General features: G+C 41.7%; 93 protein-coding genes (2 of these 93 cut by a window edge). 56 read left to right on the top strand and 37 right to left on the bottom strand.

What is annotated here, in order from left to right:
• The 3 genes from WKF66_RS20095 to WKF66_RS20085 all read left to right on the top strand — a co-directional run.
• Positions 1-1,821, top strand: partial view of a glycoside hydrolase family 2 protein gene (locus WKF66_RS20095; RefSeq protein ID WP_489676295.1) — the 3' portion only. 51 nt of this gene lie to the left of the window's left edge; only the last 1,821 of its 1,872 coding nucleotides appear in the window; the start codon falls outside the window, past its left edge; the stop codon is at positions 1,819-1,821.
• Positions 1,822-1,941: 120 nt separating this feature from the next.
• Positions 1,942-2,100 carry a hypothetical protein gene (locus WKF66_RS20090; protein ID WP_489676294.1) on the top strand — a complete coding sequence of 53 codons (159 nt, stop codon included), beginning with the start codon at positions 1,942-1,944 and terminating at the stop codon, positions 2,098-2,100.
• A 27-nt stretch (positions 2,101-2,127) separates the two neighbouring features.
• On the top strand, positions 2,128-2,337 hold the full coding sequence (locus tag WKF66_RS20085) for a DUF3606 domain-containing protein (RefSeq protein ID WP_489676293.1): 210 nt from the start codon (positions 2,128-2,130) through the stop codon (positions 2,335-2,337).
• A gap of 4 nt (positions 2,338-2,341) precedes the next feature.
• Here the strand turns inward: WKF66_RS20085 and WKF66_RS20080 are convergent, their stop codons facing one another.
• Both WKF66_RS20080 and WKF66_RS20075 read right to left on the bottom strand, forming a co-directional pair.
• Entirely contained in the window at positions 2,342-2,572 is a 231-nt protein-coding gene (locus WKF66_RS20080; protein ID WP_489676292.1) for a DUF4419 domain-containing protein, read from the bottom strand.
• Positions 2,573-2,646: 74 nt separating this feature from the next.
• The gene (locus WKF66_RS20075) at positions 2,647-3,258 is read right to left on the bottom strand and encodes a DUF4419 domain-containing protein (protein WP_489676291.1); all 612 of its coding nucleotides are present in this window, start codon (positions 3,256-3,258) and stop codon (positions 2,647-2,649) included.
• Positions 3,259-3,381: 123 nt separating this feature from the next.
• Between WKF66_RS20075 and WKF66_RS20070 the strand changes: the two genes are divergently transcribed.
• The 4 genes from WKF66_RS20070 (at position 3,382) to WKF66_RS20055 (ending at position 8,621) form a co-directional block, all read left to right on the top strand.
• A complete protein-coding gene (locus WKF66_RS20070; RefSeq protein ID WP_489676290.1) occupies positions 3,382-4,038 on the top strand; it encodes an energy transducer TonB in 657 nt (218 codons plus the stop codon).
• The gene (locus WKF66_RS20065; protein ID WP_489676289.1) at positions 4,039-5,859 is read left to right on the top strand and encodes a glycoside hydrolase family 2 protein; all 1,821 of its coding nucleotides are present in this window, start codon (positions 4,039-4,041) and stop codon (positions 5,857-5,859) included.
• 98 nt (positions 5,860-5,957) lie between these two features.
• On the top strand, positions 5,958-7,142 hold the full coding sequence (locus tag WKF66_RS20060) for a hypothetical protein (protein WP_489676288.1): 1,185 nt from the start codon (positions 5,958-5,960) through the stop codon (positions 7,140-7,142).
• Positions 7,143-8,621, top strand: a complete 1,479-nt coding sequence (locus WKF66_RS20055; protein WP_489676287.1) for a hypothetical protein — start codon at positions 7,143-7,145, stop codon at positions 8,619-8,621.
• 2 nt (positions 8,622-8,623) lie between these two features.
• Here the strand turns inward: WKF66_RS20055 and WKF66_RS20050 are convergent, their stop codons facing one another.
• On the bottom strand, positions 8,624-11,317 hold the full coding sequence (locus WKF66_RS20050) for a family 78 glycoside hydrolase catalytic domain (protein ID WP_489676286.1): 2,694 nt from the start codon (positions 11,315-11,317) through the stop codon (positions 8,624-8,626).
• Positions 11,318-11,386: 69 nt separating this feature from the next.
• Positions 11,387-11,986, bottom strand: a complete 600-nt coding sequence (locus tag WKF66_RS20045; RefSeq protein ID WP_489676285.1) for a murein L,D-transpeptidase catalytic domain-containing protein — start codon at positions 11,984-11,986, stop codon at positions 11,387-11,389.
• Between the two features lie 105 nt (positions 11,987-12,091).
• On the opposite strand from WKF66_RS20045, the gene WKF66_RS20040 reads away from it, so the two are divergent.
• Positions 12,092-13,510, top strand: a complete 1,419-nt coding sequence (locus tag WKF66_RS20040) for an APC family permease (protein ID WP_489676284.1) — start codon at positions 12,092-12,094, stop codon at positions 13,508-13,510.
• A gap of 475 nt (positions 13,511-13,985) precedes the next feature.
• Here WKF66_RS20040 and WKF66_RS20035 read toward each other — a convergent pair whose 3' ends face one another.
• The 6 genes from WKF66_RS20035 to WKF66_RS20010 all read right to left on the bottom strand — a co-directional run bounded on the left by WKF66_RS20035 (position 13,986) and on the right by WKF66_RS20010 (position 24,686).
• Entirely contained in the window at positions 13,986-15,692 is a 1,707-nt protein-coding gene (locus WKF66_RS20035) for a DUF885 family protein (RefSeq protein ID WP_489676283.1), read from the bottom strand.
• Positions 15,693-15,808: 116 nt separating this feature from the next.
• Positions 15,809-16,798: a hypothetical protein gene (locus WKF66_RS20030; protein ID WP_489676282.1), complete on the bottom strand. Its 990-nt coding sequence runs from the start codon at positions 16,796-16,798 to the stop codon at positions 15,809-15,811.
• 20 nt (positions 16,799-16,818) lie between these two features.
• Positions 16,819-17,505, bottom strand: coding sequence for a hypothetical protein (locus WKF66_RS20025; protein WP_489676281.1), 687 nt, complete (start codon positions 17,503-17,505; stop codon positions 16,819-16,821).
• Positions 17,506-17,538: 33 nt separating this feature from the next.
• On the bottom strand, positions 17,539-19,071 hold the full coding sequence (locus WKF66_RS20020) for a RagB/SusD family nutrient uptake outer membrane protein (RefSeq protein ID WP_489676280.1): 1,533 nt from the start codon (positions 19,069-19,071) through the stop codon (positions 17,539-17,541).
• Positions 19,072-19,082: 11 nt separating this feature from the next.
• Positions 19,083-22,268, bottom strand: coding sequence for a SusC/RagA family TonB-linked outer membrane protein (locus WKF66_RS20015; RefSeq protein ID WP_489676279.1), 3,186 nt, complete (start codon positions 22,266-22,268; stop codon positions 19,083-19,085).
• 261 nt (positions 22,269-22,529) lie between these two features.
• On the bottom strand, positions 22,530-24,686 hold the full coding sequence (locus WKF66_RS20010) for a S9 family peptidase (RefSeq protein ID WP_489676278.1): 2,157 nt from the start codon (positions 24,684-24,686) through the stop codon (positions 22,530-22,532).
• Between the two features lie 318 nt (positions 24,687-25,004).
• On the opposite strand from WKF66_RS20010, the gene WKF66_RS20005 reads away from it, so the two are divergent.
• From WKF66_RS20005 to WKF66_RS19970, 8 genes are all read left to right on the top strand, one after another.
• A complete protein-coding gene (locus WKF66_RS20005) occupies positions 25,005-27,710 on the top strand; it encodes a DUF5695 domain-containing protein (RefSeq protein ID WP_489676277.1) in 2,706 nt (901 codons plus the stop codon).
• A 55-nt stretch (positions 27,711-27,765) separates the two neighbouring features.
• Positions 27,766-29,163, top strand: coding sequence for an aminopeptidase P family protein (locus WKF66_RS20000; RefSeq protein WP_489676276.1), 1,398 nt, complete (start codon positions 27,766-27,768; stop codon positions 29,161-29,163).
• 10 nt (positions 29,164-29,173) lie between these two features.
• Positions 29,174-30,874 carry a M1 family metallopeptidase gene (locus tag WKF66_RS19995; protein WP_489676275.1) on the top strand — a complete coding sequence of 567 codons (1,701 nt, stop codon included), beginning with the start codon at positions 29,174-29,176 and terminating at the stop codon, positions 30,872-30,874.
• 42 nt (positions 30,875-30,916) lie between these two features.
• A complete protein-coding gene (locus WKF66_RS19990; protein WP_489676274.1) occupies positions 30,917-31,852 on the top strand; it encodes a dihydrodipicolinate synthase family protein in 936 nt (311 codons plus the stop codon).
• Positions 31,849-33,387: an aldehyde dehydrogenase (NADP(+)) gene (locus WKF66_RS19985; RefSeq protein ID WP_489676273.1), complete on the top strand. Its 1,539-nt coding sequence runs from the start codon at positions 31,849-31,851 to the stop codon at positions 33,385-33,387. The genes WKF66_RS19990 and WKF66_RS19985 overlap by 4 nt, the downstream gene beginning before the upstream one ends.
• On the top strand, positions 33,387-34,388 hold the full coding sequence (locus tag WKF66_RS19980) for a 4-hydroxyproline epimerase (protein ID WP_489676272.1): 1,002 nt from the start codon (positions 33,387-33,389) through the stop codon (positions 34,386-34,388). The genes WKF66_RS19985 and WKF66_RS19980 overlap by 1 nt, the downstream gene beginning before the upstream one ends.
• A 10-nt stretch (positions 34,389-34,398) precedes the next feature.
• A complete protein-coding gene (locus WKF66_RS19975) occupies positions 34,399-35,646 on the top strand; it encodes an NAD(P)/FAD-dependent oxidoreductase (protein ID WP_489676271.1) in 1,248 nt (415 codons plus the stop codon).
• 139 nt (positions 35,647-35,785) lie between these two features.
• Positions 35,786-36,685, top strand: a complete 900-nt coding sequence (locus WKF66_RS19970; RefSeq protein WP_489676270.1) for an AraC family transcriptional regulator — start codon at positions 35,786-35,788, stop codon at positions 36,683-36,685.
• A 48-nt stretch (positions 36,686-36,733) separates the two neighbouring features.
• On the opposite strand, the gene WKF66_RS19965 is transcribed toward WKF66_RS19970, so the two are convergent.
• On the bottom strand, positions 36,734-37,159 hold the full coding sequence (locus WKF66_RS19965) for an acyl-CoA thioesterase (protein WP_489676269.1): 426 nt from the start codon (positions 37,157-37,159) through the stop codon (positions 36,734-36,736).
• 39 nt (positions 37,160-37,198) lie between these two features.
• Here WKF66_RS19965 and WKF66_RS19960 point away from each other — a divergent pair, with 39 nt between their 5' ends.
• From WKF66_RS19960 to obgE, 4 genes are all read left to right on the top strand, one after another.
• Positions 37,199-38,335 carry an SGNH/GDSL hydrolase family protein gene (locus WKF66_RS19960; protein ID WP_489676268.1) on the top strand — a complete coding sequence of 379 codons (1,137 nt, stop codon included), beginning with the start codon at positions 37,199-37,201 and terminating at the stop codon, positions 38,333-38,335.
• 156 nt (positions 38,336-38,491) lie between these two features.
• Positions 38,492-40,948: a TonB-dependent receptor domain-containing protein gene (locus WKF66_RS19955; protein ID WP_489676267.1), complete on the top strand. Its 2,457-nt coding sequence runs from the start codon at positions 38,492-38,494 to the stop codon at positions 40,946-40,948.
• Positions 40,949-41,055: 107 nt separating this feature from the next.
• Positions 41,056-41,625: an adenylate kinase gene (locus WKF66_RS19950; protein ID WP_489676266.1), complete on the top strand. Its 570-nt coding sequence runs from the start codon at positions 41,056-41,058 to the stop codon at positions 41,623-41,625.
• 9 nt (positions 41,626-41,634) lie between these two features.
• Entirely contained in the window at positions 41,635-42,639 is a 1,005-nt protein-coding gene (obgE, locus tag WKF66_RS19945) for a GTPase ObgE (protein ID WP_489676265.1), read from the top strand.
• On the opposite strand, the gene WKF66_RS19940 is transcribed toward obgE, so the two are convergent.
• Positions 42,636-43,868, bottom strand: a complete 1,233-nt coding sequence (locus WKF66_RS19940; protein WP_489676264.1) for a TCR/Tet family MFS transporter — start codon at positions 43,866-43,868, stop codon at positions 42,636-42,638. The two genes, obgE and WKF66_RS19940, sit on opposite strands and share 4 nt — an antisense overlap.
• A gap of 156 nt (positions 43,869-44,024) precedes the next feature.
• On the opposite strand from WKF66_RS19940, the gene WKF66_RS19935 reads away from it, so the two are divergent.
• Positions 44,025-45,527 carry a sialate O-acetylesterase gene (locus WKF66_RS19935; protein WP_489676263.1) on the top strand — a complete coding sequence of 501 codons (1,503 nt, stop codon included), beginning with the start codon at positions 44,025-44,027 and terminating at the stop codon, positions 45,525-45,527.
• Here WKF66_RS19935 and WKF66_RS19930 read toward each other — a convergent pair.
• Positions 45,524-45,940 (bottom strand): Fur family transcriptional regulator, encoded by a 417-nt coding sequence (locus WKF66_RS19930; RefSeq protein ID WP_489676262.1) that lies wholly within the window; start codon positions 45,938-45,940, stop codon positions 45,524-45,526. The two genes, WKF66_RS19935 and WKF66_RS19930, sit on opposite strands and share 4 nt — an antisense overlap.
• A 63-nt stretch (positions 45,941-46,003) precedes the next feature.
• On the opposite strand from WKF66_RS19930, the gene WKF66_RS19925 reads away from it, so the two are divergent.
• Positions 46,004-46,558 (top strand): hypothetical protein, encoded by a 555-nt coding sequence (locus WKF66_RS19925; protein WP_489676261.1) that lies wholly within the window; start codon positions 46,004-46,006, stop codon positions 46,556-46,558.
• Here WKF66_RS19925 and WKF66_RS19920 read toward each other — a convergent pair whose 3' ends face one another.
• From WKF66_RS19920 to WKF66_RS19905, 4 genes are all read right to left on the bottom strand, one after another.
• The gene (locus WKF66_RS19920; RefSeq protein ID WP_489676260.1) at positions 46,559-49,066 is read right to left on the bottom strand and encodes a beta-L-arabinofuranosidase domain-containing protein; all 2,508 of its coding nucleotides are present in this window, start codon (positions 49,064-49,066) and stop codon (positions 46,559-46,561) included. It abuts the gene before it with no gap.
• A 2-nt stretch (positions 49,067-49,068) separates the two neighbouring features.
• On the bottom strand, positions 49,069-50,145 hold the full coding sequence (locus WKF66_RS19915) for an aminotransferase class V-fold PLP-dependent enzyme (protein ID WP_489676259.1): 1,077 nt from the start codon (positions 50,143-50,145) through the stop codon (positions 49,069-49,071).
• Between the two features lie 181 nt (positions 50,146-50,326).
• Positions 50,327-51,715 carry a hypothetical protein gene (locus tag WKF66_RS19910; RefSeq protein WP_489676258.1) on the bottom strand — a complete coding sequence of 463 codons (1,389 nt, stop codon included), beginning with the start codon at positions 51,713-51,715 and terminating at the stop codon, positions 50,327-50,329.
• Positions 51,716-51,768: 53 nt separating this feature from the next.
• Positions 51,769-54,156: an ABC transporter permease gene (locus tag WKF66_RS19905; RefSeq protein ID WP_489676257.1), complete on the bottom strand. Its 2,388-nt coding sequence runs from the start codon at positions 54,154-54,156 to the stop codon at positions 51,769-51,771.
• 364 nt (positions 54,157-54,520) lie between these two features.
• Here WKF66_RS19905 and WKF66_RS19900 point away from each other — a divergent pair, with 364 nt between their 5' ends.
• The 6 genes from WKF66_RS19900 (at position 54,521) to WKF66_RS19875 (ending at position 62,649) form a co-directional block, all read left to right on the top strand.
• Entirely contained in the window at positions 54,521-55,294 is a 774-nt protein-coding gene (locus WKF66_RS19900; protein ID WP_489676256.1) for an ABC transporter ATP-binding protein, read from the top strand.
• Between the two features lie 8 nt (positions 55,295-55,302).
• On the top strand, positions 55,303-56,997 hold the full coding sequence (locus tag WKF66_RS19895) for a hypothetical protein (protein ID WP_489676255.1): 1,695 nt from the start codon (positions 55,303-55,305) through the stop codon (positions 56,995-56,997).
• 51 nt (positions 56,998-57,048) lie between these two features.
• Positions 57,049-57,993 (top strand): sugar phosphate isomerase/epimerase family protein, encoded by a 945-nt coding sequence (locus WKF66_RS19890; protein WP_489676254.1) that lies wholly within the window; start codon positions 57,049-57,051, stop codon positions 57,991-57,993.
• A 122-nt stretch (positions 57,994-58,115) separates the two neighbouring features.
• Complete coding sequence (locus WKF66_RS19885) at positions 58,116-60,923, top strand: carboxypeptidase-like regulatory domain-containing protein (protein ID WP_489676253.1); 2,808 nt, start codon at positions 58,116-58,118, stop codon at positions 60,921-60,923.
• 56 nt (positions 60,924-60,979) lie between these two features.
• On the top strand, positions 60,980-62,023 hold the full coding sequence (locus tag WKF66_RS19880; RefSeq protein ID WP_489676252.1) for a carboxypeptidase-like regulatory domain-containing protein: 1,044 nt from the start codon (positions 60,980-60,982) through the stop codon (positions 62,021-62,023).
• A 152-nt stretch (positions 62,024-62,175) separates the two neighbouring features.
• Complete coding sequence (locus tag WKF66_RS19875; RefSeq protein WP_489676251.1) at positions 62,176-62,649, top strand: GNAT family N-acetyltransferase; 474 nt, start codon at positions 62,176-62,178, stop codon at positions 62,647-62,649.
• Between the two features lie 69 nt (positions 62,650-62,718).
• On the opposite strand, the gene WKF66_RS19870 is transcribed toward WKF66_RS19875, so the two are convergent.
• Positions 62,719-62,979 carry a hypothetical protein gene (locus WKF66_RS19870; protein WP_489676250.1) on the bottom strand — a complete coding sequence of 87 codons (261 nt, stop codon included), beginning with the start codon at positions 62,977-62,979 and terminating at the stop codon, positions 62,719-62,721.
• A gap of 11 nt (positions 62,980-62,990) precedes the next feature.
• Positions 62,991-63,440 carry a hypothetical protein gene (locus WKF66_RS19865; RefSeq protein ID WP_489676249.1) on the bottom strand — a complete coding sequence of 150 codons (450 nt, stop codon included), beginning with the start codon at positions 63,438-63,440 and terminating at the stop codon, positions 62,991-62,993.
• Positions 63,441-63,516: 76 nt separating this feature from the next.
• Between WKF66_RS19865 and WKF66_RS19860 the strand changes: the two genes are divergently transcribed.
• The 6 genes from WKF66_RS19860 (at position 63,517) to WKF66_RS19835 (ending at position 71,429) form a co-directional block, all read left to right on the top strand.
• On the top strand, positions 63,517-64,737 hold the full coding sequence (locus WKF66_RS19860) for an MFS transporter (protein WP_489676248.1): 1,221 nt from the start codon (positions 63,517-63,519) through the stop codon (positions 64,735-64,737).
• Positions 64,738-64,899: 162 nt separating this feature from the next.
• On the top strand, positions 64,900-67,302 hold the full coding sequence (locus WKF66_RS19855) for a TonB-dependent siderophore receptor (protein ID WP_489676247.1): 2,403 nt from the start codon (positions 64,900-64,902) through the stop codon (positions 67,300-67,302).
• A 9-nt stretch (positions 67,303-67,311) separates the two neighbouring features.
• Positions 67,312-68,460 carry a PepSY-associated TM helix domain-containing protein gene (locus WKF66_RS19850; RefSeq protein WP_489676246.1) on the top strand — a complete coding sequence of 383 codons (1,149 nt, stop codon included), beginning with the start codon at positions 67,312-67,314 and terminating at the stop codon, positions 68,458-68,460.
• Between the two features lie 4 nt (positions 68,461-68,464).
• Entirely contained in the window at positions 68,465-69,121 is a 657-nt protein-coding gene (locus WKF66_RS19845) for an HAD family hydrolase (RefSeq protein ID WP_489676245.1), read from the top strand.
• A 234-nt stretch (positions 69,122-69,355) separates the two neighbouring features.
• Positions 69,356-70,057 carry a 3-keto-disaccharide hydrolase gene (locus WKF66_RS19840; RefSeq protein WP_489676244.1) on the top strand — a complete coding sequence of 234 codons (702 nt, stop codon included), beginning with the start codon at positions 69,356-69,358 and terminating at the stop codon, positions 70,055-70,057.
• Between the two features lie 10 nt (positions 70,058-70,067).
• A complete protein-coding gene (locus WKF66_RS19835; protein WP_489676243.1) occupies positions 70,068-71,429 on the top strand; it encodes a Gfo/Idh/MocA family protein in 1,362 nt (453 codons plus the stop codon).
• Here the strand turns inward: WKF66_RS19835 and WKF66_RS19830 are convergent.
• The gene (locus WKF66_RS19830; RefSeq protein WP_489676242.1) at positions 71,426-71,848 is read right to left on the bottom strand and encodes an aspartyl protease family protein; all 423 of its coding nucleotides are present in this window, start codon (positions 71,846-71,848) and stop codon (positions 71,426-71,428) included. The genes WKF66_RS19835 and WKF66_RS19830 overlap by 4 nt on opposite strands.
• Before the next feature lie 3 nt (positions 71,849-71,851).
• On the bottom strand, positions 71,852-72,790 hold the full coding sequence (mdh, locus tag WKF66_RS19825; RefSeq protein ID WP_489676241.1) for a malate dehydrogenase: 939 nt from the start codon (positions 72,788-72,790) through the stop codon (positions 71,852-71,854).
• A 169-nt stretch (positions 72,791-72,959) separates the two neighbouring features.
• Here mdh and WKF66_RS19820 point away from each other — a divergent pair, with 169 nt between their 5' ends.
• The 4 genes from WKF66_RS19820 to WKF66_RS19805 all read left to right on the top strand — a co-directional run bounded on the left by WKF66_RS19820 (position 72,960) and on the right by WKF66_RS19805 (position 79,355).
• Positions 72,960-73,442, top strand: a complete 483-nt coding sequence (locus tag WKF66_RS19820) for a lipocalin family protein (RefSeq protein ID WP_489676240.1) — start codon at positions 72,960-72,962, stop codon at positions 73,440-73,442.
• A gap of 102 nt (positions 73,443-73,544) precedes the next feature.
• The gene (gene dnaE / locus WKF66_RS19815; protein WP_489676239.1) at positions 73,545-77,972 is read left to right on the top strand and encodes a DNA polymerase III subunit alpha; all 4,428 of its coding nucleotides are present in this window, start codon (positions 73,545-73,547) and stop codon (positions 77,970-77,972) included.
• Between the two features lie 74 nt (positions 77,973-78,046).
• A complete protein-coding gene (gene trxA, locus WKF66_RS19810) occupies positions 78,047-78,367 on the top strand; it encodes a thioredoxin (protein WP_489676238.1) in 321 nt (106 codons plus the stop codon).
• A gap of 64 nt (positions 78,368-78,431) precedes the next feature.
• Positions 78,432-79,355: a DUF58 domain-containing protein gene (locus tag WKF66_RS19805; RefSeq protein WP_489676237.1), complete on the top strand. Its 924-nt coding sequence runs from the start codon at positions 78,432-78,434 to the stop codon at positions 79,353-79,355.
• A 374-nt stretch (positions 79,356-79,729) separates the two neighbouring features.
• Here WKF66_RS19805 and WKF66_RS19800 read toward each other — a convergent pair whose 3' ends face one another.
• From WKF66_RS19800 to WKF66_RS19765, 8 genes are all read right to left on the bottom strand, one after another.
• Entirely contained in the window at positions 79,730-79,924 is a 195-nt protein-coding gene (locus tag WKF66_RS19800; RefSeq protein ID WP_489676236.1) for a hypothetical protein, read from the bottom strand.
• Positions 79,925-80,644: 720 nt separating this feature from the next.
• On the bottom strand, positions 80,645-82,744 hold the full coding sequence (locus WKF66_RS19795) for a T9SS type B sorting domain-containing protein (RefSeq protein ID WP_489676235.1): 2,100 nt from the start codon (positions 82,742-82,744) through the stop codon (positions 80,645-80,647).
• Between the two features lie 985 nt (positions 82,745-83,729).
• Positions 83,730-84,917 carry an aspartate aminotransferase family protein gene (locus WKF66_RS19790; protein ID WP_489676234.1) on the bottom strand — a complete coding sequence of 396 codons (1,188 nt, stop codon included), beginning with the start codon at positions 84,915-84,917 and terminating at the stop codon, positions 83,730-83,732.
• Positions 84,918-84,942: 25 nt separating this feature from the next.
• Positions 84,943-85,389: a hypothetical protein gene (locus WKF66_RS19785; protein ID WP_489676233.1), complete on the bottom strand. Its 447-nt coding sequence runs from the start codon at positions 85,387-85,389 to the stop codon at positions 84,943-84,945.
• Between the two features lie 9 nt (positions 85,390-85,398).
• A complete protein-coding gene (locus tag WKF66_RS19780; RefSeq protein WP_489676232.1) occupies positions 85,399-85,926 on the bottom strand; it encodes a hypothetical protein in 528 nt (175 codons plus the stop codon).
• 34 nt (positions 85,927-85,960) lie between these two features.
• Positions 85,961-86,521, bottom strand: coding sequence for an RNA polymerase sigma factor (locus tag WKF66_RS19775; RefSeq protein WP_489676231.1), 561 nt, complete (start codon positions 86,519-86,521; stop codon positions 85,961-85,963).
• Between the two features lie 18 nt (positions 86,522-86,539).
• Positions 86,540-87,499: a transketolase family protein gene (locus tag WKF66_RS19770; RefSeq protein ID WP_489676230.1), complete on the bottom strand. Its 960-nt coding sequence runs from the start codon at positions 87,497-87,499 to the stop codon at positions 86,540-86,542.
• An 11-nt stretch (positions 87,500-87,510) separates the two neighbouring features.
• A complete protein-coding gene (locus tag WKF66_RS19765; protein ID WP_489676229.1) occupies positions 87,511-88,356 on the bottom strand; it encodes a transketolase in 846 nt (281 codons plus the stop codon).
• 130 nt (positions 88,357-88,486) lie between these two features.
• Here WKF66_RS19765 and WKF66_RS19760 point away from each other — a divergent pair, with 130 nt between their 5' ends.
• Both WKF66_RS19760 and WKF66_RS19755 read left to right on the top strand, forming a co-directional pair.
• Entirely contained in the window at positions 88,487-89,635 is a 1,149-nt protein-coding gene (locus tag WKF66_RS19760) for an alpha/beta hydrolase (RefSeq protein ID WP_489676228.1), read from the top strand.
• 129 nt (positions 89,636-89,764) lie between these two features.
• The gene (locus WKF66_RS19755; RefSeq protein WP_489676227.1) at positions 89,765-91,015 is read left to right on the top strand and encodes a sugar MFS transporter; all 1,251 of its coding nucleotides are present in this window, start codon (positions 89,765-89,767) and stop codon (positions 91,013-91,015) included.
• Between the two features lie 53 nt (positions 91,016-91,068).
• Here the strand turns inward: WKF66_RS19755 and bcp are convergent, their stop codons facing one another.
• From bcp to WKF66_RS19735, 4 genes are read right to left on the bottom strand one after another with little or no spacing between them, the layout of a single operon-like run.
• Positions 91,069-91,536 (bottom strand): thioredoxin-dependent thiol peroxidase, encoded by a 468-nt coding sequence (gene bcp / locus WKF66_RS19750; RefSeq protein WP_489676226.1) that lies wholly within the window; start codon positions 91,534-91,536, stop codon positions 91,069-91,071.
• A gap of 3 nt (positions 91,537-91,539) precedes the next feature.
• Positions 91,540-93,255: a M23 family metallopeptidase gene (locus tag WKF66_RS19745; protein ID WP_489676225.1), complete on the bottom strand. Its 1,716-nt coding sequence runs from the start codon at positions 93,253-93,255 to the stop codon at positions 91,540-91,542.
• A 3-nt stretch (positions 93,256-93,258) separates the two neighbouring features.
• Positions 93,259-93,870: a fumarylacetoacetate hydrolase family protein gene (locus WKF66_RS19740; RefSeq protein WP_489676224.1), complete on the bottom strand. Its 612-nt coding sequence runs from the start codon at positions 93,868-93,870 to the stop codon at positions 93,259-93,261.
• 30 nt (positions 93,871-93,900) lie between these two features.
• A complete protein-coding gene (locus tag WKF66_RS19735; protein WP_489676223.1) occupies positions 93,901-94,422 on the bottom strand; it encodes a T9SS type A sorting domain-containing protein in 522 nt (173 codons plus the stop codon).
• Positions 94,423-94,625: 203 nt separating this feature from the next.
• Here WKF66_RS19735 and WKF66_RS19730 point away from each other — a divergent pair, with 203 nt between their 5' ends.
• Entirely contained in the window at positions 94,626-96,578 is a 1,953-nt protein-coding gene (locus WKF66_RS19730; RefSeq protein WP_489676222.1) for a KUP/HAK/KT family potassium transporter, read from the top strand.
• Positions 96,579-96,940: 362 nt separating this feature from the next.
• Complete coding sequence (locus tag WKF66_RS19725; RefSeq protein WP_489676221.1) at positions 96,941-97,768, top strand: hypothetical protein; 828 nt, start codon at positions 96,941-96,943, stop codon at positions 97,766-97,768.
• A 24-nt stretch (positions 97,769-97,792) separates the two neighbouring features.
• On the opposite strand, the gene WKF66_RS19720 is transcribed toward WKF66_RS19725, so the two are convergent.
• From WKF66_RS19720 to yihA, 4 genes are read right to left on the bottom strand one after another with little or no spacing between them, the layout of a single operon-like run.
• Entirely contained in the window at positions 97,793-99,748 is a 1,956-nt protein-coding gene (locus WKF66_RS19720; protein ID WP_489676220.1) for an amino acid permease, read from the bottom strand.
• A 55-nt stretch (positions 99,749-99,803) separates the two neighbouring features.
• Positions 99,804-101,519: a M3 family oligoendopeptidase gene (locus WKF66_RS19715; RefSeq protein WP_489676219.1), complete on the bottom strand. Its 1,716-nt coding sequence runs from the start codon at positions 101,517-101,519 to the stop codon at positions 99,804-99,806.
• A 2-nt stretch (positions 101,520-101,521) separates the two neighbouring features.
• Positions 101,522-102,388 carry a UbiA-like polyprenyltransferase gene (locus WKF66_RS19710; RefSeq protein WP_489676218.1) on the bottom strand — a complete coding sequence of 289 codons (867 nt, stop codon included), beginning with the start codon at positions 102,386-102,388 and terminating at the stop codon, positions 101,522-101,524.
• Between the two features lie 10 nt (positions 102,389-102,398).
• Entirely contained in the window at positions 102,399-103,025 is a 627-nt protein-coding gene (gene yihA, locus WKF66_RS19705; RefSeq protein ID WP_489676217.1) for a ribosome biogenesis GTP-binding protein YihA/YsxC, read from the bottom strand.
• A 52-nt stretch (positions 103,026-103,077) separates the two neighbouring features.
• Here yihA and ubiE point away from each other — a divergent pair, with 52 nt between their 5' ends.
• The 14 genes from ubiE to WKF66_RS19635 form a co-directional block, all read left to right on the top strand.
• Positions 103,078-103,809, top strand: a complete 732-nt coding sequence (ubiE, locus tag WKF66_RS19700; RefSeq protein WP_489676216.1) for a bifunctional demethylmenaquinone methyltransferase/2-methoxy-6-polyprenyl-1,4-benzoquinol methylase UbiE — start codon at positions 103,078-103,080, stop codon at positions 103,807-103,809.
• A 4-nt stretch (positions 103,810-103,813) separates the two neighbouring features.
• The gene (porT, locus tag WKF66_RS19695) at positions 103,814-104,545 is read left to right on the top strand and encodes a type IX secretion/gliding motility protein PorT/SprT (protein ID WP_489676215.1); all 732 of its coding nucleotides are present in this window, start codon (positions 103,814-103,816) and stop codon (positions 104,543-104,545) included.
• Positions 104,546-104,597: 52 nt separating this feature from the next.
• Positions 104,598-105,356, top strand: coding sequence for an SDR family NAD(P)-dependent oxidoreductase (locus tag WKF66_RS19690; protein WP_489676214.1), 759 nt, complete (start codon positions 104,598-104,600; stop codon positions 105,354-105,356).
• A gap of 11 nt (positions 105,357-105,367) precedes the next feature.
• The gene (locus WKF66_RS19685) at positions 105,368-105,814 is read left to right on the top strand and encodes a GatB/YqeY domain-containing protein (protein WP_489676213.1); all 447 of its coding nucleotides are present in this window, start codon (positions 105,368-105,370) and stop codon (positions 105,812-105,814) included.
• 96 nt (positions 105,815-105,910) lie between these two features.
• Positions 105,911-106,675 (top strand): alpha/beta fold hydrolase, encoded by a 765-nt coding sequence (locus WKF66_RS19680; RefSeq protein ID WP_489676212.1) that lies wholly within the window; start codon positions 105,911-105,913, stop codon positions 106,673-106,675.
• Positions 106,676-107,338, top strand: a complete 663-nt coding sequence (locus WKF66_RS19675) for a CBS domain-containing protein (RefSeq protein WP_489676211.1) — start codon at positions 106,676-106,678, stop codon at positions 107,336-107,338. It abuts the gene before it with no gap.
• Positions 107,339-107,341: 3 nt separating this feature from the next.
• Positions 107,342-108,220: an NAD kinase gene (locus WKF66_RS19670; RefSeq protein ID WP_489676210.1), complete on the top strand. Its 879-nt coding sequence runs from the start codon at positions 107,342-107,344 to the stop codon at positions 108,218-108,220.
• Between the two features lie 2 nt (positions 108,221-108,222).
• Positions 108,223-109,035, top strand: a complete 813-nt coding sequence (gene porG, locus WKF66_RS19665; RefSeq protein ID WP_489676209.1) for a type IX secretion system protein PorG — start codon at positions 108,223-108,225, stop codon at positions 109,033-109,035.
• Positions 109,036-109,052: 17 nt separating this feature from the next.
• The gene (uppS, locus tag WKF66_RS19660; RefSeq protein WP_489676208.1) at positions 109,053-109,793 is read left to right on the top strand and encodes an undecaprenyl pyrophosphate synthase; all 741 of its coding nucleotides are present in this window, start codon (positions 109,053-109,055) and stop codon (positions 109,791-109,793) included.
• A gap of 63 nt (positions 109,794-109,856) precedes the next feature.
• Positions 109,857-112,400, top strand: a complete 2,544-nt coding sequence (locus tag WKF66_RS19655) for a BamA/OMP85 family outer membrane protein (RefSeq protein WP_489676207.1) — start codon at positions 109,857-109,859, stop codon at positions 112,398-112,400.
• A gap of 30 nt (positions 112,401-112,430) precedes the next feature.
• Positions 112,431-112,961 (top strand): OmpH/Skp family outer membrane protein, encoded by a 531-nt coding sequence (locus WKF66_RS19650; protein ID WP_489676206.1) that lies wholly within the window; start codon positions 112,431-112,433, stop codon positions 112,959-112,961.
• 44 nt (positions 112,962-113,005) lie between these two features.
• Positions 113,006-113,569 carry an OmpH/Skp family outer membrane protein gene (locus WKF66_RS19645; RefSeq protein ID WP_489676205.1) on the top strand — a complete coding sequence of 188 codons (564 nt, stop codon included), beginning with the start codon at positions 113,006-113,008 and terminating at the stop codon, positions 113,567-113,569.
• Between the two features lie 94 nt (positions 113,570-113,663).
• Positions 113,664-114,497 carry a glutamate racemase gene (murI, locus tag WKF66_RS19640; protein WP_489676204.1) on the top strand — a complete coding sequence of 278 codons (834 nt, stop codon included), beginning with the start codon at positions 113,664-113,666 and terminating at the stop codon, positions 114,495-114,497.
• A gap of 88 nt (positions 114,498-114,585) precedes the next feature.
• Positions 114,586-115,343: the beginning of an amidophosphoribosyltransferase gene (locus tag WKF66_RS19635; RefSeq protein ID WP_489676203.1), read on the top strand. It continues 1,144 nt past the right edge of the window; the window shows 758 of its 1,902 coding nt (coding positions 1-758); the start codon lies at positions 114,586-114,588; its stop codon lies beyond the right edge, outside the window.

Below are 115,343 nucleotides of genomic sequence, written 5' to 3'. Positions count from 1 at the left end.
AGAGAAGAAGGCTTTTATGATGAAGAGTATGTAAATCCGCTACCTCGCGCGGTAATTCGTCCGAATGCCTTCATTATGCTGGACGGTGACTGGAACTTTGCACTTGATACGGAAGATAAGGGAATGAGTGAGACCTGGTACATCCAGCATGAGTACAGCCATACGGCAAACTGGCCTGGCACTGTAGAAAGCGAACTGCTGAAGCACCAGCCATCCGAACCCTCCTGGCAGGACAAGATTGTGGTTTGGTATGAAAGAGAATTTCCGCTCCCGGTGTTTGATAATGAGGACGACCAGAATTGTTCGATCATGCAGCTGACATTTGGCGCATGTGGTTATGAAACCCGGGTATGGTTAAATGGTCTTTCATTAAAAACAATTGAAGGAGAAGAAGTTCATATGGGGGAATATACCTCTTTCTCTTATGAGCTAGACCAGGCTATGTTACAGGATGTTAACCGGCTTACTGTGCGGGTTGCTAATTCGATGGACGCGGATAACACCCGTGGCAAACAAGAATCGGCTGTTTATAAACGCGGCGGAATCTGGTATCAGACCTATAGTGGTGCGGTGCGCAGTGTATGGATTGAAGCAGTAGAAAGGAACCGCCTGCGGTCTCGCCTAGGTGTGGTTAGTATTGTAGAAGACGATTTGGTGCGGTTTAGCGTAAGCACCCGCATTCATGACCCAGGGGAGTATACGATAAGATTGAAAGTATACGAAAAGCATCAAAAGCCTTCCTTAGACGCTCCGATTGCGAGTGATGAATACCCGCTAGTGCTAGCGCTTGGACAAAAGCAGCAAAGGCTCGTGATCGAGGTTCCCGGAGCACAACTTTGGTCACCCGAGACGCCACATCTCTATCGTTTAATTGCAGAGCTAGTTGATTCGAAGGGAAGAGGATCAACGATTGAATCCTACTTTGGGTTACGGAAAATAGAAGCAAGGGGCTGTTGCATTTATTTAAATAACAAGGTAACCTATCTTGATGGCATCCTTTACCAACCGGGAATCGCGAGCTATGACCAGATACAGAAGCATATGTATGCGATGAAGGCTTTAGGATGTAACCTTGTACGAATACATATTGCAGGTGTCGATCCCAGGATCTATAATCTTGCAGATAAATTAGGAATGCTTTTGTGGGTAGAAGTTCCGAGCCCTCACCGCTCTACAGTAAAAAGCAGAGAGAATCATAAAGCCGAGCTCTTAAGAATGCTTTCCCTAATAGCTACGCACCCTTCAGTAATTATTTGGAGCCTTTACAACGAAGACTGGGGTGCACAGGATATCGCTCATAACGAAGAAACCCGGGATTACATCATAGAGATGTACCACTATATGAAACTTGCCTATCCGCAATTCCTGGTAGTTGATAATGATGGCTGGCAGCACATCTCTTACGAAGGGAGATTAAAAAGCGACCTGTTAACTGCCCATTTGTACACTCCTGAAGCAGAGACCTGGGACCGTTTGTTGGATGAATTGGTAATGGGTAAGCAGATTGGAGTGACCGCATTTCCATTGGTTGTTGGAGATCCATATTTCTACCGAAAGCAAGTTCCATTATTGGTTAGTGAATGGGGCGGGTTTGGGTTCGTGGGTTATGGGGGGCCTAATGACGATGCACAGAGAACTACGCAAATTAAGAAGTATAAAGATGCATTAAGGAAAAGGGACATTGCCGGAGATGTTTACACCCAGGCAACTAATATTGAGGAAGAAAGTAATGGCCTTATTGATTTCAGTACCGGGGAACTGACAGTACCGGCGGGATTGTTGAATTCAAGGGATAGAAGTGCATTTGACGGACAGGTATAACACGCGGACAATAGTAGTGATATGTGGTAACTACTTAACAACTGATAACGATACGTGTTTTAACAGCTTTTGAAACCAAAACAACTTCGGGTTGTTGATTAGTCAACTAAATATTCCATTATGAAAGCCAGCAACCCCCAGGAAGAAGCTTCTATTCAGATATTAGCTTCTAACTCAGCACTAGAAAACGACAATAAAGGTAAATCAGAAGTTAAGGCGAAGGAAAGCTCCCAGAGTGGTAAAACTAAAAAACCAAATTACTTACGCCGTCTGTTATAAACTTCTCAAACTTTTAATTTTACAGTTATGCAAACAATTGCACGTAAACCCCAGAATCCGGACTTACTGCTGGATTGCTCAGAGTCAGATCAGATCTGCTACTGGGCAAATGAATTCAATGTGACTCCCCAAATGATTAAGACCGCCGTGCGCGCTTGCTGTAGCAACAGCATCCCACGTATCGCTTATTATCTTAAGTACGTCTATGAACCGGGAAACAAGCATTTAAATGAGTAATTTGTTATTTAATTAGGTTTTCGGACTTTCTATTTACCGCCCAGCCTATCTCAGGCTTTACATTGAATGATTTTGGATCTTGAATAATGCCCATAAAACCGGCCCACAGTTCCATATTAAAAGACTGCTTCAAGTTTCCAAAATCATCTCGTACCTCAACTAGAAAAGGTACATTGGAAAGCTCTTTAGGTAAATCATTTACATTTTTTATTTCTTTGAAGGTTGACCTTCGCAAATGCAGTGTCCTTGTCTTATAGTCTTTATCATCATAGTTTCCTATCGGTAATTTAAAAACTCCTTTACCTGCTTTTATTTCCTTTGCTGATAGGATCGATAATCCGCCCGTGGCGAGGTAGGGGTAAAACTTTTCATCGACTCCATGATGGTAATCTGGCTTGCAACTCTAGCAGTTGGAGTTGTTGTGCTAAAATCAGCTGTCAGGTTATCTACTAACGCTTTCCCGGTAAAGCCTGAGATTTGCTCTGCAAATTCCGGAAAAATGCTTTCCCAGTTAAACGCCGCCATGTCTCTTACTTCTTTATCATTTCGGTTAACTGTTAAAGTTTGTTTTCCATCAAAGTTTACGATCATAGATCTTAACTTTTCAGGACTATTGTTTACGTGATTGGAAAAGCCTTTGGAGATCATTAGCCACATAATATCGGGGCTAATAGTGATGGGATAATGATTTTGATAAGCCCTTAAATAACCTACAATAACGGGGTGAGTCCCTAAGTCGACAAGATTATCCGATACGGAAAGTTTGACGAAATCTTTATCGACGTTCTTAAATAACATGGAGCTGGAAATAGTAGGAAGCAGCTTTTCGGGCTTAGTTAATTCCTCTATTTGATAAGTTTGAGCCTTTAGCTCGCAAAACAAGAGCGTAAAGGAGAGCATTAAAATTATTGATCTGTTCATCGAGTATTTGGTTAGAATAGGTTTGAGCAACGCTTATAGGAGAGTTTTTTCGACTTGAAGCTTATTCGCTTACCGGTTAATCTTTTTTTCCAAGTAAATATAATATATTTCTATATTCGAATTATGAAACTTCGCTCTGTCATCACTCTAATTCTATTGCTAATTTTAAGTTTTCAAGGATACAGTCAGCAATTAGATACCGTTTACTATGACGTTGACTGGAAAGAAACATCAAGAGCTGGTAGCTCTTATTTCAGAACAATGAGTAAAACCCCAGAGGGGAGGTTTCTGATTACTGATCATTACAATACAGGAGAGGTGCAAATGACAGGGACATTATTATCCCTGAATCCTGAAGTTAAGGATGGTGAATTTATCTGGTATTACCAGAATGGTAAGACTCGGACCATCACGAGCTACGAGAAAGACAGGACGTTAAGTTCTAAAAGTTGGGATGAGAAAGGAGAATCAATTGTCTTAAATGGCATATTGGACGTGCAGCCTGAATTCCCGGGCGGCATGCAAAGGTTCTATCGATACATTGCCAGCCATTTCCACTATCCTAAAGGCTTGAGTCCTCGCCCGAAAGGGATCATAAATTTAAGCTTTGTAATTGACAGGGATGGTAGCATAAGTGATATCAAGGTGGTAAACTCCGTTCATGAATTACTCGATGCAGAAGCGGTTCGTTTGTTGAAATACATGCCTAAATGGAAACCAGGAATGCAGCTTGGGAAGGCAGTAAGAGTGAAATATAATATTCCCCTTAGCATGAAATAGATGAAATTTATTAAAATGAATAACCTAACCAAAATCTTTATTTTCTTCCTTGTGGGCATTGGAAGCATAGCGAATTCTTTAGCTCAGGTACCTAAGCTGCCCACAAAATGGACTGAAGAAGCAATGGAATCTGCCTTGCCTTTTCCAGAATATCCACGACCACAGTTGCAACGTAATGATTGGCTGTGCCTGAATGGTAAATGGGACTATATTGGCGGTAAAGGGGTCGCTTCAGCCCTAAACCCGGTAAAGCCTATTGCATTCGATGGTAAATCAGAAAAGATCTTGGTTCCCTATTGTCCCGAGTCGGTGATCTCTGGCATTGAAAGGAAACAGGAAATCAACATGTGGTACCGGAGAAATGTAACTATACCCACCTCTTGGAAGGACAAAGATGTGATCGTTCATTTTGATGCCGTTGACCATGATGCTACTATATTTGTTAACGGCCAGAAGGCCGGAACGCATGCTGGCGGATATGATGCCTTCAGTATTAACATCACTAAGTTTCTGAAATCTGGCACTAATACGCTGGTGGTTTCCGCGCACGATCCAAACGATGGTCGCACACCCTCCGGTAAAAATGGCCCCCGTGGCGACTATACTTATACTTCAGGGATCTGGCAAACTGTATGGCTGGAACCGGTGAGTAAAACCTACATCAAGAATATCCGCATCTTGCCAGACCTGGCGAACAATCGCCTGAAAGTTTTGGTAAATGCCGAGGAGGGCACCGTTACAGCGGCAGCGCTTGATGGAAAAAAAGTAGTTGCAAATGTGCAGGGTGAGAGTGGGAAAGCCTTTTATATTCCTATTGCAGATCCTAAGCTATGGTCGCCAGATTCGCCTTTCCTGTATGATCTTAAATTGACTTTAAAAGATAAATCCGGCAAGGTAACTGATGAAGTTCTCAGTTATTTCGGAATGCGCGATATTAAATTGGGTAAAGTTGACGGTGTGGTCAGGCCACTACTCAACGGCAAATTTGAAATGCAGGTAGGACTATTAGACCAGGGCTACTGGCCAGATGGCATTTTAACTGCTCCAACGGACGAGGCGCTGAAGTACGATGTAGAATTTACGAAGAGGACTGGATTCAATCTGATAAGGAAGCATATGAAAACCGAGCCGCAGCGATTCTATTATTGGGCAGACAAGCTTGGTATATTGGTGTGGCAAGATATGCCCGCCATTTGGTATCAGCATGAAGACACCGCCCGAAACAGATCCGTTTTCAGGAAAGAACTTAAAGCGGTGATGGATGATCATTACAATTCTCCCTCAATTATTGCCTGGGTACCTTTCAATGAAAACTGGGGAGCCTTTGATGTGAAGGAGATCACAGACTGGGTTAAACAGTATGATCCTTCGAGACTGGTCAATGGGAACTCTGGGTTTAACAACAATCCAGGTTATCAGAAAGCTTATGGCGATCCCGGGAACGGTGACTTTGTCGACACCCACATATACATCGGTCCGAATGATGCTTCTGTACCGGATGCTAAAAGAGCGGCCTCATTGGGAGAGTTTGGAGGTGTTGGCTTGTTCGTTAGGGGGCACATGTGGCCAGTTGAAAATAATGCCTATGATTATCAGCCCTCAAAAGCTGCACTCACGGATAAGTATTCGTTGCTCATGGATCAGGTGGAGCAGTTAATGAAATATAAGGGTTTAAGTGTTTCTGTTTACACCCAGACCACAGATGTGGAACATGAGGTAAACGGATTGTTAACTTACGACCGAGCTTTTGAGAAAATGGACGTCGACAAGGTCAAAGAAGTTAACCAGGCAGTGATTAATGCGGGTAAAAAAATAAAATGACATAACATAGCAGCGAAACTTGTTTATTTATTCTTGAAAGTCGAAACAACTGTTATATTTGATAGTTCGGAACCTCAAATATTCTATCTACAGACTTTATGGAACAATGCTCACGTGTAAAACAGGTTGCTGAAGCGACGAATCACTTTTTCGAGCAGGAAATCCAACGTTTTCTGCGTACATGGGTACTGGATCATGAAGAAAAAACCCTTCTTCAGTTCGATCAGACCCTGGAGGAATACCTTGCAAATGATGCATTAAGGGATTTTTTCCTTAATACGCGACATCCTGTTCAAAAATTATTAGAAAATTCACGAATTGCGCGCCATTTAGCGCGAAGTATGAAGCATGTTTACTTTGATCCAATCAATGGAGACCCATCTTTTGCTCCCTCGGAACAAAGAATATACAATCTTGCCCGTAGAATGGATAGTGAGCAGATGCATGTTCCTTTTCGATCGGTTCAGCCTGATAAGCAAACTGACGCTGGTGATACCGCCGACATTAGTACTTATCCAGTAGATTCCGAGGAAGTCCGTTATAACAGTGGAAATCATTTTACTAGTCGGCCTGCCAATAGCAATGTGTTTGATGAGAACAGTAAGCGCTGTATCGCTAAAGCCGAGGGCAACTTACATGTTTTATTCAAAAGAGGATTTCTTGAAGAACGCTTGCTTGAGGTAAAAGAGATCACTGCTTTACTGCACGGGAGCGGCGTTGACAAAATGCAGTTTTTTGTAATTTGCAGCAGGCATTCGGAGATTGAAGGGCACTATGGGACATCATTAGTCATCATGGATCCTAATAATCCGGACTACCCGGTCCGTGTGATGACTTGTGATACCTTGCTTAAGGAACTTCCGCACCATCCGCGTTGGTGGAATCATTTTATACTGGAATATTCCAATGTATTTGGCAATGCAATTGCCGAAATTGTAGAAGACATATCTCTTCCATTGCAGAAAGTCAATGTCAAAGGTGATGATCCTTATCGCCACGACTGGAATTGTCCTTACTACACCGCCAGTACTGCAGATGCATTAGCTGATCTGGTTAAAAGCAATCCGGAGCTATTAATCAGTGGAAGTATAGAAGTGGTTCAGGAGGCAATGAAAGCAAGGATGACAGATTATTATCAGCCCAATAGAGACATTAAAGAAAGGCTGGAAATACAGCAGGTAAATCTTGTAAAACGTTGGAAAAGTGGTGCCAAAATGATTAATAATATGGTAAGGGAGTTCGGTAGTGGTTCACTTTGGATATTTAACAGGTACCCTTTGTAGATGAAACGATACCTTTTTTTTCTAGTCTTACTTTTCATCAGCGTAATAGGTAGAGGCCAACTAGGTGTTAAATACGATCCTAAGATACAAAGCACTACGAATTTACAATACTGGCGGCCAAAGGGAAATCTGTTCGTAGGCGACTGTATGCCTTTTTTTAAAGATGGTAAATACTCATTCTACTGGCTACTAGATTCTGCTCATCACGCAAGTCTAAAGGGTATGGGTGGTCATCAGTGGGCTTTGAGTACTACTACTGATTTAAAAACCTGGACGCAGGAACCCGTGGTACTCGGCATTGACGAAGAGTGGGAGAAATCTATTTGCACAGGATCAATAGTATACTACCAGAAACAGTATTATGCCTTTTATGCCACCAGGCTGATTAAAGACGGTCAGGTAAATGAGCAGTTGAGTTATGCTATTAGTCCGGACGGCATTCATTTTGATAAACAAAAGCCCAATCCGTTTTATACTTCAGCACCGGGTTACAGCAAACGAGACTTCCGGGATCCAAAGGTTTTTGTTGACGAAAAGACCGGTGAATTTCATTTGTTCGTGTCCAGTTGGGAAGAGAATTCTGCACTGCAGCATGCCGGAGGAGCCATAGTTCACCTAACCTCGAAAGACTTGAAAAGTTGGACAGTGCTCGATCCCGTGCTAACAGGTCAGCCATCAGTCCCGGAATGCCCTGATTATTTCTTATGGAATGGCTGGTACTACCTGATTTATGGCGACAATGGCGACACCTATTATGTAAAGTCAAAAAGTCCTTATGGTCCATGGGAGGAACCAAAATACCAGTCTATTAATGAGGCGTGGACAAATGTAGTAAAGACTGCGGCTTTTACCGGCGGCAGAAGAATTGCTGCGGGCTGGATTCCTTCAAGAGATCAGAATAAAGATAATACTGGAGAAAGATTTGGTGGTAATGCAGTTTTCCGCGAGCTAACGCAAGAAAAAGACGGTACGTTAAACTCCAGTTTTCCAAAGGAAATGATTCCAGAAACCGGAGCTGCACTTAACTTAACTTTTAAAGCAGATCTTTATTCTTCCATAAACGGGCTGCAAGGTTTTACCATCAATGCAACAAAAGGGGTAGGAGCAGTGCATGCTGAATCACTTCCATTGAACTACCGCATTACAATGGATATGGAGCCGACAAGCTTATCAGAGGAATATGGCTTGGTCCTGAGATCCGGAGAGCGGGCTGATGGCGGTTACCGATTGAACTTTTCGGCCAATAGTCAGACCGTTAGCTTAGGTAATACGATGATAAGAGCGGTTAAAGGTCTTGACAAAAAAATTAAAGTCGATATTATAGTCAAAGATGACATCATTGATGTTTCTATCGATGATAAGCGCTGCATTATAAATCGGACACCTGAACAGAAAGGCGGCTTTTTATGGTTTTACGCGAAACACGGAGCGGTTAATTATACAAACGTCAAAATTAGCCCGATAAAGGCGGCTGACTGAAACTAGAATACGTCAAACTCGTGTAGTCCCGATTGAAATTCAACCTGATAGGCATTATTTAGTCCTCTAACTACGTTCGGCCTGCCCGTATCGGTCTTAATATTTTGCTTACCCTCTGGCAGTACAAAAGTGGCGGAGGTATTTGCAGGAATTTCAATTAGTATGTGCAATTTCCCTTTATCGTCACGTTTCCACTCCGAGCGAATTTTTCCAAACAAGTTGTTGTAAGAAGATTTGCAATAGTTCAGCTCTTTGATGTTCTGTGGCGCTATTATAAAATGCTGCATTCCTGCGCTCGAAGGATCAATCTTGATTCCCGCAATACCAGAGTAAAACCACTCTACCACGCTACCAAACATAGGATGTGATTTGGAACCATCGCCGTTCCAGGATTCCCAAAGCGTACTGTTTTTGCTATCTAGTAAGTAGCCGAAACTTGGGAAGTCCTTTTGGTTCATAATTTTATAGATAATGTCATGCCTCCCATTATTGGCAAGCACTTTCAACAACAAGGGTGTTCCTAAAATACCTGTATCAAAATGATAGTTAAGTTTCTCCAAGTGTGCTAGAAGGGAATCAAAAACTGGTTTGTAGTGGTCATCTTGTACCAGTCCAAAAGCCATTGCGAATACATCTGCACCTTGCCGGCCTTCCCAGTACGAAGCTTTGTCTGAATTGTAATATGCTTTATTGAAATCAGCTTTTATCTTTTTGCCCGTGCTAAGGAAAGACTGATAGTCCTCCGTTTTACCAAGCGATTGGGCCACCTTAGACATCAGATCTGTGACATGATAATAATATGCAGTGTTTACTAAGGCCTCCGGAATTTCTATTTGAGTGGGCGTGCACCAATCGCCAAGACACCAGCCATTTGGTTCTTCTTTTGTTACCAGCCCGTTCTTATCCAGCCGCGTTCCCACATATTCTATCCATTGCTTCATTCCATGATAATGCTGGTCGAGCAAGGAACGATCGCCATAGTAAGAATAGTATAACCAGGGCATAATTACAAAGGCAGAGCCCCAGGCTGGACCACCACCACCGCCACCAAAGGGAGCCGTATGGGTTACAAAGCCAGTTTTTTTGTTTCTTGCATCGTCCATATCCAGGAACCACTTTTTATAGAATTGGGTCATATTAAAAGAATATAATGCACTCTCCATGTTGACCTGCCCATCACCTGTATAGCCTAGTCTCTCGCGATGCGGGCAATCACTGCTTATACTTCCATGAAAATTGGCCTTTTGTGTTCGCAGATAAGCGGCGTTAATCTGATTGAAAAATGGATTGGAGCATTCAAAGGAACTGGTAATCGGTACTGCCGTGTGGACGTCACGTACCACCAGGCTCTGTTGATCAAGTTTTACGTTTGTTGTAGTCACCTCGATGTTTCGGAAAGCATGCCATGTGAACTTTGGCTCCCAATGCTCCGTACCGCCACCTTTTAGAATGTAAGTATCATATTGTCCATAGTCTTCACCCTCTTCGCTGATATAGCGTATTTTAAGACGATTTCCAGCATTACCATTTACAGAGATGGATGCCCAACCTGAAACGGTTTCTTCTAAATGATAAAGAAAAACGGAGTCCTTTAATTTGCCCTGAAAGGTTGGTGTTAACGTTCTTACAATTTTGTCAAAGGGAGCCGTCTGTGAATGCAGCTCACCGGAAGGAGGTCGCACCAATATTGCCTGTTTCCATTGAAGGGCGTTATAACCGTTTTGAGCCCAGTTGCCAAGCGCCAAACGGGCATCATACTTTTCACCAGTGAAAATGCCATCGTGCAATAAAGGGCCGCTGTTAGTTTTCCAGCTTGTGTCTGAACTGATGATTTTAGTGGTTCCGTCGGCATAGGTAATTTCCAGTTGGAAGATGAGCTTTGGAGCATCATACCACATATCACCCTCCACTCTCCGATCCCTTTGGTTGTACCATCCGTTTCCAAGCTGAATGCCAATAGTATTACCTTTTTGATTGAGGTAACTCATAACATCGAAGCTGTTGTAAAGCACACGTTGTGTAGACTGGTCATCGTATGGGTAGAGTAGGTGTTTCAGAGGTCGCTTGTCGTAATTAGTAACCGCTGGCGCCAACACCTGATCCCCAACCTTCTTACCGTTTAATAATAGCTCATAGAAACCAAGACCGCTAATGTGTACTGTTGCTTTTTTAATCGCTTTTGTGACTACAAATTCTTTTCGAAAAAAGGGAGATGGATAAGTAATGGCTGAATCCGGATAAGGGTTCTCAAACGCGCCAATCCATTTTCCCTTCCAGTCCTCCGGTTTTAACAAGCCCATAGACCATTCGTTTACGGGACTCCATTCTGAGCTCCTATTTTGAGTATCCCATACTTTAACCTTCCAATAAAGTTTGACTCTGGATGTTAAAGGTTTTCCTTGGTAAGTGATGTGTGTAGAACTGCTGGAATTGACCTTGCCGCTACTCCAATAATCGCCTTTATTCTGTTTCAGCAGTGCAAGACTGCTAGCTACCAATATACTGTAAGATCGTTGATTTGCTGCTTTAGCCGGAGATGCGAATTGCCAGCTTAGTCTGGGCTGCAAGTCTTCAACGGCAATAGGGTTGGTCAGATAGTCGCAGGTAAGCTTATGAACCTTAGGTTGGACTTGCTGCGCATATCCAAAGGTAGTTTGAATCAACAGTAGGAGGAAAGAGAGAAAAGAAAATCTCATAGCATATTTGGTTATAAATGAGTTGTTGAGCAATTTACAAAAAGCTGTGAAGCTTGCACTGATAGACTGCTAGTTATAAATCCACAGGAGCATATTTCTTTCCCCTTTTTTAATCAGACGATCTATTTCTATCATCGTGAGGTCGGCAACAACCGGACAGCCCTTACTCACCCCAAAGAGTCCATAAGGATAGATCTCATGTTCAGGAACAGGTGAATAGGAATGTAAAACAACTGCTCTTTTATAAGCGTTGCTGTTACTGCTATCCAGCCCGTGCAGCTTATAATGCGTATGGATCCCCCACTTGCTACGTGCCCTTGCACCTAACTTATATCGGCCTAGCGAAGTACAGTTGCTGTGGATCTTATTGCTGAAAACAGTTTTAAAAGGAGTACTGCCTCCGCCACTTCCATGAGCACAAAGACCTCGAATAATGACTTTATTATTTCGAAAATCGTAGACGAACAGACGGTTCTTGCCTGAAGGTAGACCCATATCTACAAGAATACAATAGGCAGTATCCATGTTCTTTGCTTTGCAATAACGAAGTGCATCAGCCACTCTTTTATCAAATTGCAGATCCGTATAGCTTGCCTGAGCCTGGCAAACACTTCTCCCAATCGGGAGAAGCATGGAGAGCAACAAAACTAGAGGATAGAAATGCGTCATGATCTAATATAGCAAATTATCAATAATAGTAAAACGTTGGTTAATCGCCGCGAATTTGCAGGTGTATAATCTTCTATTTTTGGAACGAACTTAAACCATTCCTACATGTCAGAACCAACTAAATCTTTCAAACCTTCCCTCTCTTTAATGGACGCAACGATGCTGGTAGCCGGCAGTATGATCGGCTCCGGAATCTTCATTGTAAGTGCAGACATTGTAAGAAATGTTGGTAGCTCTGGTTGGCTGATTTTGGTATGGGTGATCACTGGTTTCATGACCTTAGCCGCAGCACTTTGCTACGGAGAATTAAGCGCAATGTTTCCAAAAGCCGGCGGACAATATGTCTATTTGAAGGAGGCTTACAATCCCCTGATCAGCTTCTTATATGGATGGAGCTTTTTTGCTGTTATTCAAACCGCAACCATTGCTGCGGTAGGGGTTGCCTTCGCAAAGTTTACAGCCTATATATTTCCGATGTTTAGTGAAGACCTCGTTTTCGCTGATCTTGGCTTCGTAGTAATCTCTCCTGCGCAGATCCTTGCTGTTGTAATCGTTATATGTTTAACATTTCTAAATACCCGCGGTGTAAGAAGCGGAAAGAATATACAGACAAGTTTCACTGTTGTTAAACTTCTAAGCCTTGGAGGTTTGCTCATATTCGGTTTCTTTGCAGCGAAAAGCGCCATGCTGCAACGCAACTGGGAGAACATGTGGGACATGCACAAATTACTTCCTTCTGGACTTAAAGAAAGTTATACGTTTATTCCAGCGCTAGGTGCGGTAGCAGCAGCAATGGTAGGATCCATCTTCAGCAGCGACTCCTGGCATAACGTAACCTTCATCGCAGGGGAAGTTAAGAATCCAAAACGCAATATTGGCTTAAGCCTTTTTCTTGGGACTATGATTGTGACCATTATTTATGTGGCCACCAATTTTATGTATACAGGTGTATTGTCTTTGCAAGAGATCGCTTCTGCGGAGAAAGACAGGGTAGCCATTACCGCATCAAGCGCTATTTTCGGCAGCTCAGGGACGATGATTATTGCATTGACCATTATGATCTCCACTTTTGGGTGCAACAATGGTTTGATCATGGCAGGTGCGAGGGTGTACTACACGATGGCAAAGGATGGGTTATTCTTTAAGAAAGCTGGTTCGCTGAATGAGAATTCAGTACCTGGTTTCGCCCTTTGGATACAGTGTATATTCGCTTGCCTTTGGTGTTTTAGTGGTAAGTACGGTGATTTGCTGGATATGATCTCTTTTGTGGTAGTCGGATTTTACATGCTCACAATCTTTGGGATCTTTATTCTAAGAAAGAAAAGACCTGACGCGGAAAGGCCTTATAAAGCCGTTGGATATCCTGTTTTACCGATCCTGTACATTTTGATGGGACTGGCCTTTTGTATCCTGTTGATCATATTCAAACCTAAATTTACCTGGCCTGGGTTAATTATAACCCTCATTGGCATCCCGATATATTACATGATTCGTAATAAAGTTATCAGGCCGCTAGAAGAGTAGTGTTACCCAGGCGTTCCTGGAATCTGCCTTTGCACAACTTCGGGACTCAAAGGTATATCAGTGCGAACTCATTGGGAAAAGGTACCCCTTTACCCAATGAGTTCGCAGGTATATACCTAGTTGTTCCCTGTTTGTTACGGCTGCGGTCTAAGTTCTTGTTCTCTAAAGAAGGTAACTAAAGGTCCGTTAATTCGAATTAATGTCCGAATGGTCGGACAAAGCTCGGACAACCTCAGACGTTTTCATTGAATATTAGTTTAACTGGTTTAATCACCATACCCTTGTATCAACCCGAAGAATTGAGGTTAAGAAACTGGGATTACGGGGGCGATATTTGTTTGCTGTGAGGCGGACACAAGTTCTTTGACGTATTATTAAGCGCATAGCGCGTAAATAGGTTTCAAATGTGAAGTCAATTGGCTAAAGGTATGATTCAAAACCTTGCCAAGGCCGGTTATAGCCCTGGCAAGTATTCTTAATTTTTAAGGTCATAAAACCTCCAGTTGGTCTTGAAGTCTTTCGTTAAATTCTGTTTATTCAAGATGGCCCGAAGCATTTCTATCGTCATGCTGTTTTCTTGCATAATGGCATCATGGAATTGCTTGTAGGTCATCTTCTTTGAGTCGACCAGCTCTTTCTTAAGTGCCCAAATTTGCAGTCCGCCTGTTAGGTAACCTACTTGATATAGCGGATCTGTCCATGGCGCAATAGATCTTCTTACTTCGCCTTCGGCATTTGCCCTCTCATGTGCAACACGATCCACCAGGAAGTCGATACATTGTTTAGGAGACCAATTCCCTACTTGATAATTCAAAGAAAATATGATCCTTGCACAACGGTGTTTTCTCCAAAAGAGCATACCGATGCGTTCTTCAGGTGTTTTGGCGAAGCCCATATCATAGAGAAGTAGCTCCCAATACAGTGCCCAACCTTCCATCCAAAATGGGGTATCAAAGTTACGGTGGGTATTATACCTGCGCATCATGAAGTACTCCATGTTGTGTCCGGGGATTAACTCATGCTGCACCGTTCCTCTTGAAAAGTAGGGGTTGTTACCTCGCATACTCATCATCTTATCATCGTAATCCATGGTACTGGTAGGGTAGGATATACTGATTTCGCTACCTCCTGTAAAGAATGGATTCACCAGCTGCCTTTGCGGAGTCATCATGATCATGCCCCAGGTTTCTTCTGCAAGAGGAGGGATGGTGATGAGGTCTTTCGGTTTCATGAAATCCAGTGCGTCATTGTATAGCTTGACGATGAGTTCTGGTTGCTTCCCTGGTGCTACGTAGGTGTTTTTCACCTTTTCCATTGCAGCACGCCAGTCTGTGCCTAGTCCCATTTCCTTTGTCGCGGCTAGCATTTCTTTGTCGCACCATGCCAGTTCCTTGTTGGCCATTTCAATCAGCTCTTCAGGAGTATAGGCAATCATTTCTTGATTTAGCTTTCTGATAATTTCCGCACGACCAACCGGGTTTCCTACAAGCGTTGGATCTTCGTTTTTAGTGGTCTCCGGAACCTTTACATTTTTAGCGATGTTTCTCGAATAGACATTTAACAGGCTATCGGTTACTTTGTAGGTAGCAGGTACCCACCAGCTGTACATTGGGTCATAGAGATTGTAGAAATCAAAGGATGTTTTGTTTGCTTTTCGTAAATCACGACCAACGTTCGAAGCGAACATGGCTGTAGTAGTTTCTAACTTCGGACTTACCGCATCCGAGGTGGTCAATGCTTTCAGTTGCTTGTTGATTGCATTGAGTTGCTCTGCGATCTTTTGTCCTTCGACAGTCGTTCCTCTTCTGCTTAACTTTTCAAAGGAATAAAGCTGATCGGCAAAAGGAAATAGACCTTTGACTTTTTCATATTCTTTATCGCTTTTGCTAAGCTCCAGCAGTGTTTCTTGCAAATCCCTCTTGAAAAGAAGGTAGTCGACTTTATCACCAACGGTAAAGCTATTGAAGTCTTCAGTTTCGATCTTTTTAAGGTAGTCGTTGGCTAGAATTTTAAATCTTGTTTTGGTTTCTGGAGCGGATTGAATCACATAAAAGTCTCTTAACAGATACCTGTCCGCCTGATAGTGCTCCATAATAACAGCTATCTTTTTTGTTTGCGCAGTGCTTTCGAAAATTGTTGTCAAAGCTATTAGCGCAGTAAAAACGTGTTTGATTTTTAGCATTTGAATTGTTTTATGATGGATAACTGGTTTAGCAATTGCTTTTAAATCCAAACGGCCTTTCCTCTCCAGGAAAAGCCGTAGGACTAACATATTTACTAACCTAATTCTATAGTATTCTATTTGTGGGTAACGTCTGTGAATTTCACTTCAATAATGTAAGTTCCTTCCAGTTTCAACTGCCATGACCATCTTGGGTTTACAGAGAAATTCCCTCTATCAGGGCCAAATTGCGCACCATCTACTCTAACAAATTGACTAGGAATCCGGTAATACATTAAGAAGCCCCAATCTGTCCCAGCGGCAACGTATTTAACTAGTGGGAATGGAGCGATCTCAAAGTCACAAATCAATGCGGTGTCAGTTACAATAACCGGGTTGAATTTTGCATAGTTTTCAAATACAGGTCTATCGCCCCTTTTGATGATTTCACCTGCTTTCGGGTTAAAGACCCTTCCATTTTTATCTACCATTTTTAAGATTGCTCTGGCGCCTGTAGTTGCAATTTTTTTACAAGTAATGATTGGATTTTTATGTGCCGTTGCTACCGCTGTGACATCATGGAATGCATTAGAAACGTTATCCGTAATCACAAATAGATCGTCAGGAGCTGGATCTTGTACCTCGATCGTTGCAATTGATGGAAAAAGATGTGTGCGTGTAACGTTATTCATTTCTATGTCGAATGTGTATTTGCCCAATGGAACGTTTGCGGATCCTTTATTGAACGATAACTGACCGCTTTTCTCATTAAACGTCATAGGGAGCGTCTTTACCACTTCTCTTTTTGCATTTAGTAAAGCAACTGTTGTATCAGTTTCCGAATTGAAAGACTGCCCAGGTTTAAATACAGTGATGTCATATTCAGTACTAAATTCTTTTGGTGGGGGTGTTCCATCAAGATTTCTGAGATTAAGCATTTTGAAGCTATATGGAGGTGTCGACCCATCCGCGTTGATCTGATCAGACTGATACAGGATTAGTCCGCGTTTAGCAATCAGCTCACTGTTTTTGTAACGAACATTGGTACTCTGAAAACCGTTCTCGATTTTTGTACAGGAAACGATGCTTGCCAGCATCATGGCTCCAATTATGTAGTTAAATTTCATGTGTTTAGAAATTAGTTGGTCTATTGTATTGACATTCCATTAAAAAATAATCGATGATTTCCACCAAGAACGTGAATGATGCCGGTCTTAGTAACGATTCCAGAGGTTTGTACGTCAACAAATCTATCTAGCTGGTCATCGGGTATATCATCCTGATTGAGCTCAGTAGCGTCAACCGTTCCGATTACCTTAACATAGTTCACGTAATCCACATAGTTGAGGTAATTGGCGTAATCAAAGGATCTTCTCATTTTGATCATGTATTGAACATTTGGAGTAGGGCCCAGTAAGCTGTTGTACAACTTTCCTGAAACGGTGATCTGTTCTCTATTGATCTTTCCGGCGAACAGGTATGTTTTTAAGGAATCACTTAGTTCTTTCACAGGCATATTTTTAATACCGAAATCGAAGTTTTCGCTACCCCCTGGACGATTTGCGATTTCATTCTTTTTAGCCCGTACATACTCGGCAATTCCATAGTTTGTAGTCACGAAAAATGTTACATCTCCGTTTACGGCGTCTTTTAAGCCTGCTCTGTCAATTACATTAACGAGGGAATCGAATAGCGGGTTCGAGTTTAAATAATCATAAGTGGTCATATCCACATAAGCATTACTTAAGCCCCCATCGTTTTTGTAGTCGTCTTTCTTGCAAGAGGCAAGGATGACCAGACAACATACGATACAAGCACTTATATATTTTTTCATAATTTTTCTGTTTTTGAGTACCATTAAACGTGTTTAAACTCTGCCTAACCAGTAAGTAGTCTGTTTTAAGTTGGGGTTTTGTCTGAACAATGCCGGATCGATTGGGAAGTAAAAGCCTTCTCTGGCAAATCGGCTTGCGGTCAGCCAATCGATCGTGCCGTATCTTCTTGTTCTTAACAGGTCATAGAATAGATGTCCCTCCAGGAAGAGTTCTTTACTTCTTTCGATGATGTACTGATCCATTACCTGACTTACATTTTGGCCAGCAGAAACTAAGACAGGGTTCTCGCTATGTCTGGTACGAAATCCATTGATGATCGTTGTCGCGGTTGCCGCGTCACCTTTATATAAAGCGATCTCTGCTTTTAGCAATTGCATATCACTTAATCTAAAGATGATCATGTTATTGCTGAGGTACGGATCTAACTTTTGTCCAGGGTTACGGTAGATTACATTCGAGTATTTCACTGAAATTGGTTTAGCTGTACTCCTCAACGCAAAACCTTCTTTAAAGCGTACATCTGTTGTATCGCTACCAAAGTAAGTGCTTAAATAGCCCGGTACGACAAAGAACCTACCTTCAGAACCATAGTTGTTGATGTATGTGCTGTTCAAGAACCTTGTTCCAATATTTGCAAAGGATCCTTCTAATGTATTTTCGCTCATGTTGAACTCGAAGATTCCTTCTGTAGACCTGCCAATAAATGTCTCTTTGTATCTTGAGGCATCTGCGGGTCTGCCAATGGTATTGCGGTAGCCACCTTTACTGATCAATGCATTGATCGTCGTATCTGCGCTATTCACATCTGCTAGAATAGGGCTGCTGTTACTGACATCACTCATTGTTGCTCTCCAAAGATATAAGTGAGCCAACAATGCATATACTGAGCCGCGGTTAGCAGTCACTTTTGCGTCACCTGAGTTTGCATATGACCAGGTTAACAATTCGTAAGCTTTGTGACAATCGTCCTCAATTTGCTTCATTACCTGAATCTTAGTGCTTCGGCCTAGTTCTGGTGCAGATAAGGGATCATCATACGCCTCAGTCACGAGTGGAGCGTCTCCCCAAACCTTTACTACTGAGAAGTAACTTAATGCCCTTAAGAAATAAGCCTGTCCCATCATGTCCCTTTTGAATTGTGCAGGGTTCTCTGCATCTTTCAACTGTTCCAGGGTCATCTTGTCGATGTTGGCAATAGCTATGTTAGACATCGCGATCGATTTGTAATACTTGGTGTAATTGCCAAGTGTATTCAAATTGTATTGAAAGGTAAAATCACCGGTTTGGATGCCTTCTAGACCGTCACCAGCGTATTGTATGGTAAAATAGTTTTTAGCGACTGCATCGCCGTACATATAATATCTGTTTTCTTTATCTGTGAATGCATCCCGTAACAGTGCATAGTTACCTGCGATTGCGCTTTTTGCATCCGAAGACGTCTTCCAGAAAACTGCCTGGTGAGTAGAATACTTAGGTTCTTGTGTTAGCAGTTTCTTACATGAAGTACTGCCTAGTATAATTACAGCTGAGCATAAGATGCTGATGTTTTTAATTGTGTTTTTCATCGTTACTCGTATTAAAATTGAATGTCTAGACCTAATGTGAATTTTTTCGGAATAGGATAGCCCGAACCTTTATATTCTCCGTATGGACTTACTGCTTCGGCATCAGGCAGTCGATCAGATTGTTGGAACATGGCTAAATTATCTACTACACCAAATATTCTGAACTTACCAAAGCCAAATTTCTTTAAGACCTTCTCACCCAGATCGTAATTTAAGCTCACACTTTTTATTCTCAGGTAACCGCCTTTTTCAAGGAAGAATGTTTGTGCAGAAGTGTAGTAGTATCTATAAGTACCAATGTCATATTTCGCATATTCTGCGTTATCTCCAGGCTTTGTCCAGATGTTTATTTTACTTAAGTCAGGCGTAGAGTAGCTGGCAAAGTTATATACGCCATCACCAGCTGTAGAATTTGAAAAGCGATCTGCTTCAAATAAGTTCAATACATCGCGGTCTAAGGTGAAGGTCGCGAAAACGCCCAGTGTCCATCTCTTATAACTGAAGTTGTTGGTAAAACCACCTGTCCATTTCGGATTTGGATCTCCATAAGGAATCTTATCAGGATTGATACCGTCGTTGAATACATCTACCATGTAGTTGCCATCCAGATCTTCCAGCCAGAAGTCACCAGCGCCATACTCTCCCTGACTGCTGTACCTTTGTCCTGTTAGCGGATTTACCGGAACATCACCTAATCTCGAATACACGCCTTTTGTTCTATATAAATAGAAGGCATTTACCGGGCTTCCTACTGAAAGAATGTGTGACTTGTCAAATCTGTCTCCTCCATCAGCGAAAACAAGATCTCTATTGCCGTTCGGCAGGTTCATTACTTTACTTCTGTTATACGCGATGTTAAAAGAAGTATTCCATTTGATCGCTCCACCGTCAAAAGGGCTGGCACGCAAAGTCAGTTCATAACCACGGTTTTGCACACCGAGTGAGTTGGTAGTGGCTACATCGTATCCAGTGGTTACCGGCAGGTTGACGTCAAATAATTGATCAGATCCTTCTTTGTTGTAGGCCTCAACACTTAGCGCATACTTTCCATTTTGAAGTTCGATATCTGCACCAATATTCCATTGTAAGTTTTTAGCCCAGCTCAGGTTATTTTGAGCAGCACCATTGTCGAAATTTGGGGTAATTGCAGTGACGCCATTATAAGAAGTTGCATTACTTCCGTTATAAGCCCCATTGTTCACTCTGTATAAGTTGTATTGTAGATAATTTTGGTAGTCATCTCGTGGTAAACTACCTGATCTTCCAATGCTGGCTCTTACTTTAACCAGAGAAAAAGGATTATTTTCTTTGTCCTTCATGAAGTTCTCTTCTGACAGTATCCATCCGATGGATGCAGAAGGGAAGTAACCCCACTTGTTATTCTTTCCAAATTTGGAAGAACCATCAGTTCTAGTGACCAGTGATAGTAAATACTTGCTGTCATAGTCATAGTTTGCTCTTACGTAATAACCGACCAGACCAAATGCCTGATAAGCTGAACTCGCGAAAATTCTTGACTGTTGGTAACCGGTAACAGTTTGAATGTTATCTGATGCACCGCCAAAGCCAGCAGCTTCCGTATTTTGGTCTTGAGTATATTCCAAATCCTGTCCCAGTACAAAACTCACACTATGCTTGCTGAACATATTGCTATAAGTGAAGTAATTTGATAGTCTTGGCTTGATGGTAGACTTTGCATAACTCGTAGAGGCATTTCCAGTTCCGTTGTTTAGTAGACTAGTTGTACTTCTATCTCTTCTATCTGAATTGAATTGGATGGAAGACTGAGAATTAAAGAATAAGTTTTTAGTAAACTCATACGTTAAATTTAAATTGATGGTAAGCTGGTTGCTTATGTTTTTATCCAGATTTCCACTTTCAGGATCTAAATAGTAAGCCGCTTTTTCCGGTGATAAATTAAGTAGTGAAGAAGGCATGTTACCTGCACCTAAACGGACCGGATTGTTTGGGTCATTTTGGTCTTCATTTCCTCTTGCCCTATCGGTTCTGGCATAATAGAACATTGGGTTGATCATTAATTTTTGATTTAGTGCACGGGTAGTCATATTCAGACGGCCTGAATAGCGCTTAAATCCTGTTCCGGTGATGATACCGTCCTCATTATAGTAACCACCACTAAAGCGATAAGTGATGCCATTGTCGCTACCACCACTTACGCCTAAATCGACGTTGTTGATGCGTCCTGTGCGGTAAAATAGATCTTGCCAATCCGTGTTCGCATTGTAAGCCGGATTTAAACTATCGGTAAGGATCATTGGTAAATATCTTTGATCTGCATACAGTAATTGCCTTTGCAATACTTCCATCTTTTGCCTTCTTTCCGCAGCACCAAGTGTCACGTCACGTAAATTTGGACGCTCAACTACTCCGGTGTAGGTATTTAAGGTAATTCTTGGCTCTCCGCTTAGGCCTTTTTTGGTGGTAATTAAGATTACTCCATTTGCACCTCTTGATCCATAGATCGCTGCGGCAGATGCATCCTTCAAAACGTCAATCGTTTCGATATCCGTAGGATTTAGTCCTGCCAAATAATTGGTTCCAGTTCCTGTTCCAGGACCAACGATGTCTTCTGTTGGCTGTGGAACTCCATCCACTACATATAGTGGTGAGCTCACTGCAGTACTTTCATTATAACCCCTGCTAATCGCGGAGTTACCCCTTACGGCTACACTTGGCGCTGCACCAGGTGATCCGGTAAAGTTCTGCACGTTTACCCCGGCTAGTCGGCCCTGTAACAATTGGTCAAAACTCGAAGTAGGTAAGTTTGCGAGCTCCTTGGCAGAGATACTTGAAATTGCTGCAGTAGACTTCTTTCTACTGATGGTTTGATAACCAACCATCACGACTTCACTTAGGGTTTGATTGTCTTCCTGAAGTATAAAGTCTAAGGTTGTTTTGCCTGCTGCAGAAAGCTCTTTGGACGAGTAGCCTAACATTTTTACTTCAATGATGGCATTGGATTTAGTCAATTTTAAAGCGAACTTTCCGTCCGCGTTGGTCATTGTTCCATTCTTAGTTCCCTTTTCCATGACGGTTACGCCCGGAACAGGTTTCTTTGTCTCATCCAAGACTGTACCTGTAAGATTGCTTTGTGCAAAAGCTTGCCAAGGAATCAACAAGTAAAAGAAAATCCCAAATAAAACTTTGGTTGTGGTTTTCGTAAAAGTTTGGTACATAAATTTAGTTGTTAGTCTAGTTAACAGAAGTCTAAAAGTATCGCCAATATTTTACAAGGAATTAACATATTTTAACATCTATCAGTAGTATTTTACTGTTTTTTGAGTTAAATTAAGCCTGCTTAGTGTATTACTGACACTTAGCAGGCTGAGTAATTATAGGATTATAGTGTTATTGCGGTTTAATACTGTTTATCTACTTAATTCGCTGTTGTTTTTGACGACGTCAAGCCGATGTTTGTGAAATTAAAGTGTTTAGTTCTAGTTTTTAGTCAATTCTTCCATATTCCTGTTCGGTGGATCGACTTGGAGTAGTGTTTTTACAAAAAAGTCTCTTTTTTTGTTTTTTCCGAAGACACCACCATCACTATGACCCAGGCCTGGAACCACAATTAACTCGAATGTTTTGCCCGCTTTTATTAGCGCATCGGCAAATCTATAGGTCGATTCTGGTGGAACGTTGGTATCAGCTTCGCCAACCAACAGCATCAGGTTGCCTTTTAATTTTCCGGCGTTGGTGACGTTGGACTGTGCTTCATAATGTGGGCCTACTGGATATCCCATCCATTGTTCATTCCACCATTGTTTGTCTACCCTGTTGTCGTGACACCCACAAGCTGCAACTGCAGAAGTGTAGAATTCAGGATGGAAGAGTACAGCTCCGCCCGCATTTTGTCCCCCGGCTGAGGTGCCATAAATGCCAACACGAGTAGCGTCAATGTATTTGTGCTTTTGCGCAAGTGCTTTGATCCACAAGATGCGGTCTTCAAAGCCAGCATCTCCCAGATTCTTCCAGGCGACATCATGAAACGCTTTTGATCTGTTAGCCGTTCCCATTCCGTCACTTTGGATAACAATAAAGCCTAGTTCTGCAATACTCTGCATTTCGCTGTACGGAAGGAAATTTTTAGGTACAAAGGAGTCTTGTGGTCCAGCATAAATGTATTCAATGACTGGATAGGTTTTGCTGCTGTCCAGTTGCGAAGGCACGCACATAATACCCCAGATGTCTGTTTTGCCATCTCTGGCTTTAGAAACGAACACCTCAGGTAGCTTTATGCCGGTTTTTAAGAATTCATCAACGGACGCCTGTTCAAGATCCATCACTTTTTTTCCGTCTGTAGTTCTGTTTAAAGTGCTTACTGGTGGAACGTTTACCTGAGAATAAACGTCAACAAAATGTGCTTTGTCCGGTGAGAAGGTCACCGTATGGTTTCCACCTGCAGGGCTCAGGCTAACCAGATTTTTACCGTTGAATCCAATTCGGTAATAATGGACATTATAAGGGTCTTCTTTAGGGTTCATGCCACTAGCGCTAAACCAAACTTCTCTTTTTTTAGTGTCAACACTGTCTATCGTGCGGACTACCCAGTTGCCTGAGGTGATGCGATTTTTCTCTTTGCCGGTTAGCTCGTCCATTAAGTACAGGTGGCGATATCCATCTTTTTCCGTAGCCCAAACAATTTCATGGGTATCCGCCAAGTATTCCGTAAATATCTTTTGCTCATAAATGAAAGTTTTCGTCTTTTCGTCAATGATGTTCCTGGAGGAGCCGGTTGTTGCGTTTACTTCAATCACCCTGAAGCGCTGGTGTCCTCTATCTCTTCGCTCGAAGGTAAAGATATTGTTGTTTCCCTTTCTCCAGTGTAGTTGAGGCGGACCAAAGAAGTCGATCTTCTCTACATCCACTTTTTTAGCCGTGTTTCCAGCAACATCAAACACATACATGTCAAAGCTGCTGAAGTCATCACCGGGTTGCATATAGTCTTGTGATTTCAGTTCTCCTCTAAAGGTGTCAGGTTGTGAACTTAATATATAGTATACTTTCTTTGTCTCTTTGAAATCAATCTTGTAACCTATTAGTTTTTTGCTGTCGGGCGACCAGCTCATTCTGCCATATTCATCCCCGGTTTTCCCATCTTTTGCTAGTTGGGTCTCCGCTGTGGCTCCTTCTGTTTTTACAAATATGTTTCCCTCCTTAATATATGCTGTCTGTTTCTTGTCGGGCGACACCACATCTCTCTGACCAAAGTTTCTTTGTCTTCTGGATTGATCCCGGGCTGCTGCGTCAGGTTTAGGTGCAGTTGTCATCACGTTCAGCACTTTGCTGTTTATAGTCCACTTATACCATACCTTCTTAGATAAGAACATAAGGTCAGGTTGACCTGGTTTTATGATCATGTCTTCGATTGGTAAATTACTTGCGCTTACCTTTTTATCAGCTACTTTATTGAATGCTTCTGCCAGCTTGGTATGATCAAAAGCGAGACCTTTTTTGTTTCCGGTCAGATCGACCAGTATAAACTCTGAGGTATTGAAAGCAGTGCTGAGTCTATACCAGAATGATTGTCCATCTGCAGCCCAGTTTGGTCTTACCGATGATCTGAACACTTTCTTCGCCGCGGTTGTATCCAGCATTGCTGATCTTTTATAAGAGGCAACTAACTCCTGATGACTGGGTTTATAAGCTGTTTGTTGTGCATTCGCAAAATTTATTGAAGTACAAAGCACGAATAAATAAAGAAATCTCATAGTGTTTTATGGTAAAGGGTTGAATTGTAAAAATAGCCACATTTTTATTGTCAGATTTTCAAAGAATTAGCCCATTATAGCCGGAGATTATCCTAAATGAACCATTGCTTATCACATTTTTGCCGAATCAGCCATGGCTCAGCCGAGAAGGGCTTATAAATAATACATTTGATGTACATGCAAATGAAATACAAACATTACAATATGCAGTTCAGAAAAATCATTCTTTTACTAACTCTTATCATCCCTGTATATGCAATGGCGCAGAATCCATGGGAGAATCTTGCAAAGAGGCCCTCAACGCTTGGTCTGGAACAGGGGTTTTTAGATTTAAAGTCGTCCGCTTTCCACATCCAGTTACTAAAGTCGTCACAAACCCTTTCGGCGCTACGACCAAGTTCCGATACTGCCTTTAATTTTAGTCCGCTAAAGTTTCTTAAACTCAGGAGTAGTGATGGGATGTATCAGCTTGGTGATCTAAATCTGAGAATAAAGGTAGGTACCGGCGATTGGAAAAAATATAGTACGGCTTCCAAGCGTGCTCCTGTTACCGCATTACCTGTTTCGAAAAACGTTCTCGCCGCGGCGGACCTCAGCAATACATTGCCAATAGATATCCCTGTAAGTGTAGAAAGGTATTGGGAGCAGGAAAATGGTGCATTGGTTTTGAGGTTTAAAATAAAAAACAAAACCAACACGTCGGTCGAGATTGGCTCCCTGGGCATACCACTAGTTTTTAACAACATCATGCATGAAACATCATTGGACGACGCCCATGCAAACAATGTGTTTTATGATCCTTATATAGGTGCTGATGCCGGCTATTTGCAGGCAACACGCCTAAGCGGAAAAGGACCTGCACTTTTGGTGCTTCCTTTAGGTAAAACACCATTTGAGGCTTATAGTCCATTGTTGGATGACCCGACTCCAAGAGGAACAACATTTGAAGGCTTTTATGAATGGATGCCATTAACTAAGGCAAATACCGAGACAGATTGGAAAAGCGCTCAGCCCTGGAATACACCGAGCACCTTGGTACTGAAAGCAGGGGAGGTACATGAATATGGACTTAAATTTATCTTGTCACCCGAAATTCGTGCTATTGAGAAAACATTAGCTGCTGCCGGTCGCCCTGTGGCTGTCGGGATACCCGGGTATGTCATTGCGCAAGATGTGGATGCGAAGCTTTTTATAAACTACAATTCGCCCATAAAATCGATGAACATTTATCCTGAAGGGGCATTAGTACTTACAAAACTTCCTGCCTTGAAGACAGGAATTAAAGCATTTCAGGTCAATGGTAAAACCTGGGGACGGGCAACGCTGACCATCGTGTATAAAGATGGCCTCAAGCAAACGGTCCATTATAAGGTGATTAAGCCAGAGGCTACACTTGTAGGTGATTACGGTAAGTTTTTGACCACTAAACAATGGTATACTAATGCGAATGATCCTTTTAAACGGGCTCCATCTGTCATTACTTACGATTATGATACAAAAACGCAAGTAACGGAGGATAGCAGAGCCTGGATAGCTGGATTGAGCGATGAGGGCGGAGCAGGAGCTTGGCTTGGGGCAATCATGAAACAATTGGTAGCACCAGATCGCGAAGAGCTGCTGAAACTTCAACAATTTGTCAATCAAACCATTTGGGGTAAGATCCAGGTTACGGCTGATTCAGGTAAATATGGGGTTAGAAAAAGTCTATTCTATTATGAGCCGGATAAGATGCCTGAAGGCACTTATAGTAAAAACGTAAATTATAAAAGCTGGGCAGCATGGCCGCTTAAAGAAGCTAACAATTTAGGGCGATCTTATAATTATCCTCACGTTGCTGCAGCACATTGGGTATTGTATCGGGAAGCGCGCTACCACACAGGTTTGGTAACGGATAAAGATTGGAAATGGTACCTGGAGAATGCCTATCATACCAGTATGGCCATGGTAGAACTCGCACCTTATTATGCGCAGTTCGGCCAGATGGAAGGCTCCGTGTTCTTATATATTCTAAAAGACCTGAAGCATGAAGGCCTTGTAGAAATGGCCGCTAAATTAGAAGCAGCTATGAAGAAGCGCGCCGACCACTGGCGTACCTTAAATTATCCCTTTGGTAGTGAAATGCCATGGGATTCGACCGGACAGGAAGAGGTCTATATGTGGTCTGATTATTTCAAATACAGAGAAAAGGCTGAGGTAACGCTGAATGCAATTCTTGGCTATATGCCTACCGTTCCACATTGGGGCTACAATGGGAGTGCACGAAGATATTGGGACTTCTTGTATGGAGGAAAACTGTCACGGGTAGAGCGACAACTTCATCACTACGGTTCAGGTTTAAATGCAATTCCAGTCCTCAATGAATTTCGGAACAAGCCTGAGGACCTATATCTGTTAAGGGTTGGGTACGGCGGACTATTGGGCGCAGTGTCCAATATCACTGAAGATGGTTTTGGTCCGGCGGCATTTCATGCTTTTCCTTCTACCTTGAAAATAGATGCTTTGTCTGGCGACTACGGATCTAATTTCTACGGCTATGCAGTAAATACATCAATTTATATTGTAAATGATAACACTTATGGCTGGTTGAGTTTCGGTGGTAATCTTAAGAAAAGCGGCAAGGTTATATCTGTTAAGATTACGACAGCAGCAAAATCAGCTGTATTTATTGCACCTGCGCGTCTTTGGGTTACACTGGATGCAGGTACATTCAGCGAAGTATCATATAATGCAGCTACCGGCGAGGTTGAACTGACCCTTGACCCGGCAGATGCACATACTCCGAATGCGGCTCTTCGTATGGAGCAGAATCCAGCTTACAAGTTAGAAGGCAAGTTCAATGTTGTAAGCGGTGCTTACGAGATTCCACTGGCTCAAACCCCGGTTAAGATTAAATTAACGATTTCAAGATGATCTTATTTAAACTTGTAATTATTGCTGACATTGAGCAGTCCTTAAATCAGAATTCATGTTTGAAAAAGAAGAATATATAAGCAGAAGGCAACGGTTGTCGAGCCAGCTAAAGTCTGGCATACTGTTGTTTCTGGGCAATGCGGAGAGCCCAATGAATTACGCGGATAATACTTACCATTTCCGTCAGGACAGTACTTTTCTATACTACTTTGGTATAAGCAGTCCGCAATTGGCTGTGGTCATTGACCTGGAAGAAGACAAAACGATCTTGTTTGGCGACGAGATGAGTATGGATGATATCGTTTGGATGGGCAGGCAGAAGACACTTAGAGAGAAAGCGGCTGAAGTGGGATTAGCAGAAGTGGCGCCGGTATCAGCTTTGACCGACCTTTTAGCGAAAGCTGCACAACAGAACCTCCAAATACATTTTCTACCTCCATACCGTGCGGGAAATAAAATCCGACTGTCTGAATTGCTTTCCTTAAACGTTCAATCCCTTCCGGCTTTAGCATCGCGGCTTTTGATCAAAGCGGTAGTTGCACAAAGGTCAATTAAGTCGGCTGGCGAAATACAGGAGATTCACTCTTCAGTTTCTACTTCCGTTGACATGCAGCTGTTAGCCATGCAAATGGCCAGACCTGGAATGAAGGAAAGCAAAATAGCAGCTGCCTTGCAAGAGGTGGCCATGGCTGCGGGAGGTAATATTGCTTATCCGATCATTTTAACCGTGAATGGCCATATTTTGCACAACCATCACCATGGCAATACATTGCGTGAAGGTGACCTGGTTTTGAACGATTCTGGAGCGGAATCTGCAATGGGCTATGCTGGAGATCTGACCCGTACTTTTCCTGCTGGCAAAGAATTTAGTGCTAAGCAGAAGGAGCTTTACTCGATTGTTTTGAATGCTTATAGCAGCGCGGCAGCCTTACTGAAACCAGGGTTACGGTATTTGGATGTACACTTTGAGGCATGTCTTCAACTGGCAGAAGGTTTAAAGGCGTTAGGTCTGATGAGAGGAGATATGAAAGAGGCTGTACAGCAAGGAGCTCATGCACTTTTCTTTCAATGTGGAACCGGACATATGATGGGTCTGGATGTTCATGACATGGAAGATCTGGGAGAGCAGTATGTAGGCTATACCGACGAGCTGGTAAAAAACACCAGTCAATTTGGTTTGAAGTCGCTCCGTCTTGGGAAAGCGCTTGAAGCAGGATACGTACTTACTGTGGAGCCTGGGCTCTACTTTATACCAGAGCTTATCGAGCAATGGGAATCGCAAAAGCACTTGTCTGCTTTTATTAATTATGAGCAGGTCAATAAGTACAAATCATTTGGCGGCATACGGCTGGAAGACGATTTCGTCATCACGTCCGAAGGGTCTGAAATCCTTGGAAAGCCCCTTGCTTTAAGCATTGAAGAAATAGAACAAATTAGAAGTAATGCATTTTAATACTCAACCTATGAATTTGATAAGAATCGGACTATTTGTTAGCCTGAATTTCCTTATTTTAAGCTTTAATGTAAGCGCTCAAAATAAGCCTGCTGAGCAGAACAAGTATAGCAGCGCCGATTCGTTAAGAGGTACCTTAACTAAAGAGAGAACCTGGTGGGACGTGCAGCGGTATGAACTTTCTGTTAAGCCAGACTTCAATAGCAAAACCATTTCAGGTGATAATATTATCGTTTATAAAGTTGTTAAAAATAATAGCGGGAAACTTAAGATGCAGATCGATCTGCAGGAACCGCTGATCATAGATAGTGTGCTATACAACGGGAAAACGCCATTAACTTTTGCGAAATCTCAATCTGTCTGGTACCTAAACATCCCTGCACAGCAGGTGGCAGCAGTCAACAACGTCCGCATTTATTATCATGGCAAAGTACATCAGGCAATTCGGGCCCCTTGGGATGGTGGTTTTATATTTGAACAAGATTCACTAAAGCGCCCATGGATGACGGTTGCTTGTCAGGGTTTAGGCGCGTCAGTTTGGTTTCCCAATAAGGATCACCAGAGCGATGAACCGAATAAAGGTGCCTCACTAACAATGACTGTTCCAGATACCCTAACTGCAATAGCTAACGGCAAAATGGTATTCAAGCGGGACAATAAAGATGGAACCGCTACTTATAAATATAATGTGGTGAATCCGATCAGTAATTACTGTATCATTCCCTACATTGGTAAGTACGCTAATTTTAAAGAGGTTTACAAAGGTGAAAAGGGCCCTTTGAGTGTAAACTATTGGGTGCTCGATTACAACCTCAATAAGGCGAGGACCTATATGCCAGATCAGGTACACAAGATGTTCAAAGCATTGGAATATTGGTTTGGTCCCTATCCCTTTTATGAAGATGGCTACCAGTTGATCGATGCATCTCACACCGGTATGGAGCACCAGTCGGCAGTGTCTTATGGTAACGGTTACCAATTTGGCTACCGTGGTCGTGATGCTTCCGGCTACGGCTGGGGAATGAAATGGGATTTTATCATTATTCATGAAAGCGGACATGAATGGTTTGGGAACAACATTACCACGAATGATCTTGCGGACATGTGGGTACATGAAGGTTTCACCAACTATAGTGAAACACTGTTTACTGAATACCATTTTGGCACACAGGCAGGTAACGAGTACAATTATGGGATTCGCAAAGGCATAAGAAATGACAAGCCAATCATTGCAGATTACAATGTCAACGCTATGGGAAGTGGAGACATGTATCCCAAAGGAGGTAATATGCTCCATAGTATTCGTCACAGCATGGACAATGATGTATTGTTTAGAAATATACTGCGCGGGCTTAACAAGACGTTTTATCATCAGACCGTGACTACCGCTCAGATTGAATCTTATATTTCCAAACGTGCCGGATATGACTATAGTAAGGTTTTTGACCAGTATTTACGCAGTGTTCAGACACCAGTTTTAAACTATTTTGTAAAAGATGGCAAACTTTATTACAAATGGACCGACTGTGTTCCCGGGTTTAATTTGCCGGTTGTGATGAAGAGCGCAGGTGTAAAAGTGAAGATCATTCCCTCAGAGACCTGGAAGCAACAGGCATTAAGCCCTGCTCAGATTAAGCTTTTTGACAAGTCTGAAGTTGAAAAGATGTATGATGTTAAGATATTGGTAACACCTGCTAATATCGATATTTAATACCTAGGTCTATAAGGCTATTTTTGATAAAAAAATATAGATATGGGTATTAAATGGACGGGTGTTTTCCCTGCAGTAACGACAAAGTTTACGGATAATGATGAGCTGGACTTTGATGCTTTCGATAAAAATATAGCGGCACAGTTAGAAGCTGGTGCAGAAGGCATAATTTTAGGTGGATCTTTAGGTGAAGCCAGTGTGCTTACTGATGACGAGAAGTTTGAATTGCTGTCACATACCATATCCTTTGTGGAAGGTAAAGTCCCTGTTCTATTAAACATCGCAGAATCCACTACTAAAAAAGCAATTGAGGCTGCACAGAAAGCAGAACGCCTGGGTGCAAGTGGTCTTATGCTGCTGCCTCCTATGCGCTACTATGCTGATATTGAGGAAACAATGACTTTCTTCAAAGCAATTGCCGAGTCTACACCTTTACCCATCATGATCTACAACAATCCTGTAGATTATAAGATTGAAGTAACGCTTGATATGTTTGAAGAATTGGCAAAGTATCCAAATATTCAAGCCGTTAAAGAATCCACCAGAGATATTTCTAATATAACCAGAATGATTAACCGTTTTGGCGACCGCTTTGCGATATTCACAGGTGTTGATCCACTTGCAATGGAAAGCCTGGTGATGGGTGCTGACGGCTGGGTTGCTGGGTTGGTTGATGCGTTTCCAAAAGAGACCGTTGCTATCTACAGATTGGTTAAAGAAAACAGAATTGCTGAGGCATTGGTGATCTACAGATGGTTTCTTCCGGTTCTTGAACTCGACATTCATCCAAAACTAGTGCAATACATCAAATTGGCAGAGGTAGCTACGGGCATTGGTACAGAAAACGTAAGGGCACCAAGATTAGCAATTAAAGGTTTGGAGCGTGAGCGCGTACTTAAAATTATCAACGATGCGCTGGCAGTAAGACCAGAATTGCCTGTAAACAGTTGGGGCACCTTAGTTGCTGAAACCGTATGATGAGCAAAACATTTAACGCAGTTAATGCGGCTACAGGTGCAGTTTTGGAAGGTGAATATGTGTGTGCGACTGAAGCGGACATCCAGCTTGCTTTAGCTGCTGCAGAAGAAGCATATTTTATATATAAAAACATTGGCAGGGCAGAGAAAGTCTTCTTTCTAAATGCCATTGCAGATGAAATCGAATTGATCAGGGAAGACCTGGTCAAACGCGCTCATGAGGAAAGTGGGTTGCCTCTTGGCAGGTTGCAAGGAGAGGTTGGCCGTACAACAGGCCAATTGCGAATGTTTGCCAATCAAGCTGCTGAAGGATCCTGGGTAAACGCGGTTATTGATCAGGCGCAGCCAGATAGAAAGCCTTTGCCGAGGTCTGATATACGACGCATGCTTGTCCCTATCGGACCAGTAGTGGTTTTTGGTGCAAGCAATTTCCCGTTGGCATTTTCCGTAGCTGGCGGTGACACGGCCTCAGCCCTGGCTGCTGGCTGTCCGGTAGTAGTAAAGGCCCATCCAGCTCATCCCGGGACAAGTGCTTTAGTAGGAGTTGCGATTTCTACAGCGGTAAAAAAGGCAGGTTTGCCGGCTGGTGTTTTTACTTTGTTGTTCGATGATGGCCACCAGGTTGGTGCTTCGTTGGTTCTACATCCAAAGACAAAAGCGGTAACCTTCACCGGGTCGTTTTCCGGTGGAATGGCTTTATTAAATCTTGCACAACAGCGCAACGTACCAATTCCAGTCTTTGTCGAGATGGGTAGTGTGAATCCAGTAATTCTGCTTCCGGGTATCCTTGAAGAAAAGCCTGAACAAACTGCTGCGGCATATGCTGGTTCAATTACATTAGGTGCTGGACAGTTTTGTACAAATCCAGGCTTAATCTTCGCGGTTAGATCTCCCGGGCTGGAACTTTTCACCGCAGAACTTGGGGCGCTGATAGCAACGACACCTTCTGCAACGATGCTTACCTCTGGGATACACTACAACTATCAGAAACGTTCTCAGGAGATCTTATCCGAAGAGGGCGTAGCGTTACTTAGTTCGTCAGACGTTTTAAATACGGACCTAATCAATCAGTCTTTGGCTACTGTTGCAAGTGTCTCAGCAGCAGCATTTATGTCCAATCCTAAGTTGCAGGAAGAAATATTCGGACCCTATTCTTTGCTCGTCATAGCTGAAGACCTGGAAGAGCTGGAAGGAGCAACATCGGTTTTAGAAGGTCAGTTGACAATTACGATCATGGCTGCAAAGGAGGAGTTGAAGAATCATAAAAACTTCCTTAACAAGCTAACCGATATAGCCGGAAGGTTGATTCTAAATGGAGTACCAACGGGAGTGGAAGTTTGTGCTGCCATGCAGCATGGCGGACCATTTCCAGCAACGAATGACAACAGATTTACTTCGGTTGGAGCTTCGGCAATTTACAGGTTCGTAAGGCCAGTCGCCTGGCAGGATTGGGATCCCGAATTACTGCCGGAGGAGTTGAAAGATGGAAACCCTTTAGATATCTTCAGATTAACAGATAGCAACTGGAGCAAGTAATGGGAAGCAAGACATTTTTTTGCGTTGATGCGCATACCTGTGGAAATCCCGTCAGACTTGTCGCCGGTGGTGGCCCTGTTTTAACGGGAGCAAATATGAGTGAAAAACGGCAACACTTTCTTAAGGAATATGACTGGATCCGTACGGGACTGATGTTTGAGCCAAGGGGACATGATATGATGTCTGGCAGTATCCTTTACCCGCCTCACGATCCAGATAATGACGTCGCTGTATTGTTTATCGAAACGAGTGGCTGTTTGCCTATGTGCGGTCATGGAACCATTGGTACGATAACGATCGCTATTGAAGAAGGGTTAATTCAGCCTAAGATACCTGGGATCATTAGAATGGAAGCACCTGCAGGTCTGGTATTAATCGAGTACAAACAGACAGGTGGTAAGGTGGACTCCGTAAAACTACGAAATGTACCTGCCTATCTTGCTGCAGAAAACCTGGAGGTCGACTGCCCTGATTTAGGTGTGTTGATATTCGATGTTGCATACGGGGGTAATTTCTATGCGATCGTTGATCCACAAGAGAATTTCGGCGGCCTGGAAAATTATACGGCTTCGCAATTGATCACCTGGAGTCAAACCATCAGGAAACGAATCAATGAGTTGTATACGTTTGTACATCCTCTGGACGAGACGATTAATGGCTGCAGTCACATCTTGTGGGCCGGTACTCCACTGGACTCCAGCTCCTCGGCGCGTAACGCCGTATTTTACGGAGATAAGGCGATAGACCGCTCACCTTGCGGGACTGGTACATCCGCTAGAATGGCTCAGTTGTATGCAAAAGGTAAGCTTAAGCTGGGTGAAGATTTTATACACGAGAGTTTTATCGGCAGCAAATTTACAGGGAGAGTGGAAGAAGTTGTCAAGTTGGCGCAACATGATGCTATTATTCCAAGTGTAGAAGGCTGGGCAAAAGTCTTCGGTTACAATACAATAAAAATTGATGATGATGATCCATATGCCCACGGGTTTCAGGTGATCTAGTAGATATATAATGGCAGATATTTTAATAATAGGCGCTGGGATCGTCGGTCTAAGCTCCGCATATTACTTGAGAAAACAGGGTCATCAAGTGGTGATCCTGGATAAAAGCGACCTCTCAGACAATTGTTCATTTGGGAATGCAGGGATGATTGTTCCAAGTCATTTTGTGCCATTGGCAGCGCCAGGTATGATCAAGCAGGGGATAAGATGGATGCTTAATAGCAAGAGTCCGTTTTATGTTAAGCCTTCTATAAACAAGGAGCTCATCGGCTGGGGTCTTAAATTTTTAAAGTACGCTAATGATGAACATGTTGCCAGTTCAGCGGAACCATTACGCGATCTGGCTTTGCTAAGTAAAAAATTGTACCAGGATCTTGCAAAAGAACCGGGCTTTGATTTTGGCCTTACTAACAATGGAATTCTAGCCTTCTATAAAACAGAGAAAGCGGCTGAAGAAGAAGCACACCTTGCAGCCAGAGGTAGGGAGCTCGGTTTAGACATGGTCGTACTGAATCCTGCTGAATGTTCTGCGTTACAGCCCGAATTGGAACTTGACGTTCTTGGTGCTGTACACTATAAATGTGATGCCCATCTTTACCCAAAGAAGCTTATGGAGGCCCTAATGGGGTTCCTGGAAAAAGATGGGGTGAAGATTTATCGCAATCATGAGGTTACTGAAATAGAGCGCGCTGGTCGTAAGGTCATCTCTGTAACTGCTGGGAAACAGAAATGGCAAGCTGATCATTATGTGCTAGCTGCTGGATCTTACTCTCCTGCATTAGCAGGTTTGGCTAATTTAAAGGTGTCCATCATGCCAGGAAAGGGATATTCTTTCATGGAAGAGGAACCGGCGCAAAGAATGACTATTCCGGCATTACTTTGTGAAGCCAGAGTCGCCATTACTCCAATGAACGGACAGATAAGGTACGGTGGCACTATGGAGCTTGCCAAGATGAATAGTAAAATTAACATGAATAGGGTTAAAGGCATTGTGGAGTCGATACCGAAATATTTTAAGAACCTTAATCCCAAGTTGCCTTTAATGGATAAGATCTGGTACGGCTTTAGGCCGGCATCCCCTGATGGGCTGCCTTATATCGGCAGGAGCTTGGAATTTGACAATTTCCTTATTGCTACTGGTCATGGAATGATGGGTTTGGGCCTCGGTCCGGCCACTGGGCTATTAATTAGTCAAATCATCGACGAATCTAAAATGGAAATCGATATTAAAGCATTTTCGCCGTCTAGATTTAGTTAATTAGCGATACAATTACGAGAATTGCTCTAAATTCTTAGAGATAATTCGCCTATTGTAGCCATATTTTAACCTTATAAGATGTTATTCTTGGGTGTTTGCGTTAAAATACGTAAATTTTGGCACCTAAACCAATCACATCATGAAAGTCTTACCATTCACACTGTTAGTACCAGATGATAAAAGTGTTATTTCCGAACATGTGCAACTTCCGCATTTCTATCCATACCTACATCGACATGATGAATGTCAGATCACATGGGTACAAGAAGGCGAAGGGACACTAATTGCAGGGAATAGTATGCATGATTTTCAATCTGGTGATGTTTTTCTAATTGGCGCAAATCTCCCTCACTTATTTAAAAGCAATCCTGAATACTTTGTATCAGACAATGGTAAACTGATTAAGGCTTGTTCCGTTTATTTTAATCCTTCAGGCGTAATGGCCTCTCTGTTCGATCTACCAGAGATGAAGAACTCGAAGTCGTTCTTACAACAGAACAGGCATGGCTTCAAAGTAGCAGCAAAAGATTCTGATCAAATTTCAGATAAACTGTTGTCGATTCATCAATCCTCTGGTACAGACCTTATCTTTAAATTTATTGAACTACTGAATGATCTGAAAGAGATGAAAGACATTGATCCCTTATGTCCATCTGTTTATTCTTCTGATATCTCTGAGAATGAAGGCATCAGGTTAAGTAACATACTTAATTTTATTATGCAAAACTTCAATAATCAGATTACGTTAGAGGATGTTTCTGAAGTAGCATACATGACTCCTCAGGCATTTTGCCGATATTTCAAAAAGCATACCGGGCGTAAATTCATCTCATTTTTGAATGAGGTAAGGATAAATGAAGCTTGCAAGAATCTAACCACAGGTAAGAAGGCAGAATGTATTTCTGGAGTGGCTTATAATTCTGGTTTCAACAGTATTACCAATTTTAATCGTGTCTTTAAAAGTGTAATTGGAAGCTCCCCGAAAGACTATATCAGTTCCTACAATAAGCTTAACAATCTATCCCATGTAGGGATATAACGTTGCTGCAGTTCTGCTTAGTGATTTTACCACTAAGCAGGCCATTGTTTAGATATATTCGAAGTCTTCCGTCTTAGGGAATAGGGTTAGACCAGAATGTATACTTTCCGGAACAGGCCTCGCTAACTTACGCTTCACCGTATCAATCCAGCTTCCCTCCACTTTCAATAGTGCATGAAGCTTATTTTCAGCAGATAAGAACTCATGCTGGATGATCCAGAAGGACCCGTCCTCTTTCATTCGTAGCAACTTGGTTTCTATGTAGATTTTCGACTCCAGATGAATTTCTCTCTTAAATTCACATTGCTCTTTAAATAAAACCGGTCCGAAGTTCTCCGCTTTCATAATTTCAATCGTGATCCCGTACTGATTAAGGATGTCAATACGTTCCTGTGCTGCCAGATCATAGTAAGCGGAGTGCCTTAAATGAAAGTTAGGGTCTAGATCCGCCCAGCGTAAGCTTAAATATTTCATGTCGCGGGTTTTGTTGTCGGCGACAAATTAGTTCAAAAAATGATTATTATTGTCTGTGTGATCTCGATTTCTATGCGTTTAAAACTTTTCTTTCTGCCGTTCGTATTCATGTGTTGCGTTCATATCAGCAACGCAAACATCAAGAGCACTTTAACCGATACCCTTTACGCGGAAAGACTTAAACCTTATGGCAGATCGTTGATTGATCAGCAGAAGCAACTGGAGTTGATCAGCTCTGCAGTGCATTTCGAAATCAAGTTTAAAGGAAACCAATGCGAGCTCTACCTTTCGCTTAAAGACAAAAAGGGACACAACTATATACAATATGAATTGGATGGGATTTATCAAAAACGCCTGAGGGTAGAAGGTAACTCCTTAAACCCTGTTGTAATCACAACAGGTTCAGATACCTGGCATACGATAAAAGTTTTTAAAGCTACAGAGGCACATACTGGTGGAATCTTTGTCTCAAAAATTGCGGCTGAACGAATTAAAGCTGTCCGTAACTCTAAAGCGCCCCTGATCGAGTTTATCGGCAATAGCATCACTTGTGGTGCTGCGGCAGATGCATCAGAAGTCCCATGTGGCACAGGTGTATACCATGACCAGCACAATGCCTACCAGGCCTATGGTCCGCGGGTAGCCAGAGCGCTCGGACTAAATTACATCTTGAGTAGTGTAAGCGGAATAGGAGTTTACAGAACCTGGAATATGGACGGTCCAGGGATGCCACAAGTTTATGAAAACGTAGACTTCAAAACAGATAATGCTCGGAAGTGGGATTTTAAGCGCTATAGTCCAAAGATTGTAAGCATAGCACTTGGTACCAACGACCTGAGTAAGGGTGACGGTAAGACCGCAAGAAAGCCGTTTGATCAACAGGTATTCATTCGCAGTTATGTAAGTTTTATTAAGCAGGTTAAGTCAAAATATCCTAAAGCACAAATTGCACTAATCAGCAGCCCAATGATCAGTGGCGACTCCGGCAAAGTGCTTGAGGACTGCCTTGAATCAATAAAGAGAGAAATTGATCTTTTATATACTTCCGGCAAAAGAGTGAAAACTTTTTACTTTTTACCAGTTGTTGCCCATGGGTGTACCGGGCATCCAAGCGTAGAAGATCATCTTATCCTTGCGCAACAGTTGAAACCATTTTATGAACAATTGTTAAGGTAGTTTATGTGCATGCCCTTTCTAACGTAGCAAAGTTTTTGTCGATGATAAAGCGGCGTTGGTCAGTCGCTTCTCCATTGCTGGTCTAATAGCCATGATCTGCCTGCAACCTTTCTTTTCTTGAGACGTCATAATGACACAGCACACAGAACTAAGCTTATGAAATTAAGATTTACGCTATACCTGTTAATTATTCTAAGCTTCTTCTTTTTTGAGAAGAGTCAAGCCCAGGCTGACAAAACATACGGAGAAATTTCAGGAACCGTTTTAGATGAAACCGGCAAAGCATTTCCCTATGCATCTCTATCACTCCTGAACGCCAGGGATTCTACCAATATCAAAGGAACACTTTCCTCTGATAAAGGGACTTTTCGTTTCAGTGATCTTAAAGATGGAGCATATCTTGTGGCCTATTATGTGGTTGGCTATAAAAAGGTCGTAAAAGGACCGTTTTCTATATCTTCAAAGAAGTTCAGTTATGCGCTAGCAAAGCTTCAAATGCTGCAGGATGTCACTTTACTTCAAGGTGTAGAAATCATTAAACAGAAACCTTTGATCGAGCGACAGGTAGATAAAACGGTGATCAATGTGGAGAACAGTGTGCTTGCCACTGGCAATACTGCACTAGAGATTTTAGAGAAAGCGCCGGGTGTAACGGTAGATAAAGATGGGAACATCAGCCTAAAGGGCAAACAGGGTGTGATGATTATGCTGGATGGAAAGCCCACTTACTTGTCTTCAGAGCAAGTTGCTAATATGCTGCGTTCCACAGAAGGGAATGCGATACAAGCTATTGAGCTAATCACCAACCCATCTTCAAAATACGATGCCAGCGGGAATTCGGGGATCATAAATATCAGATTGAAAAAGAACAGGAACTATGGTACAAATGGCGCTCTGACAGGTGGCGCAGGTTATGGTAGATACTATAAGGCAAACAGCGGGTTAAGTCTTAATCACCGGGAGCAGAACTTCAATGTCTTTGGTAACTTTGACTATGGTCGCAACAAGAGATTTGGCGGCACAGACATCGTTCGTTTGAATAATACTGCTCAAAATGCAACTTACTTTGATCAAACCAATTCCAGCATCCGGTACCGCAACAATAGCAACTATAAAGCAGGGGTAGATTATTTTATTAGCGATAAGAATACAGTAGGCTTTGCGATGAATGGCTATCGGAGCAATGGGCATAACACGGCCGATGTACTCACGCTAATTGGAAGTGCCCCTCAAAGGACCGATTCTTCCGTGGTAGCGCAAAGTCCGAGCGATTACAACTATCATGGAATGTCTTACAACCTAAACTTCAAAAGTACGATTGACAGCCTGGGCCAGGAGTTGAGCATAGATGCCGATCATTCAAGATATATAGGCGATGAAAATGACCTCTTTGACAACAGATACTTCAATGCTGCCGGACAGGTTTCCAAACCAACATATGTATTTAGAAATGCTACACCGACTAGTACCGTTATTTGGGCAGGTAAAGCTGACTATAGTTACCCGTTTTCGAAGGAAATGAAATTGGAGGTAGGAGTTAAATCAAGCATTGTGAAGACGGATAACAACTTTAGATCGGAGCGCCAGGTAGGTAGTGATTGGCAAAATGACCTCGGTAGGAGCAATCAGTTCCTATATGATGAAAATATCAACGCTGCTTACGGTAATTTTAAAACGAAATACAAGCACATTAGCCTGCAATTGGGCCTTCGATTGGAGCAGACAAATTCGAAGGGAAATTCAATTACCCAGGATAAAGTGGTTAACAGGCATTATTTAAACTTGTTTCCAAGTGTATTTGTGAACCAGGAACTTTCTACAAACCATGAAATAGGCGTTTCCTATAGCAGAAGGATAGACAGACCGGACTACGGATCACTGAATCCATTTATTTCTTTTCTTGATCTCTATACCTATCGCTTTGGTAACCCTTTCTTAAAACCGCAGTATACCAATGCCTTTGAGTTTTCTTATTCGCATAAGAAAACGTTAAACGTAACTCTCGGATATAGCCATACCTCGGATGTGATCTCTGATGTGTTGTTATTGGACACAGCAAAAAAGACCATCTCTATATCTAAAGAGAACCTATCCACCCAGGACTCTTATAATCTAAATGTGAACTACCCCTTACAATTCTTCAAATGGTGGAGCAGCAGCAACAATGGGACGACTTATTACAATGAGTTTAAAACGGCAGATATAGGTGGTTCGCCCTATCAAAGTGGACGCGTTTCCTTCAACTTAAACACTACGCAAAACTTTACAATTAGTCCGACTACAACCATTGAGGCTTCGGGCTATTATCAATCAAAGCAGATCTACGGGACAATTGTAATTGATCCTCAGTATGGGATTGACTTAGGTGTTAAGCAATCGTTTTTTAAAAAGAAACTGGACATAAAGCTTTCCGGGAACGATATATTTAAGATGCAGAAGAGCAGAATTACGAGCGCTTTGGCGTCACAGAATTATGTGGTAAAGGAAAGATGGGAGAGTCAGGTTTTCAGGTTAACGGGGGTCTATCGGTTTGGTAGTAGTCAAATTAAAGGTGCCAGGGAGCGGTCGGGAAGTTCTGCTGCAGAGGAAAAAAGAGTGAAATCTGGTGGCTAAACTGTGGCGTGTTCATGACAAGTTCGAACTGATATGTTTGAAATAATCCTATATTTGCAGGCATTCTGGCATTTTCAGATGATTATCTTAATTTAAACACACCACAAATGCTAAATCTTGTTCTCTTTGGCCCACCAGGTGCAGGCAAAGGCACCCAATCAGAGAAATTGATCAACGAATACAAATTGATCCACATTTCAACTGGTGATCTTTTCAGAGCTCACATTAAAAATCAAACAACTTTAGGTCAGAGAGTAAGCGCACTAATTGCAGAGGGACAGTTGGTTCCTGATGAAATTACAATTGCAATGCTGGAAGAAGAAGTGGATAAGAATCCAGAAGCCAAAGGCTTTATATTTGATGGTTTTCCACGGACTGTACCTCAGGCCAAAGCTCTTGATGAATTTCTAGAAAGCAAAGGTACAAGCATAACGGGAGTTATTGCATTGGACGTTAATCAGGATGAGTTAACAAAACGTATCGCTCAGCGACAACTGGAAACAGGTCGTGTAGACGATCAGGCAGATAAGCTTCAGACTAGAATTGCTGAATATTTCAACAAAACAATTCAGGTCTTGCCTTACTATCAGGAGCAGAACAAGTTGAGCAAAGTAAATGGAATCGGTAAGATAGAAGATATTTTTTCCGACCTTTGCGCTCAGGTTGATAAATACTAAACACACATAATGTCTCAAGGATCCAATTTTGTTGATTACGTTAAAATTTGCTGTCGCTCTGGAAAGGGTGGCGCGGGGTCGTCCCATTTGCACCGTGACATTCTTACTGCTACTGGCGGGCCGGATGGAGGTGATGGTGGCCGCGGAGGGCATATCATTTTAAGGGGTAATACACAATTCTGGACACTGCTGCATTTGAAATATCGCAAGCATATTATTGCTCCCGATGGCTTGCCTGGATCGAGTGGAACCTCAACAGGGAAGTCGGGTAAAGATGAGATTCTGGATGTACCACTAGGTACTATCGCCAAAGATGCGGAAACAGGAGAGGTATTGTTTGAAATTACTAGAGACGGTGAAACAAAGATCTTAACTTCCGGCGGAAGGGGTGGTTTAGGTAATTGGCATTTCAAAACACCAACCTTGCAAACACCCCGCTTTGCGCAACCTGGCGAAGCAGGGAAAGAAGAATGGATAGTCCTTGAATTAAAAGTACTTGCTGATGTAGGCCTCGTAGGTTTCCCTAATGCAGGTAAATCAACCTTACTATCGGTCGTTTCTGCAGCAAAGCCAGAGATCGCCGACTATCCCTTTACCACATTGGTTCCCAACTTAGGAATTGTTGCTTATAGGGATAGCAAGTCCTTCGTGATGGCTGATATCCCGGGAATCATTGAAGGGGCATCAAAAGGTAAGGGCTTAGGCTTTCGTTTCTTAAGACACATAGAACGGAACTCTGTGTTGTTGTTTATGGTTCCTGCTGATACACATAGAACGATCAAAGAGGAGTATTTGATTTTAAAGACTGAGCTTGAGGATTATAATCCGGAGCTGATGCAAAAACCCCATGTTTTAGCAGTTACCAAATCGGATATGTTAGATGAAGAGCTAACGGAGGAAATGAAGAAAGAATTGCCGACCAACTTACCCACTATATTCATCTCTTCAGTGGCTCAGAAAAATATTGTGCAACTGAAAGACATGCTTTGGACCGCTATCAACGCGGAAGCCTAGGCATCTCTTCGGTTTATAAACGAATCTTTTTTCATTGATCTTGCGGCTATCCATGCACTGATGATCATAAAAACCGCTCCTGCAAGAAATGGTGCACCCGCAAACTTTACCGCCGCCCCTGGCTTTGTAAACCAGGCAAACAGGTAGGTCATGAATAAAGGACCTACGATTGAAGTAGCACTCATTAAACTCGTTAATGCACCTTGAAGTTCACCCTGTTCGTTTTGAGGCACATTACTCGATAAGATCGACTGTAACGCCGGACCAGCAATTCCACCTAAACAGTAGGGAACAAGAAACGCAAACATCATCCAACTTTGCGTAGCGAAAGCAAATAAGACTAAACCGACTGCATATAGCGCTAGACCTATGTAAATGCTCCTCTCGTTACCAAGTTTAGGATTAATAAAACGGATGAGCCCACCCTGAACAATTGCGACCAGGAGACCAACTACGGTTAAGGAGATGCCTACGGTGAACGGACTCCAATGAAACTTTTCAATATTAACAAAAGTCCAGGTACTCTGAACGGCATGACTTGCGATGTAAACGAACACCAGGGCGACGATTAATCCACCTAAGCCTTTGTATTTGTTAAGCTGCAGCAACGATCCCATTGGGTTCGCACGTTTCCATTCAAAAGGACGTCGGTGCTCTTTATCCAACGATTCTGGCAGCACAAAGTAGCCATAGACCACATTGATTAACGTTAATATCGCTGCGGCGATAAACGGTACTCTTGGGCCTAGCTCTCCAAGTAGTCCGCCTATAGCGGGTCCAATTACGAAACCTAGTCCGAAGGCAGCGCCGATCATGCCAAAGTTTTGTGCACGGTTCTCGTTAGTGCTGATATCGGCTATGTATGCGGTAGCTGTGGTGAAACTGGCACCGAATACACCGGCGATGATCCTGCCCAAAAACAACCACCATATTGTGGGAGATAATGCCAAAAAGATATAGTCTATTCCGAAGCCAAAGAGCGAGAGCAACAGTACTGGTCTCCTGCCATATTTATCACTTAGGTTACCGATTATCGGTGCACACACGAATTGCATTATTGCGTATGCGAATGTTAACCAGCCACTCCATCTCGAAGCATCACTAATGTTCCCGCCGATGAGTTGTTCGATTAGTTGTGGGAACACAGGGATGATGATTCCAATCCCAATGACATCAAGTAAAAGTGTAATAAAGATAAAGCTGAGCGCAGCCTTTCCGGATTTAGCCATAGGTGTTGATTTTTTAGCTGAGCTAAGTTAGTACTTTGAGTTGAGGATTATTGTAGCATTCAGCCTTGACTAGCGAAAACTGTTTGCACTCTCGAAACAAACACTAGATTTGATGACGCAATAGATTGTTGCTCAGCAGCTCATAACCAAATATAGATGAAAACAGAAAACATAGGTCCTTCCCTACAGAAGTTAGTTTGTCTGCTGGCTTTTGTGCTGCTCCACATACTAAGTGTCCAGGCACAAGAAACGCTTTTTTTATCCAATGTATTGCAGAGTAATATGGTTGTTCAGCAAAACAAACCCTTTAAAATCTGGGGTACTGCATCTCCTGATGCTTTGGTAACAGTAGCTGCGGATTGGTGTCAAAAGGTTAGCGCAACTGCTGACGCAAATGGTAACTTTGTAGTACTTATTGATGTTCCTGCCGTAAAGATGGGAGATTTTAAACCGCACACTATAGGGGTTACATCCGGCAAAGCTGATGTGAAACTTGAAAATATCTTGATAGGCGAGGTGTGGATTTGCAGCGGACAATCAAATATGCAGTTTAAGGTCCTGGAAGATAAGAATGCCGCTACAGAATTGCCGGCCGCAAATTACCCTAATATCAGACTCTTCTATTCCGATCTTAACTTCAGTGCTACACCGATACAAGCCATCAAAGGAAAGTGGCAGGCATGTAATCCTGAAACAGTAAAGAACTTCAGCGCGGTAGGATACTATTTTGGTAAGTCGTTATATAATTCGCTTAACATCCCTATAGGCTTGGTATTCTCGGGAATAGGTGCTTCGAAAGTGGAAGCTTTTTTACCGGAAGAAACTTTAAAAAGCAACCCTATCCTGGACTCGGTGTACTTACAGCCTTACCTAAGCAGTCCGAAGTCTAAAGAAACGGTGAATTCTGGCTTTAGCTTCGAGAAAGTAACGCGCCCTTTCTTGCTGTACAATGCATTAATCAATCCTTTAATCAATTTATCGATTAAGGGTTTCTGCTGGTATCAGGGTGAAGGTAACAGGATGGAGCGGGCTTCTTACACACTGGCCACTCAAATGCTGATTAAGTCATGGCGGAAGAAATTTGCACAAGGCGAACTGCCCTTTTACTATGTACAGGTGGCGCCATACTTTTATGATAAAGAAGACCCTACGCTAGCAGATTATGCCTTTTTCAGGGAGTCACAGGAAAAGGTATCAGAGATCAATAACACGGCCATGGTGGTAAGTATGGACGTAGGCGAGGCAAAAGACTTGCATCCTAAAAGCAAAAGGCCTTTAGGAATCAGGCTTGCAAAAACAGCATTGAACCGCACTTATGGGCTCGATACTGCAGTTTATCAAGGTCCTCGTTATAAGTATTTAGAGGTCAAAGGCAAAACTGCAATCATACATTTCGCGGAGCTAGGACTCGGAACTGGACTTAACACCAACGACCAATCGGCACCAAAGTTCTTTACCCTGGCGGGTGCCGATCAAAAGTTCTACGACGCGTCAGCTCGAATTGAAGGTAATACGGTTGTGCTAAGCTCAGATAAAGTGAAAAAGCCTGTGGCCGTTCGTTATGCATTTACCAATTATCCCGTGACGAACTTTCAAAACAAAGAAGGGTTACCTGCATTTCCATTTAGAACCGACGATTGGCCGGAACCAAAGCCTTAACTGCAATTATTGCATAGACCAGAAGCGGTGGTGTCAACGTGCACAGCCTTAAAGCCGGATGGCATTTTAACGTTTGGAATCTTGACGTCCAGGCAATAGATTTTTAAGCAGTTCGTACAGTTAAAATGAAGGTGTTCATCATGATGGTGCCCTTCGGTGCAAGAGGCTGAGCAGGAAGCATAATTGGTGGTCCCGTTCAGGTCCAATATGCTATGAACGATTCCTTTCTCTTCAAAGGTGCTTAATATGCGATATAAGGTAACCCGATCCATCTCTTTCCCCAACGTCTTTTCTAACTCGGGCTGAGAGACCGCACTGTTCATTTTAGCCAGTTCTTCCAGAACTAGCTGACGTTGTTTTGTATTCTTCAAGCCGTGCGACTTTAAAACTTCATCAGGATTTACGCTACTCATTTACTTATGTATTATCAGGACATTTACAATGTAAAGATAAGATGTTTTACCTTTGTGATTCCTATGAAAAAAACAATGCGCTATTTATGTGCAGTATGCCTTGTATTGCTCTCACTATTGAGATCAGTGGATAGCTCTGCACAAGAAAAGTTCCCATACGATAGCTTTTTAGAGAAGCAGCCCTACTTCGCTACTCATAAAGTGATTCCCACAGACTCACTGTTTATACAAGATGTTAAAATTTTGAGGCATTACCTTGATCTTGACAGTATTGATATGGAACTGCTAAAGCCGAATGTTTTAAGCGCACTAATGCTTGAGCAGGTAAATGCGGGTAAGGCCTCGACTTTTAAGGTGTTAGTTGATTACTTCAAAGATTTTAAGAACTCCATCTCCTACCAGGATTTCCGGAACGGAGTGATCCTATATAGAAAGATGGAACGCCAGCCGGTTAATCTGAGCAATTGGGAGAATGATAAACAATTGTTCGTTAAATTAGGCTTTACAGAGAGTGACCTGGAAGACTTCAAAGAATATATCAGTCAAAGAGCTCCCAAAAACATTAACTACAAAGAGGCCTATGTTGGCTACATGAAAGAGATTGAGGCGTTACCATAACTACAGCGCCTTAACGTCTATATTGTCAACAGTTGCCAGCGCACCATATGCTCTTAAGCCAATGTGCCCGCTTTTGTACTCCGCATCTTTCGCTTCTAAAACTTCAGTGCTATTCACGTAAACCTGAAACTGATCGCCAACCGCTTTAACAGTAACCTGGTACTTTTCATTCATCTTTACAGGGTACTTAGCGGATTTGATTACTACCCACTTGCCTGCACTGGCTTTACCAAGTTCAACGGTCCCGTTGTTTGGGTTTAGGCCGAGATAATAACCTTTGTACGCTTCTGATCCGATCGCAGGATCAGAAACCCGAAACATCAGTCCAGCATCACCAGTCGCATTAACTGCAACATCAGCGGTGTAGTTGAAGTTCGCAAAGTCGGTGGCCGTTGCAATGATCTTGGACCCAGATCTTCCAGAAGTATTGTTTTCATTCGAAGCGCAGTGAACTGCGTTGTCTTTGTAAAACCAACCTCCACCATAGATCACCCATCCTTCTGAAGCATTGTTATCGAATGTTTGCTTGTACGTTTTGCTAATTGATACCGGATCTCCAACTGTTGGAAAGATACTCAGCCTGATATTTTCAGATCCAAAGGGAACCAGAGCAATCTCTTCTGTCGGATTGCTGGTACTAACAGGACTAAAAGGAACGTCCAATGCTGCTGTTTTCGCATAATCAAGCGTCCAGCCATTAAGCTGTTTTGCTTTTACCTTTAAGGTAAGTGGACTTACTTCAGTATCGTATGGGTTAGCAGGCATTATGGATTTGACCATTTTGAATTGGCTATTTAACGGCCCTTTAGAAAGTTCCAGTGCGTAGTTCCATGCAGATGCAGGAAATATCTCTGTGTCATGAAAACCAGCAACTGCATGCTGCTTGATGTTTTTGATATCCTTTTTAATCTGCAACGCATAAACCAATGGTCCACGCTCCACACTTACTCCGTTGTTAACTTGTTTTTCCACAGCAATCTCCATTGGGAAATTAAGGACCACTTTGTCATTATTGCTCCAGGTTCTTTTTATCGTAAACATGGAAGCAGATTTAACACCAGACAAACGCTTTCCGTTAACCAATACCTCAGGCATTGCACACCATTCAGGAATCCGAAGTTGTAAAGGAAAGGCAACTTGCTTAGAGAGCGAGATGTTCAACCTGATTTGCTCTTCAAAAGGGTAATTTGTTTCTTCATCTATTTTAACCGATACTCCGTTTGCTACTTTGGCACTAATTTCCATTGGACCGTAGGTATTTATCGCGATCCCACCATCTGGCGTAGCCAAACAACTGTTTTTAACGAAATAAGGCCAACCCATATGCATATTATACCGGCAGCAGGGGAAGCCTGAATAAGGGCTTAACATTACACCAGTGTTATAATCCTGATTAAACCCGTGCTGACCAATTGCTGTTTTCACTTGGTTCGGCAAGGTGTAGTAAGAATGACTTTTTAAGTCCCTGCTAAATTGAGCAGGTAATGCGTTAAATGCTACCTTTTCCAATTGATCACCAATATGGGAGTCATGAATAATTCTCGAAGCTGTTTCCAGGCTTTGCATCCATTCCACAACGGTGCAGGTTTCAACGCCCTGTACGGAGCTTCTGCCCGACATAAATTCTGTTCCTGCGCCAATTCCCTGAGGCTGACCATGGTCATGCATGATATGATCTATTCCATTCTGCATCGCATCGGTAGTGTTAGCCGACTTGTCCACCTGGGAATAAACCGCCGGGAACTTCAATGCCTGTCCTACATTAACCATGTGCTTAGGCTGGAAGTCATCGCCGTAATAGAAAAACTGGTTCTTATTAAAGATGTCTATCCACGGGTAGGCCTGTTGTTTTAGCTTTCTCACCAACTCGAGTAAATACCTTTCACCTGTTTTATTGTATACCCATAAAGCGAGTTCCATATTGTCGCCTGCTCGCGACTTCCCCCAGCTATCAAGCGGACTTTTATCCAGGTTGGCCAGTTGGTACTTGAAGTATTTTGAAAGGAAAGGTATGACTCGTTTATCGTTCGTCGCTTCGTAGTAGCTCTGCGCAGCATACATAAAAGGCATTCTAGGCCACCAATCGTTCATCTTCGGCGGACCAAATAATCCGTTTTCCTGCTGATGATCTAAGGTGTAATCGATCCACTTCTTTGCTTTAGCTTTGAGTGATACATCGTCTAAAGTGTAGGCAAGGGCAACAAGGCCTTTGACATAGTAAGGGACTTTTTCCCAACTGTTTCCGTCACCACCGAGCCAGTCTGAATTAGCCCCTAAGTTTTCCTTCTCCGGATAAAGTTCCTCGGCGTGGCCAGTAAAACCGTCTCTCTGGAGTTCCAGTTGCTTTAATAACCAGCCTTTCGCTTTGATGCTTCCGAGGGGAAGTTGTACATATACATCCTGTCTAAGAGGGACTTTATTAAAATCGTAGTCCTTAGATGATGTTTGCTGTGCAGAAGCTGAGGCCGTTATCAGGCAGCTTGCGAAAATAAATGCTTTAATCTTCATACTTATTGGTTAGAAAGCACATCAAGCAGTTTTTCCAGGTCAGCTTCTGTATTGAAGAAGTGAAATGCCAGTCTGATACCACTACCTCTTGGATAGCAAATGATGTCTGCGGCTAGTAATTGCTGGTATTTTTCTGTGTTCAGTGCAAGGTTAAATATAGTGGAATGTTCTTTTCTTTCTGCAACAAATTTCGACAACAAACCTCGTTCTGTAAAAGCAGCTTTTGCCTTATCACTTAGCGATTTGGTTTGCTGGCCAACAAAGTCCATCCCCAGTTCTTCGAAGTACAAGATAGATTGCTTTAAGGTGCCAAAATTAAGGGTATCCATATGGCCTGGTTCAAAGTATACGGATAGTAGACTTTTACTTTGTAGAAATTGTTCCTTAGGCGCGGGGCGCTGTCTTGCTTCGGAGAAAAGCTTCGAAGCGATCTCATCTTTTAAAAACATAAAACCGTTTCCATAGCCAGAAAGCATCCATTTATAACCACTCGCCATAAAGATGTCGAACCCTGACGACTCAAAATCAAAAGAGGTAGTGCCACAGAATTGTGTGCCGTCTGCTATGATCAGTAGATCAGGGAAAAGCGCTTTTAGCTCTTTGATAAACTCCAAACTCAGCTTCACCCCGGTAATATACTGCACCAGACTAAAAGCAAAGACAGTAGGCTTCTGAGTTCTGATGTGTTCAACAATTCTTTCCTCCAGTTGCTCACCCATTGATAGATATTGACAAGTATGACCCCTCGTTTCAATCGCATAATTCACTGAGGGATAATCCTCTTCTAGCAGTAAAAAGCGTTGTTCGGCCGGAAGCCCTTGTAGTAACGTATTGAAGCCGAACGAGAAGTTGGGAATAAGAAAGGTGTTCTCTGTTTTCGCATTAAAGAACCTGGCAACATGGATCTTCACATCATGTAAGAAAGAGGCCTGAGTGAGTCTAAAAAGACTGCCTTGCTCAAAAAAGCTTTGGTCGTGCGCATGGCGCCAATTTACTTGCCTTTTAGAAAGTAGTCCTGAGCTGGCGGTGTCCAGGTAAGTATATTTTTCAAGAAGGGGAAACTGATCTTTAAAGGGCATAATATCGGATTTAACGCCGATAAAAATAGCCATTTTTTCTCGTTCCCCCCTGCTAACAGGCTTAAATCAAGATTACTGGACTGTTATTTTAATTAATATGAAACGTGATACGACTAATTTTTTTTTAAGAAATGGTAGACTAAATGTTTAGTTTCTAACACATCTAAAGAAAGTCGAGGGGCTACAACCTGCGTTCTTTCATCTTAATTAGTTCTGATTTATAGTTGACTATACTGAAATTAATCCCTGGTTGCTTTTCCGTTAGTTCAATACACTTCTTTTGATTTAAGATCGCCTCATCAAAAAGACCCATCCTATAAAATATATGTGCAAGTGTGTCATAATAGGCCGGAACAGGATCCATTTCAATTGACCTTTTACTCCATAGCAAGGCCTTGCTCAAGTAATTGATATTTTTTGTGCCAAGTTCATAGAAATCCCAGGCAGCTGTATTAAGGAAATTGGAGACGTTGTTTCCATTGTCGATGACGGTTATAATTCTTTTAGTTACTACGGTAACTTTCTGTTGATCAGTGCTAACAGGAGGCGCCGTTTTCACAACTTTGCGCTTTGTCTTCCCGAAGCTTTTTATCATATCGATGTTCTTTTGATTCTCAGCTTTCGCTTTTTTTGCTGAATCAACACTTACCGTCATGAAATAGGTGTCATTGTAATTAATCGCACTCCTGAAGAAGTTTGTGGTATCCTTAATCGCTTTGTAATAATAAAGCATCTTCCATGCAGCTTGTCGCTCGCCCTCCCTGTAGTCTGTATGGATCCTTCTTGCAAAGTTTGATACTTGCTGGGCCAATTGAATATCTCGTCGCACGATGGCTTCGTTTAAACTATTTTCTGAGATGGCATTGTTAATTTCTATTCGCTCCTGTATGGGCAAAGCCATGAAAGTTTCATTGGCCAACTTGTTGTTACTAAAAGCATAAGAATATGCTTTTCCATAAGCAAAGGGTCCGGCCCTTAATATAAATAAGATTTCCTCAGGATTGTCTAAATCGCCGATTTTAAGCAACTTCACATACTCCTCAACAAGGGAAGCATTATTCGTAGTCCCGATTTCCTGTCTCAGTTCTATATAATCTTTTAAAGATCCCTTCTCTAATTGACCATTTGCATATCGCTGTTCGTAGTGATACATAGAAGTTTTAGTGTCCAATCTTTCGAGAACCTCTTTGCCCAGATCAAGATAAAACTTTGCCTGCGGATCGTTATTAAATTTTCTAAACAGCAGGTTTTCATTTGTGTCCAAAAAAAGATAGCAGGGATATCTGTTAATCTGATATTTGGAGGTCAGCTCTCTTGTTTCGGGGGATGCCATGGGCATCCTCAGACTAGTAAAGTGCTCATTATAGAACTTTACTACTTCAGGTAGATTTATTCCAGATGTGTAACTCGCCGCCGGAATCCTACCGTCAGGGGTAATATAAATGAATAAAGGAGTTTTACTAAGCCGTGCCTTTTTCAAAGCTGCAGCATAGTCTTTTTCAAAAGAGATTTGGCCAAATGCAGCGAAGCTTGATAACACGATCAAGAAGGAGAGGAGAGGTCTTTTCATTTAGGTAAAGGATATGATTTGGTCTGACTCAAATATATCATTTCCTCCTAACATTACTCGTACTTCAAGGCATCAACAGTATTTGCAACCGCAGCTTTATACGATCTTAAGCTAACAGTTGCCAGAGTGATGGCCATTGAGATTGCCATAGCTATTGCGAATGGCCAAATGCTAAGATTCATACGGTACGCAAAGCCCGAAAGCCAGCCTGAAACGAAAACATAGGCCAAAGGCCAGGCAAGGACATTAGCCAAAAAGACCATCAGTAAAAACGATCCATTAAGCATTCTTACCAGCTCCACAGTAGTTGCGCCCAGCACTTTACGAATAGCCACCTCGCGGCTGCGTTGTTTCGCAACAAAAGAAATCAATCCAAACAGACCAATGAACGAAATGAAAATGATAACACCAGCGAAAAACTTAAACAAGACACTCATCACTTTTTCAGTGTCGTAAAAGCTTTGAATCTCCTGATCTACAAACCTTCCAGAGTAAACCTCATTCGGGAAACTCGCATTAAATACTGCTTCCACTTCCTTAAATGCGGTTGTCACATGTTCGGGCGCAATGCGAACAAACACGCATTCATACTGTCTGGGCAACGAATACAAAGCAATTGGGGAAATGCTTTCCTTTAAGCTTTTATCATTGAAATCTTTGACGACTCCAACTATAGGTCCTTCTATTCCATTTTGATTGATAATTTGTCCTAATATTGCCTCCGCACGTAAGTAGCCTGCCTTCTTATAGAAAGTTTCGTTTACCACATAGCCTTTATTGTCATTAGCCTGAGAATATGTTTTTCCTGCTAAGATCTGCAGATTGAAAAGCTTAAAATACTGTTCATCAGCGCTCAGTAACCGAACTTCAAAGTCCATGTTTTCCTCGCCGTTGAGGTTAAAATTCGTGGAATTTACCGCCCCTGACAAAGGAGGTGTATAGCCAAAGCCCACCCTTTCTACTCCATTTATTTGTTTCAACTTGGTGCTGAAGTTTTGCTCTGCGGATGCATTTCTGCTTTCACCAGGCATGTTAAGTACAACTATAGCATCACTGCGAAACCCAAGTGGCTTGCTCCGTAAAAAGTTCATTTGCCCTATAATTACCAAGGTGCCGATAATCAAAATGATGGTAATTGCAAATTGAACAACCACTAACACTTTTCTCAACCCCAAACTCTTCGTGTTCACAGTAATCTTATTTTTTAAAGCCAATGCTGGTTTAAACCCAGACATAACTATTGCAGGATACAAACCGGCGAGAAAGCTGACTAGAATCACGAGTACCAACAGAAAAAGGAAGATAGATGGCGTGCCAAATAAGCTAAATACGATGTCATCTTTAAACAAGTTTTGCATGAATGGTATAGCCAGTTCTGCCAGAACACACGCAATCAACAGTGACAATAGTGCCACAGCAACGGTCTCCGTAAGAAATTGGCTAATCAATTGTGAACGCTCTGACCCAAGCACCTTTCTTACACCAACTTCTTTTGATCTGTTCACGGATTGGGCAGTTGCCAGGTTTATGAAATTTATGCAAGCGGTTAAGATTAGGAATAAGCCGATTATACCGAGGCCATAAAGCTGCTTTTTCATTACGCTTGTCTCTGCAAAGTTCCAGTAACGCTCGCTAAAATGTATGTTATTTAGAGGCTCCAGCACACTGATTTGATTGCCTGAGACTGTCTGATCTGTGAAATGCTTCTTGTTAAAGGCGACTAGATCTTTTTGAAAAGCTTCCGCAGTTACGCCTGCTTTCAAGAGCATGAAGCATTGATTGTTGCCATTCACGGAGTTCCAATCTTTGTTGTTTTTACCATAAAAGGTAGGATAACTTATTACGATATCCATTGGAACACTGCTCACCTGCATGTCCCTAAACACGCCTACGACTTTCAGATTCACCGAATTCCAGAAAGTAAAATGTTTTCCAACTGCAGTGTTTGCGTCTCCAAAAAGCGCTGTAGCTTCGGTCTCGGACAGTACTACTGTGTTTGGCTCTCTTAACTCTTTAACTGGCCTTGCCGATAGCCAGTCTAACTGAAATATATCGAAGATTTCCGGTTCTGCGAAGTAAAACGTTTTTGTGGCTTTAATTCTTGTGTTTCCGAGTTGATCTTTTACCTGAACTACTCCACCGTTCTTAGAGATATTAGCTACTTTTTCTATCGAAGAGACTTCTGTTCGCATCGCTGCGGATAAGGGAAGCGGAACGCCCGAAGAGTAATCGTCGAAGCTATTATATTTCCAGTCCGTTACAAATCGATAGATGCGATCGCCGTTAAGAAAACCCTGGTCATAATTTAGCTGAGCCCGTACAAAGAGAAATATCAATATACAGCTTGCCATTCCGATTGATAATCCGAGGATGTTAATCAGCGTATAAACCTTGTTTTTTAGAAGGTTGCGAAATGCTATCTTGAGGTTAAGCCTAAACATATACTAACGTTTGGATCCGTTTAGCTAATGTAATGCCATCTTCAAATACTGTCATTACACGTTTATAAAGCACTATTCAGGTATTAAACCACATAATTCCTGTTCGTTTGCGAACAATCGATGTGCGGTACCGAACATCATGAGATCAGTAACATTCCCAGATACTGACTGATACTCCTCTCTTTTCGGTCTTCAGAGACAAACCCAAGATAGACATGAGCTTCTGTGTTACTAAACGCATTTTACCTAAAGTTAAACAATTTTATCGACTTATTTTATTTTGTTTAACCTTAGTATTTATCGGTCAACAGTTTAACTCAGTCAACCAGATTCATTATCTTTCGTTCTTGATAAATACCGCTCTATGACCGTCGCACCACTCATCCAAATACGGAAACTTTCCAAATCCTATGGCGCCAAAATGGTGCTTAAGGAACTCAACCTTGACATTTATCCCGGCCAGGTAATCGGCTACATCGGCCCTAATGGAGCTGGTAAATCGACAACCGTAAAAATTCTTACCGGCTTGATACCCGACTTCGCAGGTGAAGTGTTGATCAATGGCTTAAGTATGGCTGAGCATCCACAGGAAATCAAAAAGCTTATTGGCTATGTTCCCGAGAATGCTGAGATCTATGATGTGCTTAGTCCGGCAGAATATCTCGATTTCATCGGTAAGCTCTACGGAATGGAGGAAGGATTGTTGCAGGAAAGAGCAAGAAAACTGCTTGCCGCATTCGGTCTCGGGGCAGTGGTTGATGATCGGATGGATACCTTTTCAAAAGGGATGAGGCAAAAAGTATTGCTGATTGCTGGGATTATTCATGATCCGAAGATTATTGTGCTAGACGAGCCGCTTTCTGGTTTGGATGCTAATGCCGTAATCATGATCAAAGAATTAATCATCAGGTTGTCGCAGGAAGGGAAAACGATCTTTTACTGCTCGCACATGATGGATGTGGTTGAAAAGGTTTCAGATAGAATTCTACTGATCAATAAAGGCGAGATCATTGCCGATGGGTCCTTTGAGTCTCTTAAACAGAATCATAGTGATACCCTGGAACGTATATTTTCAAAACTGACAGGTCGGGAAGATCAGGCCAATGAAGCTGATGCCATCATTAACGCTTTCAGCTAATTAGCGATATGAATAAGCTATTTTTAAAGTGCATTTCATTATTAAGTCCCATTTTGCTCCGCATGGGTGTTAATACAGATCAGTTGCAGGTTATTCTGGATGTTAAGCTCAAAATGGACAACCGGAGACCGAGCGGACTATTTGCAGGAAGAAGCAATACCAAGCAGATGTCTGATACGTCAAGGCAGTGGATGACTACTATATTCACTGTCATAATAGGCATTTTTATAGGCTTGATCTTATTTGCGAGCAAGGGACCATATGTTGCGCAGTCACTCTATTTTGTAGTCTTTATGGTGATGCTTTCGCTTACGCTGATCTCAGATTTTACCAATGTTCTTATTGACGTGAAAGATCAATATATTTTGTTGCCTCGACCAGTGAACGACAGTACGGTTGCTGTTTCCCGAATTTTGCACATCACCATTTATGTGTTAAGGGTTGCGCTATTGCAAGGATTACCGGGTCTTATCATGGTTGGCTTTATCGACGGCGTGTTGGCTGTGCCAGTGTTTTTATTACAGGTCCTGGAAGCTACTTTTCTAAGTATTCTGCTCGTTAATATCGTCTATCTGGTGCTAATGAAGATTGTTAGTCCGCAGAAATTTAAAGATGTGATCAGCTATTTTCAGATTGGGTTCTCCATTTTGATCTTTGCGACCTATTATTTGCTGCCAAAATTGATCAACCTCTCGGATCTTGAGAACGTAAGCCTGATTAGCCACTGGTGGTCCTATTTATTGCCGCCGGTTTGGATTAGTGCATTTAATGAATTGATTTTCCATGGGGGACGTGCGACTTTAATCACCGCGGTTTTGGCGGTTGCCGGACTCGTTTTTCCGCTTGTAGGTCTTTGGTTTGTGGCTAAGGTACTGGCTCCTGGATTCAACAGAAGCTTATCAGTTCTAGCAACTTCCGAAGGAAATAATGATTCAGTAGTCAATAAGGCTAATGCGAGTAAGTTGAATTTAGTTGATAAACTTTCGAATTTACTGATCAAGGATCCTGTTGAGAATGCCGGGTTTCGCATCACTGCCAAACTTGCTTCCAGAACCAGAGAATTTAAAATGAAGGTTTATCCGGCACTTGCTTATGTCCCCATCTACTTTTTGTATTTCGCGCTTAGTGGCAAAGCGGAAGGCAATTTAAGTAAATGGGAGAAATTGCAAGCTGGTCACAACTATGTATTTCTGATTTACTTGTGCACGTTCGTGTTGGCGGCAGTGCTGACAAATATCACGATGTCGGACAAGTATAAATCTTCCTGGGTGTACTATGCGCTGCCTATTGGCGAGCCGGGTAAGATACTGTCTGGAATGTATAAATCTATTATCGTTTTTTATTTCCTCCCGTATTGCGTTTTCATTGGTGGTCTAACTGTTTCTATTTGGGGTTTGCAGGCGATAAACGATCTCATTCTCGCCTTTTTAATGTGCATGATCTACGGGCTGATTATGGCGATTTTTATGGTGAAAGCCTTGCCTTTTTCAAAGCCGATTGAAGTGAAGCAGGGTGGTGGCAGGGTTTTCCTTTCGCTGGTTGTCATGAGTGGTATAGGAGCATTGGGTTTTGCTCATTATGTTGCTATGAAATGGGAGCTGCTGATCTGGGCGCTTATCATTCCGGTACTCCTAATCAATTGGTTGATGCTAAGGTATTATAAAAGGCAAACCTGGAACGATATTGAATTATCGGAAGTTTAAGCGGTGCATAATTATTCTTGTATATTAGGGAGGTAACCAAAATATACACTAATGAACCGTAGAAATTTCGTAAACCTTGGGGCTTTGGCTGGTGCTGCTGCTGTACTTCCGCTTTCCTCGGCAATCGCCGCGCCTTTGGCCCTGGCTGATAAGCGCTATCAAAAGGGGGTAAGTCCTTGGCCAATTTGTCTTGACACTGCTACCATTCGCCCTGCAACCTTAAAAGATAAAGTGAAAATCGCTGCCAAAGCAGGTTACGATGCGATCGAGCCATGGGATGGCGAGCTACAGGACTTTGAAGCAAAGGGCGGAAGCTTAAAGGATCTTGGCAAGGAGATCAAAGATCTAGGGCTCTTTGTTCCAAGCGTAATCGGTCTCTGGAACGCATTGCCTCCAACTAAAGAGCTATTTGAGAGTTCCCTAAAAGACACGCGTAATAGAATGCGGATGGCTTCGGAAATAGGCGCCAAGCATATCCAGACCATCCCGGATACTGCAGGCGCCAATTACAACCACAGGTGGATAGTTGACCGATATAGAGACATTTTAGAAATTGGAATTAAAGAGTATCATATCATTCCGGCGCTCGTTTTTGTGAAGTACCAGCCAGTTAAAACCTTGGGGCAGGCGATGGGAATCGCGATGGATACCAGTCATCCTAACGCATTGGTGATCCCAGACACTTACCATATGTACATTTCGGAAGGTGGTTTTGAAGGATTGAAGATGATCAATGGCAAAGCTATCGCTATTTTTCAATTTTCTGATGCTCCTGCTTCGCCTGCGATTGCAGACTTACAGGATAAGGATCGGGTATACCCTGGTGACGGGATTTTGCCGCTTCCTCAAATCCTGAAAGACTTGAAAGCTTCTGGTTTCAAAGGTTGCGTATCGCTGGAATTGTACAATCCTGAATATCATAAGCAAGATTTACAAATGGTTGCTGAAACTGGTCTGAGGAAGACGTTGGCCGTGATTAAGAAAGCGGGGGTTTAAAGACCGATGAATAAAAAAAAGACTTCCGAAGCGGTCCTCATGTGGTTATAATTATCGTCTTTGTACCCCTTTTGGTGTTTTGAATTGTCTTTAATGCTATAGCCAGGTATTATTCTCGAATCATGACGCTCATCAAAAAACTGATTGGAACATTTGTACTATTTTTTCTTCTTTTCGCCTTTGTACCAATGGACACTGATCCTTTGGAAAAGTTGGTTAGCTCGCTTCAGAAATGGACGGACGACAATCCACAGGAAAAGGTCTATTTGCACATGGATAAGCGCTATTACGCGCTGGGCGATACGATTTGGTTCAAAGCATATATCACAACGGGATCACGCCATCAATTATCCGCCATCAGTGGAGCTTTATATGTCGACTTAATTACTGAAAAAGATTCTATTGTTCGAACGCTGAAATTACCCGTCAATGCAGGGATGTCCATGGGAGACCTTACGCTGGGCGATGACCTTCAACAAGGCAATTACCGAATCAGGGCTTATACGCAATGGATGCGCAATACCGGCGAAGATTACTTTTTCGACCGGACATTTACGATAGGGTCCCTGTTAGCTAGTGAAATAGTCAGCACCTCGCATTATCAATATGTAACAACAGACGACAAAACCTTCCTGATTGCTACGTTAGGGTATGCAGATAAGGAAGGCCTACCCTTAACAGAAGAGAAAGTAGAGTACGACATTATACTTAATAATCAAAAGGTTTACAGCAAATCAGTCAAAACCAATGATCGGGGACAGATCAAAGTAGTGATCTCGAATGAACAGCAGGTTGATCTGCGCGGTGGTTACATTCGCACTAGGGTAAGATCGCAGAGCAAAAATAGCAACAAAGTGGTCAGTACAGACTTTCCCATTAAAGCTGGTCGTTGGCAGAGCGATGTTCAGTTCTTTCCTGAAGGTGGTAATCTTGTAAATGGCATAAGTAATAAAGTGGCATTTAAAGCCATAGGAATTGATGGTATTGGCATTGCTGTAAAGGGAAAGATATTGGAAGATGGCAGTAAAGAAATCCTTGATTTTGAAACCTTGAAATTTGGTATGGGTAGTTTTACAATGATCCCTGTAGCAGGTAAATCTTATACTGCCAGGCTATTCTTGCCTGATTCTACAGAACAGACAATTGAGCTACCAAAAGCATCCAATGACGGCTTTGTGCTAAACGTTTACCAACCTAACGAAGATAGTATTTTAGTAAGAATACGTGTTTCGTCTAAAGCGCTTGTTACTGCGCTCAAAGAACTGAAACCCATTTACGTCAATTTTATTGCACAAATTTCGGGTGAAACGATAGCTGCAACGCCAATAGAAGTAACTCAACCTATTACTTCTTTTTGGCTGGAAAAAGATGCCTTTCCTTCTCTAATTGCACAATTTACGCTGTTCTCCCAATTTGGGGAACCATTAAATGAACGTATCGCTTTTATTAAGATTAAGGATCAAATGAGTTTAAAGTTAACTGCGTCTAAGAAGAGTTATAAAAGCAAAGAAAAGGTAGAGTTTGAGCTTGAGGCGCGGCACAGGAACGATGAACCTACCAGGGGAAATTTCTCTGTTACAGTTATCGATGAAAGTAAAGTACCGTACGAGGAAGACCTGGAAAGTACGATACTTTCTAACTTGCTTCTTACTTCTGACCTAAAAGGATACATTGAAAGACCTAACTATTATTTTACTCAGCAAACCAGCGATGCAAATAAGGCACTAGACAACCTAATGTTAACACAAGGGTATAGAAGATTTAGTTGGAAGGAAATTGCGGCTGATACAGCCATCACTGATCCAGGAAAGGCGTATTTAACAAACGCCCTATTTAAACCGGAGGGCTCAGGTATTAACATATCCGGAGTTGTAAAATCATTAAATGGTGATATAGCACCAAGAGCTAAACTTACTTTAATGGCTTTGAAATTAGGTATTGTACTGTCGACCGTAGCGGATGAAAGTGGAAGGTTCAAATTTGAGGGGCTGGTTATGAGAGACAGCATACAGTTCTCGTTGCAAGCCAGAACAGAAAATAACGGGACCAAGGTTGAAATTATTTTAGATACCATACCGAGGGTTTTTATGAGCAAGAACAAGAACATTGCTCATCTAAATAAAGATATTCCCGGTACCCTCAGTGTTTATGCCGTAAATGGAAGGAAGCAGGAAGAATTCTATGAAAAAACAGGGCAGCTAAATAGGGTACAGCGGTTAAGAGAGGTTCGCATTTCTGCAACAAGAAAGAGAGATGCAGGGTATTCCGCACAGGGGCTACTTAGGATTCCGGAAGGCCACGCTGATAATTCAGTAAACCTGGAAAACGAAAAGCCATTTGCAAACCTGGGAATCATGTTGCGTGCGATGTTGCCAAACGTTAAGTTCAAAGAGCATAGACCATATCCTTTAAGCCCTGAAGTAATCTTCGACTTTCCACATTTTTATAACGTATCAACAAGGTTGCTGGAGCCTATGAAAATAGTACTCGATGGTCGGGAATTGAGAACAATGGAAGCAGGGGGAGTCTATAATAATACGACACTTGATCCGTCTGATATTGCAAGGATTGACATCGTAATAACTAATGCTGCACTATTACAAGTGCTGGGCGGTCCAAGCGTTCTAGTTTATACAAAAAAGCAAAGAAGAACTGTTTACAATCCGAGTATGGTGACCATTTCACCAAAAGGTTTTAATAAAGCAAAGGTGTTTTATAGTCCTAAGTATGAAACGACAAATCAGCAAAGGCCGGACTTCCGTTCTACTATTTATTGGAACGCAAGTTTAAGGACATTAACTGACGGAAAGATGAGTTTTGATTTTTTTAATTCCGACTCCCCTGGACGCTATAAAGTGATCATAGAAGGTATCAGTTCAGAAGGTGATCTTGGTAGACTTGTATATCAGTATTCTTTAGAGGCTGACTAGTGGTATATTGTCTTATCTTGCAAAAAAGAATGCCTATGCCTCTACATCAAAAAAGCATGCTGTTAATTTTATTACTTTTTATAGGCAATACTGCCTTTTCTCAGACGCTTTTCAACATCAATGGGATCGTTAAAGACAAACAGGGGGAGCCGATTGAATCGGCAACAGTGTTCCTTAGTGGTTCCACACAGGTAACAAAAACAAATGCTAATGGGCGGTTCAGCTTTAAAGGCCTGAGTTCGGGTTCTTATGAGGTTGTTGTCCGGATGCTTGGATATTCGTCTTTAAAGGAAAACGCCCTGATCAATTCGACGAGTATTAATAAAGTACTGATCCTTTCTTCGACAAACATTTTGCTTAAAGAAGTTCAGATTGGCAAAGGTCGCAGACGGGAAGAATACCTTCATACATTTTTTGATACGTTTGTTGGAGTAACTAAAAACGCAGCCTTCTGTACGATACTAAATCCGGAAGTGATCGAATTTAGTACTGAAGGAAGTTCTTTAAAGGCATTTTCTGAGGAGTTCATAATTATATTAAATAAAAGTCTGGGATACAAGATCAGCTATCTTTTGCGAGACTATAAATATGATAGACAGTCAACAACTACCATATACGACGGGGAGTATATCTTTGAGAAACTACCAGGAACGGAGATTCAACAGAGAAGATGGGAGAAAAACAGACTGCAAACTTATAAGGGGTCGTTTATGCATTACCTGCGATCTTTGTATGTAGGCAATACTAGAGGAGAGAGTTTCTTAACGTATGTTGTCGATCAGTCCAAAAGGCCGACGGACAGTTTGGTCGATGTTAGAAAGTATGTGTCGAGAGCCAATTCGAATTTTATAAACTTCCGTTTCAATACACAGCTTAAAGTTGTTTACGTAGGAAAAGCCAAAGCGCGAAAGATGCTAATGATTGATCCTGACCCCTTCAAGCTTGCGAGTATGCCAACTTCAAATGCCATATTATTTGTTGACCAAGCTGTAATTGATAAAAAAGGAAGCTATATAGATTACAAAAGTTTCAGGCTGGAGGGTATGTGGGGAGTATTCCGGCTTGGAGATCAGCTACCTTTTGAATATAGGCCGAAATGATAGTTAGCGAGGTCATAGGTTTCCAGCGAAACAAAATTCTAGAATCTTAAGTTTGATAGGTAATAACTCAAAGAAAGTTGTGTTACTTAGTTAGCACTGCGCATAGAACTTTTATGGAGAATATAGCAAAAGATAATTTTAGGCTGCTACGTATGGTACCATCTCAGTGGGAGGCGTATAAATTAATAAGGCTTGAGGCGTTGCAAACAAATCCAGAAATGTTTGGAGGCAAACACTATGAGGAAAAATTATATCACGAGGATGATTGGAAATCTTTACTGGAGAGTGATTCACGTGCCATGTTTGGCCTTTATCATGCAGAATCCCTGATTGGTCTGTCAGGCGTCAGACTAAATACTGAAGATGCAACAACGGCTGTTTTATTTGCCTCATTCATTAAGGAACAGTATCGGGGTAAAGGTTTGTCTAAATTGTTCTACGAAGCACGGATTGACTGGGCACGTCAAAGGAGCTGCAAATCAATCATAGTTTCTCACAGGCATGACAACAAGCTTTCAAAAGCAGCGAATCAACGATTTGGTTTCAAATACACAAATACGGAGGTAGTCAGTTGGGGCGACGGCGCCCGGGCGAATGGATTAGTATATCTTTTGGAACTGAATTGACGAAAATAATTATGCCGTTTTACGTTTAGTGTATAAAAAAAGCCGGTGGTCAACCGGCTTTTAATTTGCTTAAAGATCTTCGTCTTCAACTTCGTCGACCTCAGTATCATCAGTCAGATCAAGATCATCGTCTTCGGTATCTAAATCGTCATCAAGATCCAGGCTGTCGTCGTCTTCTAAATCCAGGTCAGAATCATCAGTCTCTGCAAGCAGGCTGTCTGTGTCAGCCATTCCTGGAGCATCCAGATCTTCATCGTCTTGCTCTAATGTAGGGTCATTCACAAAATGAGGTTGATTGTCATTTAGTTCAATTTCATTTTCAATTGCCATAATGGTAGGTTTTAAATTATCGTTTTCTTGTTTAATTTGTTGAGAACTATTGCGGTAACGATGGCACCAAATACATAATAGCCAACTGTAAGTGCTTTTACCTGGTCAGATTTGGTCACAGGTCTTGGGTTCAATCCCATAGGTTCCGGCAATTTAACTGCTCCTATTCCCGCACTAAAGCCTAGAAATAGAGCTTTAGGCCAAAGATACTTTGCTTCACCCGCGCCGATCATACTATAATAAATTGTGTTAGACACAATGTCACCAGCCAATGTTGCTTTGTACAAGGTGTCTTTGTCACTGATACCTTCTCCAAAAAAGCCAAGAGTTTTCTGCAATGCATTTTCACCTAGAAGATCTATTCTAGGCATGTTCTTGCTCTTGTGCTTTAAGGTTTCATGAAGGAGGTTGAGAGCAACTGCTCCTGCAAATCCGGCAATCAGGTTTTTGATCTTGCTCATAGTTTGATCGTTTGTCTCATTAACATTTCGGAAGAAACAAGGTTTCGACTGATTGACATTTTTTTAACTTTACAGGATGAATGAACCGGTTAAACTAAGCGCTGCTCAACGGTGGGTAATCTTTATTCTTGCTGTGACGCAGTTTACTGTCATACTTGATTTTATGATCATGTCTCCGTTGGGAGACTTTATGATGAAGTCGCTTTCCATGAAGCCAGCGGCTTTTGGTATCGCCGTATCGGCTTACGCTTTTAGTGCCGGTTTATCCGGACTCCTCACTGCCGGATTTGCGGATCGTTTTGACCGTAAAACACTGTTAATTTTCTTTTATACCGGATTTATCGTAGGCACCATTTTCTGTGGCCTGTCTCATAATTACGTCCAACTCGTTGCGGCAAGAATCTTTACCGGATTATTCGGCGGAGTCATCGGGTCTATCTCACTAGCAATTATTTCAGACCTTTTTACCCCTCAGCAAAGAGGTCGTGTTATGGGCTTTGTTCAGATGGGCTTTGGAGCTAGTCAGGTCTTAGGGGTTCCAATCGGACTTTACGTGGCCAACTTATGGGATTGGGAAGCGGCCTTTCTTTTAGTTGCTGGTATAGCCATCTTTATAGCCGTATTACTGGTATTTAAGCTCCCTCCGGTAAGAGAACATCTGAAGCTCCAGCAAGATAAATCTGCGTTCAAACACCTTTGGCATACCTTGAGAAAAAGAAATTATAGAATTGGCTTTACTGCAATGGCGATGCTTTCTATAGGGAGCTTTATGATGTTTCCGTTCGGAAGCGCATTCGCTGTAAATAACGTTGGGGTGAGTGCAGATCAGCTTCCCCAGCTGTTCTTTATATCTGGCGTAAGTTCGTTGGTGATCATGCCCTTTATCGGGAAACTAAGCGATAGGATCAGTAAGTTCAAAATATTTACTGTTGCTTGTGTCTGGATGATCATTATGGTTGTCGTGTATACGAACCTGGGTATCACTGCATTTTGGTTAGTAGTGGTGTTGAACATTTTTATGATGATGGGGATCATGAGCAGGATGATTCCGGCAACGGCATTGGTAAGTGAGGTTCCGGATAAGTCAGACCGCGGTGCATTTATGAGTATCAATGCTTCGATGCAGCAGATTGCCGGAGGAATTGCGGCTGTGATTGCAGGATTGATCGTTGTTCAAGAACATAAGTCGGCTCCTTTGCAACATTATGACATCGTAGGGTATTTGGTGGTTGCGATCACGCTGTTCAGTATTTATGTAATGCATCGGGTAGTGAAGATTGTGAAAGCAAAGGGGTAGTTTTCGCTTTCGGTTAGAACACTCGTCATGCCGACGGATGTCGGTACCTCGGACTGGGTGGCATCGCTATACCGAGGTCTTCTTAAGATTAATTCTAAATAGTTTGGTTTGTCAGCGAAAAGTTGCTTTCTTTGCGGCAATTAAGATTTAATCCAAATAAGAATGACCTACTTTACTAAAGCCGTTACACTATTATTATTCGCCTGTTTGGCGTTTCAAGCACAAGCCCAAAGAAGTAGTAGCATTAAAGGGAAAATTGTCACAGCAGATGGATTTCCAGTTGTATCGGTTACGGTAACATTGAAAGGGGAGGCCATTTCCACAAAAAGTAATAACGATGGTCTTTACCAGTTTACCAAATTAAAAAAGGGTAGTTACACGATCGCGGTTTCAGCCGTTGGATTAAAGTCTGATCAAAAGACGGTTGAACTTGCTGACAATGATCATCAAACCGCAGATTTTATGCTTACTGAAAAATCTGACCAGCTTACCGAGGTGGTTATTGGCGGTACGATAAAGAGATATAAGGTTGATGTACCTTCCACATCACTTCGCCTGAATGTGCCGCTACTGGAAATCCCTCAGAATATTCAAATCGTGACTTCACAAAACCTTGCGGATCAGCAGGTCATCTCGATGAGTGACGGTGTGATTAGAAACGTAAGTGGTGCCATAAGATTGGAACACTGGGGCGATATGTATACCAACATATTAATGCGCGGTTCGCGGTTACAAGCTTTTAGGAACGGCTTCAATGTAGTAAGTTCTTCCTGGGGACCATTAACAGAAGACATGAGTTTTGTTGATCATATTGAATTTGTGAAAGGTCCGGCAGGTTTTATGCTTGCTAACGGTGATCCTGCAGGTTTGTATAATGTGGTTACTAAAAAACCTACGGGTGAGACTAAAGGGGAAGCAAGCTTTACATTAGGAAGCTTCGACTTGTACCGTACTGCGCTTGATTTGGACGGGAAAGTATCTAAAGACGGTAAATTCCTGTACCGCTTAAATGTAGCTGGTCAGGACAAAAGATCTCATCGCGCATTTGAATATAACAACAGGTATAGCGTAGCACCCGTATTGTCTTACCAATTTAGCGATAAAACGAAGCTGACTGCAGAGTACACTTTGCAATATGCAAAAATGACTGATGTGGGTTCATATTATCAGTTTTCAACAGATGGTTACGCCAGTTTGCCAAGAGAGGCGACGCTTTATCAGCCTGGATTAGAACCAACAAAGATGAATGACAATAGCGCGTTTTTGAACTTTGAACACAAGTTTAGTGACCGCTGGAAATTTACAGCTCAAGGATCATATTTCAATTACAAGCAACGCGGAAGCGATCTTTGGCCATCAGATGTCTTGGCGAATGGAACAATCGTAAGAAATGTGTTTAGTTGGGATGCAAAAAGTGAGATGAAGTTAGGTCAGGCGTTTATCAACGGTAATTTTAAAACAGGTGGATTGCAGCACCGCATTTTAGCAGGTTTAGACGTTGGTAAAAAGGATTACCAGGCAGATTGGGGACAATCTCATGTTCTGGATCTTGCTAGCGCACCATTTGATCCCCGCAATCCTAATTATGGATTCCCCGCAAACGGCTATCCTCAATTTGATAGGGAAACTCCTTTAAAGGACAGGGCAATGACTGCCGGGGGGTTGATAGACCAGCGTTATACCGGTGTTTATGCACAAGATGAATTAGGTTTCTTTGAGAACCGTGTGCGTTTAACCTTAGCAGGAAGGTATACCAGTGTGACACAGTCGAGCTATGGTGGGTTGCCGATTAGTGTGGATCGCGTTACTCCACGTGTAGGTTTGAGTGTTTCTGTTACCGACCAGTTCTCGGTATATGGTCTTTATGACCAGGCTTTTATCCCACAAGGAGGACAGCTAAGCAACGGAGGAGACGTAGAGCCAATCACTGGGTCAAATACAGAGGTTGGACTTAAAAAAGATTGGTTCAATGGGAAGTTAAGTACTACTTTATCCGCTTACCGGATTCTTAAAGAGAATGAACTTGCAACTGATCCGCAAAACTTAGCCTCTGGTTTTAGTATACCTATTGGAGAAAAAACTTCTCAGGGAATTGAATTCGATGCTAGAGGTGAAGTGTTCCGCGGCTTAAATGTTACGTTGAATTACGCTTATACAGATTCAAAAACTACAGAGGTTGCTGCTGGAGTCCCAGGAAACGTAGGTGATTTGACACCAGGTTTTGCAAAACATACTGTTAATGGTTGGTTGGGATACAAACTTCAATCTGGTTTTTTGAAAGGTAGTGGTATTTCTGGAGGGTTCACTTATCTTGTGGACAGGGCTACATCTAACTATAGCACTACTGATCTTTCTCAAAATCTGCCTGATTATTTCAAATTAGACGGAGGCCTATTCTGGGAAGGTCGCAAGGTTAAAGTGACAGCAAATGCTTTCAATATCCTTGATGAGTACCTTTACAGCGGTTCTTTTTATAATTATTTCGCTTCTGCTCCAAAAGGCGTATACTCCTGGCAGTCGGAAGCACCTAGAAATTACAGGTTGAGCATTGCTTATAAATTTTAAAGATCGCTTGTGATAAGGAAGAAAAAGAATATAAAATACTGGATAGGACAGGTTCACTTATGGCTCGGATTAACATCCGGGCTTTTTGTGTGTTTCCTGGGTATCACAGGATGTATCCTCGCTTTTGAACGTGAGATTGAAAATGCAGTACAGGATTATCGCTTTGTAAAGACGGAGCAGCGTAGCTATGTCGCGCCATCCCGGTTAAAAGCGATAGCAGATCAACAGCTGCCAGGCAAACATGCCCACAGTATCAGTTACCAGAAAGGTAAAGCCAGTATGGTGGTCTACTTCGCCATGGATCCTGAATATTATTGGATCGTATTCATGAATCCATATACAGGGGAAGTGTTGAAGGTAAAAAACATGGATGATGATTTCTTTAGAATCATGATTATGGGTCACTACTATCTATGGTTGCCGCCGACTATTGGTCAGCCTGTATTGGCTAGTGCAACCCTGATGTTTATGTTTTTGCTGGTATCAGGTCTTGTACTTTGGTGGCCGAAAAACAGAGCTGCAAGTAAGAAGCGTTTTAACGTAAAATGGAGTGCCAAATGGAAACGCCTGAATTATGACCTACATAATGTATTCGGTTTTTATATGACCTGGATACTGATCTTCATTGGTTTTTCTGGACTGGTCATGGGGTTTCAGTGGTTTGCCAGTTCGGCCTACTGGGTTACTTCAGGAGGAAAGGCTATGGTGCCGTTTTCCGAAACATTATCAGATAGTACGCTGGTTAATTCAAGAGCCGGACAAGCACCAGCGATGGATATCCTTTGGGCACAGACCTTAGATCGAATGAAGGGCTTCACTGGAGGAATAGAAATACATGTTCCTGATAGTGAGAAGGCCTCCATCGAAGTGGCTATCAATCCTGATACCGATACCTTCTGGAAAGCTGATTATCTATACTATGACCAGTACACCTTGAAAGAGATTGAGGTGAATCACATCTATGGTAAATATGCAAATACCAACGTGGCCGATAAGTTAATGCGGATGAACTATGATATACATGTAGGCGCTGTGCTGGCTTTACCTGGTAAGATTATGGCCTTTCTAGCTAGCCTGGTTGCCGCTAGTTTACCTGTTACAGGTTTTGTTATTTGGTTGGGGCGTAAGAAGAAGAGTAAAAAAACCTTACTATCTTAGCATCATGAATACTAATATTGCAGTAATATTTGATATGGATGGCGTGATCTGTCATACCAATCCATATCATTCCAAAGCTTTCAGGGAATTCTTTTCTAGCAGAGACCTGTCGCCAACCGATGAGGAATTCGCTCAGCACATGTTTGGCAAGAGCAATAAATATATTTTAAATCACTTTTTGAAGCGGCCAATTGAAGGAGAGGAGTTTGTGAAACTGGAAGACGAGAAAGAAGGCTTATTCAGAAAAATATATGAGCCCTTTGTTGATCCGATTGCGGGATTCCTTCCATTTATCAATGATTTAAGTGCCCATGGTGTTAAGCTTGGCGTCGCGACATCTGCCCCGATGGCGAATCTTGAACTCATCATGAGTAAGGTTCATGTTCGGAATTTGTTTGGTTCTATTCTTGCGAGTGAGGATGTGAAACAACACAAGCCTGACCCTGAGGTGTATTTGAAGTCTGCTGAGAATCTGGGTGTATTACCGTCGCAATGTGTCGTTTTCGAGGATTCTTTCTCCGGCGTATCTGCTGCATTGAACGCAGGTATGAAAGTAGTGGGTGTACTTACCTCCCATACCAGGGAAGAATTGCCAACGTGTGATTTTTATATTAACGATTACCAGGAGTTGGCGTATGCTAATTTAAAGGATCTGTTTTAGGGAAACGCCAGCCCCAACCGTCATCCTGAATTTATTTCAGGACCTCGGAAGAGAGGGGTTTTCATTGCTAGTCCGAAGTTGTGGCCTGCGCCGCAAGGACGGTTAGTTTACCAAAAGGCAGCGCCCTCTTACGATAATCTTCCTATCAAATAGCAGCCCGTTACCACAGTGAAACAACACTCTTCTTGCAAATCAAAATGTAATTACTAACTTAACAATCGCAATTATTGAATAATGAAAAGAAGTATTTATAGCTTAATGTTTTTGGTGGCTCTTTCGGCCACCGTTTTTGCTCAAAAGCCAAATCACTTAAGTAAGTCTGACGCTAAAAAGGGTTGGGTTTTGCTGTTCGATGGTGAATCTACAAAGGGCTGGACAACCACCACCGGAGGTGAGGTTCCGGCAGGCTGGCAGGTTGTAGCCGGTACCTTAACGGCCAGTGCTACTGGTAAAGGTGGTGACATTGTAACTTCCGGTGAGTACGCAAATTTTGAATTGTACCTGGAGTATAAAGTAGCCCTCACTAGTAACAGTGGCGTAAAATACTTTTACAGCAAATATGCAAATGGTGGTGACCTGGGTCTCGAGTATCAGATTCTGGATGACGACCTTGCTGAAGACAACGGACAGGCGAATCACTTGTCAGGATCGTTATACGACATCATGGAGCCTTCGAAAAGGGTAAAGAAACTGAACAGGGCTGGCGAATGGAACTCCATTAAAATCATCGCGAAAGGGAAGACAGTTGAACACTGGTTAAATGATTATAAAGTTTTAACTTTTACCAGAGATAGTCCCGCTTTTAAAGATGCCGTAGCTGCAAGTAAGTTTAGTAAAGTAGATCCTGCTTTTGGTAGCGTAGACAAAGGCCGTATTTTGCTGCAGGAGCATGGAGGCGAAGTATCTTTTAGGAATATTAAGATTCGGAAGTTATAAGTAACAGTTCATGGAAAAGAGACGTGATTTTATCAAAAAGGCTGGGATAGCAACTGCAGCAATCACTGTAGGTACTAATTTCTTTGGCGGCAGCGCCATGGCTTTCAGTGCCAAAAGTTACAACCGTATCATGGGCGCTAATGAAACCATCAGAGTGGGTGTGATTGGTGTTAATGGCCGTGGCGATGGTATGTCTGGCGTAATTGCCAGTCAGAAGAATACAGACGTCTCTTATATCTGCGACGTGGACTCGCGTGTAATTCCCAAAGCAATTAAGACAGTGATGAACGCCAAGCAGGAAACTGCACCTCTAGCTGAAAGGGATTTTAGAAGAGTTTTAGCGGATAAAGATACGGATGCGATATATATTGCTACTCCGGATCACTGGCATTCGCCTATGACAATCCTTGGCTGCGCCGCCGGAAAGCATGTATATGTTGAAAAGCCTTTAAGTCACAATCCTAATGAAGGTGAGATGGCGGTTGCCGCAGCGAGAAAGTATAAGCGGGTAGTTCAAATGGGCGCCCAGCGTCGGTCTGCCCCTGTACTTACTCAAGGGATCAAGCAGTTACATGAAGGTATCATTGGACGGGTGTATCTGGCTAAAACCTGGTATACCAATGCGCGACCACCGTTCTTTTTAAATCCAGGAGCTGTTCCTTCCTCTCTCGATTATGATTTGTGGCAGGGTCCTGCACCAAGAATCCCTTATAAAGAAGGCTTAATCCCTTACAATTGGCATTGGTTTTGGCATTGGGGTACCGGAGAAGCGCTGAATAATGGAACGCATGAAGTAGATGTTGCGCGATGGGGTTTGGGTGTCGACTTTCCAACTCGGGTAAGTTCTATAGGTGGCCGCTACAATTACCAATCTAACTGGGAAACGCCAGATACACAGATAACTTCATTAGAATATCCTGGCGGTGTTACCCTTACCTGGGAGGGAAGGAGTGTGAATGGGCGCAAAGTTGAGGAACTGGACAGAGGCATCATATTTTATGGCGATAAAGGCAGTCTGGATACAGGCGGAGACAGTTATAAGATCTACGACTTACAAGGTAAGCTGCTAAAAGAGGTAAAGTCTTTAATGAAAGAGGATGCCATCGATGGTCGCAATACAGCTAGTCCCAGTGTGGGATTAGATACATTTCATGTAATGGACTTTTTAGATGCGATTAGAAATGATAGAAAGCCTAATTGTGATGTCGAAATAGGGCATAAGAGCGTAGTGGCCATGCAACTGGGCAACATTTCTCTACGTGTTGGCCGGGATCTTAAGATCGATCCTAAGAACGGTCACATTCTTAATGATAAGGATGCGCTAAAACTATGGAGCAGGTCTTATGAGAAAGGCTGGGAACCTAAAGTTTAGTCGTCGTAAAGGTATAATTTGAGTCTTTTAAAATTGATTGTGGCCTGGTATTTTAATAAGATATCACTACCTACAATGGCTACTATAGGCGGATGGCCGAGGCTCTCATAGGTTTGATTAACGCCCTCCAGGTCTAGTGCAACTGCATAATAATCTTTAATACGTATCCTGCCAATCTTTACCTCAGGAATCACGGCCTGAAAGGTGCTCGTTGTAGAGAACAGCGTAGTCGCGTGACTTTCTTCGGTTTCTGTAACATCGATATGTCTTTTAATAAATGCCTTGTCGAACACAGTTCTGGACGCTCCTGTATCTACAACCGCCAGCAACTTTTGCTTAAAAACAACAATTTCCACCAATAGGTGGAAACCGTCGTCTTGTAAGTTTATCAGTGTTAACGGAACTGGAATAGTCCGCATCTTTTAGATTAAGCTCATTTCAGTAAGCACTGCATTCATGCTGCGTACCGCATCAGCACTTTTTGCAAAAGTGGCCTGTTCCGTCTCGTTCAGTTTGATATCTAGGATTTGTTCCACACCGTTCTTTCCAAGGATCACAGGAACAACTAAAGAAATGTCATTTTGCCCGTATTCGCCTTCCAGGTATACTCCTGAAGAAATCAGTTTCTTCTCATCACGAACAATGCTTTCGACCATTGCTGCAGTACCTGCACCAGGTGCATACCAAGCTGAGGTACCGATCAGGCCGGTTAACGTTGCGCCGCCAACCATGGTATCTGCCACAACTTTATCTTGTTGTTCTTTGCTCAATAAGTCGGTAACAGGAATACTGTTCCAGGTAGCATGGTTGATCAGCGGGATCATAGTGGTATCACCGTGACCGCCAATTACTACTGCATTTAAGTCGGATGGTGAGCAACCCAATGCCTGACTTAAGTAATATTTAAATCGTGCAGAATCTAACGCACCACCCATTCCGATCACCCGGTTCTTAGGAAGTCCGGAAGATTTGAACGTCAGATAGTTCATCGTATCCATGGGATTAGATACCACGATGATAATAGTATTTGGAGAGTATTTAAGGATGTTTTCAGTAACGCCTTTTACAATGCCTGCATTAATGCCAATCAGTTCTTCTCTGGTCATTCCCGGCTTGCGCGGTAGCCCTGAAGTAATCACAACGACCTCAGAATCTGCAGTACTTGCATAATCATTAGTCACTCCCTTTATCTTTGTATCGAAACCCAGCAAGGCAGATGTTTGCATCATGTCAATGGCTTTACCTTCGGCAAAACCCTGTTTGATGTCCAACAAGATGAGTTCTTCAGCTAATTCTTTTCTTGCAATATTATCTGCACAAGTAGCGCCAACCGCTCCTGCACCAACAACCGTTACCTTCATATCAATTTATTTTATGGTTCTTAGACTGTCGCAATTAGCTGCAAACACATCTCTTGTTTCCGAAGTTAGAAATTATGCTTAGCTATAAAAATGCTTTTAAAAACTTTATTTTACATTGTTGGTTTTATGATAAAGAATTTACATTTGCCAATAATCAGCAAGGGCGATCATGAAAAATAAACCAGTACAGAAAGTAGATATCGTTTCTTTTGCAGGAAAGTGGTATTCAATGTATTCTATCCCGACCCTGATGGACGACAATTGGAGGGAAACTACTGAGACTTATGTCATTCACCCTGATGGTTATTATGCCGTTTTCACTACCTATAAATTAGTCGGAGGTGAAGAACGTAAGTACATCCGATCCAAGTTATTCGTAGTAAGAGGTACCGGCAACGCTGAGATGAAGGCTCAGGTGGTATGGCCATTTAAAGCAGATTACTGGGTGATTGAAGTTGCTGACGACTATTCTTATGTAGTGATCGGCCATCCAAAACACAAGTCTTTAGTTTTAATGTCGCGTAAACCATTACTTCCTGAAAATTTAGTACAGGAGATCATTGACCGGTGTCAAAAGAAAGGTTATGATACTTCCAAACTGGTTTCCCAGGACCACAAATTAATTGAAGTTGGACAAGTGATTCTTGCCTAATTCTAAAGTAAAAAAGTAAATTCTATCGGCTTCAGTTATTTAAAATCTGTATTTTTGAGCGATCTTTTTTGTTCGCTTAGACAGCCATTTTAATAACTTCCTATGTACTTGATTTTTGATACTGAAACTACAGGTTTGCCACGTAATTGGAATGCGCCAATTACCGACACGGAGAACTGGCCTCGCTGTATTCAGATCGCCTGGCAGCTCCATGACGACTTCGGAAACCTGCTTGAAAATCAAGATTACCTTATCAGTCCTGAAGGCTTTAACATTCCCTATGATGCAGAGCGAATCCATGGCATCTCTACGGAGCTGGCAACAGAGCAAGGCACTCCTTTAAAGGAAGTTTTAGAGAAATTTAACATAGCGCTGTCTAAATCAAAGTTTGTAGTTGGTCAGAATGTAGGCTTCGATGTCAACATCATGGGTTGCGAATTTTATAGGCTTGGCATGGAGAACCTGTTAAGGGAAATGCCTGTGTTGGATACCTGCACGGAAAATACTGCCGAATTACTGCGTTTACCTGGAGGTAGAAACGGAAGGTATAAGTTGCCAAACCTCACGGAGCTCCATCAATACCTTTTTGGAGAACCTTTTGCAGAGGCTCACAACGCTACTGCCGATGTAGAAGCCACAACAAGGTGCTTCCTTCAATTACTAAAGATTGATGTTTACAAGCCAGATCAACTGAAGTGTACGCCTGACTATCTAAGTCTTTATAAAGAAAGAAATCCCGGGGTGATCAATCGGTGCGGATTGAAACATGTCAATTTAAAAGCGGCATCCGAAGATATAAGAAAAAGACTTCAACGTAAGGACGGTTCTGTTGTAAGACAAGACATTGCAGAGGGTATTGCAAGTCTAAAAGATGTCGCCTTTGCACATCTTCACAACCACACTCAGTTTTCAGTATTACAGTCGACAATAAATATTCCAGACCTGATCAAGGCTGCTGCGACACACAACATGCCTGCGGTAGCAATGACCGATCATGCGAACATGATGGGTGCGTTTCATTTTGTAGCGCAGGTTTTAAACCACAACAAAGCGGCCGACAGTAAAAACAAGCAATTGGTGGATAGCGGTGAACAACCAACGGAAACAATTTTAAAACCAATTGTGGGCTGCGAGTTCTTTGTTTGTGATAACCATGAGGACAAGAAACGCAAAGACAATGGGTACCAGATTGTGCTGCTCGCCAAAAACAAAAGGGGTTACCACAACCTGGCAAAAATGTCTTCGATTGCCTATACTAAAGGGTTTTATTATGTGCCCAGGATAGACCGAAAGGTTATTGAAATGTATAAAGAGGACATTATTGTATTGTCTGGTAACTTGTATGGTGAAATTTCCAGTAAGCTATTGAACATTGGAGAGCGTCAGGCAGAGGAAGCTTTACTTTGGTGGAAAGAGCAGTTTGGTGACGACTTCTACGTGGAGGTCATGCGTCACAACCAGGATGACGAGAACATTGTCAACGTGTCCTTAATTTCACTGGCCCGGAAGCACAATGTAAAACTGGTTGCCACTAACAATACCTATTACATCAATAAAAAAGACGCCAATGCACATGATATTTTATTGTGTGTAAAAGACGGGGAAAAGCAGGCGACTCAAATCGGAAGCGGTCGGGGTTACCGATACGGATTACCGAATCAAGAGTATTATTTTAAGTCGGCCGACGAGATGAAAACCTTGTTTGCAGACTTGCCTGAGGCGATCATCAACATACAATCCATTGTAGACAAGATTGAAATCTATGCATTGGCGCGTGAAGTATTGCTACCTAAGTTTGATATTCCACAAGAGTTTATGGTGCTTGAGGATGAAGAGGACGGCGGCAAGCGTGGCGAGAATAAATACCTCCGATACCTTACTTTTGAGGGAGCTAAAAAGCGTTATGGAGAACTAACAAGCGAAATTACAGATCGGCTTGACTTTGAGCTACAGACTATTGAGAAAACCGGCTATCCTGGCTATTTCCTGATCGTACAGGATTTTATTGCGATGGCCAGGCAATTGGATGTTTCAGTGGGCCCTGGTCGTGGTTCTGCTGCGGGCTCAGTAGTGGCTTACTGCTTATGGATCACCAACATTGATCCGATTAAATACGATTTACTATTTGAGCGTTTCCTTAATCCAGACAGGGTATCCATGCCTGATATTGACATCGACTTTGATGATGAAGGCAGGGGCAGGGTGATGGATTATGTGATTAATAAATACGGATCCAACCAGGTTGCGCAGATCATTACTTATGGTACCATGGCCGCTAAATCTTCGATTAGAGACACGGCGAGGGTACTTGATCTCCCCTTATTTGAGGCTGATAAGATCGCGAAGCTGATCCCTAACATGAAGCTTGCGAAGATATTTAACCTGGATGAGAAGACCTTAAAAGGCGCATTAAGAGCTGATGATTACGAACGGGTTGTTGAACTTAAAGCCATGGCCGCTGCGCAAAGCTTAAGTGCAGAGACTATTCTTCAGGCTCAAATACTCGAGGGATCACTACGGAATACCGGTATTCATGCTTGTGGCGTAATCATTACGCCATCGGACATTACTGACTTTGTTCCTGTAGCTACAGCTAAAGATTCCAATCTGTATGTCACTCAGTTTGACAACTCTGTTGTAGAGAGTGCGGGATTGCTTAAGATGGACTTCCTGGGGTTGAAAACCCTTACTTTGATCAAAGACACAGTAAAGCTGGTAAAACAGGTTCATGCTATAGAATTGGATCCAGATAATTTCCCAATAGATGATGTTCGAACGTATGAGCTGTTCCAGCGTGGGGAGACGATAGGGATCTTCCAATACGAGAGTAACGGGATGCAGAAATACATGAAGGAGTTAAAACCTACGGTATTTGGAGACTTGATTGCCATGAACGCATTGTATCGTCCGGGTCCTTTAGAATACATTCCAAGCTTTGTTCGAAGAAAAAATGGGGAGGAAGAGATCAAGTACGATCTTGATGCTTGCGAAGAATATCTTAAAGAAACCTACGGGATCACGGTATACCAGGAACAGGTAATGCTTCTGTCTCAGAAACTTGCTGGCTTTACCAAAGGTGAGGCCGACGTATTACGTAAGGCAATGGGTAAAAAGCAGAAGGATGTTTTGGATAAGATGAAGCCTAAGTTTGTGGGTAAAGCCGCTGAGAAGGGACATGATCCAGTCGTTCTTGAGAAAATCTGGAAGGATTGGGAAGCTTTCGCCTCTTATGCTTTTAACAAATCCCACTCCACTTGCTACGCCTGGATTGCTTACCAGACTGCTTATTTGAAAGCGCATTTTCCCTCTGAATACATGGCTGCTGTGCTTTCAAATAACATGAGTGATATTAAGCAGGTGGCGTTCTTTATGGAAGAATGCAAGCAGATGGGTGTCCAGGTACTTGGTCCGGATGTAAATGAATCAGGCATCAAGTTTTCAGTAAACCATCAGAATCAAGTTCGATTTGGTCTTTCTGGGATCAAGGGCGTGGGCGAGAAAGCCGTAGAAAGCATCATTGAGGAGCGACAGACTAACGGAATGTACACTGGTATTTATGATTTTGCTAAACGTTCAAACACCCGTACAGTAAATAAGAAAGCGTATGAGAGTTTTGTATATAGCGGAGCCTTCGACGGTTTTGGCAACCACAGGGCACAGTACTTTTTTATTGGTCAGAATGATAAATTAAACGGTATTGAAAAGCTCATCAAGTACGCTAATGATTTTCAAAACAATGAAACGTCATCTCAATCTTCATTGTTTGGAGGAACGGTGGCTGACCTTATCTCTGAACCAACTCTGCCGGTTGCTCCAGAATGGACTCTCCTTGACCGTTTGAAATATGAGAAAGATGCTATTGGAATCTTTTTGAGCGGTCACCCGCTTGACAATTACAAGCTGGAATTAGAAAGATTCTGTGTACATAAAGTCAAACATTTATCGTTAGTTAATAAAATCCGTACAGGTGATACGAACGAAGAAGTATTGGCCGATTTTGAGAGCATAAAGAACCGGGAGTTGGTAGTGGGCGGATTGGTGGTGTTAGCTGCTCAACGGATGACCAAGACAGGAAAGCCTTTCGGGACCATTGTTTTTGAGGACTATGAGGACACCTGCGAACTGGCTTTATTTGGCGATGATTTCATTAAGTTTAAGCAATTTCTAACGGACGGTTACTTCTTACGAATTAACGGTCGTGTGGGAGAACGTTTCAGAAAAGAGGGTGACTGGGAGTTTAAGATCAACTCGATCGACCTTTTATCTGAAGTGAGAGATAAGCTTGCCAAATGTGTGACAATTCAAATACCGCTGGAGAAAGTGACTGATGACCTCATGGCGCAGATTCAGGCGCTATTGGAGCAAAACAAGCAGAATACGGAACACCAACGCTGTCAGCTACTGTTTGAAATCTCTGATTGGGAACAAAATGTTAGAATAAAAATGCCCTCGAAAAGTATCAAGATTAATCCAACAAATCATCTATTAGAACAATTGAGAATGCTTGATGTTAACCCTACGTTGAACTAATGTCATTTTGGCATCGTCCAGGTTGAATGGCATCACAATTGATTATATATTTGTATTAAATTAAAAGAAGAATTATGGCTTTGGAAATTACAGATGCAAACTTCGAGGAAGTTGTATTAAAATCAGATAAACCCGTTTTGGTTGATTTTTGGGCAGAATGGTGTGGACCATGTCGCATGGTAGGACCAGTAGTGGATGAGATCTCAAAAGAATATGAAGGAAAAGCAATCGTTGGTAAAGTTAATGTTGACAATAACCCGCAAATTTCCACTCAGTTCGGTATCCGCAATATCCCTGCATTATTGTACTTCAAAAATGGTGAGGTTGTAGATAAGCAAGTAGGTGCTGTGCCTAAATCAGTATTGGCAGGTAAATTAGATAAGCAGTTATTGTAAACTCAACATATATCAGTCTAAAAAGCGTTCATGATCATGAACGCTTTTTTTTTATATTTACATTATGCAAGAACCTGGCATTGAGCAGCAAAATACGGAGTTTAGCAGTAACTTAGAGCTGCTGGCCAGGCAGGTGGTAGAGGGTTTTATCACTGGTCTGCATAAGAGTCCCTTCCATGGCTTTTCTGTAGAATTTGCCGAGCATCGGTTGTACAACGTTGGTGATAACATTAAAAACATAGATTGGAAGCTGTTTGCCAGAACAGATAAGATGTTTAGCAAGCGCTATGAGGAAGAAACTAACCTGCGCTGTCAATTTATAATTGATGCCTCATCATCAATGTATTTCCCATTAAAAGCCTATAATAAGATTAAATTCTCTGTGCAAGCGACTGCCGCGTTGATGTTCTTGTTGAAACGGCAGCGTGATGCGTTCGGATTAAGTTTATTTGCAGATCAGCTATTCTTAAACACTCCGGCTAAGTCAACAACTACGCATCAGAAGTATCTTTTTACCCATCTGGAAGCGCTGCTTGCGGCCGACAAAATGAATGTTGGTACAAATCTGGAGCAGGCTTTACACCAGGTTGCAGAGCTGATCAATAAACGCTCTCTCGTTGTGATCTTTAGTGATATGCTGAATACGGTGCAGGACGAGAAGAGTACGGAAGCATTATTTTCGGCTTTGCAGCATTTGAAGTTCAATAAGCATGAGGTAGTGATCTTCAACGTGACAGACAAAGACAAAGAGGTTAATTTCCAGTTTGAGAACCGGCCATATGAATTTGTAGATATGGAAACCGGGGCGAGTATTAAGGCGCATGCCTCTAAGGTAAAAGATGCTTACCTGACGCGAATAGGGGAGTACAGGCAAATGATTCAGCTCAAGTGTACGCAATACAAAATTGATATGATCGATGCTGACATATCAGAGGGTTTTTATCCGGTCTTACAAGCCTATCTGATCAAGCGTCAGAAAATGAATTAGGGGTTTTATTGCGATTTAGGTTTTAGCTATTGTTTTATTGAGATACCCACTCTTATGAAGCTCAATGGGGCCTAAACACAACCCGGCCATATCCAAAAAAGTAGCCATCGTGCAACAGCCTGTAAATTAATGGAATTTTGGTTATAAGACCAACTATTCTTATATACGGAGGTTTGTATAGGCGTATTAGGGATACCTTAAAAGAAGCCTAATTTGACAGAAATCAGGCAGTGTATTTTAACTGCATAGCAGTACTAACAAGTGACGCTCATTAATTGCGCTTATGCTTTGTTATAACGAAGGTGCTTTTTATAGTTCTATTGATATTTTCACCTTGCCTCCTAAACCCTTTTCGTCAATGTCAAATAAGGTTTTTAAGGTAAGATTACTTCCGTTATTCTCAATTCTTGAACTGTATTCCCTTTTTCTGAAAGTTCTTTAGTGTCTTTATATAAAAAGCTCAGATCAAGCGTTTCGCGGAGTTTGCGGTACAGGTTTCCCTTAGGAACCCGGCTCGAGAGCTGGAAGCTGGTGAACAGCTTTTCGGTATAGTCCTTTCTGCCTTGCATGCCTTTAATTTACACATTCTAGCAATTTTATGAAAGCAAAATTTTACATTTATTGAAGTTGTGCAACAGGCACGGTGGAATAATTATAATATGTTACCTGATTACTTTTCTTTTAGTACAAAACTATCGGTTGGAAGGAACTTCGTGAACCTGTGTAAAATACAATTGGCTTATTAGTATTGCCATCCCGCATTCGTGGCCTGCAAAACTATTCGTTTTGCTGTTTCGCATATAAAAGTGTTATTTAGAAGTATAGATTTTCAATGGCTGCTAACTGTTATGGCAAGCCGCCGCCTTGTTTGGAAGGAAACCTACGAGTATGATGCGAAGTAAGCGTCCGACCGCCCCCATCCAGGCTTCAATAGGTGAATCTTTTAGATTTGGCTTAACTAAATCAAGAAGGCCATGAAAGGAGAGATGTCGCAAGCAATAGAAATGCTTGCACATATAGGGTACTGGAAAAGCAGGGGGTTATTGCTTGATCGCCCAACTTTATTGCTTGATCCCCTTTTCTTCTAAACGCGTTTTAAAATACGTTTTAAATAAAAAAGCCACTCGATTGAGTGGCTTTTGCGGACCGGACGGGTCTTTGAACTCAAACTTTAAAGCGCTTTAAAGTCGTATTTAACTGATTTTCGTTCTTAACTCACCGAATTTTTTATCTTAAAATAGCTGCATTTGCTATACTTCAAATATACTGATTTTTGGTCAAATAAGCATTTATTTGAGAATGGCTACAGAGCCAGACATTTTTATGTGTTCTGGTTTTAGGTCAATGATATAGTAGTATATCCCTGCAGGCAAGGGTTTCCCCTCATGATTGCCGTTCCAGGGCAATTCATAGCCCATAGCTTCAAAGATTCTTACGCCAAATCTATTATAAATTGACATTTTACTTTTGGGATATCGGACGAGCATTGGTATTTTCCAGGTATCATTGATGCCATCGCCATTCGGTGAAAATGCAGTAGGAATAATTGCATTACAAATATTAGCGTCAAGAATATCTGTGTCCAGCGTATTTGATTTTGTGCTGGCTTCAAAATAACAGCTTCCCCCTCCAGTAACTATACAATAAATCCGATCTCTGTTACTAAAAGAATTGCTAGTCAGTGTTTTGCCCGCCTGTTGAAATTTAACGCCATTTACATACCAGGAATAAACTGCGCCCGGCTCCGCGTTTTCAGAAGCATTAGCAGTAAAGGTTATAGGCGTCCCGGAACAAAGTGGGGTCTTTTGTGTGCTGGATATGCTGATGGTTAAAATTTCAGCCGGAGAAACAACCAGCGTCTGACTTTTAGTCTCATAACCATTTGTTGCGGTAATGATTGTTGTTCCTACATTAAGAATATGTATTTTGCCGTCGACATAATTGGCTACCAATGGGTCACTAAAGCTATAGGTGATAGGAACAAAGGCGGTTGCGCCAGGATCGAAATCAGGATCGCATTGCATTTTTGCAGCTATCGCTGGAAAAGTGAGCGTAGGGTTAACCACACTGATCGTGAGTTCGTCACTGCCTTCTCCAAAATCATTATGGGCAGTGATGGTATAGAGGGTTTCAGGCCAATATTCTGTTGGCGTACCACTAATCTCGCCGTTCGTAGGATTAAATACAAGTCCATTTGGAAGAGCCTTGTCAATTGAGAAACCTCCACCAAGCGTAATTTTCCTAATTCTATGATTATGTTCATCGGCCACATATAAATTTCCAATAATATCAAAAGCAAGACCTATAGGATGATAAAAGCTGGCATTCCATCGTAATCCATCATTGTTCCCCTGGTTTCCATCGCCAGCAATTGTGGAGACCAGACCGGTTACTGCAGAAATCCTTCTGATCAAATTATTGTCGTCAGAAACATAAACGTTTCCTTTATTGTCAATCGTGAGTCCGGTTGGATGGTCAAACGTCGCAATTAATCTTGGCCCGTTTATACTTGAGAGTTCACCTGTGCCCGCATATGTTTCCATACGACCACCAGAACTTATTCTTCTAACTTTATTATTAATATAATCGGCTACATAAAAGTCGCCATTTCTTGGATCTCTGGCTATGGCAATCGGCTTTTCGAACCTGGCTACAGAACTTTGTCCTTCGGTATCACCTTTAACTCCTAAATACCCTGAAAAAGTAGTTACCCCGATGTTGGGTGTGATCTTCCTGATGGAGTGATTTTCTGTATCTGCTAAATACATATTGCCCAGCTCATCAAAAACAATACTTGCTGGAAGTGTAAACTTCTCTGTTCCTGCGATGCCATCTTCAGCCCCAGCTCTACCTAAAATATTACCTGCATAAACAGTAACAATTCCTTCCGGAGTGATCTTCCTAATCTGGTTGTTGCCTGCATCTGCGACGAATATATTTCCATTTTGATCAACCATTACACCGAAGGGGGTGTCAAATTTTGCGTCTGCTGCTTTCCCATTTAACCGGCCATTAGACCCGGTACCAGCTATTGTGGAAACTAGTCCCTCAGGAGTGATTTTGCGTATCGAATGATTGAAACAATCAGCCACATAAATGTTTCCGGCTGCATCCGTGTCTACACCTGTTGGCTGCAGGAACTTAGCTAAGACACCCTGACCATCTTGTCTGCCGGATGAACTTCCTGCTAAGGTACTGACTTGTCCGTAAGCAATGGGGTCAACAGCCCCTTCATCAGGATCAACAATTGGTTTGAAGCTGGCGATTTGCAAGTTGGTGAAATAAACTTTTTCTAATGGCGCAGGAATGGTAATTCTAGGAGGCTTGCCCTGTGCAAGGCATAGGGCAGGCGTTAAAGATAATAACCATATAGAGCGCTTCAATCTCATGGAACTTTGATACGATATCAAGATAAGCAATATTATTTACCCACCGTATATGCAATTGGAGAATCCGATCCTTTTTTGAATTTAAACGGCTGAAGTTAAGGCCTCAGTTCTTATTTTTAGGCGCAGAAGTACAGCCAATCAAATAAGGAGTGGAAATCTGAAATGGTAATAGAGAAGGAAGATGTTTTATGAAGAACTCAGTAATCAGCCGTCGCTATTTCTTGAGTACTGCAGCAATTGCCACATTCCCAAGTGGTCTTGGGTTAACGCCTGCGTGGGAACGATTATGTAGTTCTGTACCGCCCGTATGAGGGAAAGATAATGGCTACAATGCCCCGTCTAGCAATTTTAACCTTTTAACTAAAATGTTAGAACCGCAGAAGCCCTTTCGCTTTATCAAAAAATGGTGGAATAATGGAAAAGTGATTATCGTCAGCACTTTTTTTAAACTTGAAAAGTGGGCTTTAACTGTCCACCTAAGCTCAACGTGGAAAGTCTTATGTCAGAAGCTTCATTTTCAATTCTGGAATTATAGGACTTAGTGGTGCCACACTTCTCAGCTAGTTTCATAAAGTCCTTTCGTGCCTTTATATGCTTGAAAAACTTCTCTGGAACTTTAAGTGTTACTCTAATTAGGTATAAAGTCCATCCAATTTTTGCCTGAACTTTACGGTCTGACTTTCATAAAAGTCAAGGAAATAACTTTTTTTAAGCAATTACTTGTCTGTCATCATTCACAAAACAAAGTATCTATTCAGACAACAATTTCAAAGATGTTTCCTAGTCGATCAGATTGCTTGGTTTTGGCTATAGAGTTTGTGTATCGCAGATTAGTTGCCTTATCTTCCACGCTTGGTTATGAATCAAGGCTAACAGCGTAGCCATCGTTCAGTTATTCTTTTACATTTTATTTGCCCTCATAAGAAATCGAGTACCATAACATTCTACTGAAGGTCAAAATGTATTACATAACACATTTGTCTCCTTAGGCAAACCTCTCAATATTATTAATGATAACAGCACAAGCTTCTTCAATTTCTTTTTCTGTGATGATTAGCGGAGGTGCAATGCGCAATGAATTGCTGCAATGTAGGAACCAATCGCTGATAAGGCCATCGGCTATGCAACCATCAATGATCTTCTTGTTCGTTTCGAAACTATCAAACTCTACAGCGATCATCAATCCTTTTCCCCTGACTGCAAGAATCTTCGGATGAACAAGTAGCTTTTTAAACAGCTCGCCTTTTTGAGTTACATCTTTAACGATGTCATCTTTAACAATCGTCTTCAACGTTGCTAAACCCGCCGCGCAGCTCACCGGATGACCGCCGAAGGTAGTGATGTGGCCGAGTATAGGATTTGTTGCCAGAGCAAGCATAATTTCAGTAGAACTAATAAAGGCACCTATTGGCATTCCGCCACCAATACCTTTTGCCAATAATAAGATGTCTGGCGTAATGTCGTAGTGCTCAAATCCAAACATCTTTCCTGTTCTGCCGAAGCCGCATTGGATCTCATCAAGGACCAGCAAGGTACCGGTTTCGGTACAGCGCGATCGTAATGCTTTAAAATATTCAGGATCTGCAATGCGGATACCCGCCTCACCCTGTACAGTCTCTATAAAGACAGCAGCCGTCTTTGTAGTTATTTTTTCAAGATCAGATAAGTAGTTAAACGTGATGAAATGTACATGAGGTAATAGAGGTCGGTATGCTTGTTTAAATTCTTCATTTCCCATCAAGCTCAATGCACCTTGCGTACTGCCGTGGTAAGAATGGTTACAAGCAATAAACTCGGTACGGTGGGTATAGCGTTTAGCCAGCTTCATTGCGCCCTCTACGGCCTCAGTTCCAGAGTTGACAAAATAGGTGCAGTTAAGGGCAGGAGGAAGAATATCTGCAAGTGCTTTTGCAAAATCAACCTGTGGATTCTGAACAAATTCACCATATACCATGATGTGCATGTATTGTTCTGCCTGATTCTGTACTGCTTCAACAACTGCCGGGTGACAATGGCCTACGTTACTTACACCAATACCAGCGATGAGGTCCATATATTTCTTGCCTTCTACATCATACAAATACATGCCACTGGCCTTAACAAATTCCAGGAGCAGGGGTTCTAGTGTAGTTTGTGCGTTATGCTGAAGAAATAACTGGCGTTGTGTTAACATGCACCAAAAATACGAAATGTTAAGCTTATTGCCTTGCCTGTGGTCTGTATTTAGCTAAGATCTCTTTTTTAAAGGCTTCCTGAGCCCTGTAAAATTTGCCTACAATCTTAATAGGTAAGCTCGACTTTAACTTATAATAATACTTCTTATCAAGGTTCAGCTCCCGTTGTTTAATATTGAATTCATTAAGTATCAGCGTCTGAACTTCGCTATCAGACAGTTCTTCAATTTCAGTCATTTTCCGGAAACTGATCATTTTCTGCATCCGTTCTCTACGAAGCACTTGTTGTTCGGCTTGCCAGGCATTATAAACGGGCCAGAAAATCTTTGCTTCATCAGCAGAAAGATCCAGCTTTTCAGTAAGGAAGGTAACCTTATAGGCTTCTATTTCCTTAAATCTATCTCCACCTCTTTGAGCAGAAGATAAGATAGGGAAACTTAAGAGAAGCGCTACGATGATTAAATATCTCATTTTTTTATTTTAATATTCAGTTGTCAATTCAGTGGTTGAAAAGTTATTCAAAATATAACTTTCTAATTCAGACTGGTCCGAAGAGACGATGGGCACGGTTACATTTGAACCTTGAATGTGCTCAATGATCACATCCTCGTCGATGTCAAAAAGCATTTGTTCGTTAGCAATGTCTGTGTAATTTACAGTTTGTTGTGGTTGTTCCTGGTTAAAGTATACGCCTAATCCGGCTACTAACAGAAAGCAGGCAGCTGACGCGTATTTTAACATATTAGAGCGCCATAGTTTCAAAACCTTTGTTGGAGATTGTGCTTTCGCCAAAATCTCTTTTTTCATTTCGTCGAAATAACCTTCCGGAACACTGAAACCTTCTTGATCAGGTAGTGCCTTAAGTTTCTCAATCGAAGCTTTTGCCTCAATATTTGCAGTAAGCTCTTCGAAATAATTTTGTGGTACGGAGAAAACATCTCTCGCTGGCATTCCCGATAGTGTGGGCGCTTCCTCTCTCCATTCTTCGTTTTCTAAATTTCTTTCCATTACGAATATATTGATGCTTTAACAGCCAAAAGGTTTAAAAGGTAATGTCATCATTTAGCATAAAAGCTTCAACTTTTCTTACGGCGATATGAAATGACGCTTTCAATGCCCCAACACTGGTGCCTGTGATCTGTGAGATCTCTTCATATTTAAGGTCATCGTAGTATTTCATATTGAAAATAAGCCTTTGCTTATCTGGCAGCGTAAGGATAGCCTGCTGCAACTTCATTTGAATTTTGTCGCCGTTGAAGTACGACGACTCAATAAGCGTTTCGCTTAGCTCTGAGGAAACCTCGTCAAGGGGAGTGTTATTTCTTTGTTTCTTTTTATTAAGAAAAGTAATGGACTCATTAGAGGCAATTCTATAAATCCAGGTATAAAGCTGGGAGTCGCTTCTAAACTTTTCCAGATTTTTCCAAACTTTAATGAAAACGTCTTGCACCAGATCATCGGCATCATCATGTTCAATTACCAGTCGCCGAACATGCCAGTAAATTTTTTGTTGATATTTATTTAAAAGCAGGGTGAAGGCTTCATTCCGTGTTTTCTCCTTAGAAAATTTCTCTAGAATTTCCGAATCTTCAACCTGCTTCATATGTTACTATTAGAAGAATTACTTCTTAACTCTTCCTAATACTTTTTGAACCGCTTCAACAATGTTTGAACTGTCCAATCCGTATTTTGTCATCAGCTGATCTGGTGTTCCGCTTTCTCCAAAGCTATCATTCACTGCTACAAATTCTTGTGGAGTTGGCAATTCAGTTGATAACAACCTTGCTACGCTTTCGCCTAGTCCACCAAATTTATTGTGTTCTTCACAAGTAACAACGCAGCCTGTTTTCTTAACAGAGTTTAAAATCGCCTCTTCATCCAATGGCTTAATGGTATGGATGTTTATGATCTCGGCATCAATACCCAGCTCTGCAAGTTTCTCTCCAGCCTCGATCGCTTTCCAAACCATGTGGCCTGTTGCAATGATTGTTACATCGGTGCCTTCGTTTACCATCCATGCTTTACCAATCTCAAACTTTTGGTCAGGGTCTGTAAACACTGGGATTACAGGTCTTCCGAAACGAAGATAAACTGGTCCTTCATATTCAGCTATCGCAATAGTAGCTGCTTTAGTTTGGTTATAATCACAAGTATTGATTACTGTCATGCCCGGAAGCATTTTCATTAAACCTATATCTTCAAGAATTTGGTGTGTTGCACCATCTTCTCCAAGGGTTAAACCCGCGTGTGAAGCACAGATTTTTACGTTCTTATCTGAATAAGCTACCGACTGGCGAATCTGGTCATAAACTCTTCCTGTTGAAAAGTTAGCGAAAGTTCCTGTAAATGGAATCTTACCACCAATCGTTAAACCAGCTGCTATCCCGATCATATTTGCTTCTGCAATACCGATCTGGAAAAACCTTTCAGGGAATTCCTTGATGAAAGCATCCATCTTCAATGAACCTATAAGATCGGCGCAAAGTGCTACAACTTCAGGGTTTCTTTTACCTGCTTCTAATAATCCTGCTCCAAAGCCTGAACGGGTATCTTTCTTTTCAGTATATGTGTATTTTTTCATTGGTTCTGTTCTTAGTAATCTTGAAGTTTGCTTGGTAATTGATTTAACGCTGATGCCAGCTGCTCATCATTCGGCGCTGTACCATGCCATTTGTGAGAGCCTACCATATAGTCAACTCCCATTCCCATTTGCGTACTCATCAAGTTTAAAATAGGCTTTCCTTTTCCAGTCATGGATTTCGCTAAATGCAAAGCTTTTACTATTGCATCCATGTCATTGCCATCAGAGTTAATCACATGCCATCCGAAAGCCTCAAACTTAGTTTGAAGATTATCTAAAGAAAGTATTTTCTCCGTAGGACCATCAATCTGCTGTCCGTTGTAATCAACTGAAGCGATGAGGTTATCCACTTTGTTGAAGGCCGCATACATAATTGCTTCCCAGTTTTGACCTTCCTGTAATTCTCCATCACCATGTAGAGAGAAAATAATAGATTTGTCTCCGTTAAGCTTTTTAGATAGGGCAGCACCGATAGCCACAGACATCCCCTGGCCCAATGAACCTGAAGCAATTCTGATTCCTGGCAAGCCTTCATGGGTGGTCGGGTGACCTTGTAGCCTTGAATTCAGCTTTCTGAAAGTGGCAAGTTCACTCACTTCGAAGTAGCCTGATCTAGCTAATACACTATAGAAAACAGGCGATATGTGCCCGTTGGACAAGAAGAACATGTCTTCATTTTTCCCTAGCATAGTGAACTCCGGGGAGTGGTTCATCACCTCAAAATAAAGTGCAGTTACAAAGTCTGCACAACCTAATGATCCACCGGGATGTCCTGACTGACAAGCATGTACCATTCTTACAATATCCCTTCTTACCTGGGTTGCAATGCCTTCTAATTCTTCTATTGTATGTTTCATTGACGTCTTTATTGATTACTACAACAAACTTAGCAAAATTGTTATGATAAGTGTTATACGTTACCGAAAGGAAAAAAAAACAATCTTCTGAGAAATATGTACTTACTGCATTAATCCAAGATATCTATCTATGAAAACCACGATTTTAAAGAACGCTGCATTATGTGCTACGTTAGTGCTGGCATTGTCGGCATGCTCAAATGATTCAAAAACCGCAGAAACAGGTGATACAACCGCCATGATGACGGACACCACTATGACTGATACAGCGGCGAAAACGCCTGCTGATGTTAAACCTACTAGTCCGGCGCCAGAATGGGGCCCAGGCCTAAAGCCACAGATGCAGGCGGTAATGGAAAAGTTAGCGAGTTACAAGGATCGGCCAATTCCGCAGTTGTCGGCTGTTGAAGCCCGTCAAAATCATACGCCAACAGATGCTGTAATGGATGTGATGAAGGCAAACAATATTCCAGCGCCAGTATTTCATTTGGATACGGTAGGTAAGGAAATCCCTGTTACCGGTGGCAATGTTCATTTGAGGGTTTACACTCCCCAATCTGGAAAAGGACCATTTCCTGTGATCGTTTATTACCATGGTGGCGGCTTTGTAATCGCAAATATTGACGTTTACGATGCTTCAGCAAGAGTATTAGCAGAAAAAACTGGTGCAGTTGTCGTTTCGGTAGCTTACCGTTTGGCGCCTGAGCACAAGTTCCCCGCTGCGCATGATGATTCTTTTGCTGCCTATCAATGGGTAATTAAGAACGCGGCTTCCATAAAAGCAGATCCGAAGATGATTGCAGTGGCTGGTGAAAGCGCTGGCGGTAATCTGGCAATGAATGTTGCGATTATGGCACGTGACAAAGGTGTTGCGGCTCCAAAGCATATCCTTGCTGTTTATCCTATTGCAGGCTCGGATATGAATACAGAATCTTACCAAAAAAATGCTGCTGCTAAACCTTTGGATAAACCTATGATGGGATGGTTTGTAAAAAATTATTTGAATTCAATGGCTGAAGCTAAAGACCCAAGAATTAATCTTGTTGCTGCTAATTTAAAAGGATTGCCGGCTGTAACGATCATCACTGCCGAATATGATCCTTTAAATAGTGATGGAATGATGCTCGCTGACAAATTGAAAGCTGCGGGTGTAAAAGTCGATAGCAAAAATTATATAGGGGTTACTCATGAGTTTTTTGGTATGGGTGCATTAGTTCCTGAGGCAATGGATGCAGAGATGTATGCAGTTGATCAGCTTAAAAGCGCATTTAAAAAGTAGAACTGCTTAATTTTCTTATTAATTGACGGTTTAAAGGCCTTTATGTAGATAAATCTGCATAAAGGCCTTTATTTTTGTGTCTTTTTTCTATTTTAGCGGAAGTTCGCCTATTAAACCAACCAAATTTTTATGAATGCTAAAAAATCTTTTAGTCCTATTGTCATAATAGGTGCATTGTTCTTTGTTTTTGGGTTTGTCACCTGGCTAAACTCAGTATTGATACCCTATTTGAAGATCGCATGTGAGCTAAGTAACTTTGAATCCTATCTTGTCGCATTTGCCTTTTATATTGCTTACTTCGTAATGGCATTGCCATCCGCCTGGATATTAAAAGTAACTGGTTTCAAAAAAGGAATGGCATTAGGTTTGGTCATTATGGCCTTTGGAGCACTACTGTTCATACCTGCAGCATTATCCAGAACATATCTCCTGTTTTTAGTCGGGTTGTTTGTTCAGGGAACTGGCTTAGCGGTGTTACAAACAGCATCTAACCCTTACATTACCATTCTTGGTCCGGTTGAAAGTGCAGCACAACGGATTAGTATTATGGGCATCTGTAATAAAGTGGCAGGCGCAATAGCACCGATTATCTTAGGCGCCGTCACACTAAGCGACGCAGATGGAGTGAAAGCGCGCATTATTCAAATGACCACTGCAGAAAAAGCACTTGAATTGGACGCCCTGGCTCACAAGGTGATTTGGCCATACGTTGCCATCATCGGGGTATTAATTGTTCTTGCAATTTTAACCTACTGGTCCAACTTGCCAGAGGTAGACACTGAAAAAGAAGATGATGCAGTCGCATTAGCGAATACCAACAAGACCAGTATTTTGCAATTTCCGCACCTCATATTGGGCGCAATCACTCTGTTTCTTTACGTGGGTGTAGAAGTCATGGCGGGTGATACGGTAATAAGTTATGCCTCTTCACAGGGTATTCCCTTATCTGCTGCAAAGTATTTCACTACCTATACTCTAGTGAGTATGATTGTCGGCTACGTCATTGGCATCCTCTGCATACCCAGGTTCTTTACGCAACAAATGGCGCTTAGGGTATCTGCCATTCTTGGTGTAGTATTGTCGGTCTCGGCAATACTATCCAGCGGTTACGTATCTGTATTGCTCATCTCCTTGCTTGGTCTGGCTAATTCGCTCATGTGGCCGGCTATCTGGCCATTAGCCATCACCGGTTTGGGCAGATTTACAAAGACAGGAGCTTCTCTATTAATTATGGGAATTTCCGGTGGCGCATTGTTGCCCCCTCTTTATGGTTACATTACCGATGCCGTAAATGCCCAACAAGCCTACTGGATTATGGTGCCCTGCTATTTATTTATTTTCTATTACGCCGTATACGGCCATAAGTTAAGAAGATCATAGCGTCAAGCAGGTTAAGCACCTGGGATATTGGATGATCAGAATGACCGTAATAATCAACTAAGATTCAAAAGTTCAAGAACTTGAGCAGTAGCATTTTTGGTGTCAACCTTAATGATGATATGCGCAATCTTTCCTTCCTTATCAATAATGAAGGTTTTGCGGTTGGTTCCCATGTAAGTCTTTCCATACATACTTTTCTCTCCCCAAACGCCATAGGCCTCGACGATCTTTTTGTCGGTATCTGCCAGCAGGGTGAAAGGTAAACTGTGTTTGGTTACAAATTTTTTATGCGATTTTTCGTCATCTACACTCACGCCGAGCACTACAATCTCTTTAGCGGCTAAGCCTTGATAGTTGTCTCTGAAATCACAAGCCTCCGCAGTACATCCCGGAGTATCATCCTTCGGATAAAAATAAAGCACTACAGTTTTGCCTGCAAATTGCGACAGACTAACCTCATTACCATCCTGGTCTTTCGCCTTAAATTCCGGAGCCGTTTGGCCTTCTTTTAATTCAGTCATATGCTATTTATAAAATGTTATGGAATAAGTTCGGGCATTGTCCTTCATATCTTTTACGATGAGCTCGAAGTTGTGTTTACCGGGCCCGGTTTGTTCATCGAAAGTATGCCAAAGAGTAGCTGTCTTCGTATCAAATTCCATCAGTACCCATTTGCCGTCAATAAAGCCATTGAAGTTTTGGATTCCTGAAAGGTTATCTCTGATCTTAAACGACATCTTGCTTTGGCCGACCATGCTTTTACCATTGCTGATGTTTTGTGGAAGAACAACCGGCGGTAGCGTATCTGTTGAAATAAAGTAACTTCCAAAACTGCGTGGTTTTGCCTTAACGTAACCATTTTCGTAGTAACCACCTTGAGAGGCTCTACCTAAACTTACAATTACTGCTTTACTTCTTAAGTTTTCAGGAAGATTGTCTGCTTTTATCCACAGCTCAAAGCCTACATGTAACGGCGTCAGATTGTTGTGGATCTGATGAACGGAGGAGTAAGCATTAACAGCCGGCTTAGGAGACGTCTTATAAATGAAATTTAAGTCATTATATAAGGTTCCTTTTGGCAAGATCAATTTTATCTGGTCATTGTTTAATTGATTTTCAACGTTAAAGGGAAAGCGTAAATTCCCCGTAGGGGTCTCGTCGAAATAGGTAGCCGGCGTGGCGTCAGCCTGCACCTTAAAGGACAGCGTACTTCTATTGCCCTTTCCATCTGTAACAATGTATTGAAGGTCGTGTAACTTCCCGTCGTTAAACTCAATCCGACCCCGGTTTGAAAGGTTACTATAGATAGAGAGCGGGTTACCGGGATCTACAAAGCTTTTTTGTATGCTTCGTTTCGTAGAGAGATAGGTTGGAAAGTCGATGTGAGCGTTTATAGCCTTGCTGTTTTCAAAAGCAAACTTTTCAAGGGAAGAAGTAAACACATGGTTTCCATCCAGTAGCAGTTCGATAGAATACACTCCATTTAAACCAGAAGCACCGCTGTGACGGTCAGTGGTGACGATTCCAAAGCCGATTTCACCTGTTAAGTTGATCGTGCCTGCTTTATAGTTACCTGCGCTACCTGTAAAGGCCAATCCTTGCTTTGGAGTAAACTCATTAAAAGGTCTTCGATTCAGCTTATATGCGTAAAGAGAATAGATTACGGGAGGTATATTGTCGGGAATATTGAGCCCGAATAGCTGCGGATTTATAGTTGCCTCTGTTTTGGTGTCTCTGATTTCAAAGTGAAGGTGTGGACCACCGGAGCTGCCTGTGTTCCCACTGTAAGCGATGATGTCGCCTTTTCGAACAGGTATTAGAAGTTCGTTTGGAAATTCGTCAATCTCGTATGTTTTCTTTTGGTACTGAAGAGATTTGACCTGCTGCGCTATTTTGGTATTGAATCTTGACAAATGCCCATATACGGAAGTATAACCGTTGTTGTGATTAATGTAAAGCGCAAGTCCGAAGCCGCTGTTTTGAACTCGTAATCGGGAAATGTATCCATCTGCAATCGCATAAATGGGGTAGCCGGTACGCTGATTGGTCCGGTAATCCATTCCTGAATGAAAATGATTTGAGCGCAGTTCACCAAAAGATCCTGCAAGCGCGGGCGGCGTTATATCTAATGGGGGTCTGAAATCTACTAACGGATATTTGCTGTCACTAAAAATTTGTTGAGCAGAAACTTGCATCGCTATGCACAACAGGCATAGCGTAATCAATTTGAATTTACTCATCCTTTACTTGATCTCGAAATTCAATAATTCTTTCCCTTCAAGCGTCGCCTGAAGCTTATCGCCTGGATGCACCTGGCCAACCCCCTCAGGAGTACCAGTAAAGATTAAATCACCTTTCTTCAACGTGATGTATTGTGAAACAAAGGAGATGATATAATCGTAAGAAAAGAGCATGAAGCTGGTATTGCCTTGTTGTCTGGTCTGATCGTTGATCTTAAGTTCAAAATTCAGATTTTTAAGGTCTGAAAACTCTTCTTTAGGCAGAAAGCTGCTCACTGCAGCAGAATTGTCAAAGGCCTTCGCAAGCTCCCAGGGAAGTCCTTTCTCTTTATGTTCTGTTTGAATATCTCTTGCGGTAAAATCAATACCCAAGCCTATTTCTTCGTAGTATTTTGAAGCGAATTTCTCTGCGATGTGCTTCCCCTCTTTAGCGACTTTCAACACTACTTCCAGCTCGAAGTGAATGTTTTGAGAGAAATCAGGTATATAAAATGGCTTATTATCTTTAAGAAGGGCCGTATCCGGCTTTAGGAATATCACAGGTTTACCTGGAACCGGATTGTTAAGTTCTTTAGCATGGGCAGCATAATTACGCCCTATAGCAATAATCTTCATGAATGTGTTTTTACGAATTTAGTAATTCTATTAGAGAACGGAAATTCTCTTTACTACAGTTTCTGAGCCAGAAACAATTTTCAGAAAATAAATACCAGGATTTAGGCGCTCTGGTATGTTAAAAGTTTTAGTTTGCTCACCCGCTGATATCCGCTCGTTGGCAAGTGTAACCACTTCATTACCCAGAAGATCCATTATTTTAACAGAAAAATTAGTCTCGCGATCGATCTTCACTATTAAATTTACCTGATCTTCAACCGGATTGGGATAAACTTTTAAAACGGATAATATTTTTTCTTGTTTTGTCACTAAAGAAGTTGCTGATTTCGGACTTGTTCCAACTTCTGAGTAAGGCGTCAACCCGAAATTATACTTTGGTCTATAACTTTGAACAGATCCTTTAATCTGTGGAGTGATAAACAACTTTTTATACCTGATGCCATTAATAGTTGAGTCAGTTTTTTGAGCAAAAACAGTAACACCCGTCGAAGCGAAGATGCCTAAAAGGCATAATGTGTTCAGAAGAAGCGTTAATATTGGTTTTATACTCATATAGATGCTGTCAAAAATATAAATAAATAAACAAAAAAATCAACGTTTTTGTTCAATAAATATACTTTTAACAATATTTAACAAGTTATTACGTTTCATCAATCACTCAAATATTTTCGCCTTTACAGATGAGCGTGTAAAAAAGCTGTTTGTACTGGGCACTTCTTTATATTTAATTTAATTTTGCGACAAATAAAATTATTGTGACAAGTCATAAAAAGTTGAATGCCTTAACCGCAGGAGGTCTACTTGTAAGTTTAGGTATCGTTTACGGTGATATAGGCACGTCGCCGCTATATACGTTGAAAGCTATTTTCAATTCTGCCGTGTCAGGCGGACAAACGGTGGACGTTAATTTGGTTCTTGGAGCACTTTCATGTATCATCTGGACACTTACCTTGCAAACAACACTTAAGTATGTGGTGATCACCTTGCGCGCTGATAACAAAGGTGAAGGTGGCATTTTCTCCCTTTACTCTTTAGTTAGGAAAAGGGCAAAATGGCTTGTCATACCCGCTGTAATTGGTGGATGCGCACTTTTAGCAGATGGCATTATTACACCAAGCATCACAGTAACTTCAGCCATTGAGGGGTTACAATTGAAGTTTCCAACTGTAAGTGTGATACCGATTGTCCTGGCTATTATTACAGGCCTGTTTATTATACAGCAGTTTGGGACCGACTTGGTGGGTAAGCTGTTTGGCCCGGTGATGTTTTTATGGTTTGGGACGCTCGGCGTCTTAGGAAGTCTCTATGTGCTTCAGGATCTTAGTATCTTAAAGGCCCTTAATCCATATTATGCGTATAATTTGTTGGTGAATAACCCGATGGCCTTACTCATTCTTGGTGGCGTGTTTCTATGTACCACCGGAGCCGAGGCGCTGTACTCAGACATGGGGCATTGCGGCCGCAGGAATATCAGAGTAAGCTGGATTTTTGTTAAAGCAACTTTAATTTTAAATTATTTGGGACAAGGGGTCTGGGCAATTCATCACGGTAATTATGACACCAGTTTAAATCCCTTTTTTGAGATCGTACCTGAAGATTATCTTTTATTCATGGTGGCGCTCGCTACTTTTGCCGCAGTGATTGCAAGTCAGGCAATGATTACTGGATCTTTCACCCTGATCTCTGAAGCAGTAAGACTTAATTTATGGCCGAAAGTTAGAATCAATTATCCAAGTAACCAAAAAGGTCAGATTTATGTGCCGTCAATCAACTGGATCCTTTGGGCAGGCTGTATCGGGATTGTGTTAATCTTCAGGAGTTCCGGAGCTATGGAGGGTGCATATGGACTAGCTATAAATCTGACCTTCCTTGCCACAACGATCTTAGTAGCTTTTTACATGAAGCGAAAAAAGATACCGATGTATGCTATCCTGATCTTTCTTACAATATATTTACTACTTGAACTGACATTTTTAGTCGGAAACATGGCTAAATTTTTCCATGGTGGCTGGGTGACCGTGTTAATTGGTTCTTTCCTTTTCACTGTAATGTGGAGTTGGTATGTAGCCCGTAAGATTAAGAATCGCTTTGTTAAATACGTGGAGATAGAGGACTATTATCAGATCATTAACGAATTGAGCAGCGATGAGTCCGTTCCCAAATACTCTTCTCAACTGGTATATCTAACCAGTGCGAACTTTAAAACGGAAATCGAGTCAAAGATCATTTATTCCATTATTCAGAAAGAACCTAAGCGGGCAGACATTTACTGGCTGGTACATGTTGATGTCGTTGACGAGCCCTATACCAGGGATTATAAGGTGGAGTTCTTGATTCCCGGTAAGTTGATACGGATTGATTTCAGGCTTGGCTTTAGAGTGGAGCAGCGTGTGAACCTGCTTTACAGAAAGGTCATTGAAGAACTTGTTAAAAATGGAGAAGTAGATATTACCAGTCAATACAAATCGCTTAACAAGCATAAAATTGCCGGGGATTTTCGCTTTGTGCTGTTGGAGAAGCATCTATCTAAGTTTTCCAAACTTAGCTTTTATGAGCGCGGTATAATGGATTACTACTTTATATTGAAAAAACTCAGTTTATCAGAGGAGCGAAGCTTTGGGTTGGATTCAAGTTATGTTGATGTAGAAAAAGTCCCTCTGATATTTGTTACGCCTGATGATATTGAGTTAAACCGGTTACCATCCTGACATCTTTCTTATCTCCTTTATGTTTGTGAGGTCCTTTCTAAGGGGCTGCCAGGCCGTATCTAAGGCTAAGGGATATACCAACGCCCTAGCAAGGCCCTAGCAACCCCCTGGAAACCTCGAATAAAACACCATGGACATCCCAGTGAATACCAGGACCTAGGAATGGGTTGCATCGCTGTGCCGATGTCCTGATAACGGCCGTCGCTGGCATGACGAATTACGAATGACAGTCATAATTTAATTTTTTGTTAATAGAAAAGACTTTGGAAAAGCGTAAATTGGTGCATCATTGTTAAAAAGTTCGAATTTTGAAAAATCTACAAATCCTTTTGACGAACCCATGTCGAGAAAACTGGGATACCATGCCGCAAGCAGACGCTGGACGTTATTGCGATCGCTGTGAAAAAACGATTGTAGATCTTACTACAAAATCAGATGCGGAACTGTTACAGTTTTTTAAACGCAAGGATGATAAAATCTGTGGTCGGCTACTTGACAGTCAGCTAAACCGTCAATTGGTGCCACCTTTGCCAAAGTTGAGTTGGCATTGGTTAATGCCCCTCGCAGTCAGTTCGGTTATCGTTAGTCCCGCAGCTGCGCAAAACTTGCGTCCAGTGCTGGCACCTATCGGTCAAACACCTGCTGCAATTCCCAAGTCAGCTAGTTTACCTGTTGAACCAACTGTATCAAGAGATACCATTAGTGGGAGGGTGGTTGATAATTTGAACGGCAAACCGTTAACAGGCGTGCATGTAAGACAAAAAGGTTTCGAAAACGTACTCGCAATAACAGACAGCACCGGGAGATTTGAATTGGCTATAACTATGGAAAATATAGCGGTGCCGTATAGCTTTCAGTTAATAGGCTACTCTAAGGTAGAAGCAACTTTGAACAGCAATATGATAGTGAAACTAACCACCGCGACTAACATTAGGTTAGGTGGAATATCAACGTTTTCTGCTAATGAAGGTCCCTTAATTATTGTTCATGCAGGGAAGAAAAGTTGTACCATTGATAATGCTAAATTTAAGGACTTACCACAGGATTGGATCGAGAAGATAGAAGTATTGAAAGATGCCACTGCGACGGTTATATACGGATCTAAGGCGGTCAATGGAGTTATTTTGATTGGCATCAAAAAGTCCTCCGCTAAATACTTCGATTTCTCTTCAAAGAAAAAGAACGATTAAAGACGTTTTAAAAGCGCGAGTTCACTACCTGCTCATGTTCTCTGCGTTCAGTTTGCTGTGTTTGTAGCCGTACAGGAAATAAACGACTAAACCAATGATTAGCCATATTCCAAATCCGATCCAATTGGAGATGCCAAGCTCACACATCATATAAAGGCAGCTAATTAGGCCCAGAACCGGGATTAAGGACAGGTTTTTTGTAACGCAGTAGTAGGTGATCATCACACATATGAACAGGAAGATCCACATTGGGATCTTATGTTTAAACAAGCTGAATCCACTATCGTATCTCTTTTCCGTACTTAATTTAGAGCCTGACATGAATTGCTCATATTGTTCGGCGGATAAGCTATTGAGATAAAGTTCAGCATCATTGTTTTCTCCTGTTTGAGGAAGTTTGATCTGGTTTACTTTGATCTCCTCTTTTACAATACTGAGATCAGCGTCATTCAAAGAAGTCAGGAATGTTACCGGTTCGTAGACCTTCGGTTTGTTAAATAAAAACGCAGTGGTTTCGGCCTTATATACATTCAATGAAAATATAATTGCCCCTATAAATGCAACTGGGATGATGTACTTCGAGTTTGCATAAGGAATTTTAAACTTGCCTCTCTGAATGTCAGGCTTATTTTGCAGAACCAGTACTCCTGCACAAACCAGTACAAAAGCGAACAATGTTCCAATAGAACAGAGGTCGGTTACAATGGTCAGGTTCATAAATAGTGAAGGTACAGCGACTACAAAACCGACTACGATCGTTGCAAACGATGGTGTTTTATAAACTGGATGTATTCTGGAGAATGCCTTAGGTAGTAGTCCGTCGCGGCTCATGCTCATCCAGATCCGTGGCTGTCCCATTTGGAAAACAAGGAGTACACTAGCCATTGCAAAAACAGCACTGACCGCAATGATCCCGCTCATTAATTTCAGGTCAATCTGGTCAAAGACGAATGCTAATGGATCGCCAACGGCCAATAGCTTGTAATTCACAATGCCAGTAAGCACTAATGCGATTGCGACATATAAAACGGTACATATGATAATGGCCCACATCATTCCTCTTGGAAGATCACGTTGAGGGTTCTTACACTCTTCTGCAGTGGTTGAAATCGCATCAAATCCTATATAGGCAAAGAATACCGCTGAGACTCCTTTTAAGACGCCAGATACCCCATTTGGAGTAAAAGGGTTCCAGTTCGATGTGTCCACATAAAATACGCCAACGGAAAGTACCAACAGGATCACAGCAAGCTTGACTATGACCATAGCATTACTGGCATTTTTTGACTCTTTCATTCCGCGGTAAACCAGCCATGTAATGAAAATAATGATACCCAGTGCCGGTAAATCTGCTACCACATGAAAGCCGCCAATCTGAGGCGCAGTAATCCATGCATTGTTTGCAATTCTAGTAACATCATCCAGATCGGCGTAGTTTTTACCTGCATTAATTAAGGCATCGGCATGCGAATGTCCGTTAAAGGCGGAAAGATAATCCATTGTCATCCAATCGGGCAAATTGATGCCGTTGATATCCAGGGCAGGTATTCGTATAGAAGAGAGGAGCCCTGTGAAATAGTCAGACCAGGAGATGGCCACAGTGATGTTACCGATGGCGTATTCCATGATGAGCGACCAACCGATGATCCATGCTACCAGCTCGCCGAAGGCCACATAAGAATAGGTATAGGCACTGCCGGAAACCGGAACCATTGAAGCGAATTCTGCATAGGCAAAAGCTGCGAAACTACAGGCAACCGCTGTAAAAATAAAAAGAAAGATTACGGCTGGGCCGCCGTCTGCACTTGCCTTACCAATTGTGCTGAATATACCAGCCCCAATTATTGCAGCGATCCCAAAAGCGGTAAGATCCCTTACCCCAAGTGTCTTGTGCAAAGAAGATCCATGGTCTCCATATCCTTTTTCAGCGTCAGCAAGGATTTTTGTTATTGATTTCTTTCTAAAGAGCTTTTCAAACATAGAAAAATTTAATAATTTCGGTTGGAATAGCCAAACTTAAAGAATTACTTGCTAACTATCCTAGTTTCTGCAACTCATCTTTAACGAATAGGGCCAATTCTTGCACGTAATTGAGGCTAAAGTTGAACTTAATGCCTGCAGTCTCATATATTTCGTTAATCGGTTTGCTGTATCCTAAAGAAAGAGCATCTAAATACTGTTGTAATGCTTTGTCTGGATTCTCTTTATAGTTTTTCCATATCGCAATGGCTCCAAGCTGAGCGATTGCATATTCTACGTAATAGAATGGGACTTCAAAGAGGTGTAATTGCTTCTGCCAAACGTTTGCAAATTCCTTTTCAAGACCGTCCCAGTTAGTGAAACCATGACCGAAACGGGTATAGATCAGCTTAAATGCCTCTTCCCTGTCAGCAGCGTTGTGTCCTGGATTTGTGTAGATCCAGTGTTGGAACTGATCAATTACGGCTACCCATGGCAATGTTTTCAACACATCAGCGAGTTGCTCTTTTTTGGCTCTGATCAGGTCCTCTTCGTTGTCGAAGTAAAGGTGCCAATTGTCCATAGAAATCAACTCCATACTCATGGAAGCGAGTTCAGCAACTTCAGATGGGCAATGCTTAAAATCATTTAATTCAAGATCTGCAGTTAGAAAAGTATGGATGGCATGACCGCCCTCGTGGACCATAGTTGTCAGGTCACGGAGGGAATTGGCTGAGTTCATGAAAATGAAAGGTGCCCCGGTTTCTGCCAAGGGATAATTGTAACCTCCTGGTGCCTTGCCCTTCCGGCTTTCTACGTCAAACAGGTTATTCGACTTCATAATGGCCAATAGTTGCCCCAACTTAGGGTTTATTGCGTTAAAGCAAGCAATGCTTTTATCGATCAGTTCCTCTCCGTTAGCAAAAGGCTTAAGCGCAGGTTTTCCAGTAGTGCTGACCTCCATGTCCCAAGGTTTTAATTCCTCTAAACCAAGAAGCTCCGCACGTTTTCCTGCCTGTTCTTTTAATACAGGAACAATTTGTTTCTCTATCGCCTCATGGAAATCATAACAGTCTTGCGGGGTATAATCAAACCTTCCCAGAGCTTGAAACATATAATCTCTATAGTTTTCAAATCCTGCGTTCAATGCAACCTGGTGGCGCATTGCGATGAGTTCATCGAATAAGATATTTAATTCATCTTTATCCAAAAGACGTCTTTGCTGAATAGTTTCCCAGGCTTGCTCTCTTACTGTTCTACTGATGTCTTTTAGAAAGTTCGCAGCTTGTTCTAACGTATATTCCTGACCGTTGATTACTACACTCATCGAACCGGTAATCGATTGATATCTTTGCTGCGCAACTTGCAGGTTGGTCAGCAAGGCAACGTTTTCATCACGGTACAATTCAATTGCTTTCTTGATAGCACGGATAAAAACAAAGTATTTGTCATGATCCAGTTCGTCAATAAAAGGACAGTCGTTAAACTTCTGATTCAGTTGATTGGCGACTGGTGATATTTTAGGTTCAATTTCAGTTGCAAAATACTGGAAATCTTTAACAAGAGATTCACTAGTGGTATCACAACTCATTTTTATATAACGCCATGCAAAATCTTCCTCTAATGCAGCCTCTAACTCGCTTTTGTCTTTTAACCACTGCTCCAGCTCAGTCACATTATCAATATCACGGAGAAGAAGTTCATTCAGTATTGGTTCCAAAGTTTCCCATTTCATTTCCAGCTCCTGTGGGATATAATTTCTTTTCTTTTTGGGTATGGTTAGGTCCATCATGGTTATAAGTTGAAATTGGTTTTTAGATAAGCATCAAGAAGGAAACAAACCGCGAATATTACGGAGGCGTAACCATTAGTTGTTGCAAAAGCTCTATTTACTTTGCTAATGTCATTCGGTTTCACCAGGAGGTGCTGATAGATCAGCATGGCGCAGAAAAAGGCGACACCAATATAGTAGGCAAAGCTGAAGTTTATAAAAAGAATTGGTAAGATTACGCTGAGTGCAGCTCCAACATGAAGAACTACAGAAAGTTTCAAAGCGTTTTTGGGGCCTAAAGCAGCGGGTATAGAATGCAGCTGCTCTGCTTTATCAAAGTCTTCATCCTGTAAAGCATAAATAATGTCAAAGCCGCTAACCCAGAACAAAACGGCCAGTGAATAAAGGATTGGAACAATATTAAACGCCCCGGTAACCGCAATATATGCGCCGATAGGGGCTAAAGCGAGTCCTAAACCTAAAACCAGGTGGCAAAGTGCCGTAAACCGTTTGGTGTAGCTATAAAAAAGGACTATAAAGATGGCTATAGGCGATAAATAAAAGCAAAGCGGATTAATGAAGTAGGTGGTTATTACGAAGAGAATGCAGTTGGCCACTACGAACAGTAAGGCCGAATTTGCGGTTATTTTTCCGGCAGGAATGTCGCGCATTTGCGTACGCGGGTTTTTTGCGTCAATATTTCTATCCAGGTACCTGTTAAAGGCCATGGCCGAATTTCTGGCAAATACCATACAAAACAAAACTAGAACCAGCTTGAGCCAATTAAAGGGGTGTTCTGTTGTCGTTACCCCAAGGAAAAAGCCAATCATGGCAAAAGGAAGCGCAAATATAGAATGTGCAAATAGTACAAGTGAGAAGTACTTTTTCATTTATCGGCTGTTATTCTTGATTAGAGGTTAGTACGGGCATTGCAAAGTCGTGGTTTACGTCTTCTATAAATTGAAGAAGTTCATCACGACCTGCGCTCTTTTCTGCTGAGGTGATGAAGTATGGAGGAATTTCTTCAAACCAACCACCCAGTGCCTTTTTAAAAGCTTCAACATTCTGTTTTGTTTTAACAATAGACTGTTTATCTGCCTTCGTAAATGCGAGTGCAAAAGGGATCTGGATTTCGCCCATCCAGCAGCAGAACTCAAGATCTATCTTTTGAGGCTCTATTCTGCTGTCTATCAAGACAAAGACACATTGTAGACTTTCTCTTTTTGTGATGTAATTTCTAATGAATTTCTCCCAGTTTTCACGACTGCTTTTGGATACTTTGGCGTAGCCATAACCAGGAAGATCGACGATATACCATTGCTCGTTGATTAGAAAGTGGTTAATTAATTGTGTTTTACCGGGTCTTTGAGAGGTTTTCGCAAGTCCATGCTGGTTGACCAGCATATTAATCAAGGACGATTTGCCAACGTTGGAACGGCCAATAAATGCGTATTCGGGCATGTTGGCTGTGGGCAGGGCAGAAACCTTTGTATTGCTACAAATAAATGTTGCTGATTTTATAATCATTTGGCAAAGGTAGAAAATTAGTTTTCAACAATACTTATCTTTGGGGCTTACTATGAACGAAAACATTACTCCCTATCATTCTAAAACTGCTACGAAGAAAGAGCAGGTTGCAAGTATGTTCGATAATATTTCTGGTACGTATGACTTTTTAAACCATTTTATGTCGCTCGGTATTGACATCATCTGGCGTAAGAAAGCGATCAGAGAGCTACTTTCGCTTAAACCGAAGTTGATACTTGATGTTGCGACAGGGACTGGGGATTTTGCATTTGAAGCGATTAAAATACTACAACCAGATCAGGTTATCGGCGTCGATATCTCTGTGGGTATGTTGGATGTTGCTAAGAAGAAGATTCGTGAGCGAAATTTGCAAGGTATATTTTCCGTTCAACTGGGTGACTCAGAAGGGCTACAATTTGCTGATAATTATTTTGATGCAATTACCGTTGCATTCGGAGTTCGCAACTATGAGAACCTGGAAAAGGGCTTGTCTGACATGTTCAGAGTGCTGAAGCCGGGTGGGAAGATTGTGATACTCGAATTTTCGAAACCACGTGCTTTTCCAATCAAGCAGGGTTATAATTTTTATTTCAAACATATTACGCCGCTGTTGGGTAAGCTTTTTTCTAAAGACGAGCGTGCGTACAGCTACCTGCCTGAGTCTGTAGCTGCTTTCCCAGATGGCGCTGATTTTGTGAACCTGATGACTAAAGTAGGTTTTAAAAACACAAAAGACAGGAGATTAACATTTGGCGTGAGTGCCATATACACGGGAACTAAATAAGGGTATGAATCTTAAGCTTACGCTCATACTTTTCTTTTCTCTGTTTGCTACAACCGGTAAAGCTCAAAATTGGGGTGGGGGAGTGGACGATGAGCCGCTGCACTTTGGTTTCACTTTTCAGTACATCTCCTCAGAATTCAAGATCTTGAAAAAGGCAAGTTGGCAGGACCCATTCATGGATCCAGAAGGAATGGTGGCGCCGACTTCTCAACTGCGTTCTATTTCATCAACACCCTCTCCTGGATTTGGGATCGGCTTTGTTGTTAACAATAGGCTGGGTGAAAATGCCGACATCAGATTTACCCCGGTATTGGTGTTTAATGATCGTTCCTTAAATTACGTATACATGGATTCGGGGGATGATATTATAAAAAAGGTGCAAACCACTTTAGTAGAATTTCCATTGGGGCTTAAATTAAAATCTAACCGTAGAAACAATTTTCGGGCCTATGTATTGGGTGGAGCGAAGTTTAGTGCAGACATTTCCTCAAGAAAGAAAACCAATAATGCGTTGGTCACTGACCCTAAAGAAAAGTGGCTAAATAACGAGCGTAATTACTTGTCTTACGAAGCTGGCTTCGGCTTAGACCTTTATTTCGAATATTTTAAGATGTCTCCGGAGATCAAGCTGTCCTATGCTACGAGCAATGCACTTATCAACGAGCCTACACGGTATGCTGCTCCAATTGATAAGTTGATGCTGCGTCATGTGACTTTCAGTTTATTTTTCGAATAGGCGGCGCTTTCAAAAAAAGTATAGATTTGTTCACCTACTCATAAAAGTACTTATGGCAAAAATCGCGTTAATAACAGGAGCAACCTCAGGAATCGGAGCTGCTTGTGCACATCTGTTTGCTGCTCAGGGTTATAACCTTATACTGGTGGCCAGAAGAGAAGGCCTGCTTACTGATATCGGTAAGCATCTGGAAGATAAATATGCTATTGAAGTTAAAACTGTAGTTGCTGATGTCCGCGATCAGGAGGACTTATCCTATAAGCTGGAAGGATTGCCTGCAAATCTCAAGAAGGTGGCTGTGCTGATTAACAATGCCGGATTGAGTCAGGGTTTGGATCCGATTGATAAAGGGAGTATTAGCGACTGGGATACAATGATTGACACCAACGTTAAAGGATTACTATACGTCACCAAGATTGTGTCAAACTGGATGATTGCCCAAAAGGCAGGTCATATTATAAATATAGGCTCGATTGCAGGACAGGAAGTTTATCCAAACGGAAATGTGTACTGTGCAACGAAGCATGCGGTTGATGCTTTAAACAAGGGGATGCGAATTGACCTGTTGCCACATGGAATAAAGGTTACGGCTATCAATCCTGGTATGGTAGAAACCGAATTTTCTGTAGTTCGATTTAAAGGTGATGAAAGCCGTGCAAAAAAAGTGTACGATGGATTTGAGCCTCTCGTTGCCAATGACATTGCTGAGGCGATTTGGTTTGCGGTGAGCAGACCAGCTCATGTAAATATAAATGACATGCTTATTATGCCGACAGCCCAGGCTGCAGCTACAATAATAAATAAGAACTAGATTAAACCAATATGATATCGACAACAATAGATCAGGAGATTAAGCAGGCTATGTTAGCTAAAAATCAAGTAAGACTTCGTGGCTTGAGGGCCATTAAAGCTGCACTTTTGCTCGCCAGAACCGAGAAAGGTACTGCAGAAGACATTACTGAAGATGCTGAGCTTAAAATATTGCAGCGCTTAGTAAAGCAGCGTAAGGAGTCTGCCGACATCTATAAGCAGCAGGGCCGCGAGGATCTAAGCCAGATTGAAGAAGAAGAAATTGAGGTACTTGCTGGTTTCATGCCTAAGCAGCTTGACCGGGCTGAGATCAGTGCTATTGTAGCGGAACTCATTAGCACTTCGGGCGTAAGTTCAGTAAAGGAGATGGGCAAAGTAATGGGCTTAGTAAATAAGGAGTTAGCTGGCAAAGCAGATGGAAAACTGATTGCCGAAATTGTTAAAGAACAATTGGCATAAATTGTGAGGCTGATGAGCAAGGCCCCAAATAATGCTTTTTTTTACATTAAATTACATTTAGTCTACTAACTTAGGGGCTATACTTACCAAGATCAAATGAAATACGAAGTAATTGAAGATAGTGGGTTTAGATTTATAGAAGCCGGAAAAGGTGAAACCCTGGTATTACTTCATGGATTAATGGGCGAGCTCAGTAATTGGGAACCTGTAATTGATCATTTTAAAGATCATTACCACATCCTTGTACCTATACTGCCCATTTACGACCTTCCAATCTTGACACTTGGTGTTAAAAGTCTTTCGAAGTATGTGCACCGTTTTATTAAACATAAAAAGCTGGGGCAGGTTGTCCTTATAGGAAATTCTTTAGGCGGACATGTTGGATTGGTTTTTACTGCTGCGCATCAGGAATATGTTAAAGCGCTGGTACTTACTGGAAGTTCAGGATTGTATGAAAATGCCTTTGGCGGTTCATTTCCCCGAAGAGAAAGTTACGACTATATAAAAGAGAAGGTTGAATTCACCTTTTATGATCCTGCGACGGCTACTAAAGAATTGGTTGATGAAGTTTTTAAAACAGTTAATGAGCGTTCAAAAGTAATTAGAATACTCGCACTTGCGAAATCCGCAATCCGTCACAATATGTCGAAGGAGCTGTGTAGAATTACTATCCCTATATCTTTGATCTGGGGAAAACAGGACAAGGTTACACCGCCGGAAGTAGCGGATGAGTTTCACCAGCTTTTACCTAATTCAGAATTGAACTGGGTAGACCAATGTGGACATGCACCAATGATGGAGCGACCTGAAATTTTTAATGAATACTTAGAAAAGTTCTTGAATAGAATTTTATTGAAATAAATGTTTGCATCTGAACTCATATCTAATCTGATACCACCGCTAAGGACTTTTGATACCGTTCAAAAGTCTTTGGAGAGGATGAGTGAGTTCAAAGTTTACCATTTGCCGATAGTGAATGAGAGTCAGTTTCTTGGGCTCTTATCTGAAGAAGATCTTGTTGAAGTAAAGCCAACGGATCAGTCAATAGCTGCACTTTCGTTACCCTTGATTCAGCCTTTTGTGTACGACGATGCGCACGTATATGACATTATCAGGATGTTTAATCAACTCAGCTTATCCATAGTACCGGTACTCGATCATAAGAAAAATTATCTTGGAATGATTTCGGTTAACGATGTGCTTGCTTATACGTCTGAGATATATGCGGTTAAGGAGCATGGAGGTATAATTGTCCTGGAAATTAACAATAGAAACAATTCTTTATCACACATGGCTCAGATCGTTGAGGCCGACAACGCGCAAATTTTATCTTCTTACGTACAGTCGTTTCCAGATTCAACGAAATTAGAAGTCACGCTTAAGATTAATAAGACAGAGCTGTCTGGCATTATTGCTTCCTTTGAACGCTATAACTATCAGGTCAAGGCTGTCTTTAACACTACCCTTTCTGATGATGGCACAGAGGACAGATATAATTCTTTCATGAATTATTTAAATGTTTAATTAATGATTGCAATTTACGGCAGGGAATTTAACAACAGCGTTTTACCGTTTGTGCAGGAAGTTTTTAGCGTTTTGCAGGAGTACAATACGCCGGTCTTCGTTTACAAAAAATATTTTGATTTTATAAGCGACCGGATAAAACTACCTGCGAATATTATTACATTTAAAGACCACCTCGAACTTACTGGTAAGGCTGATGTTTTGATAAGCCTTGGTGGTGATGGCACGTTGCTGGATACGCTTGCACTGGTACGAGATTCTGGACTGCCTGTGATTGGAATCAACTTTGGAAGGCTTGGCTTTCTAGCCAGTATCAATAAGGATGAGATTAAAAAGGCGATTGAGGCGCTACAGAATAAAGATTTTGCCTTAGATAAAAGAACACTGCTTACTGTAAAATCCAAACAAGGACTATTTGGTGAGGAGAACTTCGCGTTGAATGACATTACGATCCATCGGCGGGACAACTCTGCGATGATGATCATTCATGCTTATATGAACGATGAATTTGTAAACTCTTATTGGGCTGATGGTCTGATCATTGCAACGCCTACCGGATCGACTGCATATTCCTTAAGCTGTGGTGGACCCATCATATTTCCTGGGTCGCAAAACTTTGTGATAACGCCAATTGCCCCCCATAACTTAAATGTTAGACCCTTAATCATTCCTGACGATGTTTCTTTGACGTTTGAAATTGAAGCGAGAAGTTCTAAGTTTTTGGTGTCTTGCGATTCGCGGACTGAGACTGTAGACAGATCGGTTAAAATAACGTTGAACAAAGCTGCATTTCATGTAAATCTGATCCGTCTAAATAATGAGAGCTATTTAACAACGCTACGGAATAAACTACTTTGGGGTATTGATACGCGCAACTACTAACTATGTACTATAAAATACTTATTTTCTTGTTTCTTACTTTAGGAATGAATAATGCGATGCAGGCGCAAGTTTTCGAAGTCGGGGTTGAGGGAGGCGGTGCCGGGTATATAGGAGATTTAAATCAGACTAATAACTTTAAGATAAGCGGTGTATCTGCAGGCGGATATGTCAAGGCAAACCTGGATCCCTATTGGGCTGTTGGGATTCATTATACTTATGGAAGGATTAAGGCTGATGATTTAAAAAGTAGCAATGAACAGTTCAGAATGCGAGGACTGAACTTTAACAATGATTTGCATGAGGTTAGCTTACAGGTTGACTTCAATTTTCTTGACTATTTTTCCGGCGGTGGAACGAAAAACTTTAGCCCCTATATATTTACTGGAGGCGGTCTCTTGTTCTTTAGTCCGAAGGGCGTGTATCCTGATCCCATTACTGGAAAAAACGAGTGGTACAGGTTAAGATTCTATAAAACCGAGGGGCAGCAGTCTGTTTACAGAAATTTTGCGATAACAATTCCTTATGGCGTTGGTGCAAAATTCAGGCTTAAAGATAACTGGGGATTGATCACGCAGATAGGTTATCGAACTGCGTTCACTGATTTAATTGATGATGTTAGCGGGAGCTATCCGGTTCCAAATCCAGATGATATCGATCCAGATGATGTAAAGGCGGTGAAGGCGATGTTGACAAGACCGACAGGAGTAGGTATTCCTAAGACACAGAGAGGTGACTTCCGAAAAAGAGATTCTTATATGTTTGTGGGTATTGGCATATCTTTTACCTTTGTGTCCCAAAAATGTTATACATTTTAGGCATATTTGCACGGTAAATGGGATTCAAAGAACAAATAGACGTTACGCGTCTTCCGGAACATATCGCTATCATCATGGATGGCAATGGCAGATGGGCTAAAAACCAAGGTAAAATCAGACATTTCGGACATGAAAGCGGTGTATTATCTATTAAAGACATCGTTGAAGGTTGTGCTAATATTGGCATTAAGTATGTGACAGTTTATGCTTTTTCGACGGAAAACTGGAACAGACCTGTTGAAGAAGTTAATGCTTTGATGGAATTGATGATCTCCACAATTAATCAGGAGACGCCAACGCTTACAAAAAATAACATTCGTTTGAATGCGATAGGGGACATTGCTTCTCTTCCACAAAAGTGTATTGATGATTTAAAGAGTGCGATGGACAAGACCGCTGGTAACACCAGATGTACGTTGACCCTGGCCTTAAGTTACAGTGCCAAATGGGAAATTCTAAATGCTGCAAAGAAACTTGCCGCTCAAATTCAGGAAGGTAAACTTACCGTGGATAATATCAATGAAGAGAATTTTGCAGCTCAGCTTACGACGATTAATATGCCGGATCCGGAGTTGATGATACGTACCAGTGGCGAGCATAGAATCAGCAATTTTCTACTTTGGCAAATGGCTTATACGGAGTTTTATTTTACTGATACACTCTGGCCAGACTTCAGACAAGAAGACCTTTTTGAAGCTATTGTAGCGTACCAAAAACGCGAAAGACGCTTCGGTAAAATTAGTGAACAATTGAACTAATTTTAACTTTAACACTTTTTAACATGTGTTTAAATTAACTTAGCGTCGATTTTTAGATTGTAAATGAAAAGAATATATCAACTTATATTTCTGTTATTGATCGGGTTACCGACAATGGCACAAATCTCCCGTCCAACGACACCGCCTGCACAGCCAACCTTAAAAGTTAACGGCCTAGACATTGATTACTTCAATCCAAAAGAATATATTATTGGTGGCACAACGATTAGTGGAACTCAATTTATTGACAAAGATGTAATCATCACTTTATCTAAATTAATCAAGGGGGAGCGAATCACTTTACCAGGTGACGTCACTTCAAATGCGATTAAGGCACTTTGGGCTCAAGGATTGTTTGACGACATACAACTAGACATTAGCAGGATTGAAGAAGATACGGTTTACTTTGATATTGCTGTTGTGGAGCGTCCAAGATTAAGCACATTTGAAATAAATGGGGTAAGCAAGTCGCAAAAAACTGACATTCTCGAGAAGATTAATGAGAAGAAAGGAAAGGCTATTATTAATGAAATCCTTTATAATGCTACAACTGCTACGATTAAAAAGTATTTGTTGGGCAAAGGTTATTTTTTCACTTCTGTAACGTATAAAACTATCCCTGATCCTAACCTTGAAAACGGGATGGTATTACAGGTTTTTGTTGATAAAGGTGACAAGGTAAAAGTTCATCATATCAACTTTAGCGGTAATAAAGATTTCTCATCTGCAAAGCTTCGTAAACTTTTAAAGAAAACAAAACAACAAGCTTTTTATAAAGTATTTGGATCTGGTAAGTTTAACAAGGAAAAATATGATGAAGACAAGCTGAAACTAGTTGCTGGGATGCAATCCCGAGGCTACCGTGATGCGGCCATACTTAGAGACAGCATTTATAGATATAATGAAAAGTCGATCGGTATTGACATTGATGTGTTTGAAGGCCGTAAATATTATTTTGGAGATATTACCTGGGTTGGAAACGCGAAGTACAACGTAGAAATTCTAAATAAGATTTTAGGAATTGAGAAGGGTGAAGTTTTTAGTGAGGAAAAGCTTGACAAGAAATTGAAAGGATCCGCTTCAGGAGATGACGTTTCAAGTCTATACTTAAACGATGGGTATCTAACTTTCAACGTTGAGCCGGTTCAAACAAGAATCTTCAACGACACTGTACAATTGGAGATGCGTATTGCTGAAGGCCCACAGTATACTAACAATAAAATATCTATCAAAGGAAATACCATTACTCACGACCGGGTAGCGATGAGACAAGTTCGTGTTAAGCCGGGAGAGAAATTTTCGAAAGAACTATTGATCCGTACCATTAGAGAGCTTGGTCAGCTGGGATACTTTGATGAATCTAAAACTGTGCCTGATGTAAAGCCTAATGCTGCGGATGGTACCGTTGATATTCAATTTTTAGTAGAAGAGAAACCTTCAGATCAAATTGAACTTTCAGGTGGTTTTGGTGGTGGTAACATCATTGGAACTTTAGGATTAACATTTAACAACTTCTCTTTAAGAAACTTGTTTAATGCTTCGGCTTATCGTCCATTGCCTAAGGGAGATGGTCAGAAATTAAGCTTAAGAGGGCAGACGAATGGTAAATATTACCAGTCTTATAGCTTCTCATTTTCTGAGCCATGGTTAGGTGGTAAAAAGCCGGTTAGTTTTGGTTTGAGTGCATTTACTTCTTTACAGTCTAATGGACAGTCTGCAGGCAGTCCGGGATTGCAAAAGATTCGTTTAAATGGTGTAACGGTTAGTCTTGGTCGTGTATTGAACTTCCCAGACAATTATTTCCAGCTAACGCACTCCATTAATGCTCAGCAGTACATTTTGAACAAATACCCTGGATATCTTTTTGAGACAGGAACTTCCTATAACTTTAACTTAACGCAAGAAATCAGCAGGGATTCGAGAAATAGTACTATCTTTCCAACAGATGGATCTATCTTCAGATTTACAATTCAAGCGACTCCTCCGTACTCGTTATTAAATAATCTTAACTACGCAACAGCTTCTGATAAACAACGTTATAAGTTTACAGAGTATCACAAATGGAAGTTTGAGTCTCAATGGTATCAAAGGTTGGCTGGTAAATTTGTTATTAAGGCACAAGCTCAGTTCGGTTTCCTTGGTTTATATAACCAGGCGGTTGGCCAATCGGCATTTGAGCGCTTTAAGTTAGGTGGTGATGGTATGCAAGGATTTGACTTTTTACAAGGATCAGAATTGATCGCAATGCGTGGTTATGCTAACAACACGGTAATACCGGTGGGATCAAATCCGGGTATTGCACAAAACTCAGGAAGTCCGATCTTTAATAAATATGTTGTAGAAGTAAGATACCCCGTAATCGCTAGTCAATCTGCGACTGCATTTGTGGTAGCATTTGGTGAGGGAGGTAATACATGGGATAAGTTCAGCGATTTCAATCCTTTTAACATCAGACGTTCAGTTGGTGTTGGAGCAAAAATATATTTACCGATATTTGGCTTATTGGGAATTGATTACGGTTATGGTTTTGACAAGATACCGGGACTACCTGATGCGAATAAGGGACAATTTCACTTTAGCATAGCTCAACAGCTGGGTGGATTTTAATTAGTGGGCAGGAAATTAATAAATTTGAAAATGAAAAAATACATCTTACTTTGCTTTCTATTATTCACAGGGTTTGCATCTTTCGCTCAGAAGTTTGCGTATGTGGATACGGAATATATATTAAAGCATTTACCTGAATATAAGTCGTCGTTAAATCAGCTGAACGTATTATCTGAACAATGGCAACAACAAGTTGACAAGAATTTTAGTGACATTGATAAGATGTACAAAGCTTATCAGGCAGATCAGGTATTACTTACTGCAGATATGCGTAAGAGAAGAGAGAACGAGATCATTGAGAAGGAGAAAGATGCAAAAGATTTCCAAAGAAGGATCTTCGGCCCTGATGGGGAGTTGTTCCAGAATAGGACGAAATTATTGAGCCCTGTTCAGGACAAGGTAACTAAGGCTATTGGTGAGGTTGCCAAAGCTAAGTTTTTTGACTTTATCTTTGATAAAAGCAGTGAAGCCACAATGATGATCTACGCAAGTAGTAATTATGATGTGAGCAACGACGTAATCACCAGATTAGGTTACAAACCCGGAACTATTATTAAATAACACACAAATAAGTAAATTACAAACAACTAACAAGAAGAATAGAGATGAGAAAGTTAATGAACGCATTTTTGGTAGCGGGATTATTGTTTACCGCTAACATAGCAAATGCACAACAAAAACTGGCACACTTGAACTCAGCAATGATCATTGAGGCAATGCCTGAATTTAAGACTGGCCAAACTACATTAGAAGCGCTAACAAAGACTAAACAGACAGAGATCGAGAAAATGATCGCTGAGTACACAACAAAAATGTCTGCTGCTGAGGCAAAACAAAAAACAATGAGTGAAGCTAACAAAGAGGTGGTTGGCAAAGAGCTACAAACTGCTGGTGCGGAACTTCAGGATTTAGAAAAACGTATTAATGATGCGAAAGGAAAAGCTCAACAAGAACTAGAGCAAAAAAATACGGAAGTGTTTAATCCAATCCGCATAAAAGCTGATGCTGCTATCAAAGCTGTTTCAAAAGAAAAAGGATATGCTTATGTGTTCGATACTGCGAACTCAGCAATGGTTTACTTTGACGGTGGAGAAGACATTACAGCGTTAGTTAAAACTAAATTAGGGATTTCGGCTACTGCATCTTCAGCTGCTGCTCCTAAAAAATAGTAACACTATTGGGATAGAAAGCTTAACGGCTATCTAATCTAAAATATTTAAATTGCGGGATTGGGTGATAAAACTCAATCCCGTTTTTTGTATTATGACAGCAAAGCATCCTATAGGTATTTTCGATTCTGGTTACGGTGGTTTAACCGTTTTTAAAGCCATAGCCGAACGCTTGCCTCAATACAATTACATTTATCTGGGAGACAATGCACGTGCTCCCTATGGAGACCATTCTTTTGAAGCCATCTATCAGTATACATTAGAATGCGTGGAGTGGTTGTTCTCAAAGGGTTGCCAGTTGGCCATCTTAGCTTGTAATACAGCCTCTGCTAAAGCATTGCGTACCATCCAACAGAAGGTACTACCCATCAAGTATCCGAACCACCGCGTTCTTGGAGTGATCCGACCTACCGCAGAGGTGATTGGCAGTTTCACAGAATCCAAGGTCATAGGCGTAATGGGAACGCGTGGAACTGTTAGTTCCGAATCTTATCTATTGGAGATCAATAAATTTTTTCCGGAGATCAGTGTTAAACAACAAAGTTGTCCGATGTGGGTACCATTGGTCGAGAACAATGAACATCTTGGGGCGGGTGCAGACTTCTTCATTGAAAAGTATGTAGGGGAGTTGCTAAGTCAGGATGATAATATAGATACGATACTTTTAGCATGCACGCATTATCCATTGCTTATTCCTAAGATCAAAGCCATATTACCTGATAAAGTTCGTTTAGTTTCACAAGGAAACATTGTTGCGCAGAGCCTTGAGGAATACCTTGAGAGTCACAATAACATTAAGGAGCAGCTATCCGCAGGCAGGGGAAGGAGCTTCAATACCACTGGTGACCAGCATGTATTTAATGCGCATGCATCCGTATTTTTTGGGAACCAAATTGACGCTGATCACATTACTTTGGAACATGGGTAACTTCTAACTTTAATCTGACTAAGAGATTGAATTTCTTCCTAGGTTCTGATTATTATTAACTCTAAATTTGCGGCTCAAACAACACACCATGAGCGATTCGATAAAACATGAATGTGGTATAGCCTTTATAAGGCTTCTTAAGCCACTTTCATTTTACCAGGAAAAGTACGGAACAGCGCTCTACGGCCTAAACAAACTGTATCTTTTGATGGAAAAACAGCACAATCGTGGGCAAGACGGTGCTGGAATAGCGACTATCAAACTAGATATGAAACCGGGCCACCGATACATCAGCAGATACCGCTCAATGGCGCAAAATGCAGTGGCAGACATCTTCGGATACGTTCAAAATAAATTTGTAGGAATTCAAAATGAGACTCCTGAGTTAATGCAGGATGCGGCTTGGTTAAAAGCAAATGTAAGCTTTATAGGAGAGGTGCTTTTAGGGCATTTACGCTATGGTACACATGGTCAAAACAGCATTGAAAACTGTCATCCTTTTCTTCGTCAGAATAACTGGATGACTAGAAATCTTGTGATTGCGGGTAACTTCAATATGACGAATGTTGATGAGTTGCTGGAACAACTGTATGAGCTAGGTCAGCATCCAAAAGAGCAGGCAGATACGGTAACTGTTTTGGAGAAGATCGGTCACTTTCTTGATGACGAAAATCAGCTTTTGTTTGATGAATATAAAAAAGAAGGTCTGGATAATGTAGAGATCACACATAAGATTTCGGACAATCTGGACATTAATAAAATACTTAAGCGTTCTGCAAAGAACTGGGATGGTGGTTATGCCATTTCAGGAATTGTTGGTAATGGAGATGCCTTTGTACTTAGGGA

It is taken from the genome of Pedobacter sp. (genome assembly GCF_037719805.1).
Classification (GTDB): domain Bacteria; phylum Bacteroidota; class Bacteroidia; order Sphingobacteriales; family Sphingobacteriaceae; genus Pedobacter.
Note: the sequence above shows the minus strand (reverse complement) of the source record. Positions and strands in the feature narration are given on the sequence as shown.

Excerpts from the sequence above, each read along its gene's own strand:
- WKF66_RS20090 (WP_489676294.1), top strand. The coding sequence starts at position 1,942 with ATGAAAGCCAGCAACCCCCAGGAAGAAGCTTCTATTCAGATATTAGCT.
- WKF66_RS20085 (WP_489676293.1), top strand. The coding sequence starts at position 2,128 with ATGCAAACAATTGCACGTAAACCCCAGAATCCGGACTTACTGCTGGAT.
- WKF66_RS20075 (WP_489676291.1), bottom strand. The coding sequence starts at position 3,258 with ATGAACAGATCAATAATTTTAATGCTCTCCTTTACGCTCTTGTTTTGC.
- WKF66_RS20070 (WP_489676290.1), top strand. The coding sequence starts at position 3,382 with ATGAAACTTCGCTCTGTCATCACTCTAATTCTATTGCTAATTTTAAGT.
- WKF66_RS20065 (WP_489676289.1), top strand. The coding sequence starts at position 4,039 with ATGAAATTTATTAAAATGAATAACCTAACCAAAATCTTTATTTTCTTC.
- WKF66_RS20060 (WP_489676288.1), top strand. The coding sequence starts at position 5,958 with ATGGAACAATGCTCACGTGTAAAACAGGTTGCTGAAGCGACGAATCAC.
- WKF66_RS20055 (WP_489676287.1), top strand. The coding sequence starts at position 7,143 with ATGAAACGATACCTTTTTTTTCTAGTCTTACTTTTCATCAGCGTAATA.
- WKF66_RS20050 (WP_489676286.1), bottom strand. The coding sequence starts at position 11,317 with ATGAGATTTTCTTTTCTCTCTTTCCTCCTACTGTTGATTCAAACTACC.
- WKF66_RS20045 (WP_489676285.1), bottom strand. The coding sequence starts at position 11,986 with ATGACGCATTTCTATCCTCTAGTTTTGTTGCTCTCCATGCTTCTCCCG.
- WKF66_RS20040 (WP_489676284.1), top strand. The coding sequence starts at position 12,092 with ATGTCAGAACCAACTAAATCTTTCAAACCTTCCCTCTCTTTAATGGAC.
- WKF66_RS20035 (WP_489676283.1), bottom strand. The coding sequence starts at position 15,692 with ATGCTAAAAATCAAACACGTTTTTACTGCGCTAATAGCTTTGACAACA.
- WKF66_RS20030 (WP_489676282.1), bottom strand. The coding sequence starts at position 16,798 with ATGAAATTTAACTACATAATTGGAGCCATGATGCTGGCAAGCATCGTT.
- WKF66_RS20025 (WP_489676281.1), bottom strand. The coding sequence starts at position 17,505 with ATGAAAAAATATATAAGTGCTTGTATCGTATGTTGTCTGGTCATCCTT.
- WKF66_RS20020 (WP_489676280.1), bottom strand. The coding sequence starts at position 19,071 with ATGAAAAACACAATTAAAAACATCAGCATCTTATGCTCAGCTGTAATT.
- WKF66_RS20015 (WP_489676279.1), bottom strand. The coding sequence starts at position 22,268 with ATGTACCAAACTTTTACGAAAACCACAACCAAAGTTTTATTTGGGATT.
- WKF66_RS20010 (WP_489676278.1), bottom strand. The coding sequence starts at position 24,686 with ATGCTGGATACAACCGCGGCGAAGAAAGTGTTCAGATCATCGGTAAGA.
- WKF66_RS20005 (WP_489676277.1), top strand. The coding sequence starts at position 25,005 with ATGCAGTTCAGAAAAATCATTCTTTTACTAACTCTTATCATCCCTGTA.
- WKF66_RS20000 (WP_489676276.1), top strand. The coding sequence starts at position 27,766 with ATGTTTGAAAAAGAAGAATATATAAGCAGAAGGCAACGGTTGTCGAGC.
- WKF66_RS19995 (WP_489676275.1), top strand. The coding sequence starts at position 29,174 with ATGAATTTGATAAGAATCGGACTATTTGTTAGCCTGAATTTCCTTATT.
- WKF66_RS19990 (WP_489676274.1), top strand. The coding sequence starts at position 30,917 with ATGGGTATTAAATGGACGGGTGTTTTCCCTGCAGTAACGACAAAGTTT.
- WKF66_RS19985 (WP_489676273.1), top strand. The coding sequence starts at position 31,849 with ATGATGAGCAAAACATTTAACGCAGTTAATGCGGCTACAGGTGCAGTT.
- WKF66_RS19980 (WP_489676272.1), top strand. The coding sequence starts at position 33,387 with ATGGGAAGCAAGACATTTTTTTGCGTTGATGCGCATACCTGTGGAAAT.
- WKF66_RS19975 (WP_489676271.1), top strand. The coding sequence starts at position 34,399 with ATGGCAGATATTTTAATAATAGGCGCTGGGATCGTCGGTCTAAGCTCC.
- WKF66_RS19970 (WP_489676270.1), top strand. The coding sequence starts at position 35,786 with ATGAAAGTCTTACCATTCACACTGTTAGTACCAGATGATAAAAGTGTT.
- WKF66_RS19965 (WP_489676269.1), bottom strand. The coding sequence starts at position 37,159 with ATGAAATATTTAAGCTTACGCTGGGCGGATCTAGACCCTAACTTTCAT.
- WKF66_RS19960 (WP_489676268.1), top strand. The coding sequence starts at position 37,199 with ATGATTATTATTGTCTGTGTGATCTCGATTTCTATGCGTTTAAAACTT.
- WKF66_RS19955 (WP_489676267.1), top strand. The coding sequence starts at position 38,492 with ATGAAATTAAGATTTACGCTATACCTGTTAATTATTCTAAGCTTCTTC.
- WKF66_RS19950 (WP_489676266.1), top strand. The coding sequence starts at position 41,056 with ATGCTAAATCTTGTTCTCTTTGGCCCACCAGGTGCAGGCAAAGGCACC.
- obgE (WP_489676265.1), top strand. The coding sequence starts at position 41,635 with ATGTCTCAAGGATCCAATTTTGTTGATTACGTTAAAATTTGCTGTCGC.
- WKF66_RS19940 (WP_489676264.1), bottom strand. The coding sequence starts at position 43,868 with ATGGCTAAATCCGGAAAGGCTGCGCTCAGCTTTATCTTTATTACACTT.
- WKF66_RS19935 (WP_489676263.1), top strand. The coding sequence starts at position 44,025 with ATGAAAACAGAAAACATAGGTCCTTCCCTACAGAAGTTAGTTTGTCTG.
- WKF66_RS19930 (WP_489676262.1), bottom strand. The coding sequence starts at position 45,940 with ATGAGTAGCGTAAATCCTGATGAAGTTTTAAAGTCGCACGGCTTGAAG.
- WKF66_RS19925 (WP_489676261.1), top strand. The coding sequence starts at position 46,004 with ATGAAAAAAACAATGCGCTATTTATGTGCAGTATGCCTTGTATTGCTC.
- WKF66_RS19920 (WP_489676260.1), bottom strand. The coding sequence starts at position 49,066 with ATGAAGATTAAAGCATTTATTTTCGCAAGCTGCCTGATAACGGCCTCA.
- WKF66_RS19915 (WP_489676259.1), bottom strand. The coding sequence starts at position 50,145 with ATGCCCTTTAAAGATCAGTTTCCCCTTCTTGAAAAATATACTTACCTG.
- WKF66_RS19910 (WP_489676258.1), bottom strand. The coding sequence starts at position 51,715 with ATGAAAAGACCTCTCCTCTCCTTCTTGATCGTGTTATCAAGCTTCGCT.
- WKF66_RS19905 (WP_489676257.1), bottom strand. The coding sequence starts at position 54,156 with ATGTTTAGGCTTAACCTCAAGATAGCATTTCGCAACCTTCTAAAAAAC.
- WKF66_RS19900 (WP_489676256.1), top strand. The coding sequence starts at position 54,521 with ATGACCGTCGCACCACTCATCCAAATACGGAAACTTTCCAAATCCTAT.
- WKF66_RS19895 (WP_489676255.1), top strand. The coding sequence starts at position 55,303 with ATGAATAAGCTATTTTTAAAGTGCATTTCATTATTAAGTCCCATTTTG.
- WKF66_RS19890 (WP_489676254.1), top strand. The coding sequence starts at position 57,049 with ATGAACCGTAGAAATTTCGTAAACCTTGGGGCTTTGGCTGGTGCTGCT.
- WKF66_RS19885 (WP_489676253.1), top strand. The coding sequence starts at position 58,116 with ATGACGCTCATCAAAAAACTGATTGGAACATTTGTACTATTTTTTCTT.
- WKF66_RS19880 (WP_489676252.1), top strand. The coding sequence starts at position 60,980 with ATGCTGTTAATTTTATTACTTTTTATAGGCAATACTGCCTTTTCTCAG.
- WKF66_RS19875 (WP_489676251.1), top strand. The coding sequence starts at position 62,176 with ATGGTACCATCTCAGTGGGAGGCGTATAAATTAATAAGGCTTGAGGCG.
- WKF66_RS19870 (WP_489676250.1), bottom strand. The coding sequence starts at position 62,979 with ATGGCAATTGAAAATGAAATTGAACTAAATGACAATCAACCTCATTTT.
- WKF66_RS19865 (WP_489676249.1), bottom strand. The coding sequence starts at position 63,440 with ATGAGCAAGATCAAAAACCTGATTGCCGGATTTGCAGGAGCAGTTGCT.
- WKF66_RS19860 (WP_489676248.1), top strand. The coding sequence starts at position 63,517 with ATGAATGAACCGGTTAAACTAAGCGCTGCTCAACGGTGGGTAATCTTT.
- WKF66_RS19855 (WP_489676247.1), top strand. The coding sequence starts at position 64,900 with ATGACCTACTTTACTAAAGCCGTTACACTATTATTATTCGCCTGTTTG.
- WKF66_RS19845 (WP_489676245.1), top strand. The coding sequence starts at position 68,465 with ATGAATACTAATATTGCAGTAATATTTGATATGGATGGCGTGATCTGT.
- WKF66_RS19840 (WP_489676244.1), top strand. The coding sequence starts at position 69,356 with ATGAAAAGAAGTATTTATAGCTTAATGTTTTTGGTGGCTCTTTCGGCC.
- WKF66_RS19835 (WP_489676243.1), top strand. The coding sequence starts at position 70,068 with ATGGAAAAGAGACGTGATTTTATCAAAAAGGCTGGGATAGCAACTGCA.
- WKF66_RS19830 (WP_489676242.1), bottom strand. The coding sequence starts at position 71,848 with ATGCGGACTATTCCAGTTCCGTTAACACTGATAAACTTACAAGACGAC.
- mdh (WP_489676241.1), bottom strand. The coding sequence starts at position 72,790 with ATGAAGGTAACGGTTGTTGGTGCAGGAGCGGTTGGCGCTACTTGTGCA.
- WKF66_RS19820 (WP_489676240.1), top strand. The coding sequence starts at position 72,960 with ATGAAAAATAAACCAGTACAGAAAGTAGATATCGTTTCTTTTGCAGGA.
- dnaE (WP_489676239.1), top strand. The coding sequence starts at position 73,545 with ATGTACTTGATTTTTGATACTGAAACTACAGGTTTGCCACGTAATTGG.
- trxA (WP_489676238.1), top strand. The coding sequence starts at position 78,047 with ATGGCTTTGGAAATTACAGATGCAAACTTCGAGGAAGTTGTATTAAAA.
- WKF66_RS19805 (WP_489676237.1), top strand. The coding sequence starts at position 78,432 with ATGCAAGAACCTGGCATTGAGCAGCAAAATACGGAGTTTAGCAGTAAC.
- WKF66_RS19800 (WP_489676236.1), bottom strand. The coding sequence starts at position 79,924 with ATGCAAGGCAGAAAGGACTATACCGAAAAGCTGTTCACCAGCTTCCAG.
- WKF66_RS19795 (WP_489676235.1), bottom strand. The coding sequence starts at position 82,744 with ATGAGATTGAAGCGCTCTATATGGTTATTATCTTTAACGCCTGCCCTA.
- WKF66_RS19790 (WP_489676234.1), bottom strand. The coding sequence starts at position 84,917 with ATGTTAACACAACGCCAGTTATTTCTTCAGCATAACGCACAAACTACA.
- WKF66_RS19785 (WP_489676233.1), bottom strand. The coding sequence starts at position 85,389 with ATGAGATATTTAATCATCGTAGCGCTTCTCTTAAGTTTCCCTATCTTA.
- WKF66_RS19780 (WP_489676232.1), bottom strand. The coding sequence starts at position 85,926 with ATGGAAAGAAATTTAGAAAACGAAGAATGGAGAGAGGAAGCGCCCACA.
- WKF66_RS19775 (WP_489676231.1), bottom strand. The coding sequence starts at position 86,521 with ATGAAGCAGGTTGAAGATTCGGAAATTCTAGAGAAATTTTCTAAGGAG.
- WKF66_RS19770 (WP_489676230.1), bottom strand. The coding sequence starts at position 87,499 with ATGAAAAAATACACATATACTGAAAAGAAAGATACCCGTTCAGGCTTT.
- WKF66_RS19765 (WP_489676229.1), bottom strand. The coding sequence starts at position 88,356 with ATGAAACATACAATAGAAGAATTAGAAGGCATTGCAACCCAGGTAAGA.
- WKF66_RS19760 (WP_489676228.1), top strand. The coding sequence starts at position 88,487 with ATGAAAACCACGATTTTAAAGAACGCTGCATTATGTGCTACGTTAGTG.
- WKF66_RS19755 (WP_489676227.1), top strand. The coding sequence starts at position 89,765 with ATGAATGCTAAAAAATCTTTTAGTCCTATTGTCATAATAGGTGCATTG.
- bcp (WP_489676226.1), bottom strand. The coding sequence starts at position 91,536 with ATGACTGAATTAAAAGAAGGCCAAACGGCTCCGGAATTTAAGGCGAAA.
- WKF66_RS19745 (WP_489676225.1), bottom strand. The coding sequence starts at position 93,255 with ATGAGTAAATTCAAATTGATTACGCTATGCCTGTTGTGCATAGCGATG.
- WKF66_RS19740 (WP_489676224.1), bottom strand. The coding sequence starts at position 93,870 with ATGAAGATTATTGCTATAGGGCGTAATTATGCTGCCCATGCTAAAGAA.
- WKF66_RS19735 (WP_489676223.1), bottom strand. The coding sequence starts at position 94,422 with ATGAGTATAAAACCAATATTAACGCTTCTTCTGAACACATTATGCCTT.
- WKF66_RS19725 (WP_489676221.1), top strand. The coding sequence starts at position 96,941 with ATGCCGCAAGCAGACGCTGGACGTTATTGCGATCGCTGTGAAAAAACG.
- WKF66_RS19720 (WP_489676220.1), bottom strand. The coding sequence starts at position 99,748 with ATGTTTGAAAAGCTCTTTAGAAAGAAATCAATAACAAAAATCCTTGCT.
- WKF66_RS19715 (WP_489676219.1), bottom strand. The coding sequence starts at position 101,519 with ATGATGGACCTAACCATACCCAAAAAGAAAAGAAATTATATCCCACAG.
- WKF66_RS19710 (WP_489676218.1), bottom strand. The coding sequence starts at position 102,388 with ATGAAAAAGTACTTCTCACTTGTACTATTTGCACATTCTATATTTGCG.
- yihA (WP_489676217.1), bottom strand. The coding sequence starts at position 103,025 with ATGATTATAAAATCAGCAACATTTATTTGTAGCAATACAAAGGTTTCT.
- ubiE (WP_489676216.1), top strand. The coding sequence starts at position 103,078 with ATGAACGAAAACATTACTCCCTATCATTCTAAAACTGCTACGAAGAAA.
- porT (WP_489676215.1), top strand. The coding sequence starts at position 103,814 with ATGAATCTTAAGCTTACGCTCATACTTTTCTTTTCTCTGTTTGCTACA.
- WKF66_RS19690 (WP_489676214.1), top strand. The coding sequence starts at position 104,598 with ATGGCAAAAATCGCGTTAATAACAGGAGCAACCTCAGGAATCGGAGCT.
- WKF66_RS19685 (WP_489676213.1), top strand. The coding sequence starts at position 105,368 with ATGATATCGACAACAATAGATCAGGAGATTAAGCAGGCTATGTTAGCT.
- WKF66_RS19680 (WP_489676212.1), top strand. The coding sequence starts at position 105,911 with ATGAAATACGAAGTAATTGAAGATAGTGGGTTTAGATTTATAGAAGCC.
- WKF66_RS19675 (WP_489676211.1), top strand. The coding sequence starts at position 106,676 with ATGTTTGCATCTGAACTCATATCTAATCTGATACCACCGCTAAGGACT.
- WKF66_RS19670 (WP_489676210.1), top strand. The coding sequence starts at position 107,342 with ATGATTGCAATTTACGGCAGGGAATTTAACAACAGCGTTTTACCGTTT.
- porG (WP_489676209.1), top strand. The coding sequence starts at position 108,223 with ATGTACTATAAAATACTTATTTTCTTGTTTCTTACTTTAGGAATGAAT.
- uppS (WP_489676208.1), top strand. The coding sequence starts at position 109,053 with ATGGGATTCAAAGAACAAATAGACGTTACGCGTCTTCCGGAACATATC.
- WKF66_RS19655 (WP_489676207.1), top strand. The coding sequence starts at position 109,857 with ATGAAAAGAATATATCAACTTATATTTCTGTTATTGATCGGGTTACCG.
- WKF66_RS19650 (WP_489676206.1), top strand. The coding sequence starts at position 112,431 with ATGAAAAAATACATCTTACTTTGCTTTCTATTATTCACAGGGTTTGCA.
- WKF66_RS19645 (WP_489676205.1), top strand. The coding sequence starts at position 113,006 with ATGAGAAAGTTAATGAACGCATTTTTGGTAGCGGGATTATTGTTTACC.
- murI (WP_489676204.1), top strand. The coding sequence starts at position 113,664 with ATGACAGCAAAGCATCCTATAGGTATTTTCGATTCTGGTTACGGTGGT.